Annotated in this window: 93 protein-coding genes, 2 tRNA genes and 5 pseudogenes (1 of these 100 running past the window's edge); 76 read left to right on the plus strand and 24 right to left on the minus strand. The window is 71.1% G+C overall.

Annotated features, from left to right (window positions below):
* The 14 genes from NW895_RS39235 to NW895_RS39300 all read left to right on the plus strand — a co-directional run.
* Window positions 1-3,497: Rne/Rng family ribonuclease (locus NW895_RS39235; RefSeq protein WP_289941899.1), on the plus strand; the 3,497-nt coding region annotated here is incomplete at its 5' end.
* Between the two features lie 251 nt (window positions 3,498-3,748).
* Window positions 3,749-4,069 carry a 50S ribosomal protein L21 gene (rplU, locus tag NW895_RS39240; protein ID WP_004001309.1) on the plus strand — a complete coding sequence of 107 codons (321 nt, stop codon included), beginning with the start codon at window positions 3,749-3,751 and terminating at the stop codon, window positions 4,067-4,069.
* A gap of 14 nt (window positions 4,070-4,083) precedes the next feature.
* Window positions 4,084-4,338: a 50S ribosomal protein L27 gene (gene rpmA / locus NW895_RS39245; protein WP_289941903.1), complete on the plus strand. Its 255-nt coding sequence runs from the start codon at window positions 4,084-4,086 to the stop codon at window positions 4,336-4,338.
* A 115-nt stretch (window positions 4,339-4,453) separates the two neighbouring features.
* Window positions 4,454-5,899: a GTPase ObgE gene (gene obgE, locus NW895_RS39250; RefSeq protein WP_289941905.1), complete on the plus strand. Its 1,446-nt coding sequence runs from the start codon at window positions 4,454-4,456 to the stop codon at window positions 5,897-5,899.
* 203 nt (window positions 5,900-6,102) lie between these two features.
* On the plus strand, window positions 6,103-7,551 hold the full coding sequence (locus NW895_RS39255; RefSeq protein ID WP_289941907.1) for a VCBS repeat-containing protein: 1,449 nt from the start codon (window positions 6,103-6,105) through the stop codon (window positions 7,549-7,551).
* A 46-nt stretch (window positions 7,552-7,597) separates the two neighbouring features.
* The gene (locus tag NW895_RS39260; RefSeq protein ID WP_289941908.1) at window positions 7,598-9,061 is read left to right on the plus strand and encodes an FG-GAP-like repeat-containing protein; all 1,464 of its coding nucleotides are present in this window, start codon (window positions 7,598-7,600) and stop codon (window positions 9,059-9,061) included.
* A gap of 31 nt (window positions 9,062-9,092) precedes the next feature.
* Window positions 9,093-9,659, plus strand: a complete 567-nt coding sequence (locus NW895_RS39265) for an integrin alpha (protein ID WP_289941909.1) — start codon at window positions 9,093-9,095, stop codon at window positions 9,657-9,659.
* Window positions 9,656-10,612 (plus strand): hypothetical protein, encoded by a 957-nt coding sequence (locus NW895_RS39270; RefSeq protein ID WP_289941910.1) that lies wholly within the window; start codon window positions 9,656-9,658, stop codon window positions 10,610-10,612. The genes NW895_RS39265 and NW895_RS39270 overlap by 4 nt, the downstream gene beginning before the upstream one ends.
* A gap of 44 nt (window positions 10,613-10,656) precedes the next feature.
* Window positions 10,657-12,141, plus strand: coding sequence for an FG-GAP-like repeat-containing protein (locus NW895_RS39275; protein ID WP_289941911.1), 1,485 nt, complete (start codon window positions 10,657-10,659; stop codon window positions 12,139-12,141).
* Window positions 12,142-12,306: 165 nt separating this feature from the next.
* Window positions 12,307-13,857, plus strand: a complete 1,551-nt coding sequence (locus tag NW895_RS39280) for an alkaline phosphatase D family protein (RefSeq protein ID WP_289941913.1) — start codon at window positions 12,307-12,309, stop codon at window positions 13,855-13,857.
* A gap of 112 nt (window positions 13,858-13,969) precedes the next feature.
* Window positions 13,970-15,133 (plus strand): hypothetical protein, encoded by a 1,164-nt coding sequence (locus NW895_RS39285; protein WP_289941914.1) that lies wholly within the window; start codon window positions 13,970-13,972, stop codon window positions 15,131-15,133.
* Window positions 15,134-15,325: 192 nt separating this feature from the next.
* Window positions 15,326-16,822 (plus strand): bifunctional cytidylyltransferase/SDR family oxidoreductase, encoded by a 1,497-nt coding sequence (locus tag NW895_RS39290; RefSeq protein WP_289941915.1) that lies wholly within the window; start codon window positions 15,326-15,328, stop codon window positions 16,820-16,822.
* Window positions 16,823-16,995: 173 nt separating this feature from the next.
* Window positions 16,996-19,104, plus strand: coding sequence for a hypothetical protein (locus NW895_RS39295; RefSeq protein ID WP_289941918.1), 2,109 nt, complete (start codon window positions 16,996-16,998; stop codon window positions 19,102-19,104).
* Between the two features lie 247 nt (window positions 19,105-19,351).
* Window positions 19,352-20,575, plus strand: a complete 1,224-nt coding sequence (locus NW895_RS39300; RefSeq protein ID WP_289941919.1) for a glycosyltransferase family 2 protein — start codon at window positions 19,352-19,354, stop codon at window positions 20,573-20,575.
* Between the two features lie 8 nt (window positions 20,576-20,583).
* Here the strand turns inward: NW895_RS39300 and NW895_RS39305 are convergent, their stop codons facing one another.
* Together NW895_RS39305 and NW895_RS39310 are read right to left on the minus strand one after the other, a co-directional pair.
* Entirely contained in the window at window positions 20,584-22,584 is a 2,001-nt protein-coding gene (locus NW895_RS39305) for a hypothetical protein (protein WP_289942034.1), read from the minus strand.
* A 248-nt stretch (window positions 22,585-22,832) separates the two neighbouring features.
* Entirely contained in the window at window positions 22,833-24,122 is a 1,290-nt protein-coding gene (locus NW895_RS39310; RefSeq protein WP_289941920.1) for a phospholipase D-like domain-containing protein, read from the minus strand.
* 263 nt (window positions 24,123-24,385) lie between these two features.
* Here NW895_RS39310 and NW895_RS39315 point away from each other — a divergent pair, with 263 nt between their 5' ends.
* Both NW895_RS39315 and NW895_RS39320 read left to right on the plus strand, forming a co-directional pair.
* Window positions 24,386-30,796: an RHS repeat-associated core domain-containing protein gene (locus tag NW895_RS39315; RefSeq protein WP_289941921.1), complete on the plus strand. Its 6,411-nt coding sequence runs from the start codon at window positions 24,386-24,388 to the stop codon at window positions 30,794-30,796.
* 83 nt (window positions 30,797-30,879) lie between these two features.
* On the plus strand, window positions 30,880-31,407 hold the full coding sequence (locus tag NW895_RS39320) for a hypothetical protein (protein ID WP_289941923.1): 528 nt from the start codon (window positions 30,880-30,882) through the stop codon (window positions 31,405-31,407).
* 77 nt (window positions 31,408-31,484) lie between these two features.
* On the opposite strand, the gene NW895_RS39325 is transcribed toward NW895_RS39320, so the two are convergent.
* Window positions 31,485-32,918 carry a polysaccharide pyruvyl transferase family protein gene (locus NW895_RS39325; protein WP_289941924.1) on the minus strand — a complete coding sequence of 478 codons (1,434 nt, stop codon included), beginning with the start codon at window positions 32,916-32,918 and terminating at the stop codon, window positions 31,485-31,487.
* Between the two features lie 225 nt (window positions 32,919-33,143).
* On the opposite strand from NW895_RS39325, the gene proB reads away from it, so the two are divergent.
* The 5 genes from proB (at window position 33,144) to NW895_RS39350 (ending at window position 38,151) form a co-directional block, all read left to right on the plus strand.
* Window positions 33,144-34,250, plus strand: a complete 1,107-nt coding sequence (proB, locus tag NW895_RS39330; protein WP_289942035.1) for a glutamate 5-kinase — start codon at window positions 33,144-33,146, stop codon at window positions 34,248-34,250.
* 143 nt (window positions 34,251-34,393) lie between these two features.
* The gene (locus tag NW895_RS39335; RefSeq protein WP_289942036.1) at window positions 34,394-34,864 is read left to right on the plus strand and encodes a hypothetical protein; all 471 of its coding nucleotides are present in this window, start codon (window positions 34,394-34,396) and stop codon (window positions 34,862-34,864) included.
* 134 nt (window positions 34,865-34,998) lie between these two features.
* The gene (locus tag NW895_RS39340) at window positions 34,999-36,285 is read left to right on the plus strand and encodes a glutamate-5-semialdehyde dehydrogenase (protein WP_289941925.1); all 1,287 of its coding nucleotides are present in this window, start codon (window positions 34,999-35,001) and stop codon (window positions 36,283-36,285) included.
* A gap of 136 nt (window positions 36,286-36,421) precedes the next feature.
* The gene (locus NW895_RS39345) at window positions 36,422-36,985 is read left to right on the plus strand and encodes a hypothetical protein (protein ID WP_289941927.1); all 564 of its coding nucleotides are present in this window, start codon (window positions 36,422-36,424) and stop codon (window positions 36,983-36,985) included.
* A gap of 98 nt (window positions 36,986-37,083) precedes the next feature.
* The gene (locus NW895_RS39350) at window positions 37,084-38,151 is read left to right on the plus strand and encodes a hypothetical protein (protein WP_289941928.1); all 1,068 of its coding nucleotides are present in this window, start codon (window positions 37,084-37,086) and stop codon (window positions 38,149-38,151) included.
* Window positions 38,152-38,516: 365 nt separating this feature from the next.
* Here the strand turns inward: NW895_RS39350 and NW895_RS39355 are convergent, their stop codons facing one another.
* On the minus strand, window positions 38,517-39,608 hold the full coding sequence (locus NW895_RS39355) for a M48 family metallopeptidase (protein WP_289941929.1): 1,092 nt from the start codon (window positions 39,606-39,608) through the stop codon (window positions 38,517-38,519).
* 122 nt (window positions 39,609-39,730) lie between these two features.
* Here NW895_RS39355 and NW895_RS39360 point away from each other — a divergent pair, with 122 nt between their 5' ends.
* The 11 genes and pseudogenes from NW895_RS39360 (at window position 39,731) to NW895_RS39410 (ending at window position 45,260) form a co-directional block, all read left to right on the plus strand.
* Window positions 39,731-39,892: a hypothetical protein gene (locus tag NW895_RS39360; protein ID WP_289941931.1), complete on the plus strand. Its 162-nt coding sequence runs from the start codon at window positions 39,731-39,733 to the stop codon at window positions 39,890-39,892.
* Between the two features lie 165 nt (window positions 39,893-40,057).
* Window positions 40,058-40,222: a hypothetical protein gene (locus NW895_RS39365; protein WP_289941932.1), complete on the plus strand. Its 165-nt coding sequence runs from the start codon at window positions 40,058-40,060 to the stop codon at window positions 40,220-40,222.
* Window positions 40,223-40,266: 44 nt separating this feature from the next.
* Entirely contained in the window at window positions 40,267-40,977 is a 711-nt protein-coding gene (gene nadD / locus NW895_RS39370) for a nicotinate-nucleotide adenylyltransferase (RefSeq protein WP_289941934.1), read from the plus strand.
* Between the two features lie 16 nt (window positions 40,978-40,993).
* Window positions 40,994-42,718 (plus strand): LytR C-terminal domain-containing protein, encoded by a 1,725-nt coding sequence (locus NW895_RS39375; RefSeq protein WP_289941935.1) that lies wholly within the window; start codon window positions 40,994-40,996, stop codon window positions 42,716-42,718.
* 151 nt (window positions 42,719-42,869) lie between these two features.
* Window positions 42,870-43,316, plus strand: coding sequence for a ribosome silencing factor (gene rsfS / locus NW895_RS39380; RefSeq protein ID WP_289941936.1), 447 nt, complete (start codon window positions 42,870-42,872; stop codon window positions 43,314-43,316).
* Window positions 43,313-43,984 (plus strand): histidine phosphatase family protein, encoded by a 672-nt coding sequence (locus NW895_RS39385; RefSeq protein WP_289941937.1) that lies wholly within the window; start codon window positions 43,313-43,315, stop codon window positions 43,982-43,984. Before rsfS ends, NW895_RS39385 begins: the two co-directional genes overlap by 4 nt.
* 117 nt (window positions 43,985-44,101) lie before the next feature.
* Window positions 44,102-44,174: transfer RNA gene (locus NW895_RS39390), tRNA-Ala, on the plus strand.
* 279 nt (window positions 44,175-44,453) lie between these two features.
* A pseudogene (locus NW895_RS39395) lies at window positions 44,454-44,597 on the plus strand (MFS transporter); the annotation flags it as partial.
* Window positions 44,598-44,665: 68 nt separating this feature from the next.
* On the plus strand, window positions 44,666-44,839 hold the full coding sequence (locus NW895_RS39400; protein WP_289941939.1) for a hypothetical protein: 174 nt from the start codon (window positions 44,666-44,668) through the stop codon (window positions 44,837-44,839).
* 3 nt (window positions 44,840-44,842) lie between these two features.
* Window positions 44,843-45,076 carry a hypothetical protein gene (locus tag NW895_RS39405; RefSeq protein ID WP_019523121.1) on the plus strand — a complete coding sequence of 78 codons (234 nt, stop codon included), beginning with the start codon at window positions 44,843-44,845 and terminating at the stop codon, window positions 45,074-45,076.
* Window positions 45,077-45,187: 111 nt separating this feature from the next.
* A tRNA-Ala gene (locus NW895_RS39410) sits at window positions 45,188-45,260 on the plus strand.
* Window positions 45,261-45,387: 127 nt separating this feature from the next.
* Here NW895_RS39410 and NW895_RS39415 read toward each other — a convergent pair.
* On the minus strand, window positions 45,388-47,004 hold the full coding sequence (locus NW895_RS39415; protein ID WP_289941945.1) for an NADH-quinone oxidoreductase subunit NuoF family protein: 1,617 nt from the start codon (window positions 47,002-47,004) through the stop codon (window positions 45,388-45,390).
* A pseudogene (locus NW895_RS39420) lies at window positions 47,001-48,406 on the minus strand (cytochrome b/b6 domain-containing protein). The gene NW895_RS39415 and the pseudogene NW895_RS39420 overlap by 4 nt, the downstream one beginning before the upstream one ends.
* 447 nt (window positions 48,407-48,853) lie before the next feature.
* On the opposite strand from NW895_RS39420, the gene leuS reads away from it, so the two are divergent.
* The 10 genes and pseudogenes from leuS (at window position 48,854) to NW895_RS39470 (ending at window position 60,886) form a co-directional block, all read left to right on the plus strand.
* The gene (gene leuS / locus NW895_RS39425) at window positions 48,854-51,736 is read left to right on the plus strand and encodes a leucine--tRNA ligase (RefSeq protein WP_289941947.1); all 2,883 of its coding nucleotides are present in this window, start codon (window positions 48,854-48,856) and stop codon (window positions 51,734-51,736) included.
* A gap of 146 nt (window positions 51,737-51,882) precedes the next feature.
* A complete protein-coding gene (locus NW895_RS39430; RefSeq protein ID WP_289941948.1) occupies window positions 51,883-52,617 on the plus strand; it encodes a hypothetical protein in 735 nt (244 codons plus the stop codon).
* A 71-nt stretch (window positions 52,618-52,688) separates the two neighbouring features.
* Window positions 52,689-53,534 (plus strand): DegV family protein, encoded by an 846-nt coding sequence (locus tag NW895_RS39435; protein ID WP_289941949.1) that lies wholly within the window; start codon window positions 52,689-52,691, stop codon window positions 53,532-53,534.
* A gap of 117 nt (window positions 53,535-53,651) precedes the next feature.
* Window positions 53,652-54,719 carry a ComEA family DNA-binding protein gene (locus tag NW895_RS39440; RefSeq protein WP_289941950.1) on the plus strand — a complete coding sequence of 356 codons (1,068 nt, stop codon included), beginning with the start codon at window positions 53,652-53,654 and terminating at the stop codon, window positions 54,717-54,719.
* Window positions 54,716-57,325 carry a ComEC/Rec2 family competence protein gene (locus NW895_RS39445; protein ID WP_289941951.1) on the plus strand — a complete coding sequence of 870 codons (2,610 nt, stop codon included), beginning with the start codon at window positions 54,716-54,718 and terminating at the stop codon, window positions 57,323-57,325. The genes NW895_RS39440 and NW895_RS39445 overlap by 4 nt, the downstream gene beginning before the upstream one ends.
* Before the next feature lie 4 nt (window positions 57,326-57,329).
* Window positions 57,330-57,713 (plus strand): annotated as a pseudogene (locus tag NW895_RS39450) (arylamine N-acetyltransferase); the annotation flags it as partial.
* Window positions 57,714-58,003: 290 nt separating this feature from the next.
* Window positions 58,004-58,885, plus strand: coding sequence for a YceI family protein (locus NW895_RS39455; protein WP_289941952.1), 882 nt, complete (start codon window positions 58,004-58,006; stop codon window positions 58,883-58,885).
* A gap of 96 nt (window positions 58,886-58,981) precedes the next feature.
* Window positions 58,982-59,227: a hypothetical protein gene (locus NW895_RS39460; RefSeq protein WP_289941953.1), complete on the plus strand. Its 246-nt coding sequence runs from the start codon at window positions 58,982-58,984 to the stop codon at window positions 59,225-59,227.
* Between the two features lie 74 nt (window positions 59,228-59,301).
* Window positions 59,302-60,291: a DNA polymerase III subunit delta gene (gene holA, locus NW895_RS39465; RefSeq protein ID WP_289941954.1), complete on the plus strand. Its 990-nt coding sequence runs from the start codon at window positions 59,302-59,304 to the stop codon at window positions 60,289-60,291.
* A 196-nt stretch (window positions 60,292-60,487) separates the two neighbouring features.
* The gene (locus tag NW895_RS39470; RefSeq protein WP_289941955.1) at window positions 60,488-60,886 is read left to right on the plus strand and encodes a nuclear transport factor 2 family protein; all 399 of its coding nucleotides are present in this window, start codon (window positions 60,488-60,490) and stop codon (window positions 60,884-60,886) included.
* Window positions 60,887-61,111: 225 nt separating this feature from the next.
* Here the strand turns inward: NW895_RS39470 and rpsT are convergent, their stop codons facing one another.
* Entirely contained in the window at window positions 61,112-61,378 is a 267-nt protein-coding gene (gene rpsT, locus NW895_RS39475; RefSeq protein WP_086168781.1) for a 30S ribosomal protein S20, read from the minus strand.
* A 231-nt stretch (window positions 61,379-61,609) separates the two neighbouring features.
* Between rpsT and lepA the strand changes: the two genes are divergently transcribed.
* The 5 genes and pseudogenes from lepA to NW895_RS39500 form a co-directional block, all read left to right on the plus strand.
* Complete coding sequence (gene lepA / locus NW895_RS39480) at window positions 61,610-63,478, plus strand: translation elongation factor 4 (RefSeq protein ID WP_289941956.1); 1,869 nt, start codon at window positions 61,610-61,612, stop codon at window positions 63,476-63,478.
* Between the two features lie 247 nt (window positions 63,479-63,725).
* Entirely contained in the window at window positions 63,726-65,600 is a 1,875-nt protein-coding gene (locus tag NW895_RS39485; RefSeq protein WP_289941957.1) for an AMP-dependent synthetase/ligase, read from the plus strand.
* 207 nt (window positions 65,601-65,807) lie between these two features.
* Window positions 65,808-67,673, plus strand: coding sequence for an ATP-binding SpoIIE family protein phosphatase (locus NW895_RS39490; RefSeq protein ID WP_289941958.1), 1,866 nt, complete (start codon window positions 65,808-65,810; stop codon window positions 67,671-67,673).
* 27 nt (window positions 67,674-67,700) lie between these two features.
* A complete protein-coding gene (gene hemW, locus NW895_RS39495) occupies window positions 67,701-68,933 on the plus strand; it encodes a radical SAM family heme chaperone HemW (RefSeq protein ID WP_289941959.1) in 1,233 nt (410 codons plus the stop codon).
* 5 nt (window positions 68,934-68,938) lie between these two features.
* A pseudogene (locus tag NW895_RS39500) lies at window positions 68,939-69,064 on the plus strand (Uma2 family endonuclease); the annotation flags it as partial.
* Window positions 69,065-69,111: 47 nt separating this feature from the next.
* On the opposite strand, the gene NW895_RS39505 reads toward NW895_RS39500, so the two are convergent.
* Window positions 69,112-69,933 carry a DUF3097 domain-containing protein gene (locus tag NW895_RS39505; RefSeq protein ID WP_289941960.1) on the minus strand — a complete coding sequence of 274 codons (822 nt, stop codon included), beginning with the start codon at window positions 69,931-69,933 and terminating at the stop codon, window positions 69,112-69,114.
* Window positions 69,934-69,961: 28 nt separating this feature from the next.
* Window positions 69,962-70,696, minus strand: a complete 735-nt coding sequence (locus NW895_RS39510; RefSeq protein ID WP_289941961.1) for an MBL fold metallo-hydrolase — start codon at window positions 70,694-70,696, stop codon at window positions 69,962-69,964.
* Between the two features lie 172 nt (window positions 70,697-70,868).
* Between NW895_RS39510 and hrcA the strand changes: the two genes are divergently transcribed.
* The 10 genes from hrcA (at window position 70,869) to NW895_RS39560 (ending at window position 81,838) form a co-directional block, all read left to right on the plus strand.
* Window positions 70,869-71,885: a heat-inducible transcriptional repressor HrcA gene (hrcA, locus tag NW895_RS39515; protein WP_289941962.1), complete on the plus strand. Its 1,017-nt coding sequence runs from the start codon at window positions 70,869-70,871 to the stop codon at window positions 71,883-71,885.
* Complete coding sequence (gene dnaJ / locus NW895_RS39520; protein WP_289941963.1) at window positions 71,886-73,022, plus strand: molecular chaperone DnaJ; 1,137 nt, start codon at window positions 71,886-71,888, stop codon at window positions 73,020-73,022. It begins immediately after the preceding gene.
* Window positions 73,023-73,368: 346 nt separating this feature from the next.
* A complete protein-coding gene (locus NW895_RS39525; protein WP_289941964.1) occupies window positions 73,369-74,442 on the plus strand; it encodes a nitronate monooxygenase in 1,074 nt (357 codons plus the stop codon).
* On the plus strand, window positions 74,439-75,179 hold the full coding sequence (locus NW895_RS39530; RefSeq protein WP_289941966.1) for a 16S rRNA (uracil(1498)-N(3))-methyltransferase: 741 nt from the start codon (window positions 74,439-74,441) through the stop codon (window positions 75,177-75,179). Before NW895_RS39525 ends, NW895_RS39530 begins: the two co-directional genes overlap by 4 nt.
* Window positions 75,180-75,195: 16 nt before the next feature.
* The gene (locus tag NW895_RS39535; protein WP_289941969.1) at window positions 75,196-75,588 is read left to right on the plus strand and encodes a VOC family protein; all 393 of its coding nucleotides are present in this window, start codon (window positions 75,196-75,198) and stop codon (window positions 75,586-75,588) included.
* A 90-nt stretch (window positions 75,589-75,678) separates the two neighbouring features.
* Window positions 75,679-76,194, plus strand: coding sequence for a hypothetical protein (locus NW895_RS39540; protein ID WP_289941971.1), 516 nt, complete (start codon window positions 75,679-75,681; stop codon window positions 76,192-76,194).
* 52 nt (window positions 76,195-76,246) lie between these two features.
* Window positions 76,247-79,465: a S41 family peptidase gene (locus NW895_RS39545; protein ID WP_289941973.1), complete on the plus strand. Its 3,219-nt coding sequence runs from the start codon at window positions 76,247-76,249 to the stop codon at window positions 79,463-79,465.
* Window positions 79,466-79,545: 80 nt separating this feature from the next.
* Window positions 79,546-79,899, plus strand: coding sequence for a histidine triad nucleotide-binding protein (locus NW895_RS39550; RefSeq protein WP_289941974.1), 354 nt, complete (start codon window positions 79,546-79,548; stop codon window positions 79,897-79,899).
* Window positions 79,900-79,919: 20 nt separating this feature from the next.
* Entirely contained in the window at window positions 79,920-80,825 is a 906-nt protein-coding gene (locus tag NW895_RS39555) for a ribonuclease Z (RefSeq protein WP_289941975.1), read from the plus strand.
* 20 nt (window positions 80,826-80,845) lie between these two features.
* The gene (locus NW895_RS39560; RefSeq protein ID WP_289941977.1) at window positions 80,846-81,838 is read left to right on the plus strand and encodes an adenosine deaminase; all 993 of its coding nucleotides are present in this window, start codon (window positions 80,846-80,848) and stop codon (window positions 81,836-81,838) included.
* Window positions 81,839-81,841: 3 nt separating this feature from the next.
* Here NW895_RS39560 and NW895_RS39565 read toward each other — a convergent pair whose 3' ends face one another.
* Both NW895_RS39565 and NW895_RS39570 read right to left on the minus strand, forming a co-directional pair.
* Entirely contained in the window at window positions 81,842-83,068 is a 1,227-nt protein-coding gene (locus tag NW895_RS39565) for an MFS transporter (protein ID WP_289941978.1), read from the minus strand.
* 178 nt (window positions 83,069-83,246) lie between these two features.
* Window positions 83,247-84,053, minus strand: a complete 807-nt coding sequence (locus NW895_RS39570) for an IclR family transcriptional regulator (protein ID WP_289941979.1) — start codon at window positions 84,051-84,053, stop codon at window positions 83,247-83,249.
* 149 nt (window positions 84,054-84,202) lie between these two features.
* Between NW895_RS39570 and NW895_RS39575 the strand changes: the two genes are divergently transcribed.
* The 6 genes from NW895_RS39575 (at window position 84,203) to NW895_RS39600 (ending at window position 91,330) form a co-directional block, all read left to right on the plus strand.
* A complete protein-coding gene (locus NW895_RS39575; protein ID WP_289941981.1) occupies window positions 84,203-85,492 on the plus strand; it encodes a glucarate dehydratase family protein in 1,290 nt (429 codons plus the stop codon).
* Window positions 85,493-85,696: 204 nt separating this feature from the next.
* Window positions 85,697-86,839 carry a PfkB family carbohydrate kinase gene (locus tag NW895_RS39580; RefSeq protein ID WP_289941982.1) on the plus strand — a complete coding sequence of 381 codons (1,143 nt, stop codon included), beginning with the start codon at window positions 85,697-85,699 and terminating at the stop codon, window positions 86,837-86,839.
* Between the two features lie 168 nt (window positions 86,840-87,007).
* Window positions 87,008-89,155, plus strand: coding sequence for a PhoH family protein (locus tag NW895_RS39585; RefSeq protein WP_289941983.1), 2,148 nt, complete (start codon window positions 87,008-87,010; stop codon window positions 89,153-89,155).
* Window positions 89,156-89,169: 14 nt separating this feature from the next.
* On the plus strand, window positions 89,170-89,667 hold the full coding sequence (ybeY, locus tag NW895_RS39590; RefSeq protein WP_289941984.1) for an rRNA maturation RNase YbeY: 498 nt from the start codon (window positions 89,170-89,172) through the stop codon (window positions 89,665-89,667).
* The gene (locus NW895_RS39595; RefSeq protein ID WP_289941986.1) at window positions 89,664-90,974 is read left to right on the plus strand and encodes a hemolysin family protein; all 1,311 of its coding nucleotides are present in this window, start codon (window positions 89,664-89,666) and stop codon (window positions 90,972-90,974) included. Before ybeY ends, NW895_RS39595 begins: the two co-directional genes overlap by 4 nt.
* Entirely contained in the window at window positions 90,971-91,330 is a 360-nt protein-coding gene (locus NW895_RS39600) for an MmcQ/YjbR family DNA-binding protein (protein ID WP_289941987.1), read from the plus strand. The genes NW895_RS39595 and NW895_RS39600 overlap by 4 nt, the downstream gene beginning before the upstream one ends.
* Before the next feature lie 14 nt (window positions 91,331-91,344).
* On the opposite strand, the gene NW895_RS39605 is transcribed toward NW895_RS39600, so the two are convergent.
* Entirely contained in the window at window positions 91,345-94,065 is a 2,721-nt protein-coding gene (locus NW895_RS39605; protein ID WP_289941988.1) for a LuxR family transcriptional regulator, read from the minus strand.
* Between the two features lie 139 nt (window positions 94,066-94,204).
* Here NW895_RS39605 and NW895_RS39610 point away from each other — a divergent pair, with 139 nt between their 5' ends.
* From NW895_RS39610 to NW895_RS39620, 3 genes are all read left to right on the plus strand, one after another.
* Window positions 94,205-95,122 carry an SDR family oxidoreductase gene (locus NW895_RS39610; protein WP_289941989.1) on the plus strand — a complete coding sequence of 306 codons (918 nt, stop codon included), beginning with the start codon at window positions 94,205-94,207 and terminating at the stop codon, window positions 95,120-95,122.
* A gap of 35 nt (window positions 95,123-95,157) precedes the next feature.
* On the plus strand, window positions 95,158-95,511 hold the full coding sequence (locus tag NW895_RS39615; RefSeq protein WP_289941991.1) for a cytidine deaminase: 354 nt from the start codon (window positions 95,158-95,160) through the stop codon (window positions 95,509-95,511).
* A 166-nt stretch (window positions 95,512-95,677) separates the two neighbouring features.
* Window positions 95,678-96,154 carry a hypothetical protein gene (locus tag NW895_RS39620; protein WP_289941992.1) on the plus strand — a complete coding sequence of 159 codons (477 nt, stop codon included), beginning with the start codon at window positions 95,678-95,680 and terminating at the stop codon, window positions 96,152-96,154.
* 25 nt (window positions 96,155-96,179) lie between these two features.
* On the opposite strand, the gene NW895_RS39625 is transcribed toward NW895_RS39620, so the two are convergent.
* Window positions 96,180-96,518, minus strand: coding sequence for a P-II family nitrogen regulator (locus NW895_RS39625; RefSeq protein WP_289941994.1), 339 nt, complete (start codon window positions 96,516-96,518; stop codon window positions 96,180-96,182).
* Window positions 96,515-97,822, minus strand: a complete 1,308-nt coding sequence (locus tag NW895_RS39630) for an ammonium transporter (RefSeq protein ID WP_289941996.1) — start codon at window positions 97,820-97,822, stop codon at window positions 96,515-96,517. Before NW895_RS39630 ends, NW895_RS39625 begins: the two co-directional genes overlap by 4 nt.
* A 165-nt stretch (window positions 97,823-97,987) precedes the next feature.
* On the opposite strand from NW895_RS39630, the gene era reads away from it, so the two are divergent.
* Window positions 97,988-98,956, plus strand: a complete 969-nt coding sequence (era, locus tag NW895_RS39635) for a GTPase Era (protein ID WP_289941998.1) — start codon at window positions 97,988-97,990, stop codon at window positions 98,954-98,956.
* A 27-nt stretch (window positions 98,957-98,983) separates the two neighbouring features.
* On the opposite strand, the gene NW895_RS39640 is transcribed toward era, so the two are convergent.
* The 3 genes from NW895_RS39640 to NW895_RS39650 are packed head-to-tail and all read right to left on the minus strand — an operon-like array spanning window position 98,984 to window position 101,735.
* Window positions 98,984-100,330 (minus strand): GH1 family beta-glucosidase, encoded by a 1,347-nt coding sequence (locus NW895_RS39640; protein WP_289942000.1) that lies wholly within the window; start codon window positions 100,328-100,330, stop codon window positions 98,984-98,986.
* A gap of 46 nt (window positions 100,331-100,376) precedes the next feature.
* Window positions 100,377-100,643 (minus strand): protealysin inhibitor emfourin, encoded by a 267-nt coding sequence (locus NW895_RS39645; protein WP_289942001.1) that lies wholly within the window; start codon window positions 100,641-100,643, stop codon window positions 100,377-100,379.
* A 21-nt stretch (window positions 100,644-100,664) separates the two neighbouring features.
* Window positions 100,665-101,735: a M4 family metallopeptidase gene (locus NW895_RS39650; protein WP_289942002.1), complete on the minus strand. Its 1,071-nt coding sequence runs from the start codon at window positions 101,733-101,735 to the stop codon at window positions 100,665-100,667.
* Window positions 101,736-102,054: 319 nt separating this feature from the next.
* Between NW895_RS39650 and leuA the strand changes: the two genes are divergently transcribed.
* Both leuA and NW895_RS39660 read left to right on the plus strand, forming a co-directional pair.
* Window positions 102,055-103,776, plus strand: coding sequence for a 2-isopropylmalate synthase (gene leuA / locus NW895_RS39655; protein WP_289942003.1), 1,722 nt, complete (start codon window positions 102,055-102,057; stop codon window positions 103,774-103,776).
* A 210-nt stretch (window positions 103,777-103,986) separates the two neighbouring features.
* Entirely contained in the window at window positions 103,987-104,682 is a 696-nt protein-coding gene (locus NW895_RS39660; RefSeq protein ID WP_289942005.1) for a TerB family tellurite resistance protein, read from the plus strand.
* A gap of 154 nt (window positions 104,683-104,836) precedes the next feature.
* On the opposite strand, the gene NW895_RS39665 is transcribed toward NW895_RS39660, so the two are convergent.
* Entirely contained in the window at window positions 104,837-105,772 is a 936-nt protein-coding gene (locus NW895_RS39665) for a dihydrodipicolinate synthase family protein (protein ID WP_289942007.1), read from the minus strand.
* 142 nt (window positions 105,773-105,914) lie between these two features.
* Between NW895_RS39665 and NW895_RS39670 the strand changes: the two are divergent.
* Window positions 105,915-106,167, plus strand: a pseudogene (locus NW895_RS39670) (protein phosphatase); the annotation flags it as partial.
* A gap of 97 nt (window positions 106,168-106,264) precedes the next feature.
* Window positions 106,265-107,398 carry an abortive phage infection protein gene (locus tag NW895_RS39675; protein WP_289942008.1) on the plus strand — a complete coding sequence of 378 codons (1,134 nt, stop codon included), beginning with the start codon at window positions 106,265-106,267 and terminating at the stop codon, window positions 107,396-107,398.
* Here NW895_RS39675 and NW895_RS39680 read toward each other — a convergent pair.
* The 3 genes from NW895_RS39680 to NW895_RS39690 all read right to left on the minus strand — a co-directional run bounded on the left by NW895_RS39680 (window position 107,386) and on the right by NW895_RS39690 (window position 110,480).
* Window positions 107,386-108,873, minus strand: a complete 1,488-nt coding sequence (locus tag NW895_RS39680) for an alpha/beta hydrolase (protein ID WP_289942009.1) — start codon at window positions 108,871-108,873, stop codon at window positions 107,386-107,388. The genes NW895_RS39675 and NW895_RS39680 overlap by 13 nt on opposite strands.
* Before the next feature lie 125 nt (window positions 108,874-108,998).
* On the minus strand, window positions 108,999-110,174 hold the full coding sequence (locus NW895_RS39685; RefSeq protein ID WP_289942010.1) for a hypothetical protein: 1,176 nt from the start codon (window positions 110,172-110,174) through the stop codon (window positions 108,999-109,001).
* Window positions 110,175-110,306: 132 nt separating this feature from the next.
* Entirely contained in the window at window positions 110,307-110,480 is a 174-nt protein-coding gene (locus NW895_RS39690; RefSeq protein ID WP_289942011.1) for a hypothetical protein, read from the minus strand.
* 87 nt (window positions 110,481-110,567) lie between these two features.
* Between NW895_RS39690 and NW895_RS39695 the strand changes: the two genes are divergently transcribed.
* Window positions 110,568-110,759 carry a hypothetical protein gene (locus tag NW895_RS39695; RefSeq protein ID WP_289942012.1) on the plus strand — a complete coding sequence of 64 codons (192 nt, stop codon included), beginning with the start codon at window positions 110,568-110,570 and terminating at the stop codon, window positions 110,757-110,759.
* A complete protein-coding gene (locus tag NW895_RS39700) occupies window positions 110,756-110,971 on the plus strand; it encodes a hypothetical protein (protein ID WP_289942013.1) in 216 nt (71 codons plus the stop codon). Before NW895_RS39695 ends, NW895_RS39700 begins: the two co-directional genes overlap by 4 nt.
* Before the next feature lie 15 nt (window positions 110,972-110,986).
* On the opposite strand, the gene NW895_RS39705 is transcribed toward NW895_RS39700, so the two are convergent.
* The gene (locus tag NW895_RS39705; RefSeq protein ID WP_289942015.1) at window positions 110,987-111,349 is read right to left on the minus strand and encodes a DUF1304 domain-containing protein; all 363 of its coding nucleotides are present in this window, start codon (window positions 111,347-111,349) and stop codon (window positions 110,987-110,989) included.
* 76 nt (window positions 111,350-111,425) lie between these two features.
* Between NW895_RS39705 and recO the strand changes: the two genes are divergently transcribed.
* From recO to NW895_RS39720, 3 genes are all read left to right on the plus strand, one after another.
* Window positions 111,426-112,172: a DNA repair protein RecO gene (gene recO, locus NW895_RS39710; RefSeq protein WP_289942017.1), complete on the plus strand. Its 747-nt coding sequence runs from the start codon at window positions 111,426-111,428 to the stop codon at window positions 112,170-112,172.
* Between the two features lie 50 nt (window positions 112,173-112,222).
* On the plus strand, window positions 112,223-113,074 hold the full coding sequence (locus NW895_RS39715) for an isoprenyl transferase (RefSeq protein WP_289942018.1): 852 nt from the start codon (window positions 112,223-112,225) through the stop codon (window positions 113,072-113,074).
* Window positions 113,075-113,166: 92 nt separating this feature from the next.
* Entirely contained in the window at window positions 113,167-114,003 is an 837-nt protein-coding gene (locus NW895_RS39720) for a glycosyltransferase (RefSeq protein ID WP_289942019.1), read from the plus strand.
* Between the two features lie 69 nt (window positions 114,004-114,072).
* Here the strand turns inward: NW895_RS39720 and NW895_RS39725 are convergent, their stop codons facing one another.
* Window positions 114,073-114,483, minus strand: coding sequence for a transcriptional repressor (locus NW895_RS39725; RefSeq protein ID WP_289942020.1), 411 nt, complete (start codon window positions 114,481-114,483; stop codon window positions 114,073-114,075).
* Between the two features lie 62 nt (window positions 114,484-114,545).
* A protein-coding gene (locus NW895_RS39730) for a metal ABC transporter permease (RefSeq protein WP_289942022.1) crosses the window boundary here: on the minus strand, window positions 114,546-115,343 show its 3' portion. The gene runs 105 nt beyond the window's last position; 798 of the gene's 903 nt are visible here — the last part of the coding sequence; its start codon lies beyond the right edge, outside the window; its stop codon occupies window positions 114,546-114,548.

Below are 115,343 nucleotides of genomic sequence, written 5' to 3' on the forward strand. Positions count from 1 at the left end.
GGCGGGTGTCCGCGCCGGTGGGGTCCCCGGAGCCCGCCGAGGCGGACCAGGACGCTGCACCTGTCGAGGCCGCCTCCGGTGGCGATGTCGAGGCCGCCCGCGCAGCCGCCGAGAGCGCCGAGGCGGACGAGGACGCCGCTCCGCGCCGGGGCCGGCGCCGTGCCACGCGACGCGTTGCCGCGCCCGCCGAGGCGGCCGGTGAGCCGGTGGAGGCCACCGAGGAGACGCAGGCCCCCCAGCCCGAGGCCGCCCCGGCCACCGCCGAGGTCCCCGCCCCCGCGGCACCGGCCGCCGAAGCGGCGGAGGACGCCGCTCCGCGCCGTACGCGCCGTCGGGCGGTCCGTAAGGCCGCCATCGGGTTCTCCGAACCCGCGCAGCCCGCCGCCCCGGCGCCCGCCGAGGAGGAGGCTCCGCAGCGTCCGGCGCGGCCCGCCGTGGCCCTGTTCCAGGCGCCCGTGTTCACCGAGCCGAAGTTCCAGACCCCGGAGCGGGCCGCCGCCGAAGCGGCTGCCGAGGCGGCCGGGGCCGAGGAGACCGACGAGACCGAGGAGTTCTCGGAGGAGCAGCCCACCGGGTCGCGCCGCCGCCGCAGGCGCCGGGGATCCGGCTACGGCGAGGAGGCCGAGGGCCGGGACACCGAGACCGCAACCGAGACCGCCGCCGAGAGCGCCGTCGAGGACGAGGCGGAGGACAGCGCCGAGCAGGTCGACGACGAGTCCGAGGACGCCGAGGAGACCGGCGCGCGCCGTCGCCGCCGCCGGGGTGGCCGTCGCCGCCGCCGCGGCGAGTCCGCCGAGGCCGAGTCCGGCGAGTCCACCGACGCCGACGCCGAGCAGGTCGCCGCCGAGCAGGCCGCCCAGGACGCCGAGGACACCGCCGAGCAGGCGGAGGAGGACGCGGAGGACGCCGAGGACCAGGAGGCGGCCGCCTCGGGCAGCAGCACCAGCCGGCGTCGTCGCCGCCGCCGTCGCCGTGCCGGTGACACCTCCGCCGACGCCGAGCCCGCCGCCGACGATCCCGAGCGCACCGTCGTCAAGGTCCGCGAGCCCCGTTCCCTGCGGGAAAAGGGGGCCGAGCCGTCCGACGAGGTGCAGTCCATCAAGGGCTCCACGCGCCTGGAGGCCAAGAAGCAGCGGCGCCGGGAAGGGCGTGAGCAGGGACGCCGGCGCGTCCCGATCATCACCGAGGCCGAGTTCCTCGCCCGCCGCGAGGCCGTCGAGCGCGTGATGGTCGTCCGCCAGCACGGTGACCGTACGCAGATCGGCGTCCTGGAGGACGGCGTGCTCGTCGAGCACTACGTCAACAAGGAGCAGTCGACCTCGTACGTCGGCAACGTCTACCTCGGCAAGGTGCAGAACGTCCTGCCGTCGATGGAGGCCGCCTTCATCGACATCGGCAAGGGCCGCAACGCCGTCCTGTACGCCGGTGAGGTCAACTTCGAGGCGCTGGGCATGGCCAACGGCCCGCGCCGCATCGAGTCCGCCCTGAAGTCGGGCCAGTCGGTCCTCGTGCAGGTCACCAAGGACCCGATCGGGCACAAGGGCGCCCGCCTGACCAGCCAGGTCTCCCTCCCGGGCCGTTACCTCGTGTACGTGCCCGAGGGCTCGATGACCGGCATCAGCCGCAAGCTGCCCGACACCGAGCGGGCCCGGCTGAAGACCATCCTCAAGAAGATCGTCCCCGAGGACGCGGGCGTCATCGTGCGCACCGCCGCCGAGGGCGCGAGCGAGGACGAGCTGCGCCGGGACGTCGAGCGGCTGCAGGCGCAGTGGGAGGACATCCAGAAGAAGTCCAAGAACGGCAACGCCCCGACGCTGCTGTACGGCGAGCCGGACATGACCGTCCGGGTCGTGCGCGACATCTTCAACGAGGACTTCTCCAAGGTCATCGTCAGCGGTGACGACGCCTGGCAGACCATCCACGGCTACGTCTCGCACGTCGCGCCGGACTTGGCCGACCGGCTGTCCAAGTGGACCTCCGAGGTCGACGTCTTCGCCACCTACCGCATCGACGAGCAGCTCGCCAAGGCCCTCGACCGCAAGGTCTGGCTGCCGAGCGGCGGCTCGCTGGTGATCGACCGGACCGAGGCGATGGTCGTCATCGACGTCAACACCGGCAAGTTCACCGGCCAGGGCGGCAACCTGGAGGAGACGGTCACCAGGAACAACCTGGAGGCGGCCGAGGAGATCGTGCGCCAGCTGCGGCTGCGCGACCTCGGCGGCATCATCGTCATCGACTTCATCGACATGGTCCTGGAGTCCAACCGCGACCTGGTGCTGCGGCGCCTGCTGGAGTGCCTGGGCCGCGACCGTACGAAGCACCAGGTGGCCGAGGTGACCTCGCTGGGGCTCGTGCAGATGACCCGCAAGCGGGTCGGCCAGGGGCTGCTGGAGTCGTTCTCCGAGACCTGCGTCCACTGCAACGGCCGCGGTGTCATCGTCCACCTGGACCAGGCGGCCTCCACCGGGGGCGGCGGCAAGCGCAAGAAGCGCGCGCGTGCCGGTGCCGCCGAGCAGCCGCACGAGCACGAGGCCGTGGCCGTCGTCGAGCCCGCCGAGACGGTGACCGTGGAGCAGGAGGCGGAGGCGGAGGCCGAGGCGGTCGCCGCCGAGGTCGCCGAGCCGGTCGCTCTTCCGGAGCCCGACTTCGCGCCGGACGAGGAGCTGTACAGCAGCGTCGCCGAGGCGGAGGCCGCCGCCAGGCGCGGGCGGACGCGGCGCCGGGGGAGCCGGCGGGCTTCGGCTCCGGCCGGTGCGCCCAAGGCAGACCAGGCCCCGACGGCGCAGGACGTCACCGCCGAGGAGGAGGCCGAGCGCCCGGTGCAGCCGGAGCCGGCCGCCGAGGCGCTGGCCGAACCCGCCGCCGTCGAGGACGCGGTCGTCGGTACTCCGGAGACCGAGGCCCCGGCGGCCGAGGAGGCCGCGCCCAAGGGCCGTACGCGCCGTCGGGTGACCCGCAAGGTGTCCGCGCCGGCCGGTTCGCCCGCGGGGGCGGAGGCGGCCGTGGTGACGGTCCCGGAGACCGCGGCCACGGCGTCCACGGAGGCAGCGGAGCAGGCCGGGCAGGTCCCCGCCGAGCAGGCCGAGCCGTCCGCCGAGAGCGCCGCCCCGGCCCGTCCGCGGCGCCGCGCCGTGCGGAAGGCCACCGCGCCGACCGCCCCGGAGGAGGCGGCCGTCGTGGTCGTTCCGTCGGCCGCGGACGCTCCCGCTGAGGAGGCTCCGGTCGCCGAGGGTGCCGCCGAGGCCGCCGAGCCCGCCGAGGAGGCGGCTCCGGCCAAGAAGACGGCCCGCAAGACGGCGAAGAAGGCCACGGCGAAGAAGGCCGCCACCAAGAAGACCGCGGCCAAGAAGACGGCCGCCAAGAAGACGACGGCCAAGAAGGCGGCGAAGACCACCAAGACGGCCGCCAAGACGTCCGCCAAGAAGACCGCGTCGAAGAAGACCGCGGCGGCGCAGCAGTCGCTGTCCTCCGTCACGGCCTCCACCGACGAGGGCTGACCGTCCGCCGGGGCGTACGCGGCACCGCGTACGCCCCGGACCGCGGCCGTGATCAGTCGCACACCGGATGGGCCCGGTTTGACCCCCTCGGCCGCAGGCCCGTAACCTTGACCGTCGGCGTGTCCACTGACACGCCACATCCCCGTAAACCTCTTCCTCCCGGGCACAGGGTTGGCCGGGAGAGGCCGTCCGCGGTGCCGGACGGCTGGCCTGCGGGGGTGCCGTTTCCCGAGCGAGAGAGTGAGTTCCGCGTGTACGCCATCGTGCGCAGCGGTGGTCGCCAGCACAAGGTTGCTGTCGGCGACATCGTCGAGGTTGACAAGATTTCCACCGCCAAGGTCGGCGACACGGTCGAGCTCTCGACCCTGCTCGTTGTCGACGGCGACTCCGTGACCAGCGACCCGTGGGTGCTGGCCGGCATCAAGGTCCAGGCCGAGGTCGTGGACCACCACAAGGGCCAGAAGATCGACATTCTGCGCTACAAGAACAAGACCGGCTACCGCCGTCGTCAGGGCCACCGCCAGCAGTACACGGCGATCAAGGTCACTGAGATCCCCACGGCTGCGAAGTAAGGGACTGAGGAGACATGGCACACAAGAAGGGCGCATCGTCCACCCGGAACGGCCGCGACTCGAACGCTCAGCGGCTCGGCGTGAAGCGCTTCGGCGGTCAGGTCGTCAACGCGGGTGAGATCCTGGTCCGTCAGCGCGGCACCCACTTCCACCCGGGCGCCGGCGTCGGCCGTGGCGGCGACGACACGCTGTTCGCGCTGCAGGCCGGTGCGGTGCAGTTCGGCACCCAGCGTGGCCGCAAGGTCGTGAACATCGTTCCGGTCGCCTGACCGAACGCTTCGCGAGGCGGACCTCACTTCCCGTGCGGGAAGGCGGGTCCGCCTTTCGCTTGTTGGACACTCGTTGAACAAGTAAATCTCGTACGTACTTCTGGAGGCACCCACCATGACCACCTTCGTGGACCGCGTCGAGCTGCATGTCGCCGCGGGTAACGGAGGTCACGGCTGTGCCTCCGTGCACCGGGAGAAGTTCAAGCCGCTGGGCGGTCCGGACGGGGGCAACGGAGGCCGGGGCGGGGACGTGATCCTCACCGTCGACCAGTCCGTGACGACCCTGCTCGACTACCACCACTCCCCGCACCGCAAGGCCACCAACGGCAAGCCCGGTGAGGGCGGCAACCGCTTCGGCAAGGACGGGCAGGACCTGGTGCTGCCGGTGCCGGACGGCACGGTGGTCCTGGACCGGCAGGGCAACGTGCTCGCCGACCTCGTCGGCCACGGCACGTCGTTCGTCGCCGCGCAGGGCGGTCGCGGTGGACTCGGCAACGCGGCGCTGGCGTCGGCGCGGCGCAAGGCGCCGGGTTTCGCGCTGCTCGGTGAGCCGGGGGACGTCCGGGACATCGTCCTGGAGCTGAAGACGGTCGCCGACGTGGCGCTGGTCGGGTACCCGAGCGCGGGCAAGTCGTCGCTGATCTCGGTGCTGAGCGCCGCGAAGCCGAAGATCGCGGACTATCCGTTCACGACGCTGGTGCCGAACCTGGGCGTGGTGACCGCCGGGTCGACCGTGTACACGATCGCCGATGTACCCGGGCTGATTCCGGGGGCCAGTCAGGGCAAGGGGCTGGGGCTGGAGTTCCTGCGGCATGTGGAGCGGTGCAGTGTGCTGGTGCACGTGCTGGACACCGCCACCCTGGAGTCCGACCGTGACCCGGTGTCCGACCTCGACGTCATCGAGGAGGAGCTGCGGCAGTACGGCGGGCTGGACAACCGGCCGCGGATCGTCGTCCTGAACAAGATCGACGTACCGGACGGCAAGGACCTCGCCGAGATGGTGCGGCCGGATCTTCAGGCTCGGGGATACCGCGTCTTCGAGGTCTCGGCGGTGGCGCACATCGGGCTGAAGGAACTGTCGTACGCGCTCGCGGAGCTGGTGGCCAGGGCGCGGGCGGCGAAGCCCAAGGAGGAGTCGACGCGGATCGTGATCCGGCCCAAGGCCGTGGACGACGCCGGCTTCACGGTGACGCGTGAGGAAGTCGGCGGCGAGCCGCTGTTCCGGGTGCGGGGGGAGAAGCCCGAGCGGTGGGTGCGGCAGACCGACTTCAACAACGACGAGGCGGTCGGGTACCTCGCGGATCGGCTGGGCCGGCTCGGTGTCGAGGAGGAGCTGATGAAGGCGGGGGCCCGGGCGGGCGACGGCGTTGCCATCGGGCCCGAGGAGAACGCGGTCGTCTTCGACTGGGAGCCGTCGGTGATGGCCGGGGCGGAGATGCTGGGGCGGCGCGGTGAGGACCATCGGTTCGAGGCGCCGAGGCCTGCGGCGCAGCGGCGGCGGGACCGGCAGGCCGAGCGGGACGAGGCCGAGCGGGAGTTCGACGGGTTCGAGCCGTTCTGACGCCTGTGGTGGACGAAGGGCTGTCGCCGGCGTGACGTGAGGCCTGCGCGCCCCGCGGCTGCGCCGGCCGGCGTTAACGGCCGGTGAAGTCATGACGTATGTCAGGGCAACCAAGCCGTTGTTCCGGGAGTCGTACTGGGCAGCGCGGATGAGGATCTTGTTGCTCTCCGCGGTCAACTGCCCCCTGGACTACCGGAGTCGACGTGTCCCAGCCCGCTCTGCCGAGAACACGCCGTGCCGTGGTCGTCGCGACCGCCGTGCTCGCCGCGGTCGGCGCCGCCGCCACGCTGCCCGCCGCGTCCGCCCACGCCGCGCCCTCGGTGACGTTGCGACAGGACTTCGACGGTGACGGGTACGAGGATCTGGCCGTCGCCGCGCCCGACGGCGATGTGGACGGCCGGCACCAGGCCGGATATGTCGCCGTGCTGTACGGGGATGCGAGCGGGCTGAGCGCCGGTTCCAGGAAGGTGTACAGCCAGGCCTCCACCGGCGTTCCCGGCACCCCTGAGGCGTACGACCACTTCGGGTCCCGGCTCACCGAGGCCGACCTGGACGGGGACGGGTTCACCGATCTGGTCGTCGAGGCCTCCGGCGAGGAGTGGGTGCAGGACGGCAACGCGCGGCACGGCAACCACACGGTGCTGTGGGGCGGGCCCGGCGGTTTCGCTTCCGGCAAGGTGCTGCCCGCCGTCGGCAGCGGTTCCTGGCAGGCCGGCCAGATCGTCGCCGGTGACTTCAACGGCGACGGCCATCAGGACCTGGTCGGCCCCGGGGGCGGGCCCGTGCGGTTCGGGCCTTTCGGGCGCGACGGCGTGCCCGCCTCCACCCAGAGCGGCGCGCCGCTCGTCGACGGCGACATGTACCAGCTCGCCACGGTGGCCGGGGACGCCGACGGCGACGGCATCACCGACCTGGTCACGATGTCCCGCTCGTACGACTGGGACGACGATCACGAGTACGGCTACTACCTCAACTACGTCCGCGGCAGCCGCGACGGTCTGCGGCCGCCCGTCATCCTGAAGGACGCGCAGGGCGAACACCTCGACCCGCAGAACGCCACGCTCGCCCTCGGCGACCTCAACGGCGACCGCCGGGCGGACCTCGTCATGGGCGGTTACGCCCTGAGGATCGTCTACGGCACCCCGAACGGCCCGGCCGCCGCGACACCCCAGGTGATCACCCAGGACACCCCCGGCGTGCCGGGCGTGCAGGAGGGCACCGACGACTTCGGTTCCGCGCTCTCGGTCGGGGACGTCGACGGCGACGGGTACGGGGACGTGCTCGCCGGCATTCCCCACGAGGACTTCGGGGGGCTGCAGGACGCCGGCACCTTCGCCGTCGTACCGGGCGGGCCGGACGGGCCGACCGGCGCCGGCACCAAGGTGCTCAGCCAGAACAGCGCCGATGTGCCCGGCACCGCCGAGAACGGGGACCTCTTCGGCGGCAACGTCCACCTCGTCGACGGCAACGGCGACGGCCGGGCGGAGCCGGTCGTGGCGGCGACCGAGGAGGACGCGGTCGCCGGTGCCGTGTGGGTGTTCCGGTCCGGTTCCGACGGCGTCACGGCCAAGGGTTCCTTCGCCTTCGGCCCCCGTGCCCTCGGCATGGCCCCGCCCGAGGGAGCCCGGCTCGGCGCCTCGTTCCCGCGCTGATCCCTCCCCCTCACCCCCCACCTCTTATGACAACGACAGGAGCAGCATGAGCAAGCGCAGGATCGGTCGGGGCATCGGACTCGCGGCGGCGGTCGCCGTCATCGGAGCCGTCATCGCCCCGGTGACCGCGCACGCGGCCGAGTCCCGGTCGGCCGCGACCGAGCTCCACGACGACTTCAACGGCGACGGCTACCAGGACGTCGCCTTCGCCGCCCCCGGCGCCAAGGTCGACGGCCAGGCGCGCGCCGGATACGTGGCCGTCGTGTACGGCTCAGCGAACGGCCTGAACCTCACACACCGGCAGGTCATCAGCCAGAACACGGCCGGCATCCCCGGCACCGCCGAGGCCGACGACCGCTACGGCGACAGCCTCGCCGCCGGTGACATGAACGGCGACGGCTACGCGGACCTGGTCGTCGGGGCCTCCGGTGAGGAGGTCGCCGGTGTAGCCGGCACCGGGTCCCTGGCCGTCGTCTGGGGCGGACCGCAGGGGCTGTCCGGCGCTACCGCCGTGGCCACCGGTGCCCTGGCCGGCGCCCAGAGTGCGATCGGCGACTTCGACGGCGACGGCCACCTCGACCTCGCCACCCCCAGCAGCCTTCTGACCGGCCCCTTCGACCGGACGACGGGCGCCGCGAGCGCCGCCCCCCTGCGGGTCGACACCGTCGACTACGCGACGAACACGCTCGCCGCGGGCGACGTCGACGGCGACGGGATCACCGACCTGGTGGCGCTGAACATCGACAGCACCGATGACGACTACTCCAACCCGGACCAGTACCACCGCCGCGTGCTGTACCTGCGCGGCACCGGGCAGGGCCTGAGTGCCCCCGTCACGTTGAAGAACGAGGACGGCACCGACCTGCGCGGCGGCGAGAGCCTCGGCATCGGCGACGTGGACCAGGACGGCTACGGCGACCTCGTCATCGGCCGTTCCCTCAACCACGACATCGTCGACGAGGACCTGCTGATCGGCGGTCAGATCGGCGTCGTGTACGGCTCCGCCGCCGGACCCGACACCTCCCGCGAGGCCATGATCACCCAGGACAGCCCCGGGGTTCCGGGCGCCACCGAGTGGGGCGACTCCTTCGGCGGCGGCATCTCGGTCGGGGACGTCAACGGCGACGGCTACGCGGACGTGGCCACGGGCGCCTTCACCGAGGGCCTCGGCGAGGAGTACGCGGCCGGCCAGGTGACCGTGCTCCGCGGCAGCGGGACCGGTCTGACCGGCGCCGGTGCCGTGGCCTTCAACCAGGACACGGCGAACGTCCCCGGCACCGCCGAGCGGAACGACTTCTTCGGCGCCAGGACCGCGCTGATCGACACCAACCGTGACGGCCGCGCCGAGCTGATCGTCGGCTCACCCGGCGAGAACCTCGGCGCCGGGTCCCTGTGGGCCTTCCCCAACCCCGGCACCGGCCCCACCGCCACCGGCTCGGTCAGTTTCGGCGCGGGCACCCTCGGCACCGTCGCGGACCGGGCCGGCCTCGGCTCCCGCATCGCCCGCTGATCACCCGATGCAGAACTACGTCAGGACTTCCATGCCTTCACGCCTCCACCGCCCCTCCCGCGGCGGACGACTGGCCATCGCCACCGGCATCGCCCTGCTCGCCGGCGCACTGGCGGTCCCCGCCGCCCATGCCGTCACCCCCGCCGCGACGACCGCCCCCAGCCCCAAGCGCCTGCACGACGACTTCAACGGCGACGGCTACCCCGACCTGGCCATCGGCGCGCCCGGCACCACGGTGAACGGCGTGCCGAAGGCCGGCGCGGTCAGCGTGCTGTACGGCTCCGCGAGCGGCCTGTCGACCTCCCGCAAGCAGGTGCTCCAATGGCCGGCCTCCCCGGACGCGGAAGGCAGCGCCTCGGGCGGGTACGGCACGAACCTGCAGAGCGCGGACCTCGACGGGGACGGGTACGCGGACCTGCTGTCGTCCGTCTCGGCCTACATGATGGACGTCGACAGCGGTTACGCCGTCGTCGTCAACTGGGGCGGCCCCCAGGGGCTTTCGGCCACGGCGACGGACTCACCTGGGCTCCGCAGTACGAGTGGAGCGGTCAGTTCACCGTCGCGGACGTCGACGGCGACAAGCACCCGGACCTCGTGACGGCGGGTGCCGACAACTGGCTGGAGGAGCCCGGCACGGACAACGGGGACGGCACGGTGCGGCACGGCCCGTTCACCCGTACCGGTCAGGCCGCGAAGAAGGACTACTTCTCCGTGGACCCCGACGGGCTCACGAACGTCAACTCCTTCACGGCCGGCGACGTCAACGGCGACGGCACAGCGGACCTCGCCGTGCGGATCAGCAGCACCGAGGAGTCCGACTCACGCGCAGTCGTCCTGCTCACGGGCGGTGCGAGCGGCCTCACCTCCAAGGGCGGCCTCCGGGACGCCCAGGGTCGCGTTGTCGGCGGCGAGGACGTCGCGATCGGCGACCTGAACAAGGACGGTTACGGCGACATCGTCGTCGGCCACTCCGACGACAGCTACGACAGCGACGTGGAACTGCCCACGAAGGGCGGCGCGTTGGGCGTCGTCTACGGTGGACCCGACGGCGTCTCCACCACCCGCAAGCCGGTGTGGATCAACCAGGACACCGCGGGAGTGCCGGGGGCGGGCGAGCGCGGCGACGGCATGGGCTCGGGCCTGTCGATCGGCGACACCGACGGCGACGGCTACGTCGACGTGGCGACCGGCCTGCCCGGTGAGGACTTCGACGGCATCACCGACGCGGGCAGCGTCCTCGTGCTGCGCGGCAGCGCGAACGGTCTGACCGGCACCGGCGCCAAGTCGTTCAGCCAGAACACCAGCGGGGTACCCGGCACCGCCGAGAAGGCGGACCGGTTCGGCGCGCAGACCGCCCTGGTCGACGCGGACGCCGACAACAGGGAGGGGCTGGTCGTGGGCGACCCGGGGGAGAACGCGAACAACGGTTCCGTCTGGGCCTTCTCCGCGGCGTCCGGCGGCATCACCGCGAGCGGTTCCTTCTCGTTCGGCTCGGCCACGATGGGGCTGCCCGCGACCGGGGCCCGGTTCGGGGCCTCGCTGGCGGACTGAAGCCCGGTCACGTCCTTGTACGCACACGACAGGAGAAAACAGAGATGAGCAAGTACGGACGGACGTGGCGCACCGGGCTCGCCGTCGTCATGGCGGTCGCCGGAGCGGTCGCCCTTCCCGCCGGTCACGCGGTGGCCGAGAAGAACAGCGTCGAGCTGCGCGACGACTTCAACGGCGACGGCTACGCCGACCTCGCGGTCGCCGCGCCCCAGGCGACGGTCGACGGAAAGACGAACGCCGGATACGTCGCGGTGGTGTACGGCTCGGCCGACGGGCTGAAGACCTCCACGAAGCAGGTGTTCAGCCAGAACACCGCGGGGGTGCCGGGCGCCGCCGAGACGGACGACCGGTTCGGCAGCGAGCTCACCACCGCCGACCTCGACCGGGACGGGTACACGGACCTGGTCGTCGGCGTGGGCGGCGAGGACACGGCGTCCGGGGGCACCAACTCCGGCTCCGTCCAGGCCGTCTGGGGTGGTCCGCAGGGGCTCTCGGGGGGCTCCTCGCTGGTCACCGGCCGGAGCGTCGAGGGCGCGTACGGCGGGCTCGGCAGCCACGGCTCCCTCACCGTCGGCGATGTCGACGGTGACGGCGCGACGGATCTGGTGGCCGTGGAGAACTACTGGAAGCTGCGGGTCGTCAAGGGCCCCTTCGGGCGGGACGGCGTCACGAACGGCGGGGAGCAGACCGTCCTCGACGACTCCGACCCCCGCTTCCTGGACCTGGCCACCGGTGACGTGAACGGCGACGGCATCGACGACGTCGTCGGGACCATGAACGACGGCGACGAGTACGACGCCCGCCGCATCACGTACTGGAAGGGCACCCCGGACGGGCTCGCCCAGGGTGTCTGGCTCACCGACACCGACGGCGACCGGCTCCAGGGCGGCGAGTCACTCGACCTCGGTGACGTCGACGCGGACGGCTACGACGACATCGTCGTGGGCCGCCACGACGGCCACGACAGCGACCTGCTCACCCCGATCCCCAAGGGTGGCCGGGTCGCCTACATCCCCGGTGGCGCGAACGGGCCCGCCGCCGAGAAGGCGACGTACCTCAACCAGGACAGCCCCGGGGTTCCGGGCGCGGCCGAGCTGGACGACGACTTCGGTGCCGACGTCTCGGTCGCCGATGTCGACGGCGACGGCTACGCCGACGTCTCGGCCGGTGTGCCCGGCGAGGACTTCGACGGCGTGGACGGCACGGGCGCCGTCGTCGTCCTGCGCGGCGGCGCGGGCGGCCTGACCGGCACCGGCGCCACGGTGTTCAGCCAGAACACCGAAGGCGTTCCGGGCACGGCGGAGAACCGGGACCAGTTCGGCCGCGCCACCCGCCTCCTCGACGGCAACGGCGACGGCCGCGCCGAACTCGTCGTCGGCGCACCGGGGGAGAACGCGGGCGCCGGTTCGGTGTGGGTGCTGCGCTCCACGGCCTCCGGGATCACCCCCACGGGCTCGTTCACCTTCGGCGCCGGCACTCTCGGCACCGTCGCCGCGAACGCGAGGCTCGGCTCGGGCTTCGCCTACTGATCACCCGTCAGACCTGCTGCGGCAACGGTATGTTCCCGTGCCGCAGCGGGTCTCCTGTTGTCCCCCTGTTTGTCATGCACGCGAACCCCGGTGTTCAGCGGGCGGACCGACCCGAAGGCGAGCTTCCCAGTGTCCATGAGGCCAGCGATGCAGGGGAGTTCGCCGATGACCGGAGCAGTTTCGCCCGACCGACGCCGCTTTCTGACCGCCGGCGCCGCCGTGCTCGGCGCCGCGGCCTCCGCCCAGCTGTGGCTGCCGACCTCGGCCCGGGCCGCTCAGACTCCACTGCCGGACGGTGTCTTCAGCCTCGGCGTCGCCTCCGGTGACCCGCTGCCCGACGGGGTCGTGCTGTGGACGCGGCTCGCCCCCGACCCGCTGAACGGCGGGGGCATGCCCGACCAGGCGGTGCCCGTGGAGTGGCAGGTCGCCGAGGACGCCCGGTTCAGAAAGGTCGTCCGCCGCGGCACCGCCCAGGCCCAGCCCGCGTACGGGCACAGCGTCCACGTGGACGTACGCGGGCTGCGCCCGGACCGCACGTACTGGTACCGCTTCCGCACCGGCGGGCAGATCTCCCGCGTCGGCCGCACCCGCACCGCGCCCGGCCCGTACAGCTCCGTCGGCTCCCTGCGCGTCACGCTCGCCTCCTGCCAGAACTGGCAGCACGGTTACTTCACGCCGTACGCCGACATGCTCGACCAGGACCCGGACGTCGTGCTGTTCGTCGGCGACTACATCTACGAGTCCACGCCGTCGGCGACGGCCCTGCGCCGTCACGAGGGCACCGGGGAGCCGTACTCGCTGGTGCAGTACCGCAACCGGTACGCCCAGTACCGCACCGACCCGGACCTGGCCGCGATGCACGCGAACGCGCCCTTCGTCGTCACCTTCGACGACCACGAGGTGGACAACGACTTCGCCGGCGAGATCCCGCAGGACCCGGACAAGCAGTCGCACGACGCGTTCGTGGCCCGGCTGACCGCGGCCTACCAGGCGTACTACGAGCACATGCCGGTCCGCGCCACCGCGATCCCGAACGGCCCGCACATCCGGATGTACCGCCGCCTGGAGTTCGGCCGTCTGGCCCGGCTCAACGTCCTCGACACCCGGCAGTTCCGCAGCGACCAGGCCACCAGCCAGGCGGGCGCCCAGGACCCGAAGCTGACGATGCTCGGCGCCGAGCAGAAGCAGTGGCTGCTCGGCGGGCTGCGGGACTCGCCCGCCCGCTGGAACCTGATCGCCTCCCAGATCATGATGGCCGAGACCGATCTGCAGGTCGGTGAGGGCAAGCTCTGGTACTACGACGCCTGGGACGGCTACCAGGTCGAACGCAACCAGTTCCTGGAGGAGTTCAAGCAGGTCCGCAACCCGGTCGTGCTCACCGGTGACCGTCACCTGACGATGATCAGCGACCTCAAGGAGGACTTCGCCGACCCCGACTCCGCGGTCGTCGGCGCCGAGTTCGTCGGCACCTCCATCTCCAGCAACGGCGACCAGGACCAGGCGGCCTTCCACAAGGAGTGGGACCCGCGGCTGCCGGACAACCCGCACTGGAAGCTGCTCGACGCCCACCGCGGCTACCACCTCTTCGACATCCGCCGCGACGGTATCGACGCGCAGGTGCGGATCGTGGACACCGTGCGGCAGCCGTCGGCGACCCCCAGCACCCTGGCCCGGCTGCGGGTGGAGTCGGGCCGGCCCGGCGTCCACGTCGTCTGACTCCCCAAATCACTCCCCAGATCACTCCCTGGATCACAGGAGCCTGGGACTCATCCCTGTCCCAGGCTCCTCTCAGGTCGTCCTCAGGGACTCCTCTTACCGTCCTCTGACCATGGAGACGGACTGTACGAGTCATGACCTTCCGGTGAACGGCGCGATCGCCCCGCTGCCCGCCGGCACCCGCCTGCTGCACATCGGCCCGCACAAGACGGGCACCACCGCCGTCCAGGGCGCGCTCTTCGCGGCGAAGGAGGCGATGCCCGCGTACGGCGTGGAGTTCCCGGCGCACAGCAGGCACCCCATGGAAGCCGCCCTCGCCGCCTGCGCCCGGCCCCCGATGATGGGCGACCCCGTGCCCACCGGCCGGCACTGGACACGGCTGCTGGAGCAGGTGGGGGCGACCGGGGAGCGCACCTCGGTCGTCAGCAGCGAGTTCTTCGCCGACGCCGGGGACGAGGCGACCGCCGCGCGGATCGTGGAGCAGATCGGCGGCGACCGCGTGCACGTCCTGGTGACGCTGCGCCCGCTGGCGAAGATCATGCCCTCCCAGTGGCAGCAGTACGTGCAGAACGGACTGCGCATGGGCTACGAGGAGTGGCTGGAGCACATGCTCCGCAAGGCCCCGTACGAGAAGCCCACCCCGAGCTTCTGGCGCCGCCACCGGCACGACCGGCTGGTCGAGCGGTGGATGCGGGCGGTCGGCCCCGAGCGCCTCACCGTCGTGGTGGTCGACGACCGCGACCGGGACGGCCTGATGCGCACCTTCGAGGCGCTCCTCGGGCTGCCCGGAAATCTCCTGCGGCCCGTCCCCGACACCGCGAATCGCTCCCTTACCCTCGCCGAGACCGAAATGCTGCGGAATCTTAATCAGCAATTCCGCGGCAATGACCTGCCGGAGGAGCTGTATTCCAGGCTCGTCCGCAACGGCGCGGTGCCGCATATGAAGAACGCGTGCCCTCCGTCGCCCCGCGACGTGAAGATCGGTACTCCCATGTGGGCCGCCGAGGCCGCCGCCGCGATCGGAGCCGAGATGGCCGGGAGGATGCGCGGGATGGGGGTGCGTGTCCTCGGCGACCTCCGACTGCTGTCCGTTATGACGGAATCATCCCCTCGGGGAGAGGTGCGTATCAGTCCCGAAGTTGCCGCACACGCCTTGTACGGAGCGCTGGCCGCGGCCGCCGTTCCCGCCGGATCGCGTACCGTTCACAAGACGCCGTCGAGGGAACTCGTCAAGGTGCTCGGTCACCGCTGCCTCCGGCGACTCGGGTGGCGCTGAGCCCGGTTGTGGAGTTACTCACAGCAATTCCACGGCTGTGGAGCCTCGACGGAACAGTCTCACGAATCACCAGGGGTGCAAGGTGAATGACAGGTTGCGCGCACATATGCGGCGGAGGGCGCTCACCTTGCACTGCGGTAACCACAAGTGGGACCATTTCCAAGTTCCCTGTCGCCCCAAGGTAGGTCACCTGTGTCCCAGCACATAGCCAAGCCCCGTACCACCGCAGTGATCCTGGCCGGTGGCACCGGTCAGCGCGTGGGTCTGTCGATCCCCAAGCAGTTGCTGAAGATCGCCGGCAAGGCAGTCATCGAGCACACCCTGACCACCTTCGAGAAGGCCGACTCCATCGACGACATCATCGTCCTGATGGCGCCGGGCTACGTCCCCGACATCGAGAAGATCGTCGCCAAGGCCGGGTTCCAGAAGGTCAAGAAGGTCATCGAGGGTGGCTCCACCCGGAACGAGACCACCGAGCGCGCCATCGCCGCCCTGGGCGAGGGGCTGGCCGAGGGCGAGGACCTCAACGTCCTGTTCCACGACGCCGTGCGCCCCCTGCTGTCGCAGCGCGTCATCGACGACTGCGTGGCCGCGCTGGAGCGCTACCAGGCCGTCGACGTCGCCATCCCGTCCGCGGACACCATCATCGTGACCCGCACCCACGGCGAGGACGGCGAGTTCATCACCGAGATCCCGGACCGCTCCCGCCTGCGCCGCGGCCAGACCCCGCAGGCCTTCAAGCTGTCCACGATCAAGCGGGCCTACGAGGTCGCGGCCGGCGACCCCAACTTCCAGGCCACCGACGACTGCTCCGTCGTGCTCAAGTACCTGCCGGACGTGCCGATCCACGTCGTCGCGGGCGACGAGTACAACATGAAGGTCACCCAGCCCGTCGACGTCTTCATCGCCGACAAGCTGTTCCAGCTCGCCTCCACCGCCGCGCCCGAGCAGAACGGCGAGGAGGCCTACCGCGAGCTGCTCACCGGCAAGACGGTCGTCGTCTTCGGCGGCTCCTACGGCATCGGCAAGGACATCTCCGAGCTCGCCGAGTCCTACGGCGCCAAGGTGTACGCGCTGGGCCGCTCCACCACCGGCACCCACGTCGAGAACCCGGAGGAGGTCGACGACGCCCTGTCCAAGGCCTACGCCGAGACCGGGCGCATCGACTACGTCGTCAACACCGCGGGCGTGCTGCGCATAGGGAAGCTGGCCGAGACCGACAACGCCACCATCGAGGAGGCGCTGAAGGTCAACTACCTGGCCCCGGTGCAGATCGCGCGCTCCTCCTACAAGTACCTGGCCGAGACCAAGGGCCAGCTGCTGCTGTACACCTCCAGCAGCTACACCCGCGGCCGCGCCGAGTACAGCCTCTACTCCTCCACCAAGGCCGCCATGGTGAACCTCACCCAGGCCCTGTCCGACGAGTGGGCCGGAGACGGCGTCCGCGTCAACTGCATCAACCCCGAGCGCACCGCCACCCCGATGCGCACCAAGGCCTTCGGCCAGGAGCCCGCGGGCAGCCTGCTGTCCTCCGAGGCCGTGGCCCGCACCTCGCTCGACGTGCTGCTGTCCGAGCTGACCGGCCATGTCATCGACGTCCGTCAGCAGGACCCGACGGCCGCCGCCGGCAAGGCCTCCGGCTTCGAGCAGGCGCTGGCCTCGGTGCTGGACCGTCAGGGCGGCATGTAATAATCGGCGGTATTCAGACTTCCGTCTTCTGTAATTCAGGCCTCTGTGATCGCTCGTTCGGCAAGAGTCGATGAGTGTTCGCAGAGGCCTGAATCCATCCGTCGGAAAATTTTCACAAACCCGCAGCAGAGCAGCACCAAACCGGCACTTCCCCTCCAACGAGCAGGTTTTCCGTGATATCCACCGCTATTCGCGTCGCCCGGGTGGGCAGCGCGGCCCAGCTGGCCGCGGCGGCCCTCATGATGCTGGGCTTCCCGGCGCTCATGCTGGCCGCGCTCGTCCCGAGCGTCCCTGCCTTCGCGGCCGCGGCCGCCGTGACGTACCTGGCGGACCACTATCTGCACCGCAAGGGCAGCTACCTGATCAACCGCCTCAGCAAGGTGCGGGCCGGCCTGTCGATCCGGTTCCTGATCCGTCAGCTGCTGCTGATCCTGCTACTGGCCCGCCTCTCCCTCGCGGACAACCTGATCTACTACGGCGCCATCGCCTGCTTCATCGCCTTCTACGGCCTGCAGGCCCCGCACGGCGCGCTGGTCACCCTGATCCGCAACCGCCGCCGTATGCCGGTCGCCACCCGCAACGTCGACCTCGCCTCGCGCATCCGCATCCCGGACGCCCCGCCGCGCCGGCTGCTGCACCGCTCCGCCGAGAAGATGCTGCACCTCGACCTCGCGGCGGTCATCGGCATCCTGGTCGCCGCGGCCGTGAAGTCCTCGCTGCCCGGCTTCGTCGGCATCGGCGTCACGGTGGTCCTGGGCTGCAGTTACGTGCTGGCCCTCATGCCGTACGTCCGCGGCCGGAAGATCCCGCCGAACGCGGAGAAGGTCCTGGCCGCCATCGACGACTGGCTGGGCGAGTACCGGCCGGAGACGGTGCTGTACTTCTCCGGGTCCAAGGACTCCGCGTACCAGGTCAACATGTGGCTGGACACCATGGAGAAGCTGGACTCCAAGCCGCTGATCATCCTGCGTGAGCGGGCCATCCTGAACAACCTGGCGCCCACCACGGTCCCCGTCATCTGCGTGCCCGGAGGGGTGCACCTGATGAACATGGACCTGTCCACCGTGCGCGTCGCGCTGTACGCGGCGAACGTCGGCAAGAACATCCACATGCTGCGGGTGCCGACCATGAAGCACGTCTTCATCGGCCACGGCGACAGCGACAAGCTCGCCAGCGTCAACCCGTTCAGCAAGGTGTACGACGAGGTGTGGACCGCGGGCCGTGCGGGCCGCGACCGCTACGCCATCGCCGACGTCGGCGTCCGCGACGACGACATCGTGGAAGTCGGCCGCCCGCAGCTGGCGCCGATCCAGCCCTGGCAGGGCGTGCCCGAGGGCCGTATCCCCACGGTCCTGTACGCCCCGACCTGGGAGGGCTGGGACGACAACCCCGGCAACACCTCGATCCTGCTCGCCGGCGAGAACATCGTGCGGAAGCTGGTCACGGCCGACCCGCCGGTCCGTGTCCTGTACAAGCCGCACCCCTTCACCGGCACCCGCAGCAAGGACGCCAAGGCCGCCCACCAGCGGATCACCGCCCTCGTCAGGCAGGCCACCGCCGAGCGCGCCGCCGACTCCCGGTTCCAGGCCGACACCGCCGCCGAGCAGCAGGCCAAGGCCGAGCTGGCCCGTATCGAGGCGCGGATCGCCCAGCTCGTCGGCACCGGCGACAAGGGCCGCGACGAGGCCGAGGCGACCCGCGACGGCCTGGTCGACGCAAAGAAGCACGAGGAGATCGCCCGGCTGCGCGCCGAGTGGAACGACGCCTACTGGCGTGCCTTCCCGACCTGGGAGCACCGGGTCATCACGGGCGCCGAACCGCGTCTGTACGACTGCTTCAACGTCTCCGACGCGATGGTCTCCGACATCTCCAGCGTCGTCTCCGACTTCATCGCGAGCGGCAAGCCGTACGCGGTCACGGACTCCGCGGAGCTGGGCGCCGAGGAGTTCAAGCGGCAGAACACGGCGGTGCGCGCCGCGGTGATCCTCACCAACAGCGCGGCCGAGCTGGGCGAGCTGCTCGCCGCGGTCCGTGACCCCGCCGCGGACCCGCTGGCCGAGGACCGCAAGGAGCTGAAGCGGTACCTGCTCGGCCCGGACGAGCCGCCCTCCATCGAGCAGTTCAACAGCGCGGTCGCGAACCTCGCGCTGAAGGCCGAGACGCGCAACCTCGGCCAGGAGTCCCGGATCACCGCCGGCGGCCCGGACGTCGAGCTGGCGGACGCGCTGCCCGGGCAGCGCACGTCGGCGGCCGGCGACACGGACGGCGTGTCCGCGGGCTGACACCCCGCCCCACCCGCGAAAAGGGCTCGGTCCCCGAGGAACGTTCCTCGGGGACCGAGCCCTTTTCGCGCCCTCGCCGTATTCACGGGTGCTCTTGTCGATGCCGCCTCCGACGGGACCTGTCGGTTTCCCGTGTGAGGTGGGTCACCAAATCACATGTTTGAGGCAACCGCTTCCCATGGACACCCGTCTACCTGAGTAGCGAATGAGGGGATACGGGGGAAATGTACCGTGACTAGGGGGAAGAGTGATCGTGACGCAGCCTGATGTGACGGTGATCATCGGGGCGTACGAAGCAATGCCGTACCTGGTCGAGTGCCTGGCATCGGTCGAGGCGCAGACCATCGACCCGGAGCGCATCGAGGTCATCGCGGTCGACGACGGCTCGACGGACGGCACGGGGGAGTACCTGGAGCAGTTCGCCGAGCGCGCGCCCATGCCGGTGACCGTGATCCGGCAGGAGAACTCCGGCGGCCCCAGCGGGCCCCGCAACGTCGGCCTGGGGAAGGCCGCCGGGCGGTACGTCTTCTTCCTCGACGCCGACGACCGGCTGGGCCCTCAGGCGCTGGAGCGGATGGTCGCGATGGCCGACCGCGCCGGCACCGACGTCGTCCTCGGCAGGGTCGAGGGCGTCAACCGCTCCGCGCCCAAGTCGATGTGGGGCAGCACGGTGGAGCGCACCGACGTCTTCTCCTCCAACATCAAGTTCACGCTCAGCGCCCAGAAGCTCTTCCGCCGCGAACTGCTGACCCGTCATGGCATGCACTTCGACGAGTCGTTGTTCACCGGTGAGGACGCGCTGTTCACGATGGAGGCGTATCTGCGGGCGAACGGCGTCTCCGTGGTCGCCGACTACACCTGCTATTACCTGGTGGGCCGCGACGACGGCAAGCACGTGACGAAGAGCGGGAACTACACCCTGCGCTTCGACTCGGCGCGGGCCCTGATGCAGCTGATCGCCGAGCACGTACCGGCCGGGGACCGACGCGACCTGCTCATGGTCCGCCCCTTCACCGTCACGCTGCTGCCGCAGTTCGGCCCCAGGTACCTCAAGGACAGCGAGAAGGTCCGGCGGCACAAGCTCGAACTGGCGAAGCCGCTGATGGACGCCTACTGGACCGCAGGCGTCGCCCGCCGCCTGAAGGTCAACGAGCGGCTCCGTCTGCACCTGGTGGCCGAGCAGCGCCCCGACCTCCTGAAGGACGTCGTGGAGTTCGTCAAGGCCAAGAAGCAGGCGGCCGCCCTCCTGGAGAAGAACGGCCGCCGCCTCTACCTCGCCTACCCGCACTTCCGCGACGCCGAGGCGGGGATACCCGACGCCGTCTACCTCGCCGGGCCGCGGGAGGCTCGTGCCTTCCCGGGATACCGGGAAGGCGGTGCCGAATCCTTCCTGCGGCGGGCGGTGCGCAAGGCCCGGCGGATGATGAACTCCCGCGGGGCCGCGCCGGGCGGGCGTGCCGCTGCCGCGTAAGCGTCACCTCACCTTTCGGATACGGCAGCCCTCGGCTCCCCCTCCCGCTGCGCCGGGATCTCCGACCGCAACCGCATGGCCGCCCGGGCCTGGTGATCCTGCGCCGCCCGGCACAGGGCGCGGACCGCTTCGGCGAAGCGGACCGTGGACGGCGGCTCCGCCGGCCCCAGCAGGCGCAGCTTCAGCTCGGCGCGGGCCTCGGCGAGGTCGTCCTTCTCCGGGTGGCGGACCGCGTCCAGCAGAGCCGGCACCCCGGCCGCGTCCGGTGACAGCACCGTCGCCGCCGCGACCGTCGGGAACGCCGCACGGAACGCGGGCTCCGGCAGGCCGCTGGTGTTCGCCACCGCGTACGGCTTCTCGCTCGCCAGGAAGTCGCTGATCACGCTCGACACGTCACTGATCAGCAGATCCGCCTTGTTGAAGCAGGCGTACAGCGCGGGCCGGGCGTCCGTGACGACCTGGTGCTCCCACTCCGGCAGCGAGGCCCAGTACGCCTCCTCCCAGGCTTCCGTCGCCCGCGCCACCGCCTCGGCCCGCCCGGGCTCGGGCGTCGACTGCAGCAGCATCCGCTCGACCTGGTCGGCACCGGCCCGGAAGTCGGCGATGGTGAGCCGGTCCAGCTCCCGTGTGCGCACGGCGAGTTCGGCCGCCGCGGAGGGGTCCGGACGCGGCCCCGTCCGCTCCCGGTTCGCCGCCCGGATCAGCTCCCGGATGCGCAGGTCGGCCGCTCCCGCCCGCGGGTCCACCGACCCCGTCAGCGGATGCGGCTTGTACAGCAGCCGGACGCCGGGGTCGGCGAGCAGGGCCCGTACGAGGTTCTCACCGGCCGCGATCACCGAGGTGTTGCCGGGGTTGCCGTCCCAGCCCTCCCAGGTCGGCGCGTACAGAACCGTGGCGTACGGGCCGGTGGGCGGGCCCGCGTACGGTCGTACGGAGTCCAGCTGCGGGCGGCCGATCTCCACGACGTCCTTGTCCTCGACGCCGACCTCGGCCAGCGCGTACCGCTCGCGCGCCGCCGGTCCGGCCACCCACACCTCGTCGTAGGCCTTCGCGTACGGGTTGCAGGAGGACAGCTTGTCGCTCTCCCCGTGGTTGACGAAGGTGTGCTTGATCGTGGGGATGCGCAGGACCTGGGAGGTCTTGCCGGAGTTCGAGGGGTGGATGAGGACCTGGAGCGTGGAGTGCTCCAGGCGCATCAGCGTGGACACCTTCGGCAGGCAGATGATCGGGATGTCGGTCGCCGCGATCTTCTGCACCATGAACCGCTCGCGCAGCACGATGACCGGCCGCCCGTCCAGCTGGGCGAGGGGCTCCAGCCACATGTTCGCCTGGTACGCCGAGGAGGCGCCGCCGGAGAAGTACAGGCCGACGGTGGGCCGGTACGCGGCCAGCCACGCGTCGAACCAGTCCAGCACCTCCTGCTCGCCCGCGGGGCGGCGGCCGGGCAGCAGCCTCAGCAGCAGTGCGCCGAGGCCGGTGAGACCCAGCCCGAGGGAGAGGGCGAGGCCGAGGGCGCCGTACCGCGGTGCGTCGCTCACCGCCGTCGCCAGCAGCCCGGCCGTCGCCGGCATGCCGAACACCAGCAGCCGGGGGCCGGGGCGGCGCAGCAGTGCGGGCGGGGCCGGGGTGAGGCGGAGCGCTGAGGCGTCGATGTTCCGGGTCACCACCGGCAGGGTGCGGGTGCGGCGGACCAGGAGGGAGGCCGCCTGGATCACGCAGTGCAGCGCGTAGAAGGCGAGCAGGCCGGCCACGAGCGGCGCGTACGCCGTCTCCCGGTCCTGCTCGCCGAGCCGCAGCAGCCCGACCACGAGCAGCAGGTCACGCAGGACGTGCCGCACGGTGAGGTCCGCGTGGGACTTGGCGAACAGCGGCACCATGCCGCGCTGCCACCGGTGCAGCACCGCCTCGGCGGCCAGGGAACCGGCGGTCGCGGCGAGCAGCAGCGGCACATGCGGCAGGAGCGCCGCGACGGTCTGCCCGGCGAAGGCGGTCGCGAAGAGGCCCGGCACCAGCGCGCGTGCCCCGGCGTGGCAGAGGGGGTGCCGCGCCGGGGCCGGCTGCCCGGCGGTCGTGGGCCGCCGGGGCCGGAGCCGTGCCGTGAAGCGGCGTTGGGGGAGGGATACAGGCACTGCGGTCACTCCAAGGTCGGCGCAGGACGTCGTGCGTCCGGGTTAACGCGCGCCGACCACCGGACGACACGCGCGTGACCGGGAGCCGTGGAGTGGCCGCGGGTACCAGGGATCTCACGGCCGGGACGTCACGGTGTGGGCACCGTGTCCTCGGGGGTGCTCGTGATGCCCTTGCAGGCGTTGGTGTTGTCGGACGTACCGGGCACCGCTGCCGCCTTCACCGCGGTGAAGTTGGTGACGTACGCGTCGTGGGCGGTGTCACTGTCCACCTTCAGCAGCGCCTCGTCGTTCTTGGTGAGGGCGGGGCCGGTGTAGTTGTGGCTGCCGGTCCACAGGACCTTCTGGCCGGTCACGCCGTCGTACTTGCCCTCGATCAGCAGGTACTTGGAGTGGACGATGCGCGCGGCGGTGCCGGGGTCGCCGTCGTCGTCCCAGTTGTAGCAGCGCAGGGTCGGGCCGCCGGAGGTGTGCAGGGTCTCCCATGTGCCGCTGGAGGAGCCGCTGTCGGTCTGCGCGTACACGATGTCGACGGAGCAGCCGGCCTTCTTCAGATCGACCAGTTTCTGGGCCACAGCCAGCCGCGTGAGCTTGAACATCGCCACCCGCACCTTGGTGCTCTTGCTGACGCCGCTCTCGGTGTAGGTGCAGGTGACGTTGTCGAGGACACCGGTGATGGTGTCGCCCGGCGACGGGTCGCTCGCGGGGCGCGGGAAGAAGTACGCCTTGTACGGGCTGCTGGTGGTGTAGCTGTACTGCCAGCTGTCCCAGTCCTTGCCCACCAGCTTGCCGAAGTACGTGCTGTACGCGGAGTAGATCGTCGCGTTGTTGGTGACCACGTACGCGTCGTTCCAGAACCTGCTGTAGCTGGACGGCGTCATGTTCGACGAGGTCTGCACCACGACGTTGTACGCCCCGTCGAGCTGGGAGAACAGCCAGAACTTGTTGTGGTTGATGGACGCGCCGAGGGAGGGGTCGCCCAGACAGGATTTGCCCACGGGGCACAGTCCGACGAAGGAGCTCCGGGTGGTGTCCGTACCGAGCGCGGCCGTCAGCATGCCGTAGGTGGGGTCGCCGGGATTGTCGCTGACGTCGCTCTCGTCGAGCATCAGCTGGATGTCGACGCCGCGGGCGCGGGCGTCCACGAGGGCTTGGGCCACCTCGGTGTCCCAGAAGTGGTAGACCGAGGCCTTGATGGAGGAACCCGCCGGTGACTGGCCTATGTAGTCCAGCAGTTGGGTGCGTATCGCCTGCTGCTCGGCCACTGTGCCGGTCGGCTTGTTGAAGACCGGGCCGGCGGTGACGGCGGCGGACGCGCTGCCCGCCAGGCCGAGTTGCAGCCCCGCGGTGAGCGTGAGCGCTGCGGCGACGGTGGTGACGGCGGCGGGATGACTGGATCTGTACCGCAGCGTGCGACGCATGGGACCCCCCTGGCGAAAATATGAGCCACTGCCTGTTGATGCTTGGCGTCCGGATCGTGCCAGAGAAAGGGCATGCCTGACCAGAAGGGATCGTTTAGGTTTCCAATACGTCCCATTTGTTGATCTAGTCGGCGCGATTCACCCATGGCTACACTCCGGCCACTCGTATGGAATCAGCCAGTCATGTGCCCGTTGCTTCCCGCAGGCTCATGATCATTTAGGCGGGGGTGGGGTCCATGAAGCCTGGTCGCCGAAGACTTTCCATGGTGCTCGTGAAGGCGCTGCTGGCCACATCGCTGGCCGCGTTGTCCCTGGCGCCGACGGCAGCGCTCGCCCTGCCGACGGGCAAGCGGCCGGACGTACCGGCCAGACCGCTCGGCGCGTCCGTGCCGCAGCGGGTCGAGAAGGGGATGACGAAGACGCCGAAGGTGGTCTGGCCGAGCGCCGGAAAGGCCACCGTGGACGTACCGGCCGCGGATTCCGCGCCCAGGGCCGCGAAGCCCTCGGGCGCCAAGTCCGCGGCCGTCTCCGTCCGGGCCGCCAAGAGCTCGGTCCGCTCCCTGGCCGTCGGCGGGCCCGGCCGGGTCTCGGTCGAGGTGCTGGACCGCGACAAGGTGAAGCCGTTCGGCGGCGTCGGCCTCGGCCTGCGGGTACGCCGCGCCGACGGCTCGATCACCGCCGGACCCGTCGACGTCCGCATCGACTACTCGGGCTTCGCCCACGCCTACGGCGGCGACTTCGCCGACCGCCTCCAGCTGATGCGGCTGCCCGCCTGTGCCGCGACCACGCCCGACGAGCCGTCCTGCCGTCAGGGCACGGTGGTCGACTCGCGTAACGACACCGGGCAGCAGACGCTGACCGCAACGGTCGACGCGGCACCGGACAGCGGCGCCTCGATGCTCGCCGCCGAAGCCGTCACCTACGCGCTGACCAGCGGTTCCTCCTCCGACAAGGGCGACTACCGGGCCACGCCGACCAACCAGTCCGGCAAGTGGAACGTCTCACTCGGCTCCGGTGCCTTCACCTACAGCGTCCCGATCGAGGTACCCAAGCCGCCCGTGGGCTCGGCGCCGGAGCTGGCGCTGAACTACAACTCCCAGTCCATCGACGGCCGCACGTCCGCCTCCAACAACCAGGCCTCCTGGGTCGGCATGGGCTGGGACCTCAACGTCGGCTACATCGAGCGCAAGTACAAGAACTGCATCGACGACGGCCACGGCCCCGACCAGGGACAGCAGTGGGGCGACCTGTGCTGGGACTCGCCCAACTCCACCGACGACCCCAACGGCGCCGTCTACCAGATCACCCTCGGCGGTGAGAGCTCCGAGCTGATCCAGGACGGCACCGGCACCGGCTCCTTCCACATGAAGGACGACAAGGGCTGGAAGATCCAGCACCTCAAGGGCAGCCCCAACAACCCGGACAACACCGACGAGTTCTGGGTCATCACCAAGCAGGACGGCACCCGCTACTACTTCGGCTGGGGCCGCTCCGAGCGCGACACCAGCCTGGCCACGCACTCGGTGCTCAGCGTCCCCGTGATCGGCGACGACGCCGGCGAGCCCTGCTACGACGGGGGCCAGCCGACGTACTGCAACCAGGCCTGGAAGTGGAACCTCGACCGCGTCGTGGACCCCAACGAGGTGGAGACCTCGTACTTCTACGACAAGGAGAAGAACTACTACCGCTCGGTCGCCGGCGCCGACAAGGCCCGCCCCTACGACGCCAGTTCCTACCTGACCCGCATCGAGTACGGCTGGTCCTCGCAGATCGCCGGCGCCCAGCTGCCCGCCCGGGTCGTCTTCCAGCACCTCAACCGCTGCAAGGAGCGTCTGGTCGAGCCGAACCCGCTGGACAACACCGCCGCGAGCTGCCCGACCATCGACTCCTCGCCGGACTCCTACCCGGACGTCCCGACGGACCTCATCTGCGACGGCTCCTCGGACGACTACGCCTGCGCCGGCAAGACGTACTACCCGACCTTCTTCCAGCGTGACCTGCTCTGGGACATCACGACCCAGGTCAGGGACAACGACGCCGCCTCCTGGGACACCGTCATGCAGTACCAGATGCGGTACGCGATGGTGAACCCGGAGGGCGAGGTCGGCGGCCAGCTCTGGCTGGACTACATCCAGCGCCGCGGCTACTCCGGCGGCGACATCACGCTGCCCGCCATCAACTTCGACGGCGGCTGGCAGGACAACCTCGTCGGCACCGGCACCCTCAACTTCCGCCGGGTCGAGCAGGTCGTCACCGACACGGGCTCGACGATCGACGTGACGTACGGCCACGCCACGGACGAGAACGGCACGGTCAGCCGCCAGTGCGACGAGAACAGCCCGCCGTCCTCGCAGTCGGGGAACGACTTCGAGTGCTTCTGGCAGAAATGGACGCCCGAGGGCGAGACCACGGCACGCACCGGCTGGTTCAAGAAGTTCGTCGTCACCCAGGTCAAGGTCGACCCGGGCACGTACGACGAAGGCGACCCCGCCATGACCACGACGTACGAGTACGACGGCACACCGGGCTGGGCGTTCACCGCGAACCCGCTGGTGAAGGACGAGGACGAGACCTGGTCCGAGTGGCGCGGCTACGGCAAGGTCCTGGTGACCACCGGCGCCGGCACCAACCTCCACTCGACCTACCACTGGCTCTACCGCGGCCTCGACGGCGACCGCACCTCCAAGACCGACCCGTCCCAGACCCGTTCGGTGAGCGTCACCGACTCCGAGGGCACCACCTGGACGGACTCCGCCTGGCTGGCCGGACAGGTCCTGGAGACCTCCACACGCGACGACAACGGCAAGTCGCAGAAGCGCGAGTGGCACGAGTACTGGGTGCACAACACCGCGCAGTACGTCGGCCTCCCCGACGCCCGCTTCGTGCGGGAGAAGAAGCTCCGCACGCTGGAGAAGGCCTATGACTCCAGCGACTCGGACCCGTCCACGTGGCGCGAGCACATCATCGAGACCGAGTACGACGACAACGAGGCCGCCTCCACCACCTTCGGCCTGCCGATGCGGGTGGACGACTGGGGCGAGAGCAACGTCTCGGACAACCACTGCACCGAGTACGGCCGCGCCTACAACACCTCCGACATGCCCGACGACAGCACCGGCACCATCCGCTGGATGGTGTACCAGGACGACGAACGGCACTACAACGCCGGCTGCACCACCGTCCAGAGCGACGAGACGGCCGGCACGCCCTACGCCCACCTGGACCGCCGCACGGCCACCTACTACGACGGCGCCACCACCTGGGACGGCAACAACACCGCCCTGGTGGACGGCAACGCCACCGAGGTGCGCGTCTACACGGACGCGGATGTGGCGAACGCGCGGGTGACGAAGGCGAACTTCGACGACGCCGGTCGCGTCGTGAAGACGTACGACGGGAAGAACAACGCGACCACGACCGCCTACAACCCGGCCACGTCCTGGCCCGTCAACGGCATCGTCACCACCACCCCGGACCCGGACGGCACCGGCCCCGGCACCCCGCTGACCTCCACCCAGTACTTCTCCCGCTTCTGGGGCCAGGCCTGGAAGACGGTCGACGCCAACGGCAACACCACCCAGGTCGTCTACGACGGCGTCGGCCGCGTCTCGAAGGTCTTCAAGCCGACCGAGTCCGCCAACTACCCCGACGGCACCGCGTCGATGACCTTCGCCTACCTGCTGCCGATGCAGAGCGCCACGGCGTCCATCCCCTACCAGGCCACGGGCGCACCACTGAAGGCCACGACGAAGGTGCTGCAGAGCGGGACGACGTACGCGAGCTCGTACGGCTGGGCCGACGGACTGGGACGGACCCTGGAACTTCAGGTTCCGGCGCCGTCGGGCACCGGGATGACGGTCGCCGTCACCCGTTACGACTCCTCAGGGAACGTGGCGGGCACCTCGCAGGAGTTCTACAACTCCTCGGCGGCCGGCTCCAAGGTCGTCAACCCGCTGGTCTCCGCCATCCCGTCCTACACGGACTACGAGGTGGACTGGGCCGGGCGCACCACGCTGACCCAGTACCAGGTCAACGGCACCCCGCAGGCGGCGGGCAAGGTCACCACCAGCTACAGCGGGGTGGACCTGGCCACGGTTACTCCGGCGGTCGGCCAGCCCGTCGAGACCTACACCGATGTGTACGGGCAGACGGTCAAGGTCGTGGAGCACGTGGGCGCACAGTCGAACGCCACGACGTACGAGTACACGCGCAGTGGATACCTGAAGTACATCCACGACGCGAACGGCAACAGCACCCACTACACGTACAACTTCGCGGGTGACCGCCTGACCACGGAGGACCCCGATTCGGGGGTCAGCAGCACCACGTACGACGCGAACGGCGACGCGGCCACCACCAAGGACGCCAACAACGCGGTGCTGACCTACGCCTACGACGCGCTCCGACGGCCCACCACCATCTCGCAGGGCACCACGGTGCTCAGCAGGACGACGTACGACAACGACAACGGCACAGCCGTCACCGGGGCCAAGGGTCTTGCCACGTCGACGACGTCGTACGACACGGCGGGCAACGCCTACACCAGCAAGATCACCGGCTACGACAAGCGCGGCAGGGTCACGGCGAAGAGCGTGATCATCCCGAACGCCGGTGACGGTGCCGGGCTGAACGGCACCTACATCTTCAAGTACGGCTACGACCTGGCCGACCACGCCACCTCGGTGGAGTACCCGGCCATCGGCGGACTGCCCGCCGAGACGGTCACCACCGCCTACTCCGGCCAGGGCCGCCTGACGAAGGTGTCCAGCGGCCTCGGCACCTATCTCGACAACGTCGGCTACGACGACTACGGCCGGGTCGTCTCCCGTTCGCTCGGCGTCTCCGGCACCAACACGAGCATGACCCGGACCCTCACCTACGACGACGCCAACGGCACGGGCTGGCTGAAGAACATCACCACCAGCACGCTGACGAGCGGCACCGCGACGAAGGTCCAGGACGACACCTACACCCGCAACAACAACGGCGACATCACCGCGCTGCGCGAGAACGTCACGGGCCAGCAGCAGTGCTTCACCTACGACGACCTGAGGAGACTCACCGGCGCCTGGACCCAGGCGTCCACGACCTGCACCACCAGCCCGGCCTCGGACTTCGCCGGACCGGAGCCGTACCAGCAGCAGTACACCTACGACAAGATGGGCAACCTGCAGTCGCTGACGGAGAAGACCTCCTCGTCGTCCGCCGTGGTCGCCCACGACTACCACTACCCGGGCTACAGCGCCGATGAGTCCACCTACACCCCGGACACCGCCCGCCCGCACGCGGTCACCAGCGTGGTCACCGGTTCGAGCACCGACAGCTACGGCTATGACAACGCGGGGCAACTGACGTCCCGCACTGTGAACGGCGTCTCCTCCACGCTCGCCTGGTCGCCGCTGCACCGGGTCGCCTCGGTGAAGACCGGCAGCAACACCACGACGTACGTCTACGACACGGGAGGCAACGTGCTGCTGCGCAACGCCCCCACGGAGAAGGTGCTCTACGTCGACGGCCACGAGATCCACAAGGCGGGCAGCGCCGCCGCCCAGGCGAGCCGCTACTACACGGCCGCCGGCACCAGCCTCGCGGTGCGCACGGCCGACAGCAGCACCAACGGCAAGCTGACCTGGCTGCTCGGCGACGGCCAGGCCTCGACCCAGCTCATGGTCACGGCCGTGGGCGGCGTGGTCACCCGGCGCCGCTACACACCGTTCGGCAAGCAGCGGGGCACCACGGCGAACCTGCCGGCCACGGTGGACCGCGGCTTCGTCGGACAGCCGGAGGACGACTCCACCGGCCTGTCGATCCTGGGCGCGCGCATGTACGACCCGAGCCTGGCACGCTTCCTCAGCCCGGACGCGGTCAACAAGCCCTACTCCCCACAGGAGATCAACGCCTACAGCTACTCGATCAACAACCCGGTCGCCTACAGCGACCCGAACGGCTACGAGCCGCACACCGGCGACCCCTGCCTCTACTCGCTGCGGGACTGCCCGAGGTCCGTCCAGGATTCGGTCGGCTACAACCGGAAGACCGGGAAGGTCGACTACACCAGAGGCACGACGGTCGGCGACGGCTCGATCGTGGCCATCAACGACGGTGCCACGGCGCAGAAACGCACCAAGATCAAGAAGGAGGTCTACAACTGGCTCAAGCAGGACCTCGGTTACCGCGGCAGTCCGTACATGACCCAGGGCGAAGCGAAGGCCTGGATCGACGCCATGAGCACGGACAAGGACTTGAAGGACCTACGAGAAGCCGCCGGGTCGTTCTACGGGTGCTTCACGAACAAGGTGCACGGCAGCAAGGGCTGCATGAAGGACGTGAAGGACAAGTACAAGGACAAGCTGGAGAAGGAGAGCGGCTGGGACAAGTTCTGGGGCAAGGCCAAGGAACTGGTAGGCCCTCTGGTCGGCGTAGCCTTCGGCGTCGGGTGCACCTTCCTCTCCGGAGGGATGGCCATCGCGGGATGCTTGGTCGTCGGCTCGATGATCTCAGGAGCCGTCAGTTACGGTCTGTCCGACGAGGAGAACAAGACGCTCGGTGGCTATGCCTGGGCGGCCGGCTCGGCGGGCCTGATCACAGTGGCAACCTTCGGCATGGAGAGGTACGCCGCGCCGATCAGGACGCGGTTCTTCAGCAACAACGACCTTTGGCGTATGGCCAGGTAACAGGTGCTGTCTTGCAGCCGGTGTCCGGGCGGTCGACGGTCGGTCGCCCGGACACCGGCACGGAACAGAGGAGGGAGTGGCACGTGGACGCGCTGAAGCGGGCGTTCCTGAAGTTCGACCGGCGTTTCGGCGGGACCGAGCCGCCCCCCAGGGCACAGGTGTTCCTGGCCCGCCACCCGGTGGGCACCGGCGTGGTCCTCGGCGTCGTGAACGGAATGCTGCTCGCCTGGGTTCTGTCCGCCTTCGACGATCCAGGACGCATGCTCCAGGCGGTGCTGTGGGGACTGGGCGTGGGGCTGTTCTTCTGGCTTCTGTGCCGCGTCGAACGCTGGCGGCAGGCACACTATGAGCGGACGGACGGGTTCCGGCCGACTCCCGCCGCACCTCCCGTACCGGAACAGGACCGGCCGCCCGTGTGGTTCGAGGGCGTGCACTGGCTCTGCCTCTGGGGGGCGCTCACGGTGCTGCTGTGGCTGGCGGGCCGGCTGAAGGACCCGCCGAACGACTGGCCGACGAGCGCGATCCTCGCCGGGGTCGCCGTCATCGGAAGCTGGGGCGCCCGGCTGCTCAAGGAGCGCAGGCGCCGCCGACCGCCGGGCGGCCGGAGCTGAACGACGGAAAACGCCTGTCCCTCGCCTTGGACGGCAGGGAGCAGGCGTTTTCCCTTACGGACGGCGCGGAGCGAACGCTACTTCCGCCCCGACTGCATCACCTTGCGAATAGGCCGCCCCACCACCCGCCGCGCTCGCCGGTACACCGAGGTCGGCGCCGATACGGCACCGGTCGCCTTGGCGCCGGCCTTGGCCCGCGCCAGCTCCCGCTTCAACCTCGTGTTGTCCGCGGACAGCTCGGTGATCCGGCTGTTCAGCCAGCCGAAGCGGGCGCCGAGCGAGGCCATGTCGGTGTCGTTCCACGGGCGGATACCGGCCGGGAACGTCAGCGACCGCATACGCTCGTCGAAGGCCACGCCGCCATCGCCGTGCGTGAACGTGTTCTCCAGGCCGTTCTTGTCCAGGAATGCCGTGAACCGCTCGAACCGCTCGTGGTGATTGCCCGTCAGCGCGCTGAAGTCGGCCTCCTCGTACAGCCGCGCCGGATCGATGTCCTCCGGCAGCTTGTCGATCCGCCGGTACGGGATCTCGAAGTACCGGCACAGCTCCAGTGTCCGCGAGTCCCCGCACAGCACGGTCGCGGGCGTACCCGCCAGCAGCGCCGCGATGTTGCCGTGGATGCGGGAGCCGAAGGAGTAGTCGAACGCCCGCAGGTCGTCGATCCACGTGACCGGGTCGATGTAGACGCGGACCTTGTCCTCGCGGTACATCGGATGGTCCGGGTGCGTCGGCATCGCCGTCACCCGGCCGTTCGGGTCCGACAGGTCCCGCCAGTGCAACTGCCGTGCGTCGCTGAGGTTCTGGCCGATGAAGCGCAGGTTGGGGTAGCGCTCGTGGGTGCGCCTGATGATCCGGTCCAGGCCCTGCTTCTGCACGGCGCTGTGCGAGCCGTTGATCGCGATCCACGAGTCGGAGGTCAGCTCCGCCTCCCGCTTCTGCACGGCCAGTTCCTTGCCGTACAGGAAGAGCGACGGGCAGCCGATGACCTCGACGTCCCGGAAGCCCATGTCCTTCAGGTACTTCTCGGTGAACTCGCCCCGCACCCCGATCGACGCACTGCGCTCCAGCACCGCCGAGACGAACGCGCGCACCGAGGGCTCCATCGGCTTCAGCCGCGCCGGGTTGTAGCCGAGCCCGGTCTGCGCGCCGATGCCCAGCACGACCACCGGGATCTTCAGCCTGCTGATCAGCCGGGTCAGCCGCTTCAGCTGGGGTTCGAACGAGGGCCGGAACGCGTTGGCCAGCGGTACGACGAAGGCGTCGTACTCCTCGTTGATCCGGCCCGCCGCGGAGGCGTCGGAGCGAATGCCGTTCGAGACGACCTCGGTGTGCGGTGTCTGGAGGATCTTGTGGGCGGCGTCACTGAAGATCAGATTCCCGGAGTTCGTGGCGAAGACGTCCTTGTGGAGGGCCTCTTCCACGGGCACGACGTCATACGGGCTCTTCCCGGACCGGATGAGGATGCGCTTCTGGGCGGTCGCGCGGCGGACTTCACGATCTTTAGATGACACAGCGTTCAAAATAAGTTTACGAGGCCTTTGATTTCCATACGGAACGAGCACAACCTTTTTGCCCTATGCGAAGCGTGAGCATACGGTTACGCGGTGCGTGTCCGGGGACTGAAACCGACGCGCGCCGCCCGATCCCCTTCGCGTAGATTGCCGGTTGGGGCGGCGATACGGCCCCGAGGCGGGACATGAGGGGAAAGAGCACAGGTGGCAGGGGCAAGGCAGGCTGTGGGCGAGGCCCGCAGGATCGTCGTCAAGGTCGGGTCCTCGTCGTTGACCACCGCGTCGGGCGGCCTGGACGCCGACCGGGTCGACGCGCTCGTCGACGTACTCGCCAAGAGCCGCAGCGGCGGGGAGAAGGAGATCGTCCTGGTCTCCTCCGGGGCCATCGCCGCCGGACTCGCCCCGCTGGGCCTGCGCCGCCGCCCCAAGGACCTCGCCCGCCAGCAGGCCGCGGCCAGCGTCGGCCAGGGCCTGCTCGTGGCCCGCTACACCGCCTCCTTCGCCCGCTACGGCGTCCGCGTCGGCCAGGTCCTGCTGACCTCCGACGACATGAGCAGGCGCTCCCACCACCGCAACGCCTCCCGCACCCTGGACAAGCTGCTGGCGATGGGTGCCTTCCCGATCGTCAACGAGAACGACACCGTCGCCACGGACGAGATCCGCTTCGGCGACAACGACCGGCTCGCCGCACTCGTCGCCCACCTGGTCCGCGCCGATCTGCTGGTGCTGCTGTCCGATGTGGACGGCGTGTACGACGGCGACCCGAGCAAGCCGGGAACGTCGCGGATAGCCCAGGTGCGGACGCCCGAGGATCTCGCGCACGTCGAGATCGGCAGCGCCGGCAAGGCCGGCGTCGGCACCGGCGGCATGGTCACCAAGGTCGAGGCGGCCAGGATCGCGGCCGCCGCCGGTATCCCGGTGGTGCTCACCAGCGCGATCCACGCGGCCGAAGCGCTGACCGGCGGCGACACCGGCACGTACTTCCACCCCACCGGCAAGCGGTCCGCCGACCGGCTGCTGTGGCTGCAGCACGCGTCCACCCCGCAGGGCTCCCTGACGTTGGACGACGGGGCCGTGCGCGCGGTCGTGGATCGCCGCAAGTCGTTGCTGCCGGCCGGAATCGCCGCCGTCGAGGGCGAGTTCACCGCCGGCGACCCGGTCGAGCTGAGGGACCCCCAGGGGCACGCGGTGGCCCGCGGGCTCGTCAACTTCGACGCCAAGGAGATCCCCCGGCTGATCGGCCGCTCGACCCGGGAACTGGCCCGGGAGCTCGGCGCCGAGTACGAACGCGAGGTCGTACACAGGGACGATCTGGTGATCCTGCACCCGTAATGGTCCGAAACGTCCCCGCACCGGTGGTGGACGTTCCGCAAAACCGCCCCACGAATGCTTGCGGCCTGCTCAACTTTGTCGCAGGGACACATTCGCCCGACCCCCGGGTCGATCCGTGCGTGAAGGAGGCCGTCGTGAGACGAGTGCGCCCTGGGGCGGTGGCGTCCCGTGGTGGTGCCGGCTCCCGGGCGGCCGGCGAGGAGCGCGCCCTCGCGAGCGTCGCGGCCGGGCAGCGGTTCGCGGGCGACTCGGGAGGCGAGGAGCCCGGTGACATCCCGCGCCTGTGGCACGTCACCCTCAGCGTCTCCGGGCGGGAGGCCCCGCTGAAGGAGGTCCGGCGCGCCCTGGAACAACTCGCGCACGACCATCCCTTCCTGCTGACCAGCAGATACGCGGGCGACCACGCGGAGATCCGCTACTGGGAGGAGGCCCGCGATCTGCACGACGCCGCCGCCGTCGCCCTGCGCCTGTGGGGCGAGCACCGCCAGACGGCCGGACTGCCGCCCTGGGAGATCGTCGGCCTGGAGGTCATCGACCGCGCGACCTACCACCAGCGCGTCGCCGAGGGGTGCGGGCTGCCGCCGGCCAGCCCCGTGGGTGTGCATCCGTTCTGAGCGGTTATGGGGTGCTATCCGCCGCCTTGATCCGCTCTTGATCGTTTTGTGCTGACCAGGCGAGTTTCCCAAGGCATGTCTCGGTGCGTGGGACAGCAGGTGGACCGGCCCTTCCGGCGCACTACCCTTCCCTCATGACCACGCTCTCGCCTTACGATTCCATGTCCCCGGTCACCGAGGCCGCCTACCGCGCCAAGGCCGCCGCCGCCACCCTCGCCCCGCTGCCGCGGGCCGAGAAGGACGACGCGCTGCTCGCCATCGCGGACGCGCTGGAAGTCCGTACGAGCGAGATCGTCGAGGCCAACGCCAAGGACATCGCCAAGGCCCGCGAGGCCGGCACCAGCGAGGCCATCATCGACCGGCTGACGCTCACCCCTGAGCGGGTGCGCGCCATCGCCTCCGACGTACGCGACGTCGTCGCCCTGCCCGACCCGGTCGGCGAGGTCGTCCGCGGCTCGACCCTGCCCAACGGCATCGACCTGCGCCAGGTCCGCGTCCCGCTCGGCGTCGTCGGGATCATCTACGAGGCCCGCCCGAACGTCACCGTCGACGCCGCCGCCCTCTGCCTGAAGTCCGGCAACGCCGTGCTGCTGCGCGGCTCGGCCTCGGCGTACGAGTCGAACACCGCCTTGGTCCGGGTGCTCCGGGACGCCGTGGGCGGCGCCGGGCTGCCCGCCGACGCCGTGCAGCTCGTGCCCGGCGAGAGCCGCGAGAGCGTACGCGAGCTGATGCGCGCCCGCGGCCTGGTCGACGTGCTCATCCCGCGCGGCGGCGCCTCGCTGATCAACACGGTCGTCCAGGAGTCCGTCGTCCCGGTCATCGAGACCGGCACCGGCAACTGCCATGTCTACGTCGACGCCCACGCCGACCTCGACACGGCGATCGACATCCTGATCAACTCCAAGGCGCAGCGGCCGAGCGTCTGCAACGCCGCCGAGACCCTCCTCGTCCACCAGGACATCGCCCCGGAGTTCCTGCCCCGTGCCCTGGACGCCCTCGCCGACGCCGGGGTCACCGTCCACGCGGACGAGCGCGTGCTGGCCTACGCCAAGGACTCCAAGGCGACCGTCGTCGAGGCGGCGACGGAGGACTGGGAGGCCGAGTACCTGTCGTACGACATCGCCGCCGCCGTCGTCGACTCCCTCGACAAGGCGGTGGAGCACATCCGGCTGTGGTCCTCCGGCCACACCGAGGCCATCGTGACGTCCTCCCAGCAGGCCGCCCGCCGCTTCACCCAACTGGTCGACTCCACGACGGTGGCCGTGAACGCCTCCACCCGCTTCACCGACGGCGGCCAGTTCGGCTTCGGCGCCGAGATCGGCATCTCCACGCAGAAGCTGCACGCCCGCGGCCCGATGGGCCTGCCGGAGCTGACCAGCACGAAGTACATCGTCACCGGAGACGGGCACATCCGGCGCTGAGACGCCGGGGCCGGCTGTGGGAGAGCTGTGGAAAGCCGGGAAAAACCCCCGGAAACCGCAGGAAAAGGCGTCTCATCAGCCGGTTGAATTTCCCTACCGTCTGCCCAAATTGACCCCCCAGGTCTACTCTGGATCCGTGCCGGAGGACGTGGGGGGCACGCCGTTCCCTGACGGCTGGATGCCCGACGACGACCACGACCGCGGGGTGTCGGACGAAGAGTTCGCCTCCGTGGTCTTCGACGAGGCCTTCGTACGGGCGGCCGTGGTGCACGAGCCGACCGCGGTGGAACGCCTCCTGGCCGCCGCCCAGGCCAGAGCCGAGGCCTCCGAGGCGGAGGCCCGCCGGGCCCACGGCGGGGGCGAGCGGTACGACGACGGGTACGACGGCTTCGGCCATGATCCCGACCTGGACGACCTGGACGACGCCGACATCCTCGAAGGCCGCTACGGCGCCCCGGGCACCTACGGCAAACAGGTCCGCTGGCACCGCCCCGTCGCCTGGGTGCTCGCCCTCGTGATGGGCATCGGCATGGTCGCGCTGGCCTTCACGGCGGTCTACCGGGGGGCGTCCTCCGGCAACAGCCGGGACCAGGTGCCGCATCCCGCCTCCACCGGCCTGGAACAGGGCAGCTCGGCGGCCCCCTCGGCCTCCGCCGACTACTCCCAGCCCGCGGTCTCGGTGATCCCGGGCACCCCCTGAGCGGGCCCGGAGCACCGGGCCGCCCCTGGTGAGAACATGTCAGAACTTGTCGTGTACCAGGGCGTTTACCGGGGCTTCCGGAGACCTACCCTGAAGGTATGGGAGGGCCTGGAGACCCACCCGAGGGCACACCCGAGGGCGGCCCCGGAGGTGGAGAGGACGAGTACCGATCCGTCGTCTTCGACGAGTCGTTCGTCCGCGCTGCCCGCCTCCAGGAGTTCTCCGCCCAGGAGCGCATAGCCGACCACGCGCCCGCCGTACGCCGCCGCCCGCCCCTGCGCCGGGGCCTGTCCCGGCAGGCGCTGATCCTGGTCCTGCTGATCGCCGTCGCCTTCGGCACCGCGATCTACATGGGCGTACGGCACCCCTACCAGACGCCCACCGCCCAGGAGCCCGCCGAGCCCGTGCGGATGACCGTCATCCCGCTCGCCCCCCAGGGCAAGGTGCCCGGCGCCGACGACACCGAGTACCTGTACGCACACAGCCCCGCCGCACAGTTCCGGATCGGTGCCGAGGGCATCACGCTGCCCGCCGCCCGGCGGACCTCGCACTTCTCGGACAGCCAGGTCCTGACCGCGCTGACCACGGCCAAGGACTACATCGTCCGGTCCGCGCTCGACCCCGAGGTGCTCACCGGCGGCGAGACCCGCTCCGTGCGTCTCCTGCTCGACCCCGACCAGATCGACCAGTTCGACCAGAGCTTCGAGCACCCCGCCGCCGACGGCCGGCACGCCCCCACCGGCTGGCTGGTCCGTTTCGACCCCTCCCGCGCCGAGCTGGCCGACGGTGAGATCCGCGTCCAGGGCACCCTGCAGGCCGCCGAGACCGACTCCGCCACCCTGGAGGTCACCGCCGACCACACCTCCGTGTACGCGCTGCGGCCCACCGGCGACGACGAGGCCGAGGCGTCGCTGTTCACCGTCCGGCGCGAGCTGCACTTCCGCTTCGACCGCGACGACCTGCGCCTGCACCAGGCCCAGCTCGTCGTCTCCTACGTCCAGGCGGGGCCGCTGTCCTGCGCGGAGAACCCGGTGAGCCATCTGCACCCGCTGCTCGCCGGGCAGACGGCCAAGGCGGGCGGCCCCGCCGGAACGGACCCGTACGCCACGGACAGCGCCACGGCCCTGTGCGGGTCGCTGGCGACGAGCGCACAACCCAAGGTGTGAGCCGGTCCGCCGTCCGGCGTGGTCCCCGGCGCCCCCGACCCGGCCGGGACGGCCGAGACCGGCCGGTCGGTGCCGGCGACACCGCGTACGCGGCCGCCGCCGACCTCGACGGTCACCTGCCGGCGGACTGCCGGCGCTCAGGCGCTCGCCGCCTCCGCCGCCAGTCGCGCGCTCGCGCCTGCTGCCGGCAGTGCCGTATCGGCGCCCTGCTGCCGGCGGTCACGTGCTCGCGGCCTGCCGTCCAAGGCCCAAGCGGCCGGGGAGTCACCTGACCGCCCCCGCCGGCCGAGGCCGGGGAGACGGCCGCCCGCAGGAGCCCGCGCCCGCCCGCCGACCGGTGACGCACACCCCCGAGGACCCTACGGTCAGTCCTCGTCCCGCGGCGGCGGGTCGGACGGCGGCTGGTCCTTGGGGGCGGAGCCCGTGAAGCCCTCGAAGCCGCGGCGCACCCGGCCGCCGAGGTCGCCCGCACCGTCGGCTATGTCGCTGACCAGCTTCATCAGCGGGTCCTTCGAGCTCTTCACATGGGTGGCGTAGTGGTTCGCCGACTCCCGCCAGGAGTCCTTGACCGAGGCGTCCTTGTCCTCGCTGCGCCGCGGGTAGTGACCGTCCATGATCCGCTGGTAGTCACGGGAGGCGGCCCACTTCTTCAGCTCGGCCGCCCGGATCGTGGCGAACGGGTGGGAGCGGGGCAGCACGTTGAGGATCTTCAGCACGGAGTCGCGCAGGTCGCCCCCGGCCTCGTACTCGTCGGCCTGCTCCAGGAACGCGTCCACGTTCATCTCGTGCAGGTGGTTCCCGCCCGCGATCTTCATCAGCCCGCGCATGGAGGCCTGCAGATCCTGCCCCACCAGAAGTCCCGCGCGGTCCGCGGACAGCTCCGACTTGCGGAACCACTCGCGCAGCGCGGTCACGATCGCCATGATCGCGAGGTTGCCGAGGGGGATCCAGGCGACCCGGACGGCGAGGCTGGTCAGGAACAGCAGGATGGTCCGGTAGACCGAGTGCCCGGACAGCGCGTGCCCGACCTCGTGCCCGATGACCGCCCGCATCTCCTCCTCGTCGAGCAGCTCCACCAGGCCCGTGGTGACCACGATGATCGGCTCGTCCAGGCCGATGCACATCGCGTTCGGCTGCGGGTCCTGGTTGACGTACATCGGCGGGACCTTCTCCAGGTCCAGGATGTAGCAGGCGTCCCGCAGCATGTCGTTCAGATGCGCGAACTGCCGGTCCGAGACGCGCACCGAGTCGGACAGGAACAGCAGCCTGAGGCTGCGCTCCGGCAGCAGCCCGCTCAGGGCCTTGAAGACCGTGTCGAAGCCGCTCAGCCTGCGCAGCGCCACCAGGGCGGAGCGGTCGGCCGGATGCTCGTACGCACGCGAGGAGATCCCGGGGAAGCGCCTGCGCTGCCTGCTCGGCACGTGCTCGTGCCCGTTGTGCTGGTGGCCGTCGGACATGTCTTCCCCCATGCGTGTGTGTGGCCCTTTACGTAGCCTTGTGCGTCCCTTTGTGCCCCCGAAGCAGAGCCCAGCCTAGGCGGAGATACGGTGGTCGGGCAGTACAGCGAAGGAGCCCGATCATGGAGCACAACCTGGCGTCCGCCTGGCTCACCGAGGCCGCGAGCGCCGCCGAGCGGCAAGGGCCGGGCAACCTGCTCCGCGTCGTCCTGATCGTGATGGTGCTGGGATGCGTGCTGACCGCGTGGTTCCTGCTGCGGGGCTACAGGCGGAAGGACGACTGAGGTGACGGGAAGGTTCCGCACCGCCCGGAGACCTCGTGCCGTGCGGCGGTCCGGGCACCCTGCGCCGTCCTGCCAATCGTGGAGTCGGGGTGATCGCTCGCGAGGGGCCCGCATACGATGAGCCGACGTCCATGTCCCGCCCACACGCGATAGGTCCTGCCGAAGATGAGCTTCCACAGCACCGCTGCCCAGTTGGTCACCCTCGCCGCCGAGGGCCAGGAGCACGGCGGCAACCACGAGAGCCTCAGCCCGTACCTCACCGGCGGCGGCGCGCTCTTCGCCCTGCTGCTCATGCTGTGGGTCACCACCCGCTTCAACCGCGACCGCTGAGCACCGGCCGGAGCCCTCAGCTCGGGCCGGTAGGGTCTGCACGCATGGGAGAGCAGGACATGCCTACCGGCCCGGTGAACGCCACGGCGGACGACACGGCGAGCGGCGCGCAGCGCCGCCCGGCGCCCGCTCGTGCCGCGGGCCCGGGCCGGGGCCCGGCGAAACCGGGCAAGCGCCGCCTGGGCGTCATGGGCGGCACCTTCGATCCGATCCACCACGGGCACCTCGTGGCGGCCAGCGAGGTCGCCGCGCAGTTCCACCTCGACGAGGTGGTGTTCGTGCCGACGGGACAGCCGTGGCAGAAGTCCCACCGCAAGGTCTCCGCGGCCGAGGACCGCTACCTGATGACGGTCATCGCGACCGCCGAGAACCCGCAGTTCTCGGTCAGCCGCATCGACATCGACCGCGGCGGCCCGACCTACACCGTCGACACCCTGCGCGACCTGCGCGCCCTCAACCCGGACACGGACCTGTTCTTCATCACGGGCGCCGACGCCCTCGCCCAGATCCTCACCTGGCGGGACTCGGAGGAACTGTTCTCCCTCGCGCACTTCATCGGGGTCACCCGGCCGGGACACCACCTCAACGACCCCGGACTCCCGGAGGGCGGTGTCTCCCTCGTCGAGGTGCCCGCCCTCGCCATCTCCTCCACGGACTGCCGGACGAGAGTCGCCAAGGGCGACCCCATCTGGTATCTGGTGCCGGACGGAGTCGTGCGCTACATCGACAAGCGCGAGCTGTACCGCGGCGAGTGAGCCGAGAGGGGCACCGGTGAACGACCGATACGACGCGGGGGCCGCAGAGTACGGGGCCGACCAGTACGAGCTCGTCGGCTACGACGAGTACGGCAGGCCTGTCTACCGGCAGGCTCCGGCACAGCAGGCCCAGCAGCAGACGTACGACCCGTCGTACGGGCAGCAGGGCTACGGCTACGACCCGTACGCCACCGGCGGGCATCAGCCCCCACCCTCGTACGACCCCTACGCCACCGGCCAGCAGCCGCCCGCCCCTGCCCAGGGGTCCTACGGCTCCTACGACCCGTACGCCTCCGGTGACGCCCCCGGCCCGCACACGGGCGGTGCGACCACGGCGCCGTACGACCCCTACGGCGAGAACGCGAGCAGCGGCCGGCAGCCCCGTGTCGCCGAGCAGACCCCCTACATCCCGCAGCAGGCCGGCCCGCCCGCCGAGCCGGAGGCCCCCGCCGACCGGCCGGAGCCGGAGTACCGCACCGAGCAGTTCTCCTTCGTCGAGGAGCCGAACGACGACTCCGAAGACGTCATCGACTGGCTGAAGTTCACCGAGAACCGCACCGAACGCCGCGAGGAGGCCCGGCGCCGCGCCCGCAGCCGCGTCGTTGCCCTGGTCGTGGTGCTGGCGCTGGCAGCGGTCACAGGCGTCGGCTACCTCTGGTACGCCGGAAAGCTGCCGGGCCTGTCGTCCGCCGACTCCAAGACCGGCACGGCGACGGCCGCCGGTGCGCAGAAGCGCGATGTGATCGTCGTGCACCTGCACGACACGAAGAAGGGCGGCACCGCCACCGCGCTGCTCGTCGACAACACCACCACCAAGCGGGGCACCACCGTCCTGCTGCCCAACTCCCTCGTCGTGACCAGCGACGACGGCACCACCACCACGCTCGCCAAGTCCGTCGAGGACGACGGCTCCGACGGCACCCGCGACGCGCTCGACTCGGTCCTCGGCACCGACATCCAGGGCACCTGGCGGCTCGACACCCCCTACCTGCAGAACCTCGTCGACCTCGTCGGCAACATCGACGTCGACACCGACACCGACGTGCCAGACCCGGACGCCAAGAAGAAGGGCGAGGCACCCCTGGTCAACAAGGGCCAGGACCAGACCCTCAGCGGCAAGATGGCCGTCGCCTACGCCACCTACCGGGCGCCCGGCGAGGCCCAGAACGCCCAGCTGGAGCGGTTCGGGCAGGTCATGCAGGGCGTGCTGCGGAAGATCACCTCCGATCCGGGCGCCGCGACGACCACGATCCAGACGCTGGGGCAGATCCTCGACCCGTCGCTGACCGACAAGGACCTCGGCACCTTCCTCGCGGGCCTCTCCGACCTCGCCAAGGGCGGTGACTACAAGACGGACCTGCTGCCCGTCCAGGCCGACGGCACCCTCAGCGCGCAGGCCAGTGCCGGCATCGTCAAGGACGTGCTCGGCGGCACCGCCAAGAGCCCCGACAAGGACGCGGCCGTCAGCGTCTCCGTGCAGAACGCCACCGGTGTGAAGGACAACACCGAGAAGGCCCGCGTCGTGCTCCTCAACGGCGGCTTCACCTTCCTGGACGGCGGCACCGCGTCCGCCACCCGGGCGGCGTCCAAGGTCACCTACGCGGACGCCGCCGACAAGGAGAACGCCACCGAGGTCGCCAAGACCCTGGGGTTGCCCACCAGCGCCGTCACCAAGGGCAAGGCCACCCCGAACGCGAACGTCACCGTCGTCCTCGGGCAGGACTACAGGCCCTCGTCCTGAGCCGGCCGGAGCCAGACCGTGTCACGCGCGCGTGACACGGTCCACCCGGTGTGCTCCGGTCATCACGTGGCATGTCCCCTCATCACGTGGGGTGTCCCCGGCGGTCCGTGAGACCCTTGATGAGAAGTGACCGCCGACGGAAAGCCGTGTAGTGACCGCAACCGACCGCTCTCTCGAACTCATCAACACCGCCGCCCAGGCGGCAGCCGACAAGCTCGCGCACGACATCATCGCCTACGACGTCAGCGATGTGCTGTCGATCACAGACGCCTTCCTGCTGGCCTCCGCACCCAACGACCGCCAGGTCAAGTCGATCGTCGACGAGATCGAGGAACGACTCCTGAAGGAACTCGGTGCCAAGCCGGTGCGCCGCGAGGGCGACCGCGAGGCCCGCTGGGTCCTGCTCGACTACGTCGACGTCGTCGTCCACGTCCAGCACAGCGAGGAGCGCGTCTTCTACGCCCTGGAACGGCTGTGGAAGGACTGCCCCGAGCTGGAGCTCCCCGAGGACGCCAAGGCCACCCGCGGCAAGGCCGAGGAGCACGCCAAGCTGCAGGCCGCCGAGGAGGCCGCGGAACCGGGCGGTGAGTGGCGGTGAGCGCCACCGGCGAGGTGACCGGCGGGAAACAGGGCCGGGGCCGCCGTGTCATCCTCTGGCGGCACGGCCAGACCGCGTGGAACGTGGAGCGCCGCTTCCAGGGCACCACGGACGTGCCGCTCACCGAGACCGGTGTCGCCCAGGCCCGCCGTGCCGCCCGGCTGCTCGTCGGCCTCCGGCCCGACGCGATCGTCGCCTCGGACCTGCAGCGGGCCGCGAACACGGCCGCCGAGCTCGCCGAGCTCACCGGCCTGGACGTGACCCTCGACGAGGGCCTGCGCGAGACCTACGCGGGCGCCTGGCAGGGGCTGACGCACGAGGAGATCATCGCCGGGTACGGCGAGCAGTACGCCGCGTGGAAGCGTGGCGAGCCGGTGCGCCGCGGCGGCGGCGAACTGGAGACCGAGGTCGCCGACCGCGCCGCTCCCGTCGTGCTGCGGCACGCCGAGAAGCTGCCCGAGGACGGCACGCTCGTGGTGGTCAGCCACGGCGGCACGATCCGCACCACCATCGGCCGTCTCCTCGGCCTGGACCCGCACAACTGGGAGAGCCTCGGCGGCCTCTCCAACTGCTGCTGGTCCGTCCTCGGCGAAGGCGCCCGCGGCTGGCGTCTGCTCGAGCACAACGCCGGCACGCTGCCGGAGCCGGTGCTCGGCGACGACGACTGAGCGGCATCGCCGGGCCGGGGGCCCGATTTCACTTTCCGGCAGGTCGCAGGCTAAAGTTCTTCTTGTTCGCCCCGCCGAGCGGGGCGAAACACCAAGCGGCTTCGCCGCGTGGCACAAGGGGCTATAGCTCAGTTGGTAGAGCGCCTGCATGGCATGCAGGAGGTCAGGAGTTCAATTCTCCTTAGCTCCACAGATCGGCACTCTGTTGAGTTGTCAAAGATCGGTTGTGCAAGATCCCACCCTCTCGCCGGGGGTGGGATTTTTCATACCCCGGCGACAACACCCCGGTCCGGACCGCGTTCTGCACCCGTCCCGAGCCGTGCCATCAGTAAAGCGCCCGGCACTGACAATCGGCCCCGGCCGCTGCTCGACGTGTCGAACTGCAGGGGTCCGGTGCGGGGTTGCAGCTGGTGATCGCCGGTGCGGGACGGTGCGGCGGCGCCCCGCTGAGCCCGCCCCACGTGCCTCCGGCACACTGTTCCCGAACCGGCTTGAGTCACTTGGGGCCTCCGGGGCGTATACCTCTGCGAAGGCGCTGTCGGCGTGCGGGGACGCGCCGGCCGGGACGGCCGCGGCGGGTGTCGTGTCCGGACTGGTACTACGGCGTCGCTGACCGTATTGGTCCGGCCGTGGCAGAATCAAACGGCCGGAAGGGGGCGCGGCCCGACGGGAGGAGTAGTGATGCCTGCGAGCATCCTCGAGGAGGTCGATCACTTCCTCGATGCGGCATTGTCACGGAACACCTTCACCCGGCTCAGCTGCCCTTCCTGCGGTTCCGCGCACGTGGCCCAAGTTCTCGGCGACAACGGCGGAATCTCCTACGTGTGCACGGCCTGCGGCCACAGCTGGAGCTGATCGATGGGTGCACACAGGCGAAAGTGCGACTGGTGCGGCAGCGGCACTCCGATCGTCCGTGACATGGAGCCGCTCAACCCGGACTACCAGTACTGGTGCGAGGAGTGCGCGCGGGCGCTGATCATAAAGGGCGACCCGATCGAGACGTACCGCGAGCTGGAGGGGGAGCCGATCTACGGCCGGCTCCTCGAAGAGCACTGCACGCTCAAGCGGTTCTACTCGTTCGTCACGGCATAGCAGGACGACATCGGGCCCATATCCGGACAGAACGGAAACGATTTGGTGTTGGGCCCGGTAAACCGTGTAATGTTGGCGTCGCCGCCAGGGAAACCGGGCGGAACATCGCAAGGGGCTATAGCTCAGTTGGTAGAGCGCCTGCATGGCATGCAGGAGGTCAGGAGTTCAATTCTCCTTAGCTCCACAGAAAACGAAGGCGGGTATCCGATCGGATGCCCGCCTTCGACGTGTGTACGTGTGCAAGGGACGTTCACGCGCGACCATGACGAAAGGCGGGCCACCCCTCGGGGGGCGGCCCGCCTTTCGTCTGCTCAGCGGCCGAGAGCGCGCCGTCCGCGGCCCTGGGAGAGGACCGGCAGGTTGCGGGACGGGGCCTGCCCGCGCGTGTCCTCCTCGATGCGCAACGCGAGCGCCGGGCAGCGGCGCACCGCACGCAGGGCCTTCGCCTCCGCGTAGCGCGGCACCTTGGCCTGCGCGACCGTCGGGAAGCCGTCGGCGCCCAGCTGGAAGACCTCCGGGAGGATGTCCGCACACAGGCCGTGGCCCCGGCACAGCGTCCAGTCGACGTAGATCTTCTGGCGGCTGGGGCCGTTCTCCTCCTCCTCGGCCGCTCCGCCGCCCGGGATGCCCGTAGGGGCCCTGCCGCCCTCGAAGAGCGGCAGAACGCCCTCCACGCGCCTTCCGCAGCCGTTCCCGAGGACATGGGCGGCGAGGTCGTCCGTGAACGCCTTGATGGTCGACTCCAGGAACATCGCGGAGCCGTCGGGGTGCGAGCACGCGCCGCGCCGCTTGACGTTCTTCGCGACCTGCTTGAGCGCCTCCAGGGCGGCCGGGCCGCCGCCGTTGAGGATGTCCTCCATGCCGCGCGCGGCGGCCGGCAGACCGAGGTAGCAGGGGCCGCACTGGCCCGCGCTCTCCTCGGCCAGCCACTGCGCCACACGCAGCGACTCGCCCAGCGGGCAGGTCTCCTGACTGATCGGCAGGATCGCGCCGGCGCCCAGCGCACCGCCGACCGCGTCCAGGGAGTTGCGCGAGACGATCGCCTCGTTGACGGTCGCCGCGTCGATCCACTTGCCGTGGTAGCCGCCCGTCAGCACACCCTGCGGGACGGGCGGTGCGCCGGCGAGCTGGAGGACGTACCGCAGCGGGACGCCCGTCGGCACCTCGATCACCATGGGGCGGGCGACCGCCCCGGAGACCGTGAGCATGACGGTGCCCGGCTCGTCGTACAGGCCGGTGTTGCAGTAGCGCTCCGGCCCGATCCGGGCGGCGATCGCCAGCTGGGCGAACGTCTCGGCGTTCGACAGCAGGGTGGGCGCGCCGCCGACGCCGTTCTGCGAGGCGCTGACCTTGCGGCCGGGCGGGATCGCCGGGCCGCCGTCGATGGAGCGGATCAGCGACGCTGCCGCACCGGTGACCATGCGCACCGGATTGCGCTGGACGAACGCGCGTAGCGCCGAACGGCGGCTGTTGCTGAGGCCGCGCTCGGCGAGCGCGGCCTCCATGGAGCGCTGGGTGGACTCCCGGGTGACCCCGATCACGAGGGTGCGGGCACCCAGCGCCTCGGCGCACAACAGCGCACCGTCCAGAATCAGGTGCGGAGCACGGTTGATCATCACCGTGTCCTTGCGGCAGGCAGGTTCGTCCTCGCTGCCGTTGACGACGACGACCGGCCGCACCCCGCGCTTGATCGCCGACTCGGCGACCGAGCGCAGCTTCTTGTGGAAGGGGAAGCCCGCGCCGCCGCGCCCCCTGAGGTTGATGCGTTCGGCGAGCTGCGCCAGCTGCTCGCCACCCATCGGTTCGAGCGGCCCGTGCACCTTCAGGTGCATGGGCATATCAAGTCTCTCGACAAGGTCGAAGCCCGACGTGAGCTGGGGAAGGCCGACCACGCGGACTTCGGGTACGTCGGGCAGGGCCTCGTTCACCTATAGCCTCCGGAAGGCGTGTTCCAAGGTTCGCCCGAACCCGGTGCGTCGAAGTCGTAGGAAGCACCGGGCGATGGTTCAGTGGCGGGACCGCTGTTGTACGTGTCGTTCGGGTTGTACGTGCCGTAGAGGGGGTTCGTCTCACCGGTGTCGTACACATCACTCGTGCCATAGCCGGCGGCGCCCGGATTGCCATAGGCCGGGACGGTGTATCCGGTGTCGGCGAGCGGGTCGTAGGCCGACGGCGGGGCCTCGCCGACCGGCGGCGGGGACGGGATCGGCCAGCTGCCGGAGGTGCTGCCGCCGCTGTCGACGCGCGGGATCGGCCCTGTGCCGTCCACGCGCGGGATCGGTCCCGTGCCGTCCACGCGGGGAATCGGCCCCGTGCCGTCCATGCGCGGCATCGCCTGCGTGGGCTGCATGTCCAGCGGCAGATCGATGCGGGTCTGGTCGGCGGCGGCCGTGAGGGGCTGCTGTTGCGGCTGGGAGACGGCGCGGTAGGCGGCCGCGAAGCCGTTCGCCGGCTCCGGGGCGGCGGGGCGCTCGGCCGTCTCGTACAGCGGTCCGGACGGTGCGGTGCGCGGTTGCGAGGCGCGGCTCCCGTAGCCCGGCAGGGCGGACTCGGCCGCGCGGGCGCGGCTCTCCTCCAGCTCCTCGATGCGCGACCGCTCCGCGCCGCCGAGGAGCGTGGTGATGCGGTCGGCGATCTTGCGCTTGACCGGGCGGGGCGCCGCGCGCAGGGCCAGCACCACCATGACGCCGAACACGGACAGGCCGTACAGGATGGTGAAGATCGGCTTCGCCGCACGACCCGCGTACAGGCCGTGGATCAGGGCCGCGCACCAGGCCGGGTAGGCCAGCATGTGCATGGCCCGCCAGCGGGCGGCGACGGGGGCCGGTGACGCGAAGCGGTTGCGCAGGACACCGGTGATGCCCACGAAGATCATGAGCATGCCGGCCATCGTGCCGAGGCCGATGAGGAAGGACCGGCCCAGCGCGTCGCCTCCCGCGAGGGCGAGCCCGAAGGGGATGAACGCGGCGATCCACGAGGTGTGGTCCAGCGCCAGCTTGACTCCGATGTGCACCAGGAGGAAGGCGATCGAGGCGACCGCCGTCGTCCGGTGCACCGCCTGCGCCATGATCCGCAGGCGCGTGTTGAGGAGCATCCGGTCCTGGGCGACGAGGCCCCAGATCACCGAGCAGCTGAGGCAGACCAGCGACAGGACGCCCGCACCGAAGTTGAGGAACTCCGCGAACGAGTCGTCCATCGTGCTGTCGTCCGTCATGAGGCACCTCCCGTCGGCTCGACGAAGGGAGTGAGCAGCAGAACGGCAGCCGACGCCGCCCCGGAGGCCGACCGGCCGGGTTGGGGGAGCGAGCTGTTACTGCGACGAGGGTTCATGGGGGCAACTCCGAGCGGTTCGGGAAAGCGGTCCCGCTGCCGCACTCTAAGCGGCGCCATACCGATGGGTACGTGGTTTGAGTTATTGCGTTGTTATCAAAGGACAATGGGCCTGGTGTGATGTCCCTTAGCGGCTGTTACGCGAAGTAACATTTGAACTTTGTTCAAGTATTTGAGGATCTCACACCCCGGATACGGCGGAGAACGCTCCGCCGTTCAGTGCCGGGTCCCTCCCTCGTAAGCCCGTCGCGGTGCGCTCGGGCGCTGCGGTACCCTGACGCCATGCGTGCCGTACGCCTTCTGCTTAGCGGGCCGCGCTGATCAGTCCCGACCACCGGCACATCGAGTGGTCGGAATCGGCGCGGCGTCCCCTCCTGTGCGAGGGGATTTTTCGTTTCCCGGATGACACAGCCGCTGGCAGAGACGATCGATGGAGCTTTGAGGATCATGAGCGAGACGAACCCCGCTGCCACCGCCGAGGTGGTTGCGCCGCACCGCTACACGGCCGCGATGGCAGCCGAGATCGAGGCACGCTGGCAGGACTTCTGGGACGCCGAGGGCACCTACGCGGCGCCCAACCCGAGCGGTGACCTGGCGGGCGGCCCCGAGCAGGTCGCCAGGCCCAAGAAGTTCATCATGGACATGTTCCCGTACCCCTCCGGTGCGGGCCTGCACGTCGGCCACCCCCTGGGCTACATCGCCACCGACGTCTTCGCCCGGTTCCAGCGGATGACCGGCCACAACGTCCTGCACACCCTGGGCTTCGACGCCTTCGGCCTGCCCGCCGAGCAGTACGCCGTGCAGACCGGCACGCACCCGCGCGTGTCCACCGAGGCCAACATCGAGAACATGAAGTCCCAGCTGCGCCGGCTGGGCCTGGGCCACGACAAGCGGCGGTCGTTCGCCACGATCGACCCGGACTACTACAAGTGGACCCAGTGGATCTTCCTGCAGATCTTCAACTCCTGGTACGACGAGGAGGCGAAGAAGGCCCGCCCGATCTCCGAGCTGGTCGCCCAGTTCGAGTCCGGTGAGCGCGCCGTACCGAGCGTCGACGGCCGTACGCGCGCGTGGAGCGAGCTGACCGTCGCCGAGCGCGCCGACGTCCTGGGCGAGTTCCGGCTGGCGTACGCCTCCGACGCGCCGGTCAACTGGTGCCCCGGTCTGGGCACCGTGCTGGCCAACGAGGAGGTCACCGCCGACGGCCGCTCCGAGCGCGGCAACTACCCGGTCTTCAAGGCCAAGCTGCGCCAGTGGAACATGCGCATCACCGCCTACGCCGAGCGGCTGCTGGAGGATCTGGAGGAGCTGGACTGGCCCGAGGCCATCAAGCTGCAGCAGCGCAACTGGATCGGCCGCTCCGAGGGCGCCCGCGTCGACTTCCCGATCGACGGCGAGCGCATCACGGTCTTCACCACCCGCCCGGACACCCTGTTCGGCGCGACCTACATGGTGCTGGCGCCCGAGCACCCGCTGGTCGAGAAGTTCACCCCGGCCGCCTGGCCGGAGGGCACCCACCAGATGTGGACCGGCGGCCACGCCACCCCGGCCGAGGCCGTCGCCGCGTACCGTGCACAGGCCGCCTCGAAGTCCGACGTCGAGCGGCAGGCCGAGGCCAAGGACAAGACCGGCGTCTTCATCGGCGCCTACGCGACCAACCCGGTCAACGGCGAGCAGATCCCCGTCTTCATCGCCGACTACGTCCTGATGGGCTACGGCACCGGCGCGATCATGGCCGTCCCTGCGGGCGACCAGCGCGACTTCGAGTTCGCGCGCGCCTTCGAGCTGCCGATCCACTGCATCGTCGAGCCGACCGACGGCCGGGGCACCGACACCTCCACGTGGGAGGACGCCTTCGCGTCGTACGAGGCGAAGATCATCAACTCCTCCAACGACGAGGTCTCCCTGGACGGCCTGGGTGTCGTCGAGGCCAAGGCGCGCATCACCGAGTGGCTGGAGCGCAAGGGCATCGGCGAGGGCACCGTCAACTACCGGCTGCGCGACTGGCTGTTCAGCCGCCAGCGCTACTGGGGTGAGCCCTTCCCGATCGTCTACGACGAGGACGGCGTCGCCCACGCCCTGCCCGAGTCGATGCTGCCGCTGGAGCTGCCGGAGGTCGAGGACTACTCCCCGCGCACCTTCGACCCGGACGACGCCGACACCCAGCCCGAGACCCCCCTGTCGCGCAACGAGGACTGGGTCAACGTCACCCTGGACCTGGGCGACGGGCCGAAGAAGTACCGCCGCGAGACCAACACCATGCCCAACTGGGCCGGTTCCTGCTGGTACGAGCTGCGCTACCTGGACCCGCACAACAGCGAGAAGCTGGTCGACCCCGAGATCGAGCGCTACTGGATGGGCCCGCGCGAGGGGCAGCCGCACGGCGGCGTCGACCTGTACGTCGGCGGCGCCGAGCACGCCGTGCTGCACCTGCTGTACGCGCGCTTCTGGTCCAAGGTCCTGTACGACCTGGGGCACGTCTCCTCCGCGGAGCCGTTCCACAAGCTGTTCAACCAGGGCATGATCCAGGCCTACGTCTACCGGGACAGCCGGGGCATCGCGGTGCCGGCCGCCGAGGTGGAGGAGCGCGACGGCGCGTACTACTACCAGGGCGAGAAGGTCAGCCGCCTGCTGGGCAAGATGGGCAAGTCCCTGAAGAACGCCGTCACTCCCGACGAGATCTGCGCCGAGTACGGGGCCGACACGCTGCGCCTGTACGAGATGGCGATGGGCCCGCTGGACGTCTCCCGGCCCTGGGACACGCGCGCGGTGGTGGGTCAGTTCCGTCTGCTGCAGCGCCTGTGGCGCAACATCGTCGACGAGTCGACCGGTGAGGTCACCGTCGTCGACGCCGAGCCCGACGAGGACACGCTGCGCGCCCTGCACAAGGCGATCGACGGCGTGCGCGGTGACCTGGAGGGCATGCGGTTCAACACCGCCATCGCCAAGGTCACCGAGCTGAACAACCACCTGACCAAGGCGGGCGGCGTGGTGCCGCGCTCGGTCGCCGAGGCGCTGGTGCTGCTGATCGCGCCGCTGGCCCCGCACATCGCCGAGGAGCTGTGGCGCAAGCTGGGCCACACCGACTCGGTCGTCCACCAGGACTTCCCGGTCGCCGACCCGGCGTACGTGGTCGACGAGACCGTGACCTGTGTGGTGCAGATCAAGGGCAAGGTCAAGGCGCGGCTGGAGGTCTCCCCGTCCATCTCCGAGGACGAGCTGGAGAAGGTCGCGCTGGCCGACGAGAAGGTCGTCGCCGCGCTGGACGGGGCCGGGATCCGCAAGGTGATCGTGCGGGCGCCGAAGCTGGTGAACATCGTTCCCGCGTAGGCGTGAGGGCATCGGTCCTGGCTCGGGGCAGTCCCCTACGGGCAGGTTCGGGGTTTTTCTGGAACTCCGGACCTGCCTGTTGCGTTTACCGTGGAAGAGCGGCGCGGCGGGTGCCGCGACGGGCCGGAGGGCCGAAGGAGGAGCCAGTGGAAGCAGTGATCGCAGTCGTCGCCCTGCTCTTCGTGCTCTTTCTGGTGCTCGGCGCCTACGCCACGGTGAAGGTGGTCGGCGCCGCCAAGCGCGGCGTGGACCGCACGATCACACAGGCCCGCCGCACGGTCGAGGACCACACCCTGCGCGCCAAGTCCTTCGCCCAGCCCGGACCGGCGGGCGAGGTCGCCCAACTGCGGCTGAAGCTGCGTACGTCGATGCGCGCCACCCAGGACGCGCTGCACGCGCGCGTGGCCGAGGACGAGTCCCTGAAGGAGTCCCTCGCCCTCTTCGAACGGCTCAGCGCACACGGGCACGAACTGGACGACGAGCTCAGGCGCCTGGAGTCCGAACCGGACCGCGCCGCGCTCGCCGAGCGCCTGCCCGCCCTGCGCGAACGCACCGAACGCATCACCCGGTCGGCCGACTCACTGCGCTGGGCGGCCCGCGACCGGGCCCGCCGCTTCGCCGAAGACGACCTGGACACGCTGAGCGCCCAGATCGACGTCGAGGCCGGCGCCCTGCGGCACTGGACGGAGACGGAACAGACCCCTGCTCCGCCCGCGTGGCCCCAGGCCCCGGCCGCCGATGGCCCGACGGGCCGGCAGACCTGGCCGGAAACCCCGCAGTCCCGCCCTGCGGAGGAAACGACGCGGCCCGCCATCACCCCGCCCGGCCCACGCCCCACGTACCCCTGGCAGAAGAAGACCCGTCCCGAGAGCACGACTTGATCCGGACGCGGCCGCTCCGGTGACGGGGGGCGGGCTGCCGTCCGGCCACTACGGCAGGTAACCTCCAGCTCATGTCCCGCCATGTCGCGATCGTCACCGATTCAACGGCCTACCTGCCGCCCCGGACGATGGAGCGCCACGGCATCACATCGGTGCCCCTGACCGTGGTCCTCGGCGACCAGGCACTGGAAGAGGGCACCGAGATCTCGACCCGTTCCCTGGCCCAGGCCTTGCAGAAGCGACGGTCGGTCACCACCTCCCGCCCCAGCCCCGAGCTCTTCGCCGAGACCTATCGCAAGGTCGCCGAGTCCGGCGCCACCGGCATCGTCTCCCTGCACCTCTCCGCCGAACTCTCCGGCACCTATGACGCGGCGGTCCTGGCGGCACGCGAGGCGCCGGTGCCGGTGCGTGTCGTGGACACCGGGATGGTCGCGATGGCGCTCGGGTTCTGCGCGCTCACCGCGGCGGAGGCGGCCGAGACGGGCGGCACGGTGGACGAGGCGGTGACAGCCGCGGAGAAGCGAGCCGAGAGCACGTCCGCCTACTTCTACGTCGACACTCTCGACTATCTGCGCCGCGGCGGCCGCATCGGCGCCGCTCGGGCCCTGCTCGGTTCCGCGCTCGCCGTGAAGCCGCTGCTGCAACTGGACGGTGGCCGGATCGAACCGCTGGAGAAGGTGCGGACCGCGTCGAGGGCGATCGCCCGGCTGGAGGAGATCGCGGCCGACCGGGCGGGCGCCGCCCAGGTCGACATCGCGGTCCATCATCTCGCCGCCTCCGACCGGGCGTCGGCCCTGGCGGACCGGTTGCGAGCACGGGTGCCCGGGCTGGCCGACCTGCATGTGAGCGAGGTCGGGGCGGTGATCGGGGCGCATACGGGGCCTGGGCTGCTGGGGGTTGTGGTCTCGCCCCGGTGACCTCCGGCGGGAAGACGGTAACTCGTGTGGGTGACGAAGTTGTCCACAACGGGCCGGTGATCCCCGGGAATTGAGCAAGATCATCGCGAGGGTGCCGAGGTGCCCGATCCTCGTCGCATGGCACTTCGATCACGTTCCCGCACAGCGACTGCAACCAGCGGCCCGGGCCGTGGACCCGCCTCCGACGGCCGCACGCGTCACCGCCGCCCGCACCGGCCCCGCGGCCGGGCACGGCACCGTCACGCGTCGGTGGAGGAACTCCGCCGACGCGCCGAGGTGCTCTTCGTCGAACGCGCCGGGGAGTGGCGGGAGTCGGCGACCGGGCCGCCCAGGACGCGACGCGACGCCGGGGGCGACGGAATCGACGCCCCGGATGCCGGTGCCTCCCTGGACCAGGAAGTCCCGCCCGCGGTTGCCGACGCCGGGGCGGACGCCCGATCCGATCAGGGCGCGGGAACTTGGCGCGGGCGGGCCGGTCTCGCCCTGCGGGAGCGGATGCCGGTGTGGCTGCAGACGAGGTGCGGCCTGGAACGGCGAAGCGTGCTCGCGCTCGCGGTGGTGCTCGTCATCGCCGCGGCCTTCGCCGCACAGCACTTCTGGACCGGCCGGACCCGGTCCGTGGCGGCACCCGAGGTGGTGCGAGCGGCGGCGCCGTACGGCGAACCAGGGCGGGCCGAGGCAGCCGAACCGGGTGCTGCGAGCGCCGCACCGACGACCACGGGCACGGCCGGAGCCGAGATCGTCGTGGACGTCAGCGGCAAGGTCCGCGAACCCGGGATCCACCGTCTGCCGGCCGGTTCGCGGGTCGCGGACGCGCTGCGCGCGGCCGGCGGGGTGCGTCCCGGCACGAGGACCGACGGCCTCAACCGCGCCCGCTTCCTCGTCGACGGCGAACAGGTGATCGTCGGTGCTCCCGCCGTCGGCACCGGGACCGTACCGGGTGGGGCGGCCGCCGGGGGCACGACCGGAGCGGTGGCGGGCGCGGCACCCGCGGCGCCGGTCTCCCTCAACACGGCCACCGTGGAACAACTCGACACGCTGCCGGGCGTCGGCCCCGTGCTCGCCCAGCACATCCTCGACTACCGCGCGCGGCACGGCGGCTTCCGCTCGGTGGACGAGCTGCGGGAGGTCAACGGCATCGGCGAACGCCGCTTCGCCGACCTGCGGAACCTCGTGCGGCCATGAGGCACGTCCACGATCCGCCGGAGCGCACGACACCCCGGGAGCCGGCCGGGCACGGCACACGACCGGCCGTTCACGCCGCCTCCGGGAAACGGCTCGGAGCGGCTCACCCACGACAGGAAGGGCCGACGGATCTCCGGCTCGTGCCGCCCGCGCTCGCGGCCTGGGCGACGGCGGCGCTGCTGGTGGACGCCCCGCCTGACCGGGTCGTCGGTGTCGTGGCCGTCTGCGTGGTCGCGGCCGGCGTGTCGCTGGGGCTGAGGCGACGCCGGTCAGGCGGCAGCCACCTCTCCACGCCGGGACGATGGGCATGGCCACGTCTCTCAGGGGCTGCCGTGCTGCTCTGCGTCGCCGCAGCCGCCGCCTCGGCCGGGTTGCACGGAGCGGATCTGCGCAGGGGGCCCGTGCCGGGGCTGGCGCGGCAGTACGCCACCGTGACCGCCGAGATCGAGGTCACCTCCGACCCCCGGCTCACCCGGCCCCGGATCAGAGGCGACCACGCGGCTCCGGCCGCCGTGCTGATCGAGGCCGACGTACGACGGGTCGATGCGGCGGGCGGGACGGCGGTGGCGACGCGGGCGCCGGTGCTGGTGATCGTCGACGTGGCTTCGAGAGCGGCCGACCAGGCCGCCGACGGCTCCTCCGGCGGCTCGCGGTTCTCCGGTGGCGGCGCGCGGGGCTCGCCCTGGCTGGGGCTGTTGCCGTCCACGCGGGTGCGGGTCACCGCGCGGCCGGCGCCCCCGATGGCCAGCGGGGACCGGGTCGCGGCCGTGCTGCGGGTGCGGGGTCGGACGGCACCGGACGTGGTGGGGGAGCCGTCCCGGGTGCAACGGTCGGCGGGGCGGCTGCGCGCCGGGTTGCGGGAGGCCACCGACGGTCTGCCGGCGGACGCGCGGGCGCTGCTGCCGGGACTGGTCGTGGGGGACACCTCGCGGATCACGCCGGAGCTGGACGAGGCGTTCAAGGAGACCGACCTCGCCCACACGCTGGCCGTCTCCGGCGCCAACTTCACCATCCTCCTCGCCCTGCTCATCGGGCCTCCCCGCTTGGCCCAGCGGGTCGAGCGGCGGGGTCTGGCACCCCGCCTCGGCATCTCCCTGCGGACCACCGCCCTGCTCGGGGGCGCGCTCGCGCTCGGTTTCGTCGTCGTGTGCCGACCGGACCCGAGTGTGCTGCGCGCCGCGGCGTGCGGAGCCGTCGCGCTGCTCGCCCTGGCCACCGGGCGCCGCAGGTCGCTGATCCCGGCGCTGGCGACGGCCGTCCTGCTGCTGGTGCTGTACGACCCGTGGCTGGCCCGTAGTTACGGTTTCCTGCTTTCCGTCCTCGCCACCGGCGCCCTGCTCACGCTCGCCCCACGCTGGAGTACGGCGTTGCAGCGGCGCCGGGTCCCTCCGCGGCCGGCCGAGGCGCTGGCCGCCGCGGCTGCCGCGCAGGCGGTGTGCGCGCCGGTGGTCGCCGTGCTGTCGGCGCGGGTGAGTCTGGTGGCGGTGCCGTGCAATCTGCTGGCGGAGTTCGCGGTGGCACCGGCCACGGTGCTGGGCTTCGGGGCACTGGCCGCGGCACCGGCGGCGATGCCGGTGGCCAAGGCGCTGGCGTGGTGCGCGAGCTGGCCCGCCGAGTGGCTCGCGCAGGTCGCCCGTACCGGCGCGGCGCTGCCCGGCGCAGGGGTGGACTGGCCGGGCAGCTGGGCCGGGGCGGCGCTGCTCGCGTCGGCCACCGTGGTCGTGCTGCTCGTCGGCCGGCGGCTGCTGAGACACCCCTGGTGGTGCGGTGCCTGCGGAGTGCTGCTGGTGCTGGCGGTGGTGCAGCCGCCGCCGCTGACCGGAGTGATCAGGGGCTGGCCGCCGCCGGGCTGGCGGCTGGTGATGTGCGATGTGGGGCAGGGCGACGCGATGGTGCTCGCGGCGGGTGAGGGCACCGGCGTGGTCGTCGACGCCGGCCCCGACCCGGTCCTCGTCGACCGCTGTCTGCGTTCCCTCGGCATCACCAGGATCCCGCTCGTGGTGCTGACCCACTTCCACGCCGACCACGTGGCGGGCCTGCCGGGCGTGCTGCGCGGACGCTCGGTGGGTTCGATCGAGACGACCGGCTTCGAAGAACCCGCGGACCAGGCCGAGTTCGTGCGCAGGGAGGCGGCGGCACGGCGCGTTCCCGTGAGGCACGCCGTCGCGGGGGAGCTGCGGCGCACCGGAGCACTGTCCTGGCAGGTGCTGTGGCCGCCACGCCCGGCGCCGCACCCGGAGGGGCCGAACGATGCCAGCGTCACCCTGCTGGTGCGCTCGGCCGGGCTGCGCCTGCTGCTGCTCGGGGATCTCGAACCCCCGGCCCAGAGGGCACTGGCGAGATCACCGGCAGCGGCGGCGCTGGAGGGGGTGGACGTGCTCAAGGTCGCCCACCACGGCTCGGCCTACCAGGACCCCGACCTCATACGCAGGGCGGCCCCACGGCTGGCGCTGATCTCCTGCGGTGAGGACAACCCGTACGGGCATCCCGCCCCCAGCACGGTCTCGGCCCTGCGCGCCGGGGGCGCGGTGGTGCTGCGGACCGACCGGGACGGGGCGCTGGCGGTGGCGGGTACGGGCGAGGAGCTGCGGGTGGCGGGAGACTGAGGCCATGAAAGCCGCACAGGTCGATGCCTATCTCCGCCGCCTGGGGACCTCGCGCCCGGCGTGGCCCACCGGCGACGCCCTGCGTGAGCTGCACCTGCGCCACCTGCAGACCGTGCCGTTCGAGAACCTGTCCGTCCACCTCGGCGAGGACATCGTGCTGGACGAGGACAAGCTGCTGGACAAGGTGGTGGGCGCGCGAAGAGGCGGGTTCTGCTACGAACTCAACGGCGCCTTCGGGGCGTTGCTCGCCGCGCTGGGCTACGAGGTCACGCTGCTCGCGGCGCGGGTGTACGGCAACGAGGGGCGGCTCGGTATCCCCTACGACCATCTCGCGCTGCGGGTACGTGCGGTGGACGGGGACGACTGGCTGGCCGACGTGGGCTTCGGCATCGAGCTCGGTGGTGTCCCGACGGTGCGCAAAGGCGCTCGTGAGGACGTTCGGGAGGGTGATCGGGAGGGGGGATCGGGAGAGTGATCAGGAGGGCGGCCCGGGAGAGGGCTGATTCGGCCCACACGGTGTCAGGTGTGCCCAGTCGCAGCACATGTGCTTACTTGCGCATAGTCCCAGCGCAAATGCTGGTTTTCCGTGATGTGGTCGCGAGTTGCCTCGAAAGCCTCAGGGGTGGTCGAATGCCTCTTCGACAACAGGTGATTTTCGGTCGCGCAGGGGTGTCGTAGATGATCGGCCGCTGGCTGGGAAACCGGGCGAACCGGGTGCAACGGGCGAGTGCCCTGGCGGCGGTGCCGACTCCGCCGAGTGCGGGCGTGCTGAGCTGCCGGGTGCTCGATCCGGTCAGCGAGCCGGTGACGCATGCGGAGTTCGCGGTCAGCGACGCCATGGGGCGCAAGGTGGTCGGCGGAGGTGCGGACCCCTTCGGGTCGTTCGTGGCGACGGTGCCCGCGGGGGAGTACCGGCTCGCGGTGTCGGCCGAGGGGTACACGCCGTACCGGGCGAAGGCGGTGGTCACGGAGAACGCGCTGGCGTCGCTCGGTGATGTGACGCTGCAGGTCGCCCAGCCGCCGGAGTTGCCCCCGCCGGGCGACTGGGAGGTCGAGCCGGCGCACTCCTCGATCGCGTTCACCGCGCGGCACATCGGGCTGGCCCGGATCCATGGCCGGTTCAACTCCTTCGCGGGCGTGGTGCGGATCGCCGAACAGGTGGAGCGGTCGGCGATGCACGTGGTGATCGACGCGGCGTCCATCGACACCAACGTGAAGATGAGGGACGACCATCTGCGGTCGGCGGACTTCCTGGACGTCGCACGTTTCCCGACCCTTGAGTTCTACAGTGACCGGTTCGTGCACAAGGGCGGTAACCGGTGGGCCGTCACGGGGGCGCTGTCACTGCACGGTGTGACGCGTACGGTCACGCTCGACACGGAGTACCTCGGGCTGGGCAACGGCATGGAGGGCGAGGTGCGGGCGGCGTGCCGGGCGACGACCGAACTGCACCGGGACGACTTCACGGTGAGCTGGCAGACGATGCTGGCGCGGGGGATCGCGGTGGTGGGACCGAGCATCGCGGTCGACCTCGACGTGCAGATCGTGCCCAAGGGCTGACGGCTGAGGGCTGAGGGCTGAGGGCTGAGGGCTGGGGGCTGAGCCGGTGGGTCGCCCCCGGCAGGGCTGCGGAGACCGGGACCGGACAATGGCTCCGTGAGTGATGTGAGACATGTGCTGGTGCTGCCCGATCGTGATGCCGCGGAAGAGGTGGTCGAGGCGCTCGGGGAGCGGTTCGGGATCGACGAGGAGCCACGGATCCTGCGGGACGCGCTGGCCGGTGAGGACGATGCCGAGGACGCGCAGTGGCTGGTCGCCCTGCGGGACGAGGAAGGGCGGCTGGATCCCGGCGAGCTGGACGAGTTCGTGGCGGAGTGGGACGGATGGCGGGAGGAGCCGTAGCCCCGGGGCGCTGAGGGACGCCTCCCCTCCGGAGGCCGGGGGCGTTGTCAGTGGGGCGTGGGATGCTTGTCGCGATGGCCAGGAAGACTGCGAATGACGACCCTCTCGCCCCCGTGACGCTCGCCGTGGGCCAGGAGGACCTGCTGCTCGACCGTGCCGTGCAGGAGGTGGTGGCCGCCGCCCGGGCCGCCGACGCCGACACGGACGTCCGTGACCTCACCCCGGACCAGTTGCAGCCCGGCACGCTCGCCGAGCTCACCAGCCCGTCGCTGTTCGCCGAGCGCAAGGTCGTGGTCGTACGCAACGCGCAGGATCTGTCGGCCGACACCGTCAAGGACGTGAAGGCGTATCTGGGGGCGCCCGCCGAGGAGATCACCCTGGTGCTGCTGCACGCGGGTGGCGCCAAGGGCAAGGGGCTGCTGGACGCCGCACGCAAGGCGGGGGCGCGGGAGGTGGCGTGCCCGAAGATGACCAAGCCGGCGGATCGGCTGGCCTTTGTGCGGGGGGAGTTCCGGGCGGCCGGGAGGTCGGCCACGCCCGAGGCCTGTCAGGCGCTGGTCGATGCGATCGGGAGTGATCTGCGGGAGCTGGCCTCGGCGGTGTCCCAGTTGGTCGCGGACGTCGAGGGCACGATCGACGAGGCGGTCGTCGGGCGGTACTACACCGGGCGGGCCGAAGCCTCCAGTTTCACGGTCGCCGACCGGGCGGTCGAGGGGCGGGCGGCGGAGGCGCTGGAGGCGTTGCGCTGGTCGCTGGCCACCGGGGTGGCGCCGGTGATGATCACCAGCGCGCTTGCGCAGGGGGTGCGGGCGATCGGGAAGCTGTCGTCCGCGCGTGGGGGTCGGCCCGCCGATCTCGCGCGGGAGTTGGGGATGCCGCCGTGGAAGATCGACCGGGTGCGGCAGCAGATGCGGGGGTGGACGCCGGACGGGGTGGCCATCGCCCTGCGCGCGGTCGCCGAGGCCGACGCGGGAGTGAAGGGCGGCGGGGACGATCCGGAGTACGCCCTGGAGAAGGCCGTGGTGACGATCGCGCGGGCGGCCCGGTCCAGGGGGCGGGCGTAGGGAGGGCTCTCGCCGGGTGCCGCTCGGCGCTGCGGCGGACCTGGATTCTCAGCGGTCTCGGACCGTTCTCCTCGCCGGTTCCCCGCCGGTTTCTCGCCGGTTCCGCGCCTTTGATCCATTCGCCGCTGTCACCCCGAAGAGGAGAATCATCTGTATCAGCCGTAATCGCCGATTTGTCGGAAAGGTGGCGATCGTCATGGCTGAGCATCCGCACGCCCTGCTCGTCCGCAAGGGCTACGACGCGTTCCAGCGGGGGGACATGGACACCCTGCGCGGCATGATGACCGGGGACTGCAAGCACCATGTGCCCGGCTCCCACCCGCTGTCGGGGGACTTCAAGGGGATCGACTCGATCATCGACGGGTACTACAGGCGGCTCGCCTCGGAGACGGACGGGTCGTTCCGGGTCGAGTTGCTCGACGTGTTCGTCGACGGCCGTGGGCACGCCATGTCCACGCACCACTTCACCGCCGACCGGGGCGACAAGCACATCGACGAGAAGGGCGGCATTGTCTTCCGGATCGTCGGAGACAAGATCACCGACCTCGACGAGTGCGTCGAGGACATCGACAAGGGCAACGCATTCTGGTCGTGACGACCACCGGCGGGCCGCACAGGCACGCCGAAGGCCCCGGCGCCCACCCTGGGGAAGGGCGAGGCGACGGGGCCTTCGGTTCACGCTCGTGGGGCCACGCCCGCGTGGCGAACGCAGGCCGCGCGTGGCACCCGGGGTGCCGGTCGGGAGCGGATGAGAGAGGGCCCGCTCTGGGTCCTTCCGGCGCTGGATCCACGGAGGACCCGGTCAGATCAGTGAAGGGGTTCAGCCCTTGAGGGACGCGACCTTGGCAGCCAGCGCCGACTTCTTGTTGGCGGCCTGGTTCTTGTGGATGACGCCCTTGGAGACGGCCTTGTCGAGCTGACGCGCGGCAGCGCGCTGGTACTCGGTGGCCTTCTCGACGTCACCCGCGGCGGCGGCCTCACGGGCCTTGCGGATCGCGGTCTTCAGAGAGGACTTGACGGCCTTGTTGCGCAGCCGGGCCTTCTCGTTGGTCTTGATCCGCTTGATCTGGGACTTGATGTTCGCCACGAATGAGCCTCTACAGGTTCTGGCACGGGGCCGCACGGGACCCGTACCGGTGATTTCTTGAAAGGTGCGTCTCCTGCGGAGAGGGCATGAGACACAGCCCCCCACAGTACCAGCGGGCCGTTCCGCGGCCCAAACCCGTCGCAGGTCCGCACCCGTGGGACCATGGAAGCTACGTATCGATCCGACCCGAGACCGCAGACACTGCGGACGCCTCAAGAATCAGGACCCTGCGTGCCCGCGATCCCTAGCCATGTGCCCGAGCCGAGCCGTACCGACCCGGCTCTGATCCGCAACTTCTGCATCATCGCGCACATCGACCACGGCAAGTCCACGCTCGCCGACCGGATGCTCCAGCTGACCGGTGTGGTCGAGCAGCGGCAGATGCGCGCCCAGTACCTCGATCGCATGGACATCGAGCGCGAGCGTGGCATCACGATCAAGTCACAGGCGGTGCGTCTGCCGTGGGCTCCCACCCACGACAAGGACAACACGCACATCCTCAACATGATCGACACCCCGGGTCACGTCGACTTCACCTACGAGGTCTCGCGGTCGCTCGCCGCCTGCGAGGGGACCATCCTCCTCGTCGACGCAGCCCAGGGCATCGAGGCCCAGACCCTCGCCAACCTCTACCTGGCGATGGAGAACGACCTCACGATCATCCCGGTGCTCAACAAGATCGACCTGCCGGCCGCCCAGCCCGAGAAGTTCTCCGAGGAGCTCGCCAACCTGGTCGGGTGCGACCCCGACGACGTGCTCAAGGTGTCCGCCAAGACCGGGCTGGGCGTCGAGGCGCTGCTCGACAAGGTCGTCGCCGAGATCCCGGCCCCGGTCGGCGTCAAGGACGCCCCCGCCCGCGCCATGATCTTCGACTCCGTCTACGACTCCTACCGTGGTGTCGTGACGTACGTCCGGGTCATCGACGGCCAGCTCAACAAGCGTGAGCGGATCCGGATGATGTCCACCGGCGCCACGCACGAGCTGCTGGAGATCGGAACCAACTCGCCCGAGATGCTGCCTGCCGACGGGCTCGGCGTCGGCGAGGTGGGCTACCTCATCACCGGCGTGAAGGACGTCAGGCAGTCCAAGGTCGGTGACACCGTCACCAGCCAGCACAAGGGCGCCGAGGAGCCGCTCGGGGGCTACAAGGACCCCAAGCCCATGGTGTTCTCCGGGCTGTATCCGCTGGACGGCTCCGACTACCCCGAGCTGCGCGAGGCCCTGGACAAGCTGCAGCTCAACGACGCCGCGCTCGTCTACGAGCCGGAGACCTCCGCCGCCCTCGGCTTCGGCTTCCGCGTCGGCTTCCTGGGCCTGCTGCACCTCGACGTGATCCGTGAGCGCCTGGAGCGCGAGTTCGGCCTCGACCTGATCGCCACCGCGCCCAACGTGGTCTACCGCGTGATCATGGAGGACGGCGAGGAGGTCACGGTCACCAACCCGAGCGAGTTCCCCGAGGGGAAGATCGCCGAGGTGTACGAGCCGGTCGTACGGGCCACGATCCTCGCGCCCACCGAGTTCATCGGCGCGATCATGGAACTGTGCCAGACCCGGCGCGGCGCCCTGCTCGGCATGGACTACCTGTCCGAGGACCGCGTCGAGATCCGCTACACGCTCCCGCTCGCGGAGATCGTCTTCGACTTCTTCGACCAGCTGAAGTCCAAGACCCGCGGCTACGCGTCGCTCGACTACGAGCCCACCGGCGAGCAGTCCAGCTCCCTGGTCAAGGTCGACATCCTGCTGCACGGCGACAAGGTCGACGCCTTCTCGGCGATCACCCACAAGGAGCAGGCGTACGCGTACGGCGTCCGGCTCGTCGCCAAGCTGAAGGAGCTCATCCCGCGGCAGAACTTCGAAGTGCCGGTGCAGGCCGCCATCGGCTCCCGGGTGATCGCCCGCGAGACCATCCGCGCCATCCGCAAGGACGTCCTCGCCAAGTGCTACGGCGGTGACATCTCCCGTAAGCGGAAGCTGCTGGAGAAGCAGAAGGAGGGCAAGAAGCGGATGAAGATGGTGGGTTCCGTGGAGGTTCCGCAGGAGGCCTTCATCGCCGTCCTGTCCAGTGATGACAGCGCGGGGTCGGGCAAGGGCAAGAAGTAATCGCGATTACCGTGGGTTACACGGCGAATCGGGCGTAACAGGGGCCCGTCGTGCGAAAGTGCGGCGGGCCCTGTGCGTACGCCGGGTAGCTCTCTGTAGGAACTGACAGGCCGCGGACCCTTACGCGGTGGCCGGTCGACCTTTACTCTGATCCCTGCTCGATAGTTACTCACGAGTTAAACAACGTCCGTGAGTAGAACCAGCCGCACCTGAGCCAGCCGCACTGTCGCGGGCCCCGGAGGATGTCGTGAGCGACACACAGACACTGATCGAGAACCGTCCGCCGACCGTGGCGGCCCTCTTCCTGGAGCGCGTGGCGGCCACCCCGGACGCCGAGGCATACCGCTATCCCGTCCCGCCGGCCGCCGGTGAGGGCCCGGACGACTGGAAGTCGCTGAGCTGGGCGCAGGCCGCCGAGCGGGTGTACGCGATCGCCGCCGGTCTGATCGAGCTGGGGGTGCAGCCGGAGCAGCGGGTCGCGCTCGCCTCCTCGACCCGCATCGAGTGGATCCTCGCCGACCTCGGCATCATGTGCGCCGGCGCCGCCACGACCACCGTCTATCCGCAGACCAACGCCGACGAGTCCGCGTACATCCTGTCCGACTCCGAGAGCCGGGTGCTCATCGCGGAGAACGCCGAGCAGCTGGGCAAGGCGAAGGAGAAGCGCGCCGAGCTGCCCGACCTGACACATGTCGTGGTGATCGACCCGGCCGGTGTCGAGACCGCCGACTGGATTCTCACCCTCGACGAGCTGGAGAAGCGCGGCGCGGCCCGCCTGGAGAAGGACCCCGACCTGATCAAGGAGCGGGTCGGCGCGATCACCAAGGACCAGCTCGCCACCCTCATCTACACGTCCGGTACCACGGGCCGGCCCAAGGGCGTCCGCCTCCCGCACGACAACTGGTCGTACATGGCGAAGGCGATCGCCGCGACCGGGCTGATCAGCGGCGAGGACGTGCAGTACCTGTGGCTGCCGCTCGCCCACGTCTTCGGCAAGGTGCTGACCTCCGGCCAGATCGAGGTCGGTCACGTCACCGCCGTCGACGGCCGCGTCGACAAGATCATCGAGAACCTGCCGGTGGTGCAGCCGACGTACATGGCGGCCGTGCCGCGCATCTTCGAGAAGGTCTACAACGGCGTCGCCGCGAAGGCCCGTGCGGGCGGCGGTGCCAAGTACAAGATCTTCCAGTGGGCCGCCGAGGTCGCCCGCGAGTACGCCAAGGTCGCCCAGGACAACTTCCGGCGCACCGGTACCGCCTCCGTGCCCTTCTCGCTGGGCGCCAAGCACAAGGTCGCCGACGCGCTGGTGTACGCCAAGATCCGCGAGGCCTTCGGCGGCAACCTGCGCGCGTGTGTGTCCGGCTCCGCGGCCCTCGCGCCGGAGATCGGCTACTTCTTCTCGGGCGCGGGCATCCACATCCTGGAGGGCTACGGCCTGACGGAGTCCTCCGCGGCCTCCTTCGTGAACCCCGGCGAGGCCTACCGCACCGGCACGGTCGGCAAGCCCCTGCCCGGCACGGAGGTCCGCATCGCGGACGACGGCGAGATCCTGCTGCGCGGACCCGGCATCATGCAGGGCTACCACAAGCTGCCCGAGAAGACCGCGGAGGTGCTGGAAACGGACGGCTGGTTCCACACCGGTGACATCGGGGAGCTGTCGCCCGACGGATACCTGCGGATCACCGACCGCAAGAAGGACCTCATCAAGACGTCGGGCGGCAAGTACATCGCACCGGCCGAGGTCGAGGGGCAGTTCAAGGCGGTGTGCCCGTACGTGTCCAACATCCTCGTCCACGGGGCTGACCGGAACTTCTGCACCGCGCTCATCGCGCTCGACGAGGTCGCGATCATGGAGTGGGCGAAGGAGAACGGGCTGGAGGGCAAGTCGTACGCCGATGTCGTCGCCGCCCCGGCCACGGTCGAGATGGTCGACGGCTATGTGAAGAAGCTCAACGAGGGGCTTCAGCGGTGGCAGACGATCAAGAAGTTCCGGTTGCTGCCTCGGGATCTCGACGTGGAGCACGGGGAGATCACGCCGAGTCTCAAGCTGAAGCGGCCTGTCGTCGAGCGGGAGTACAAGCACCTGATCGACGAGATGTACGACGGTACCCGCGAGGCGTAGAGGAGGGGCGGGAGCTGCTCGATGCAGCCCCCGCCCCTTTGAGTCACTCCTTTGAGTCACTTCGTGACCGCCTTCGAACACAGCTGTAGCACTGTTCTCACTCATCGCGGCCCACTTCGGTAACTCCCCGCTTATGGGTGCGCCCGGTCTGTCACCCTGTCCCCAGCGACTGTGGCGTATTCGTACGAACTGCTCGGGGAGCTGTCCATGGGGGCCATTCCGACGCAACGGGAGACGGTGTCCCCTGCCTGTGGGGCACCCGCCGAACAGGCGCACGCGCGGGCGCACGCGACCCTGTCCGGCAGCCCCCTCGCCCCGGGCACCGCCCGCGCGCTGGTCCGCACCGCGCTCGCCGACTGGGCCGGGCTCGCCCTGCCCGGCACCGAGCACCTCACCGACCGCCTCGCCGACGAGGCCCTGCTGGTCGTCAGCGAACTCGTCACCAACGCCGTCGTCCACGCCGGCACCGACGTCGAACTGACCTGCCGACTGCAGGAGACGGGCGCCTTCCTCGTCGAGGTCTCCGACCACCACCCCTCGCGCGCCCCGCGCGGCAGCGAGGCCGACACCCCGTACGACATCCCGGAGTACGGGCGCGGCCTGCGGCTCGTCGCCGCGCTGTCGGAGGCCTGGGGGATCACCTACCGCACCGGCACGAAGACGGTGTGGGCGCTGCTGCCCGCCGCGGGCAACCCGGCCGCCGAGGAGTTCGAGGGCTACGCCGGGGAGCGCGGGCTCCGGGTGGCCGAGATACTCGCCCCCGAACCTCAGCGGGCCGAGGGGGACCGGGACTGGCTGGGCCGCGGTGCCCTGTCCTTCCTCGCCGAGGCCTCCGACCTGCTCGCCGGGCAGCTCGACGAGGACCTGGTCGCCGCCCTCACCGGGCAGCTGATCGTGCCGCGGCTCGCCGACTGGTGCGCGGTGTGGCTGGAGGACGAGTCCATGGGCCGCGGCGGCGGATGGGGCGACGGCGCCGGGGCGCGGCTGGCCCGCGTCTGGCACGGCAGCGAGAACCGCATCGAGGAGTTGCGCCGGTCCCTGGAGAAGGACCCGCCGCGCACGCCCGACCCGTTGCGGTCGGGGCCCGTCGAGTACCCCTGGCCGCAGGAGACCCTCGGCGCGTACGGCGCGGCACTGGCGTATCGGCTCGTCGCGGGCGGGCGGCCCCTGGGCACCCTGGTCATCGGCCGGGCCGCGACGCCCCGCTTCCCCGACGAGATCACCGGGCTCGTGGAGGACCTGAGCCGCCGGGTGGCCCTCGCCATCGGCGCGGCCCGCCAGTACGCCCGGCAGGCCACCATCAGCGCCGTCCTCCAGCGCGGCCTGCTGCCCGGAGCGGTCGCCCAGATCCCCGGGTTGCGCAGCGCCCTGGTCCACGAACCGTGCGACAAGGGCGGCCCGAGCGGCGACTTCTACGACCTCTTCCCCGCCGGCGACGGCCGCTGGTGCTTCGCCGTCGGCGATGTCCAGGGCAAGGGACCCGAGGCCGCCGTGGTGATCGGCCTCGCGCGGCCCTGGCTGCGGCTGCTGGCCCGCGAGGGGTACGGCGTCGCCGACGTCCTCGACCGCCTCAACCAGCTCCTCCTCGACGACGCCACGGAGGCGGCGGACGCGGCGGCCCGGGCGCTCGTCCGCCCACTGGGCCCGGGCGACGGCCCGCAGACCCGCTTCCTCTCCCTCCTCTACGGCGAACTCGTCCCCTTCGACGGAGGCGTCCGCTGCACCCTGGCCTCCGCCGGGCACCCGCTGCCGCTGCTCCTCGGCCCCGACGGGACCGTCCGTACGGTCGCGCAGCCGCAGACCCTCGTGGGGGTCGTCGAGGACGAGACGTACACCAGCGAGACCTTCGAGCTGCGGGCCGGCGACACACTCCTCTGTGTCACGGACGGCGTCACCGAGCGGCGCAGCGGCTCCCGCCAGTTCGACGACGGGGACGGGCTCGCGGTGGCGCTCGCGGGCTGCGCCGGACTGGACGCGGAGCTGATCGCGGAGCGCATCAGACGGCTGGTGCACGAGTTCGGGGCCCGGCCTCCCGAGGACGATCTGGCGCTGCTGGTGCTGCAGGCGGAGTAACGCGGCCGGTACGGGACAATGGAGGACATGCCCTCCGCACTCCCCGACGGCGAACCCGTCCCCGCCGACGGCGCCCTGCCCGCGCCCGCGCTCGCCGGGGCCGCCGACCGTCCTCTCGGCTTCTACCTGCACGTTCCGTACTGCGCGACCCGCTGCGGGTACTGCGACTTCAACACCTACACCGCGACCGAGCTGCGCGGCACCGGTGGCGTGCTCGCCTCCCGGGACAACTACGCCGAGACGCTGATCGACGAGATCCGGCTCGCCCGCAAGGTCCTCGGCGACGATCCGCGCGAGGTCCGTACGGTGTTCGTCGGCGGCGGTACGCCGACGCTGCTGGCCGCCGACGATCTGGTACGGATGCTGGGGGCGGTCCGCGAGGAGTTCGGGCTGGCCGCGGACGCGGAGGTCACCACGGAGGCGAACCCGGAGTCCGTCGGCCCGCAGTATCTGACGACGCTGCGGGAGGGCGGCTTCAACCGGATCTCCTTCGGCATGCAGAGCGCGCGGCAGCACGTCCTGCGGGTGCTGGACCGCACCCACACGCCGGGGCGGCCCCAGGCGTGCGTGGCCGAGGCGCGGGCGGCCGGCTTCGAGCACGTCAACCTGGACCTGATCTACGGCACTCCCGGCGAGTCCGACGACGACTGGCGGGCCTCGCTGGACGCGGCCCTCGGCGCCGGACCGGACCATGTCTCGGCGTACGCCCTGATCGTCGAGGAGGGCACGCAACTCGCGCGGCGCATCCGGCGCGGGGAGGTCCCCATGACCGACGACGACGTCCACGCCGACCGGTACCTGATCGCCGAGGAGACGCTGTCGGCGGCGGGCTTCGCGTGGTACGAGGTGTCCAACTGGGCGACCTCACAGGCGGGGCGCTGTCTGCACAACGAGCTGTACTGGCGGGGCGCCGACTGGTGGGGAGCCGGGCCCGGAGCCCACAGCCACGTGGGCGGGGTGCGGTGGTGGAACGTGAAGCATCCGGGGGCGTATGCGGCGGCGCTGGCGGCGGGCCGGTCGCCCGGGGCCGGGCGTGAGCTGCTGACCGACGAGGACCGCCGGGTGGAGCGGATCCTGCTGGAGCTGCGGCTTCGGGAGGGTGCGCCGCTGTCGTTGCTGCGCGAGGAGGGGCTGGCGGCTTCGCGCAGGGCGCTGGCGGACGGGCTGCTGCAGGAGGCGCCGTACGAGGAGGGGCGTGCTGTGCTCACGCTGCGGGGGCGGTTGCTGGCGGACGCGGTGGTCAGGGACCTCGTGGACTGATCACGCTGGTGCACAACCGGATCGTGGTGGATGTGCAGGACCAGATCCCGCGCATGCACTGGGAGCGGCTCCAGACGACGGATGTGGACATCGTCGACGAGGCCAGTGAGCCCGTGCCGGACCTCTTGGTGGCTGGAGCCGCTCGGCGTCGAACTGGACACCGGCGAGTTCCAGACCCTCACCGGAGTTCGGCGTCACCACTTGCCGTGACGAAGTCGATCAGCTCCTCCACCCGCCCCAGCAACGCCGGCTCCAGGTCCTTGTAGGACCGCACCCCCGACAGGATCCGCTGCCAGGCCGCACCGGTGTTTTCCGGCCACCCCAGTGCGCGGCACACCCCCGTCTTCCAGTCCTGCCCGCGCGGCACGCGAGGCCAGGCCTCGATGCCCAGGGACGACGGTTTCACCGCCTCCCAGATGTCGATGTACGGGTGGCCCACCACCAGCGCGTGCTCGCTCGTCACCGCTTCCGCGATGCGCCACTCCTTCGAACCCGGCACCAGGTGGTCCACCAGGACCCCCAGGCGGGCGTCCGGCCCCGGTGCGAAGTCAGCGACGATCGACGGCAGGTCGTCGACGCCCTCCAGGTACTCCACGACCACGCCCTCGATGCGCAGGTCGTCGCCCCACACCTTCTCGACCAGTTCCGCGTCGTGCCGGCCCTCGACGTAGATGCGGCCGGCGCGGGCCACGCGCGCGCGTGCGCCGGGGACGGCGACCGAGCCGGATGCCGTACGGGTGGGACGTACCGGAGCTGACGACGACGGCCGGACGAGCGTCACGACCTTGCCCTCCAGCAGGAAGCCGCGCGGCTCCAGGGGGAACACACGGTGCTTGCCGAAGCGGTCCTCCAGGGTGACCGTGCCCGCCTCGCAGCGGATCACCGCGCCGCAGAAGCCGGTGCCGGGCTCCTCGACCACCAGGCCCGGCTCTGCCGGAACCTCGGGGACGGGCTGGGGCTTCTTCCAGGGCGGGGTCAGATCCGGCGAGTACTGGCGCATTCGGATGACGATAGGAACACTCCCGCTCTCAGTCACCCGACACGCCGAAACGGGCCGCCAACGCGTCCCGCTGGGCCCGGACGAACGCCGCGTCCACCACCGCCCCGTGACCGGGCACGTACAGCGCTTTTTCGCCACCGAGGGCCAGCAGGCGGTCCAGGGCCGCGGGCCAGCGGGCCGGTACGGCGTCGGGGCCCGCCTGGGGATCGCCCGACTCCTCGACGAGGTCGCCGCAGAAGACGACCTCCGGGGCGCCGGGGACCAGGACCGCGAGGTCGTGGGCGGTGTGGCCGGGCCCCACGTTCGCCAGCAGGACCTGACGGCCGCCGCCCAGGTCGAGGGTCCACTCGCCGCTCACCGGATGGCGGGGCGGGACCAGCGCGTCCACCGCCTCCCGGGCCGCCCCCTCGTCCAGGCCGTTGCGGACCGCGTCCGCGCGCAGCTCCTCACGGTCCCGTACGCGCGTGAACACCGCGTCCACGCCGACCGCCCCGAACACCTCCGCGCCCGCGAACGCCGCCGCCCCGAAGACATGGTCGAAGTGGGGGTGGGTCAGCGCGAGATGCGTCACACGGTGACCGGCGAGCCGCTGCGCCTGCGCCCGCAGCCGCGCGCCCTCGGCCAGGCTCGATCCCGCGTCGATCACGAGCACCGCGCCCTCGCCGGCGACCAGCCCCGCCGTGCAGTCCCACACCGGCAGCCGGCACCGCCCCACCCCGGCGGCCAACCGCTGCCACCCCAGCTCTTCCCAAGTCAGCGTCATACGGCGACGCTAGCGGTGGCCCACCCGTGCGGCACGGGGGCTCGCGACCTGCCTTGCCCGGGGCGCACCCCACCGCCGTACACTGGCCGGGGAAGTCTGGCACTCACGCGCGCCGAGTGCCAGGAAAGACCAGGGAAGACACCAGGCGGACGACTTCTGGAGGTGTGCGCGGATGCTCAGTGAACGCAGGCTTCAGGTGCTGCGCGCCATCGTCCAGGACTACGTCGGCACCGAGGAGCCCGTCGGCTCCAAGGCCCTGACCGAGCGGCACAACCTCGGCGTCTCCCCGGCCACCGTGCGCAACGACATGGCGGCCCTGGAGGAGGAGGGGTACATCGCCCAGCCGCACACCAGTGCCGGGCGCATCCCCACCGACAAGGGCTACCGGCTCTTCGTGGACAAGCTCGCGGGCGTCAAGCCGATGACCGCGCCCGAGCGGCGGGCCATCCAGAACTTCCTTGAGGGCGCCGTCGACCTGGACGACGTGGTGGCGCGCACGGTGCGGCTGCTCGCGCAGCTGACCCGGCAGGTCGCCGTGGTGCAGTATCCGTCGCTGACCCGGTCCACCGTGCGGCACGTGGAGCTGCTGTCGCTCGCGCCGGCGCGGGTGATGCTGGTGCTGATCACGGACACCGGGCGGGTCGAGCAGCGGGTCGTCGACTGCCCGGCGCCCTTCGGTGAGGCGTCTCTCGCGGATCTGCGCGCGCGGCTCAACAGCCGGGTCGCGGGCCGCCGGTTCACGGATGTGCCGAGCCTGGTGGAGGATCTGCCGGAGGCCTTCGAGTCCGACGACCGCGGTACGGTCTCCACGGTGCTCTCCACTCTCCTGGAGACCCTGGTCGAGGAGAACGAGGAGCGGCTGATGATCGGCGGCACCGCCAATCTGACCCGCTTCGCGCACGACTTCCCCCTCACGATCCGGCCCGTCCTGGAGGCCCTTGAGGAGCAGGTCGTGCTCCTCAAGCTGCTGGGCGAGGCGAAGGATCCGGGTGTGACCGTCCGTATCGGTCACGAGAACGCCCACGAAGGACTCAACTCCACGTCCGTCGTGTCGGTGGGCTACGGTTCGGGCGGCGAGGCGGTTGCCAAGCTCGGCGTGGTCGGACCGACCCGCATGGACTACCCGGGAACGATGGGAGCGGTACGCGCAGTGGCACGGTACGTCGGACAGATCCTGGCGGAGTCGTAGGTGGCCACGGACTACTACGCCGTACTCGGCGTGCGCCGTGACGCGTCGCAGGAAGAGATCAAGAAGGCCTTCCGGCGGCTCGCGCGCGAGCTGCACCCGGACGTCAACCCCGATCCGAAGACCCAGGAGCGGTTCAAGGAGATCAACGCCGCTTACGAGGTGCTGTCGGACCCGCAGAAGAAGCAGGTCTACGACCTCGGCGGCGACCCGCTCTCGCAGTCCGGCGGTGGCGGCGCGGGCGGCTTCGGGGCCGGTGGCTTCGGGAACTTCTCCGACATCATGGACGCGTTCTTCGGTACGGCGTCGCAGCGCGGGCCGCGCTCGCGTACGCGCCGGGGCCAGGACGCGATGATCCGGATCGAGGTCGAGCTCGACGAGGCGGCCTTCGGCACGACCAAGGACCTCCAGGTCGACACGGCGGTCGTCTGCACCACGTGCAGCGGTGAGGGCGCGGCGCCGGGGACCTCGGCCCAGACATGTGACATGTGCCGCGGCCGCGGTGAGGTGTCGCAGGTCACGCGGTCGTTCCTCGGCCAGGTCATGACCTCGCGTCCCTGCCCGCAGTGCCAGGGCTTCGGCACCGTGGTGCCGACGCCGTGCCCGGAGTGCGCCGGCGACGGGCGGGTCCGCTCCCGCCGCACGCTGACCGTGAAGATCCCGGCCGGTGTCGACAACGGCACGCGGATCCAGCTCGCCGGTGAGGGCGAGGTCGGCCCGGGTGGCGGTCCGGCCGGTGACCTCTACGTCGAGATCCACGAACTCCCGCACCCGACCTTCCAGCGGCGCGGCGACGACCTGCACTGCACGGTGACGATCCCGATGACGGCGGCGGCCCTCGGCACCAAGGTGCCGCTGGAGACGCTGGACGGCATGGAGGAGGTCGACATCCGCCCGGGCACCCAGTCCGGCCAGTCGATCCCGCTGCACGGCCGCGGTGTCACCCATCTGCGCGGCGGCGGCCGGGGCGACCTCATCGTCCATGTCGAGGTCACGACCCCGACCAAGCTCGACCCCGACCAGGAACGCCTCCTGCGCGAGCTGGCCAAGCTACGGGGCGAGGAACGGCCCCAGGGGCAGTTCCAGCCGGGGCAGCAAGGGCTGTTCTCGCGGTTGAAGGACGCGTTCAACGGTCGCTGACGTGGGCGGCCAGGTGGCCGGGGGTCCGGGGGTTGGCCCCCGGGTGGGCACAGTCAGCCGGGGCAGCAAGGGCTGTTCTCGCGGTTGAAGGACGCGTTCAACGGTCGCTGACCTGGGCGGCCAGGTGGCCGGGGGTCCGGGGGTTGGCCCCCGGGTGGGCACAGTCAGCCGGGGCAGCAGGGGCTGTTCTCGCGGTTGAAGGACGCGTTCAACGGGCGGTGACCGTTGGAAGGGGCCGGGTGCGTCCCGCCAAGTACTGGAGGCGCCCCCGAACCCCTTGTCACTGGCCTGTGCCAGACGGATGCCCCGATTCGGACCTCTCCGGAGGACGTGACAACATGCGGTCATGTCCTCCGCGCTGACCGATCTCTTCCCGCATCCGATCGTGCAGGCCCCCATGGCGGGTGGCGTCTCCGTGCCGCAGCTCGCCGCCGCCGTGTCGGAGGCCGGGGGGCTCGGGTTCCTGGCCGCCGGGTACAAGACGGCCGACGGGATGTACCAGGAGATCAAGCAGCTGCGGAGCCTGACGAGCCGCCCCTTCGGCGTGAACCTCTTCATGCCGCAGCCGGAGTACGCCGACCCCGCCGCCATCGACGTCTACGCCCACCAGCTGGCCGGCGAGGCCACCTGGTACGAGACGGAGCTGGGCGACCCGGACAGCGGACGGGACGACGGCTACGACGCCAAACTCGCGGTGCTGCTCGACAACCCGGTGCCCGTGGTGTCGTTCCACTTCGGCGTACCGAGCCGCGAGGTCATCGACTCCCTCCACCGCGCCGGAACCTTCACCCTGGTCACCGCGACCACCGCCGAGGAGGCCCGAGCCGTCGAGCGGGCCGGGGCCGACGCGGTGATCGCGCAGGGCGTGGAGGCCGGCGGCCACCAGGGCACCCACCGCGACATCCCGGAGACGGACGGTTCCGGCATCGGGCTGCTGTCACTGGTCGCCCAGGTCCGTGAGGCGGTGAGCCTGCCGATCGTCGCCGCCGGCGGCATCATGCGCGGCAGCCAGATCGCCGCGGTGCTCGCGGCCGGCGCGAGCGCGGCCCAGCTCGGGACCGCGTTCCTGGCCACGCACGAGTCGGGCGCCAACGCCCTGCACAAGCAGGCGCTGACCAATCCCCTGTTCGTACGGACGGAGCTGACCCGCGCGTTCTCCGGCCGCCCGGCCCGCGGCCTGGTCAACCGGTTCCTGCGCGAGCACGGCCCGTACGCCCCCGCCGCCTACCCGGAGGTCCACCACATCACCGCGCCGCTGCGGAAGGCGGCCGCCAAGGCCGGTGACGCGCAGGGCATGGCGCTGTGGGCGGGGCAGGGGCACCGGATGGCCCGGGAGCTGCCCGCCGGACAACTGGTGGAGGTGCTGGCGGCCGAACTGGAGGCGGCCCGTGCCGCGTTGCCGGGGGGTGGCGTCCGATGACCGCGCCGGTGTTCGTGGTCGACCGGCTGGACGGCATCGGGCCGGAGTACGTCCTCGACGGTCCCGAGGGCCGGCACGCCGTCTCCGTCAAGCGGCTGCGGCCCGGCGAGGACGTCGTCCTCACGGACGGGCGGGGGAGCTGGGCGGAGGGTGTCGTCAAGGCCGCCGAGGGCAAGGACCGGCTGGTCGTGACGGACCTGGAGAGCGTCCACGAGGAGCCGGCCGAGCAGCCCCGCATCACCGTCGTCCAGGCCCTCCCCAAGGGCGACCGCGGTGAGCTGGCGGTCGAGACCATGACCGAGGTCGGCGTCGACGTGATCGTGCCGTGGGCGGCCGCGCGCTGCATCACGCAGTGGAAGGGCGACCGCGGGCTGAAGGCGCTCGCCAAGTGGCGGGCGACGGCCCGCGAGGCCGGCAAGCAGTCCCGCCGGGTCCGCTTCCCCGAGGTCGCGGACGCGGCGACGACCAAACAGGTTGCCTCACTTCTCGCCGACGCCGACTTCGCCGCCGTACTCCACGAGAGCGGTGACGAACCGCTGGCGACGGCCGGACTTCCCGCCGAGGGGGACATCGTGCTGGTCGTCGGGCCCGAAGGGGGTGTCGCGCCCGAGGAGTTGGCGCTCTTCGCGGACGCGGGCGCGCGGGCCTACCGCCTGGGGCGCAGCGTGCTGCGCACCTCGACCGCCGGGACAGCGGCGGCGTCCGTGCTCCTCGCCCGCACCGGGCGGTGGTCCTGAACACCGGAGGTACACCGTGGAACTCGCACAGGTACGGCTGCTCGTCACCGACTTCCCCGCCTGCTACCGCTTCTACGCCGACGTCCTGGGCCTCAAGCCGCAGTCGGGCGCGGCGGACGGGCCGTACGAGAAGTTCAGCCCCATCACCGGCTCGGCGGGCATCGCGCTGCAGGACCGGCGGATGATGGCCGAGGTCCTCGACGAGCTGGGCGACTCGGCGACCGGGCACCGTTCCCTGGTGGTGCTGCGCGTCGACGACCTGGCCACCTACTGCGAGCAGATCACCTCCCGCGGCGCGACCCTCCTGCACGGCCCGGCCCCCATGACGGACCGCATGCGCGTCGCCCACCTCAAGGACCCCGAGGGCAATCTGGTGGAACTGCAGGAGTGGCTGCTGATGCGGACCTGAGGACCTGGGGGGCCGGTGCGTCGGCGAACGGCGCGAGCGTGACCGTATGCGCCCTACCGCACCGCCCGCGTCGGTGGCAGGCTCCCCTCCATGGGGGCATTGAGGCATGTGTCGGTCGTGGTGGGGTTCGCGGCGGTCGCCATGGTGGGGGTCGTCGCCTGTGAGCCGGGCGGGCTGAGTTCCGCTGCGGTGGCGTACACGACCGACGAGACGGTGACGAAGGAACTCAACCGGCAGAAGGCGGACGTCCGCTGGCTCACCTGCACCGCCTCCTACGGGGACCGTTCCCGGTCCGCCTCGCCCTCCGCGAGCGAGGACACCGTCGCCACCGTCGACTGCCAGGGCGAGACGGGCGACGGCAAGGACATCGACGTCACCGGCAAGGTCACCCACGCGGTGGACGGCGCCTGTGTGCGCGGGGACCTCACCGCCAAGGTGGACGGCAAGGTGTGGTTCCACGTCGACGGGCTCGGGGACTGCGACGCCACCAGCCCCCCGCCCGTCGGCAACCCGGCCCCGGGCCGGCCCGGCCCCACCGTCACGGTGACCGTCACCAAGACCATCTGGTGCCAGAAGAACCCCGAGTGCTGGCCCCAGGGGAAGTGACAAGTGATCCAAACCCCTGTCCGCCGGGCCCGCCGCTGAATAGGGTGACCGGGTGACACAGTCCGCACTGTCTGCAACGGCCGCATCCCCTGCGTATCTCCGTTTCCCCCACCTGCACGGCGAGTTGGTGGCCTTCACGGCCGAGGACGACGTGTGGCTCGCGCCGCTCGACGGCGGGCGGGCCTGGCGGGTCAGCGCCGACAACGTGCCGGTGACCCAGCCGCGCATCTCGCCGGACGGCGCCACCATCGCCTGGACCTCCACCCGCGACGGCGCCCCCGAGGTGCACATCGCCCCCGTCGACGGCGGCCCCGCCCGGCGCCTCACCCACTGGGGCAGCTGGAAGACCCAGGTCCGCGGCTGGACCCCGGACGGCCGGGTCCTCGCCATCACCACCCACGGCCAGGCCAGCCTGCGCCGCAGCTGGGCCCGCGCCGTCCCGCTCGACGGCGGCCCGGCCGACACCCTGCCGTACGGGCCCGTCGGTGACGTCGCGTACGGCCCGCACACCGTGCTGCTGTCCGCGCCGATGGGCCGCGAGGCCGCCTGGTGGAAGCGCTACCGGGGCGGTACGGCGGGCAAGCTGTGGATCGACCGGGAGGGCGAGGGCGAGTTCGTACGGCTGCACGAGGAGCTGGACGGGAACGTCGAGTATCCCCTGTGGGTCGGGGAGCGGATCGCCTTCCTCTCCGACCACGAGGGCACCGGCGCGCTGTACTCCTCCCTCGCCGACGGCTCCGACCTGCGGCGGCACACTCCGCTCGACGGCTTCTACGCCCGGCACGCGGCCACCGACGGCACCCGGGTCGTGTACTCCTGTGTCGGTGAGCTGTGGCTGCTGGACGACCTGGACGGGGCCGAGCCGCGCCGGCTCGACGTCCGGCTCGGCGGGCAGCGCGTCGACCTCCAGCCGTACCCGGTGAACGCCTCCCGCTGGTTCGGCTCGGCCTCCCCCGACCACACCGCGCGCGGCAGCGCCGTCTGCGTCCGCGGTGCCGTGCACTGGGTCACCCACCGCTCCGGTCCGGCCCGCGCGCTGGCCGCGCAGCCCGGCGTACGGGCCCGGCGGCCCCGCACCTTCCGCGCGGACGGCGAGGAGTGGGTGGTGTGGGTGACGGACGCAGAGGGCGACGACGCCCTGGAGTTCGCGCCCGCCACCGGCTCGATCCCCGGTGCGACTCCCCGCCGCCTCGCCGCAGGGCAACTGGGGCGGGTCCTGGAGCTCGCCATGGCGCCCGACGGCAGCCGGGCCGCGGTCGCCTCGCACGACGGGCGCGTGCTGCTCGTGGAGCGGGAGACCGGCGAGGTGCGGGAGGTGGACCGCAGCGAGGACGGGGACGTCTCCGGGCTGGTCTTCTCACCCGACTCGACCTGGCTCGCCTGGTCGCACCCCGGCCCGCGCCCCCTGTGCCAGCTGAAGCTCGCCAACACCACCGACCTGTCGGTCACCGAGGCGACCCCGCTCCGCTTCCAGGACTACGCCCCCGCGTTCACCCTCGACGGCAAGCACCTGGCGTTCCTGTCGACCCGCTCCTTCGACCCCGTCTACGACGAACACGTCTTCGATCTGGCGTTCGTCGAGGGCGCCCGCCCGCACCTCATCACGCTCGCCGCGACCACCCCCTCACCCTTCGGCCCGCAACGCCACGGCCGCCCCTTCGAGACGCCCGACCGTGAGGAGACCCCGGACAGCGAGGGCACCCCCACCACACGCATCGACCTCGAAGGCATCGCCGACCGCATCGTGCCGTTCCCGGTCGAGGCCGCCCGCTACTCCAACCTGCGGGCCGCGAAGGACGGTGTGCTGTGGCTGCGGCACCCGGTGATCGGCGTCCTCGGCGCCTCCCGGGCCACCCCGGACGACCCCGACCCCAAGACCGAACTGGAGCGCTACGACCTCGCCCAGCAGCGCATCGAGCACCTCGCGGCCGACGCCGATCACTTCGAGGTCAGCGGCGACGGCAAGCGGCTGCTGCTGTGGACCGACGGGCGCCTGAAGGTCGTGCCCAGCGACCGGCGGGCCTCCGGCGACGACGACAGCGACAGCAACATCACCGTCGACCTCGGCCGCGTACGGCAGATCGTCGACCCGGCGGCCGAGTGGCGGCAGATGTACCAGGAGACCGGCCGCATCATGCGGGACCACTTCTGGCGGCCGGACATGAACGGCGTCGACTGGGACGGCGTCCTCGACCGCTACCGGCCGGTGCTGGAGCGCGTCGCCACCCACGACGACCTGGTGGACCTGCTGTGGGAGGTGCACGGCGAGCTGGGCACCTCGCACGCCTACGTCACCCCGCGCGGCGGCTACGGCGGCGGCGCCCGGCAGGGGCTGCTCGGCGCCGACATCTCCCGCCACCGCGACGGCAGTTGGCGCATCGACCGGATCCTGCCCTCGGAGACCTCCGACCCCGAGGCCCGCTCCCCGCTCGCCGCGCCCGGCGTCGCGGTGCGCGCCGGGGACGCGATCGTCGCCGTCGCCGGACAGCAGGTCGACCCGGTGACCGGACCCGGCCCGCTCCTGGTCGGTACGGCGGGCAAGCCGGTCGAGCTGACCATCTCCCCGTCCGGAGGCGGCGACCTGCGGCACGCCGTCGTCGTCCCCGTCGCCGACGAGGAGCCGCTGCGCTACCACGCCTGGGTCGCCGACCGGCGGGCGTACGTCCACGAGAAGTCCGGCGGCCGGCTCGGCTATCTGCACGTGCCCGACATGCAGGCGCCCGGCTGGGCCCAGATCCACCGCGACCTGCGGGTCGAGGTGGCCCGGGAGGGCCTGGTCGTGGACGTCCGGGAGAACCGCGGCGGGCACACCTCGCAGCTGGTCGTCGAGAAACTGGCGCGCCGGATCGTCGGCTGGGCCGTGCCGCGCGGAATGCGGCCCTACAGCTACCCGGAGGACGCGCCCCGCGGCCCGGTCGTCGCCGTCGCCAACGAGTTCTCCGGCTCCGACGGCGACATCGTCAACGCGGCCATCCGGGCCCTCGGCCTCGGCCCGGTCGTCGGCACCCGCACCTGGGGCGGCGTCATCGGCATCGACAGCCGCTACCGCCTCGTCGACGGCACCCTCGTCACCCAGCCGAAGTACGCGTTCTGGCTGGAGGGTTACGAGTGGGGTGTGGAGAACCACGGCGTGGATCCGGACGTGGAGGTCGTGCAGCGGCCGCAGGACTACGCGGCGGGGCGGGACGCGCAGTTGGACGAGGCGATCAGACTGGCGCTGGAGGCGCTGGAGAACAGTCCGGCGAAGACGCCGCCCGGTCTGCCCAGCTGAGAGGCGCGGCCGGCCACGGAATACCCGCGGTCGGCGACGATACGATGCCCGTAAACGGCCCGACCCCCGGAGGGAACCGCATGGCAGGGGAACCGCAGGACGACTGCCTGTTCTGCAAGATCGTCGCGGGGACGATCCCGGCGACGATCGTCCGCGAGACGGAGACGACCGTGGCGTTCCGCGACATAAACCCCCAGGCGCCCACCCACGTCCTGGTGATCCCCAAGGCGCACTACCGGGACGCCGCCGCGCTCGCCGCAGCCGACCCGGCCCTCGCGGCGGACGTCCTGCGCGAGACCCAGGCCGTGGCGGACGAGGAAAAGCTGGAGAGCTACCGCATCGTCTTCAACACGGGCAGCGGCGCCGGCCAGACCGTCTGGCACACCCACGCCCACGTCCTGGGCGGACGCGGCATGGAATGGCCCCCCGGATAGACCTTCCTGGACAACTCACCGTGTCTGTACGCGAATTGGTGGTCCTCGGCACCGCCAGCCAGGTTCCGACCCGGCACCGCAACCACAACGGCTACCTGCTGCGCTGGGACGGCGAGGGCATCCTGTTCGACCCCGGCGAGGGCACGCAGCGCCAGATGCTGCGCGCCGGGGTCGCCGCGCACGACCTGAACCGGATCTGCGTCACGCACTTCCACGGGGATCACTCGCTGGGCCTCGCCGGGGTCATCCAGCGCATCAACCTCGACAAGGTGCCGCACGACGTCACCGCCCACTACCCGAAGTCCGGGCAGCGGTTCTTCAACCGCCTGCGGTACGCGACCGCGTACCGGGAGACGGTCCAGCTGATCGAGGCCCCGGTCTCCGCCGACGGCGTCCTCGCCGCCACCCCGGCGTACAGCCTCCAGGCACGGAAGCTGTCCCACCCCGTCGAGTCGTACGGCTACCGCCTGGTCGAACCCGACGGCCGCCGCATGCTGCCCGACCGGCTCGCCGCGTACGGCATCAAGGGGCCGGACGTGGGCCGGCTGCAGCGCGAGGGCGTGCTGAACGGCGTTTCCCTCGACGACGTCAGTGAGACCCGCCGCGGCCAGCGGTTCGCGTTCGTCATGGACACCCGGCTGTGCGACGGGGTGTACGCGCTGGCCGAGGGCTGCGACATGCTCGTCATCGAGTCGACGTTCCTGGACGAGGACGTCGATCTCGCCGTAGAGCACGGTCATCTGACGGCCGGCCAGGCGGCCGCGGTGGCCCGGGACGCGGGCGTACGGCACCTCGTCCTCACCCACTTCAGCCAGCGCTACACCGACCCGGAGGAGTTCCAGCGGCAGGCACGGGCCGCCGGGTTCGAGGGCGAGCTGACGGTCGCCCACGATCTGCTCAGAGTGCCGGTTCCGAAGCGACGGTGAAACCGCCGTACGATGCTTTGATGTCCCTCCCGAAAGCTGAACTGCACCTGCACATCGAAGGCACCCTGGAGCCCGAGCTGGCGTTCGAGCTGGCCGCCCGCAACGGCGTCGAGCTGCCGTACGCGGACACGGACGACCTGCGCAAGGCGTACCAGTTCGAGGACCTTCAGTCCTTCCTGAACCTGTACTACGAGCTCATGGCCGTCCTGCGCACCGAGCGGGACTTCGAGGACCTCACGAACGCCTACCTCGCCCGCGCCGCCGCGCAGGGCGTGCGGCACGCGGAGATCTTCTTCGATCCGCAGGCGCACACCGCGCGCGGCGTCGGCATCGGCACGGTCGTCGAGGGGCTGTGGCGGGCGCTGGGCCGCAGCGAGCAGAACCACGGCATCTCGACCCAGCTGATCATGTGCTTCCTGCGCGACGAGTCCGCCGAGTCGGCCAGGGAGACCCTGGAGGCCGCCAGGCCCTACCTCGACCGGATCGTCGGCGTCGGCCTGGACTCGGCCGAGGTCGGGCACCCGCCGGCGAAGTTCCGCGAGGTGTACGAGGCCGCCGCCGCCCTCGGCCTGAGGCGGGTGGCGCACGCGGGCGAGGAGGGCCCGCCGGCGTACATCACCGAGGCCCTCGACGTGCTCGGTGTCGAACGCGTCGACCACGGCCTGCGCTGCATGGAGGACCCGGCGCTGGTCGAACGGCTCGTGCGTGACCGGGTCCCGCTGACGCTGTGCCCCCTGTCCAACGTCCGGCTCCGCACGGTGGACACCCTCGCCGACCACCCGCTGCCCGCCATGCTGGACGCCGGCCTGCTGTGCACGGTCAACTCCGACGACCCCGCCTACTTCGGCGGCTACGCCGGCGACAACTTCGACGCCGTGCGCGAGACCCTCGGCCTGACCGAGGAGCGGCTGCGCGAGCTGGCCCGCAACTCCTTCACCGCGTCCTTCCTGGAACACGACGAGGAGCGGCGGGCGCGGTACCTCGCGGAGGTGGAGGCGTACGAGTTCGGGTAGCCGTCAGTCGGCCGAGGGGGCCGGGGAGGCCGCCGCCGTGTCGTAGGCGCGCCGGGCGGGAACGGCCGGGGTCTCCACCAGGATCTCGACGACCTCGGACACCTGGGCGTGCCTGCCCGTGCGCACCGCGACGGCGGTCATCGGAACGGCGACCACCAGCAGTCCGGCGCCGAGCACCGCGCCCATGACGGGGAAGCCCGCCTGCGCGGACAGCAGACTGCCGGTCAGCGGTCCCGCCGCCGTCCCCAGGGAGGACGCCGACCCGACGAGCACCGCCCAGCGGCCACGCGGGTCGAGGGAGGCGGCGAGGCCGATCAGGTACGACAGCACGATCGGGTAGAGCGTGTTCCAGGCGATCTCACCGGCCGCGAAGCTCACCAGCCCCGTCGCGGACGCGCTCAGTGCGATACAGCCGGCGATGAGCACCGTGCCCGCCCCGACGGGCACGGCACGCCCCAGCCGCGGTCCGAGCGCACCGGCCCCCACCACTCCCAGCAGGCCCGCGCCCAGCGCGACGGCGAAGACGGCACCGACGGTCGCCTCGCCGAGGTGCGCCTGCGTCAGCCCGATCCGGCCGCTCACGCCCCACAGGGAGTTCTGCGCGAGGGACCAGCACAGCATGGCGGCGGCGAGGACCGTCCCCGCACCCCGGTGGGGGAGCGGGTGGTGGTCCCGGCGGGCCCGTGAGGAGGGGGCACCGACGGGGATGCGGCCGGTCAGGGGCCACACGGCGAGCGCGGTGAGGGCGATCGCGGCCGGCGGGAGGCCGTGCCCCGGACCGAGGTGCGGGACCGTCAGATAGACGACAGCCGCGAGCGCGGAGACGCTGAGCAGCCCCAGCGTGGTCACCCGGTGGGGGTCCCTCTGCGCGGCGATCCCGGTGGCGGCGACCGTGGTGGCCGTACCGGACCCGAAACCGCCCACGATCATGCCGGCGACGACGGCGAGGACGTCGCCGGTGAGGGCGGCCGCGCCGTAGCCGAGGGCGGCGAGACCGAGCCCGGCCCGTGCCAGGGTCCGCGCCCCGATCCGCTCCACCCGGGAGGCCAGGACGAACCCGGCCGTCGCCGAACTGAGCAGCAGCGCACTGCCGACGGCACCCGCCTGCGTGGCGGTCAGCGGAAGTCCCGAGTCCAGCCTGCCCACGGTGGTCGGCAGCAGATAGGGAGCGAGGTACCCGGCCGTGAAAAGGGCGACGAGGGGCCAGGGGGTGGTGCGAGGGGCGAACACGGGCGTTCCCAGGGCATGCGAAAGAAGCGGCTCAGAAAAGGGGAGGGGGCGACGACCGTCGACGGACAGGAACGCGCGGGCAATTTGTATCAAGCGGCGGGAGTCATGATCGAGGCCGGAGGGTGTGATCTGGCGCACGCTTGTGTTTGAGCCTGAACGGACTGGGTAAAAGAGCGCGCTAACGCCAGTGCACCGACCCGCCCCCGCCGAGCGCGGTCGCCTTCACCGTCGCCTCCGCCTCAGCCCGGATCTCCCGCATCACCGTGACGATCCGCTCCTCGTGCTCCGGCGTCAGCCGGGCCACCGGCACCGAGCAGCTGATCGCGTCCTGCGCGGGGATGTCGTAGCGCAGCGCGAACCCGAAGCCGACGATCCCGGGCACGCCCTCCTCCCGGTCGACGGAGTAGCCCCGCGTCCGCACCCGGGCGAGGTCGGCCGCCAGCGCCTCCCTGCTGGTGTGCGAGCGGGGGGTCAGCGCCTCGTACGGCCCCTCGGGCAGCTCCTCGTCCGGCCGCTCCGCCAGCAGCGCCTTCCCCAGCGCGCCCACGTGCGCCGGCAGACGCCGCCCCACCCGGCTGATCGTGCGCAGGTACTCGTGCGACTCCCGCGTCGCCAGATACGCCACGTCCCGTCCGTCCAGCCGCCCCAGGTGGATGGTCTCGCCGAGCGCCTCGGACGCCTCGTCGAGATACGGCCGTACGGCCCGCACCCGCGGGTCGGAGTCGAGATAGCTCGTGCCGGTGAGCAGGGCGTGGATGCCGATGCCGTACAGCGAGCCGGTGACGTCGGTGCGGACCCAGCCGCGCGAGATCAGGGTCTGCAGCAGCGCGTACATCGAACTGCGCGGCACGCCCAGCTCGTCCGCGAGCTCCTGCAGTCGTGCCGGGCGGTCCCCGCGCGCGGCCAGCAGCTCCAGCAGCTCCACCGTGCGCGCGGCGGACTTCACCTCACGGATGCCGCCTGTCTCGCTCCCTGTCTCCGGCATGGGCCGATCGTAGAGGCGCGCCCGTTCCCATTGACGGCCGATGTTCACCTATCTAACCTCCATCTTCATACATGGATGGCGTCTACATGGGGAGATGGCGCCGTGACCTCCCCGCCGACCACCGGACTCGACCTCGTGGGAGCCGCTCTGTGAACCTCGCCATTACGGACGTACGGCTGACGCCGATCCTGGTCGCCGACCCGCCGCTGCTGAACACGCAGGGCGTCCACCAGCCGTACACCCCCCGGCTGATCGTGGAGGTGGTGACCGCCGACGGCGTCACCGGTGTCGGCGAGACGTACGGCGACACCAAGTACCTGGAGCTCGCCCGGCCCTTCGCCGAGAAACTGACCGGACGACAGGTCGGTGACCTGAACGGGCTGTTCGTCGTCGCGGACGAGGTGGCCGTCGACTCCTCGCGGGTCTCCGGCCAGGTCGACGTCGGTGGCCTCAGGGGCGTGCAGACCGCCGACAAGCTGCGCCTGTCCGTCGTCTCCGCCTTCGAGGTCGCCTGCCTCGACGCCCTCGGCAAGGCGCTCGGCCTGCCCGTGCACGCGCTGCTCGGCGGCAAGGTGCGCGACGCCGTGGAGTACAGCGCGTACCTGTTCTACAAGTGGGCCGGCCATCCGGCGGGCGTGACGGCCGAGAAGGACGACTGGGGTGCCGCGGTCGACCCGGCCGGGATCGTCGGGCAGGCCCGGAAGTTCAAGGAGCGGTACGGCTTCACGTCCTTCAAGCTCAAGGGCGGTGTCTTCCCGCCGGAGGAGGAGATCGCGGCCGTACGGGCGCTGGCGGAGGCGTTCCCCGGGCATCCGCTGCGGCTGGACCCCAACGGGGCCTGGAGCGTGGAGACCTCGCTGAAGGTGGCGAAGGAACTCGGGGACGTCCTCGAGTACCTGGAGGACCCCGCGCTCGGCACGTCCGCCATGGCCGAGGTCGCCGCGCGGACCGACGTGCCGCTCGCCACCAACATGTGCGTGACGACCTTCGCCGAGATCAAGGAGGCGTTCACGAAGGACGCCGTCCAGGTCGTCCTCTCCGACCACCACTACTGGGGCGGGCTGCGCAACACGCAGCAGCTCGCCGCGATCTGCCGCACCTTCGGCGTCGGGGTGTCGATGCACTCGAACACCCACCTGGGGATCAGTCTCGCCGCCATGACCCATGTGGCGTCGACCGTCCCCGACCTGCACCACGCCTGCGACTCCCACTACCCCTGGCAGTCGGAGGACGTCCTGACCGAGCGGCTCACCTTCGACGACGGGACCGTCCGGGTCTCCGACGCGCCGGGCCTCGGCGTCGAACTGGACCGGGACAAGCTCGCGTTCCTCCACCAGCGGTGGCTCGACGACGACGGCTCGCTCCACGACCGCGACGACGCGGCGGCGATGCGGGTCGCTGATCCGCAGTGGGTCACCCCGTCCGTCCCCCGCTGGTGACCTCCGGCCGTAGGGAGCGCCGGGCGTCTGGGGCGCGGTCGGGCTCTTTGGTCTGCGGCCCTCGGCCGGGGCGGTGCCGGGTGCGGGGCGCTCGGCCTGTCCGGGGCCGGCGGTGGCGTGGCGGGTGGCTCCAGTGTGAATCGACCGGGATGTCAGTGATGTGGTGCACACTGGGCAGATCCGCACCATGTCAGGGAGCGCACCGTGACACCGTCCATCGTGCCCGTCGGAAAGGGACCCAAGCTCACCGCTCAGGGACCGCATCGCCAGGCCCAGGTCGACCCCCTGGCCGCCCTGCGCGCACCGGACGATCCGCCCTGGGACGTGTACCTGACGGGCACCGTCTTCCTCGACATCATCTTCACCGGGCTCGACTCCGCACCGGTGCGCGGGACCGAGTCCTGGGCGCGGGGGATGGGGTCGAGCCCCGGCGGCGTGGCGAACATGGCGACCGCGCTGGCCCGCCTGGGCCTGAGAACCTCCCTCGCCGCGGCCTTCGGCGACGACCACTACGGCGAGTACTGCTGGGACGCCCTGGAACAGGGCGAGGGCATCGACCTGACCCCGTCGCGCACGGTGCCCGGCTGGCACTCGCCGGTCACGGTCTCGATGGCGTACGAGGGAGAACGCACGATGGTCTCCCACGGCCACGAGCCACCCCCCGAGGAGCCCGCCCCCGACTGCCCCCCACGCGCGCGTGCCGCCATCGCCGCCCTCGCGCCCGGCAAGCAGGCCCCCTGGATCGCGCAGGCCGCGTCGAAGGGCACCCGTCTCTTCGCCGACGTCGGCTGGGACGACACCGGCGCCTGGGACCTGGCGGGCCTGCCCGACCTCCGGCACTGCGAGGCCTTCCTGCCGAACGCCGAGGAGGCCATGCGGTACACGGGCACGGCCTGCCCCCGCGAAGCGGCCCACGCCCTCACCGAGTGCGTGCCGGTCGCCGTCGTCACCCTCGGCGCGCAGGGCGCCTACGCGGTCGACCGACGGACCGGGGAGACCGCCGAGGTCCCCGCCATCGCCGTGGAGGCCCTCGACCCCACCGGCGCCGGGGACGTCTTCGTCGCCGGGTTCGTCACCGGCAGCCTGGCGGGCTGGCCGCTGGCCGACCGGCTGGCCTTCGCGGGCCTCACGGCGGCCTTGTCGGTGCAGGAGTTCGGCGGCTCCCTGTCGGCCCCCGGCTGGTGCGAGATCGCGGCCTGGTGGCGCAAGGTCCAGTCGGTCGACGGCCAGGACCTGACGGCCCTGCGGCGGTACGCGTTCCTGGCGGACCTGCTGCCCGACGAGGTCGTCCGACCGTGGCCCCTGCGGCGTGCCGTGCCGACGATCGGCTTCCGCCGTTCGGCGTGAGGCGTTCACAGCCGCGGCCGGCGACGGGCGACCGTCCCGGCGTTCAAAACCTCCACACCTAAAAGCCCTACGGCGTTGTCGGTGCCCCGTCGTACCCTGGGAATCGCGAGGCCGCCCTCAGCTGTGCGGCCGTGACGAGGAGGAACCGCAGGCCTTAAGCGCCGGCCCATGACTCAGACACCCACAGCTCACACCCCCGCGCAGGAGCAGGCGAGAGCACAGATCACCGTCCCCGCCCAGCACCCCATGGTGACCGTGCTGGGTTCCGGCGACTCCCTTCTGCGCGTGATCGAGAAGGCCTTCCCGGGGGCCGACATCCACGTCCGGGGAAACGAGATCAGCGCGGTCGGCGACGCCCAGGAGGTCGCCCTCATCCAGCGCGTGTTCGACGAGATGATGCTGGTGCTCCGCACCGGGCAGCCGATGACGGAGGACGCAGTGGAACGCTCGATCGCCATGCTCAAGGCGAGCGAGAACGGGGAGAGCGAAGGCCAGGAGACCCCGGCCCAGGTGCTCACACAGAACATCCTGTCCTCGCGCGGCCGCACGATCCGCCCCAAGACGCTGAACCAGAAGCGGTACGTCGACGCGATCGACAAGCACACGATCGTCTTCGGCATCGGCCCCGCCGGCACCGGCAAGACGTACCTGGCGATGGCGAAGGCGGTGCAGGCCCTGCAGTCCAAGCAGGTCAACCGCATCATCCTGACCCGGCCCGCGGTCGAGGCGGGCGAGCGGCTGGGCTTCCTGCCGGGCACCCTCTACGAGAAGATCGACCCCTACCTGCGCCCGCTCTACGACGCGCTGCACGACATGATCGACCCGGACTCGATCCCGAGGCTCATGGCCGCGGGCACGATAGAGGTCGCGCCGCTGGCGTACATGAGGGGCCGCGCGCAGCCTGTATTCACCAACGTCCTGACCCCGGACGGCTGGCGCCCCATCGGCGACCTGGAAGTCGGCGACCTGGTCATCGGCTCCAACGGAGAGCCGACCCCGGTGCTCGGCGTCTACCCACAGGGTGAGAAGGACATTTACCGCGTCACGGCCCAGGACGGCTCCTGGACCCTGTGCTGCGGCGAGCACCTGTGGACGGTCAGGACGCGCGACGACAAGCGTCGTAACAAGCCGTGGCGGGTCCTGGAGACCCAGGAGATGATCGGCAACCTGCGGGCGGCGCACGCGCGCCGATACGAGTTGCCACTGCTCACGGCACCCGTGCAACTTCCCGAGCGCGAGGTCCCGATGGACCCGTACGCGTTGGGACTACTGCTCGGTGACGGATGCCTGACCGGTTCCACCACGCCATCCTTCTCCACGGAGGACCCGGAGCCGGCCACGGCTCTGGAGACGGTGCTTCCCGATGTCGCGGTACGGCACCGTGGTGGTCCTGACTACGTGCTCAATCGGGTCAAGGCACCGGGTGACGTGATCACGCTGGCGAATCCGGTCACTCGTGTGCTCAGGGAGCTGGATCTCCTGCGTACCCGCTCGCACACCAAGTTCATCCCGGACGACTACCTGCACAACTCGGCCGACGTACGACTGGGCGTGCTGCAGGGCCTCCTCGACTCCGATGGCGGCCCCGTCACGCAGAAGGACCGCACCTGCCGTATCCAGTACACGACGACGTCGATCATGTTGCGTGACGACGTGATCGCGCTCGTGCGGTCGCTGGGCGGTGTGGCGTACACCCGTCGGCGCGTCGCCGCGGGGCGTAAGCCCGGGCTGGCACAGGGACGTGACGTCGGTCACCGGCATGACGCCCACATCATCGACATCCGCCTCCCCGAAGGCATCGAGCCCTTCCGCCTCGCCCGTAAGCGCGACGAGTACCACGCGGCCGGAGGCGGCGGACGCCCGATGCGGTTCATCGACAGCATCGAGCCCGCGGGCCGGGAGGAGACGGTCTGTATCCAGGTGGCGGCCGAGGACTCGCTGTACGTCACGCAGGACTACCTGCTGACGCACAACACCCTGAACGACGCCTTCATCATCCTGGACGAGGCCCAGAACACGAGCCCCGAGCAGATGAAGATGTTCCTCACCCGCCTCGGCTTCGACTCGAAGATAGTGATCACGGGTGACGTGACGCAGGTCGACCTCCCCGACGGGACGAAGTCCGGTCTGCGCCAGGTCCAGGAGATCCTGGAGGGCGTGGAGGACGTCCACTTCTCCCGGCTATCGTCCCATGACGTCGTACGGCACAAGCTGGTGGGCCGTATCGTCGACGCGTACGAGAAGTACGACGACAAGCACGGCACCCAGAACGGCGCGCACAAGAGCCGCGGCAAGTCCGGGCACAAGGGGAAGTAGACCAGCACAGCATCATGTCGATCGACGTCAACAACGAGTCCGGCACCGAGGTCGACGAACAGGCGATCCTCGACATCGCCCGCTACGCGCTCGGGCGGATGCGCATCCATCCGCTCTCCGAGCTGTCGGTGATCGTCGTGGACGCCGAGGCCATGGAGCAGCTGCACATCCAGTGGATGGACCTGCCGGGGCCCACGGACGTGATGTCCTTCCCGATGGACGAGCTGCGTCCGCCGTCGAAGGACGACGACGAGCCCCCGCAGGGCCTCCTCGGCGACATCGTGCTGTGTCCCGAGGTCGCCGCCAAGCAGGGCGCCGAGGCGGAGACCCAGCACACCATGGACGAGGAGCTCCAGCTGCTCACCGTCCACGGTGTGCTGCACCTGCTGGGTTACGACCACGAGGAACCCGACGAGAAGGCCGAGATGTTCGGCCTGCAGGCGGCCATCGTGGACGGCTGGCGCGCGGAGAGGGGCCTGACCGGCCCGTCCCCGGCCCCGACCGTGTCATGAGCCTCCCGCTCGTCTCCGGCGCCGTCGCCCTGGTCGTCGTCGCCTGGCTCGCCGCCTGCGCGGAGGCGGGCCTCGCGCGCGTCTCCAGCTTCCGCGCCGAGGAGGCCGTGCGGTCCGGCCGCCGCGGCAGCGCCAAGCTCGCCCAGGTCGCCGCCGACCCGACCCGCTACCTCAACGTGGCGCTGCTGGTCCGCGTCGCCTGCGAGATGGCCGCCGCGGCGCTGATCACGTACGCCTGCCTGATGCAGTTCGCCGGCACCACCGAGGCCCTCCTGGTCGCCATCGGCGTCATGGTCCTCGTGTCGTACGTCGCCGTCGGCGTCTCCCCGCGCACCATCGGCCGCCAGCACCCGCTGAACACGGCGACGGCGGCGGCGTACGTCCTGGTCCCGCTCGCGCGGATCATGGGCCCGATCCCGTCGCTCCTCATCCTCATCGGTAACGCGCTGACCCCCGGCAAGGGCTTCCGCCACGGCCCCTTCGCCTCCGAGGCGGAGTTGCGCGCCCTGGTCGACCTGGCCGAGAAGGAGTCCCTGATCGAGGCCGAGGAGCGCCGCATGGTGCACTCGGTCTTCGAGCTGGGCGACACGCTCGTGCGGGAGGTCATGGTCCCGAGGACCGACCTCGTCGTCATCGAGCGCTACAAGACGATCCGCCAGGCCCTGACCCTCGCCCTGCGCTCCGGGTTCTCCCGCATCCCGGTCACCGGCGAGAGCGAGGACGACATCGTCGGGATCGTGTACCTGAAGGACCTCGCCCGCAAGACGCACATCAGCCGGGACGCGGAGAGCGAACTGGTGTCCACGGCCATGCGCCCCGCGTTCTTCGTGCCCGACACGAAGAACGCCGGTGACCTGCTGCGCGAGATGCAGAAGGAACGCAACCACGTCGCCGTCGTCATCGACGAGTACGGCGGCACGGCCGGCATCGTCACCATCGAGGACATCCTCGAGGAGATCGTCGGCGAGATCACCGACGAGTACGACCGTGAACTCCCGCCCGTCGAGGACCTCGGCGGGGACCGCTACCGCGTCACCGCCCGCCTCGACATCGGCGACCTCGGCGAGCTGTACGGCCTGGAGGCGTACGACGACGAGGACGTGGAGACCGTCGGCGGCCTGCTCGCGAAGGCGCTGGGCCGCGTCCCTATCGCCGGGGCGTCCTCGGTCGTGGACCTCCCCGACGGCCGGGAACTGCGCCTGACGGCCGAGGCGGCGGCCGGACGCCGGAACAAGATCGTGACCGTGCTGGCGGAGCCGGTGGGCCCGGCCGGCCCGCCCGAGGACGAGGAGACGAGGCCGGAGTGACCCCCGAGCAGCTGCGCGCGTTCTGCCTGTCCTTCAACGCGGCCGTGGAGGACTTCCCCTTCCGCCCGGAGATCTCGGTGTTCAAGGTGCGGGGCAGGATGTTCGCCCTCACGACGCTGGACGCGCGTCCGCTCACGGTCAACCTCAAGTGCGACCCGGAGGACGCCCTCCGCCTCCGCGACGAGTACCCGGGCCTGATCGCCCCCGGCTGGCACATGAACAAACGCCACTGGAACACGGTCACGGCCGACGGCGACCTCCCGGACGCCCTGGTCCGGGAGCTCATCGAGGACTCGTACGACCTGGTCGTCGCCGGCCTGCCCAGAGCCGACCGCCTCCGCCTCGACCGGCCCTGAGAGCCCGGGCGCCGTCACAGGTCCAGGTCGCGCAGCTCGGCCCGGCCCGTGACGCCCAGCTTGGGGAAGACCTTGTAGAGGTGGTAGCCGGCGGTGCGCGGGCTCATGGTGAGGCGGGCGCCGATCTCCCGGTTGGACAGGCCGCGCGCGGCGAGCCGGGCCACCCGCAGTTCCTGTGGCGTGAGCCGGGCCGCCGCGTCCCCGTGGCCATGGCGGGCGGAGGCGCCCGTGGCGCGCAGCTCGCCCCGGGCGCGGTCCCGCCACACCGGCGTGCCGATCCCGTCGAACAGGTCGACCGCGAACCGCAGCCGCTCCCGCGCGGCCACCGCCCGCCGGTCCCGGCGCAGCCGCTCCCCGTACGCGAGCGCGGCCCGGGCCCGCCAGAACGGCAGGCCGGCGAAACCGCGGTCCGCGGCGGCCCAGTGGTCGTCCAGGTCCCGCGGGTCCGTGTCGGGCGTGGCCGTCAGGAGCCGGCACAGGGCGGCCTGGGCGCGGGCCCACGGCAGTCCGCTGTGCTCGGCCCAGGCCGTGGCGCGCTCGGCCGTCCTGACCGCCGCCGCCCGGTCGCCGTCGGCCCACTGGGCCGACGTCAGGTCGGCGCTGCTCAGGCGGGCGATGCGGCGGTGCCCGCGGGCCGAGCCCGGAGTGTGCACGGGCAGCAGCCGCTCGTGCGCCTCGGCGTGGTCACCGCGGCCCAGCGCGAGCAGGGCCACGGCCCACGCGGCCTCGGCGGCCGCCGCGCGGTTGTTCAGCGGCAGCGCGGTGGCGGACGCCTCGTCGGCATACGTACGGCAGCGGGGTCCGTCGCCGTGCAGCGCGGCGACGCGGGCGAGCACGGCCAGGGCGTCGGCGGCCGACACGGGGTGCGCGAGGTCCCGGGCGAGCCGCAACGCCTCGTCGGCGTGCACGGCGGCCTCCTCCAGCCGTCCGGTGCGGCACTCCAGGTCGGCCAGCCACAGCAGCGGCCGGGGAAGCAGCGCGGCGACGCCGGCCTCCCGGATCCGCTCGCACGCGGTCTCGGCGAAGTCGCGGGCCCGCAGCGGGTCGGGTCCGTCCCGCGTGATCGCCAGGGGCCACAGCCAGCGGTGGACCCGGCTGGTGCCGAGGTCGTCAGGGGCGGCTCGGAGGACCGCCCAGGGATCGTGCGGTGCTTCGGGCGTTCCCTCGTACGCCACCGCCAGCAGGCGCCCGTACGACCGGTAGCGCGCGTCCACCCGCAACTCCGCGATGCGCGAGGCGGCCTGCCGCACAGCGTCGTCGTGGCCGGCGTGCTCGCCGGCGTCGCAGGCCATGAACAGCAGGGCGGCCGCGGCCTCGGGACGGTACGGGGCGTGTGCCTCGGCGGCCTCGGTCAGCTTCCGGAAGGCGTCCTCCTGGTCGCCGCCGGAGTGGGCGATCAGGCCGTGGAGGCGGGTGAGTTCGAGAGCCCCCGCATCGGTCTCGGGGCCCGGGTCCGGATGCTCGACGGCTGCCGCGCGGGCCACGAGGCGCCCGGCCGTATCCGGGTGGCCCGACTTCCACGCGGCGTGCGCCGCCGCCGCCAGGCGCCGGGTCCGGGTCCCCGGATCGGTGCCGAGTTCCGCGGCGCGGGCGAGGACCGCTGCCACCGCGGCCAGTCCGCCCCGCCCGGCGATGGCGTCCGCGTCCCGCTCCAGCGCGGCGGCCAGTTCCTCGTCGGGGCCCGTGCGGGCCAGCGCCCGGTGCCAGTGGGCGTCGTGCCCCGTCAGCACCTCGGCGAGCGCCAGGTGGGCGCGGGCCCGGTCCGGGAACGAGGCGTCCGCGTAGACCGCCGAGCGGACGAGGGGGTGCCGGAAGCGGAGGGCGGGGCCGGTGACGTGGAGCAGCCCGGCACGCTCGGCGGAGGCGAGCGCCACGTCGCCGGCCCCCAGCCGGGTCGCCGCGGCCAGCACCACGTCCGTACGGCCCCGGTCCTCGGCAGCCGCCACCAGCAGGAGCGTCCGGGCCTCGGCGGGCAGTGCGCGGGCCCGGTGGGCGAAGGCGTCGCGCAGCCGGGTGTCCAGGGGCAGCGGGCCGGGTGCCGTTCCGTCCGGCACGGGCAGCTCGGCCAGCGCGAGCGGATTGCCCTCGGCGGCGGCCAGCAGCGCGGCCGTGTCCACGCCCCGCACCCCGCGCACGGCGAGCAGCGCCCGGGCGGCTGCCGGAGCCAGGCCCGCCAGTTCCAGGGCGGGCAGATCGTGTACGGCCCGGTCCAGTCCGGGCTCGGCGCGCGCGGCGAGCAGTGCGGCGACGCGCGCGCCCGGGCGGCGGGCGGCGAACAGGACCGCCGAGCGGGTCGGGGCGTCGAGCCACTGCACATCGTCGACCGCGAGCAGGACCAGCCCCCCGGTGGCCAGGGCCCTCAGCAGCGACAGGACGGCCGTACGCACCGCGAGTTCGCCCGCCTCGGCTCCCCCGAGACCCAGGGCGCCTTCCAGAGCGGCTCGTTGGGGCGGTGGCAGCAGACCCGTGCGGTCCAGAACCGGAGCCAGCAGACCCAGCAGGCCGCCGAAGGGCGACGCCATGTCCGACTCGACCCCCGTGCACCGCAGCACGGTGGTCCCGGGATGCTCCCGTACGGCGTGGGCCACGGCGTCGTCGAGCAGTGCCGTCTTGCCGATGCCGGGCTCCCCGCGCAGGAACAGCGTCCGCCCGTGCCCGGCGGCCGCGTCGGCCAGGAGCCCGCGCAAGAAGGCCCGTTCGCTTTCTCGTCCGTACACCGTCCCTCGTTCCCCCACCCCTGGAGGCTAGGGGGTGTTTCGAAAGTCCCGCACACCCCTGGCCGACACCAGTCGAAGTGACAGATGCCCGCGCCCGGCCCGCCGGCGGAGAGTCGTATGCGTACCGACCGCCGTCGCATGCCGAAGGAACTCCACCGTGTCAGCATCCTCGTTCAGCCGTCGTGCCGCGCTCTCGGGAGCGCTCGCCACCGCCGTGGGAGTCGCCGCGGCCCCCCGGTCCGGTGCCGCCGAGCGGGGCGGTGGCCGTTTCGCCGGGAAGGTCGTCGCCGTCACCGGCGCCACCTCGGGCATCGGCCGTGCCGCCGCGCGGGCCTTCGCCGCCGAGGGGGCCAAGGTCGGCTTCTGCGGGCGCCGCCGTGCCCTGGGCCGCGAGGTCGAGCGGGAGATCCGGCGCGCGGGCGGCGAGGCCGTCTACCTGCACGCGGACGTCCGCGAGGCGGAGCAGGTCGAGGCCTTCGTCGACGGGGTGGCGGGCCGGTACGGCGGCCTCGACATCGCCTTCAACAACGCGGGGATCGAGACCTCCAGGAAGGTCCACGAGATGAGCGTCGCCGAGTGGGACGACCTGCTCGCCACGAACGAGCGTGGCGTCTTCCTCGCGGTGAAGTACGAGATCCCGCACCTGCTGCGGCGCGGCGGGGGAGTGATCCTGTGCACCTCGTCCGCGGGCGCCGAACGGGTCCGCCCCGGGCACGCGGCGTACGCGGCGAGCAAGCGGGGCGTCGAGGGGATCGTGCGGGCCGCGGCACTGGACTACGGTGACCGGGGCATCCGGATCAACGCCATCCGGCCCGGCACGACCGACACTCCGCTGGTGCGGCCCGCCGGGGTGGCGGACGCCGACTGGGAGGCGTTCAAGAAGGCGTGGGGGCCGTTGAACGTGCCGGGACTGGGGCGGATGGCCACGGCCGAGGAGATCGCCGGCGCGGTGCTGGCCCTGTCGTCCGACGAGTTCCCGTACCAGACGGGGACGGAGATCGCGGTGGACGGCGGCGCCACCGCGGGCGGTCCCCAGGTGTGGCCGCAGGGGTTCCCGAAGCCGCCGGGGGTGTGAGCCACCGCGGCCGGGCTTCTTCGTATGCTCAGGTCATGACCGACACCAGCGCGCTTGACCCCGAGGACCGCAAGATCGTGACCCTGGCCCGTTCCGCGCGGGCCCGCAACGGTGTGCCCGAGGGGGCCGCCGTCCGGGACGAGACCGGGCGTACGTATGTCGCCGGGACCGTTGCCCTCGACTCGCTGAAGCTCAGTGCGCTGCGGACGGCGGTGGCGATGGCGGTGGCGTCCGGGGCGACGTCGCTGGAGGCGGCGGCGGTGGTGACGGAGGCCGAAGGGGTGTCGGACGAGGACCGGGCCGCCGTACGGGATCTGGGGGGAGCGGAGACGCCCGTGCTGGTGGCCGGGCCTGACGGGGGCGTGCGGCTGACGGTTTCCGCGGGCTGAGAGCCGGACGGCCGGGAAGTCGTCCGGAATTCATCCTTGCCGTCCCTTGCCTGCGGGGCATCAATGGAACCGACGGTTTCTGATGGGCCGTCAGTTTCCGCTCGGTGCAGTGTGCCCGCACCCACCTGCCGGGCAGTTCCCCCCACGGAAAGGGAGCCGGAACCCCATGACAGGCAAGAGAATCGCAACAGGTGCGGCACTGGCGGCCGGGGCCCTCGCGGTCGCCGGGCTCGCCCTCGCGCCCACCGCCGTCGCCGTCACCCCACAGACGGCGACGATCACCGCCGACTGCGGATTCTTCGGCGGCGGCGAGGCCACCCTGACGGCGACGCAGAACGGCACCGCCGCCACCCTCACCCTCAGCTCCGCCGCGATCACCGCGCCCGTCGCACTGGGCGCGGACTCGATCTCCTCCACGCTCACCCTGGTGAAGTCCGGCGGCGGCACCGTCGCGTTCACCGGCACGAAGAACCCGGCGATGGCCGCCGGTGCCCCCGTCACGGTCGGCCCGCTCGCCGGCACCGTGGCCTCCGGCGACAGCCTGCAGGCCTACGGCGGCTCGCTGCGGATGACGGTCTTCGGCATCACCATCACCTGCACGGCGACCGGGCCGCAGTCACCGGGCCCGTTCGTGTTCGACTGACCCGCGCGCGGCCGCGGCCCCGGTGCTACAGCGCGTCGGGGCCGCGTTCGCCCGTCCGGACCCGTACGACCGTGTCGACGGGCAGTGCCCAGACCTTGCCGTCCCCGATCTTGCCGGTCTGCGCGGCCTTCACGACCGCGTCGATGACGGCGTCGGCGTCCGCGTCCTCGACGACGACCTCGATCCGGACCTTGGGTACGAGGTCCACCTGGTACTCGGCGCCGCGGTAGACCTCGGTGTGGCCGCGCTGCCGGCCGTAACCGCTCGCCTCGCTGACGGTCAGGCCCTGGATGCCCAGTTCCTGCAGGGCGGTCTTGACTTCGTCGAGGCGGTACGGCTTGACGATGGCGGTGATGAGCTTCATGCCTGGGACGTGACCTTCTGCGCGGTGGGGACGACGGACGAGGTGACCGGGGCGCCATGGCCCAGGACGCCGTGATCGTAGGCCGTCTCGGCGTGCACGGTAAGGTCCAGGCCGGTCTGTTCCTGCTCTTCGCTCGCGCGGAAGCCCATCGCCTTGTCGATCAGCTTGCCCAGAGCGTAGGTGACGGCGAAGGCGTACACCCCCACGACGACCACGGCCAGCAGCTGCTTGCCGAGCTGGGCGAGGCCGCCGCCGTAGAGGAGGCCCTCGGCGCCGCCGGTCATCTCCTCGACCGCGAAGACGCCGATCAGCAGGGTGCCGATGATGCCGCCGACCAGGTGGACGCCGACGACGTCCAGGGAGTCGTCGTAGTTCAGCCTGAACTTCCAGCTCACCGCGTAGGAGCAGAGGACACCGGCGGCCAGTCTGACGACCAGGGCGCCGAGCAGGGAGACCGAGCCGCAGGACGGGGTGATGGCGACCAGGCCCGCGACCGCGCCGGAGGCCGCGCCGAGCGTCGTCGGGTGGCCGTCGCGCTTCTGCTCGACGAAGAGCCAGCCGAGCAGGCCGGTGCAGCCGGCGGCGAGGGTGTTCAGGAACGCGGCGGCCGCGAGGCCGTTCGCGCCGAGGGCCGAGCCCGAGTTGAAGCCGAACCAGCCGAACCAGAGCAGACCGGCGCCGAGCACGACCATGGGGAGGTTGTGCGGCCGCATGGCCTCCTTCTTGAACCCGATGCGCGGGCCGAGGACCAGGCACAACGCCAGCCCCGACGCGCCGGAGGTGATCTCGACGGGCAGGCCGCCCGCGAAGTCGAGGGCGCCGAGCCTGTCGAGGATCCAGCCGCCCGGGCCCCAGACCCAGTGCGTGACCGGAACGTATACGAGCAGGGCCCACACGGGTACGAAGACCAGCCACGCCCCGAACTTGGCGCGGTCGGCGATCGCACCGCTGATCAGCGCCGCCGTGATGATCGCGAAGGTGAGCTGGAAGGTGGCGAACAGCAGGGTGGGGACGGTGCCGTGCACGCTGTCCGGGCCGAGGCCGCGCAGGCCGGCGTGGTCGAGTCCGCCGATGAGGCCGCCGCCGATGTCGTCGCCGAAGGCGAGGGAGTAACCGGCGGCCAGCCAGACCACCGTGACCAGGGCGATCGACACGAAGCTCATCATCAGCATGTTGAGGACGCTCTTCGTGCGGACCATGCCGCCGTAGAAGAGGGCCAGGCCCGGGGTCATCAGCAGGACGAGGGCGGTGGCGGCGAGCAGCCAGGCGGTGTCGCCGGTGTCGACGCTTGCGGCGAGGGTCACGGTCGTCTCCAACGGTGCGGGGGCTCGTCAGAGGGTCACGGGCGCGCGTTTCCGGTTGCCTACAGATGTGTTTCCTGGGTGTTTCGTGTTGCGTGGGCGTTTCCAGAAGCTCACCGGGGAAGCCGGGGCGCACACGGTGCGGGGGAGCCTTGTGGATCAGGGACAATGATGGCCATGAGCGTTCGCAGTCAGTCATCCGAGCCGTCGGAAACGTCCGAGGCCGTCCACCGGGCGGGCTTCGCCTGTTTCGTGGGCCGTCCCAACGCGGGTAAGTCCACCCTCACGAACGCTCTGGTCGGGCAGAAGGTGGCGATCACCTCGAACCGGCCGCAGACGACCCGGCACACGGTCCGGGGAATCGTGCACCGCCCCGACGCGCAGCTGATCCTCGTCGACACCCCGGGGCTGCACAAGCCGCGCACGCTGCTGGGCGAACGCCTGAACGACGTCGTACGCACCACATGGGCCGAGGTCGACGTCATCGGCTTCTGCCTCCCCGCCGACCAGAAGATCGGCCCGGGCGACCGCTTCATCGCCAAGGAACTCGCCGGGATCAGGAAGACCCCGAAGGTCGCGATCGTCACCAAGACGGACCTGGTGGACTCCAAGGCCCTCGCCGAGCAGCTGATCGCGATCGACCAGCTGGGCAAGGAGCTGGGGATCGAGTGGGCCGAGATCGTGCCCGTGTCGGCCGTGGGCGACAAGCAGGTGAACCTGCTGGCGGACCTGCTGGTCCCGCTGCTGCCGGAAGGGCCGGCGCTGTACCCGGAGGGCGACCTCACGGACGAGCCCGAGCAGGTCATGGTCGCGGAACTGATCCGTGAGGCGGCCCTGGAAGGCGTACGGGACGAACTCCCGCACTCCATCGCGGTCGTCGTCGAGGAGATGCTCCCGCGCGAGGACCGCCCCGCCGACAAGCCCCTCCTCTACATCCACGCCAACCTGTTCATCGAACGCCCCAGCCAGAAGGGCATCATCATCGGCCCCAAGGGCAAGCGGCTGAAGGAGGTCGGCATGAAGTCCCGCAAGCACATCGAGGCGCTGCTGGGGACGCCGGTCTTCCTCGACCTGCATGTGAAGGTGGCGAAGGACTGGCAGCGGGACCCGAAGCAGCTGCGGCGGCTGGGGTTCTGACCTGCCCGTCCGGGGCGCGCGGACCCCTCAGTCGCCGCCCCGAGCCGGCCGGCCCGCAGCCCGGATCAGGTCCCGGTACCAGCCGTACGACGCCTTCGGCGTGCGCTCCAACGTCTCGAAGTCCACGTGCACCAGCCCGAACCGGCGCGCGTACCCCTCGGCCCACTCGAAGTTGTCCAGCAGTGACCACACGAAGTAGCCGCGCACGTCCACGCCCGCTTCCACCGCTCGGTGCAGTGCCCGGATGTGCCCGTCGAGGTAGGTGATGCGGTCCTGGTCGTCGATGCCCTCGTAGCTGCAGCCGTTCTCGGTGATGACGACCGGCGGGAGCCGGTCGCCGTAGCGGTCGCGGAAGCCGGTGAGGAGTTCGGTCAGGGCATCGGGGACGACGGGCCAGCCGAAGTCCGTCACCGGGTGGCCCTCGATCTCCCGTACCGAGAAGGGGAGTTCGGCGGGCAGTGACAGGCCGCCGAACTCGATCCGGGTGCCCTGCGGGGCGCCGACCCTCGTCGGCGCGTAGAAGTTGATGCCGTACCAGTCGATCGGCTCCGCGATGACCTTCAGGTCCGACTGCACGTCCCCCGGCATCAACTCGCCCACGCCCTCCGGGTACCGGCCCAGCAGCAGGGGGTCGGAGAACAGGCGGTTGAGCAGCACGTCGTAGAACTCCGCCGCCTCCAGGTCCGCCGGCTCCCCGGACGCCGCCCAGGTCGGGCCGTGCGAGTTGGCGATCCCGATGTCCGTGGCCCCGGCCGCGCGCAGCGCCCGTACCGCCAGGCCATGGGCGAGGAGCTGGTGGTGAGCGACGGGGAGGGCGTCGAAGAGCAGCTGCTTCCCGGGGGCGTGGGCGCCCAGGGCGTGGCCCAGGAGGGTGTGCTCGGCGGGCTCGTTGAGGGTGATCCACTTCTTCACGCGGTCGCCGAGACGGTCGGCGACGTCCGACACGTACTCCGCGAAGCGGGACGCCGTGTCCCGGTCCAGCCAGTCCAGCCCCAGGGGCAGGTCCCAGTGGAAGAGGGTCGGGACCGGTCGCACGCCCGCCGCGCACAGCTCGTCCACCAGACGGTCGTAGAAGTCCAGGCCCTTTCCCGAGCGCACCCTCGGCCAGGAGACGGAGAAGCGGTACGCGGTCACGCCCAGGCCGGCCAGGAGGGCCACGTCCTCGCGGTAGCGGTGGTAGTGGTCGCAGGCGACCGCCGCCGTCGAGCCGTCCTTCACCCGTCCGGGCTCGGCCGTGAAGGCGTCCCACACGGACGGCTCGCGCTCGTCCGCCGCCCCCTCGATCTGGTGGGCGGAGGTCGACACGCCCCACAGGAAGCCGTCGGGGAACGCCGGGAACTCGGGTGTCGGGTTGGTCGCCATGCGCCGGATCATCCGTACCAGCGGTAACGGAAGTCAACCGGCAGGTGGGAACTGCCGGTTACGCGCCCTCCTTCAGCACGCGCGAGATCAGCTTCCGCTGATCGTCCGTGAGCCGGGGATCGGACGCGTACACCGTCTGCCCGTCCACCGTGATCTGGTAGCTGAAGCCGTCCGGAACCCCGATCGGGGGTGTGCCCCGGCCGGCGGCCACCGCCTTCTCGGCCAGGGCGTGCCACTCGTGCGCGTCGGGGCGCCCCGAGGTGTCCACCTCGGCATGGCGCTCGATGCCCGCGAACCCGCCCGTGCGCCTCACCTGAATACGCATGGGTCCCTGTCTAGTACGGAACTACAGGGTCCGCACCCCGACCTGCTCCCAGGCCTTGCTCACCGCGTCGAGCTCGTCGCCCTGCCCGTACCGCTCCCGCGCCGCCTTCACCGTCAGCGTGGCGAAGTCCACGAACAGCGCGTCCTGCTTCAGCTCACCCCCGGTCAGCACGTCGTACCAGATCTGCCCGGCCCGTTCCCAGGCATGGCCGCCCAGCGCCGTGGCGGCGAGGTAGAAGGCGTGGTTGGGGATGCCGGAGTTGATGTGGACGCCGCCGTTGTCGCGGCCGGTGCGGACGTAGTCGTCCATGGTCGCGGGCTGCGGGTCCTTGCCGAGGACGTCGTCGTCGTACGCCGTGCCCGGTGCCTTCATCGAGCGCAGCGCCTTGCCCGTCACGCGCGGGGCGAGCAGGCCGGCGCCGATCAGCCAGTCGGCCTCGGCGGCGGTCTGGCCGAGCGTGTACTGCTTGATCAGCGCGCCGAAGACGTCCGACATGGACTCGTTGAGGGCGCCGGGCTGGCCGAAGTAGGTCAGGTTGGCCGTGTACTGGGTGACGCCGTGGGTGAGTTCGTGGCCGATGACGTCGATGGGGATGGTGAAGTCGAGGAAGATCTCGCCGTCCCCGTCGCCGAAGACCATCTGCTCGCCGTTCCAGAAGGCGTTGTTGTAGTCGCGGTCGTAGTGGACCGTCGCGTCCAGGGGGAGTCCGCTGCCGTCGATCGAGTCGCGCTCGTACGCCTTCAGGAACAGCTCGAAGGTGGCGCCGAGGCCCGCGTAGGCACGGTTGACGGTGGCGTCCTTGCCGGGCTCCGCGCCCTCGCCCCGCACCTTGCGGCCGGGCAGGTCGGTGCCGTGCCGGGCGTCGTAGACGGTGCGGTGGGGTTTCGCGGGCTCGGCCCCGGCGGGCGGGGCGACGGACGGGGCGCCGATGACCGTGGTCAGGCGGCGCTGGGTGCGCTCGTAGGCGTCGCGCTGGAGGGTCTGGCGGGCGGGGCGGGACAGGGCGGGGTCCTCGGCTTGCGCGAGCTTGTCGAGGACGTGCGGCGGCACGATGGTGCAGAAGACGGGCTCGAAGCCCCCGTTGGTCGTCATGCACGGCACCCTTGCACTGTGTTATGCCGCTGTCACTACCCGCAACCATGATTGGTGAAATGGGGCGGCGAGGCGCCCCGGGTCCGGTGCGGGAGTGGTATAGGGCACTTTTTGTCCCGTTTATGCTCCGGGTCCCGCATACTGATACGGACCCACGTATCCGGAGGGGCTCCGCTAGCATGCTCAGCATCATGCGTTTCGGGCTGCTTCTCCTTAGCTGCCGCGGCGAGGGCCTGTAGTCGAGGCCGACTCCCTCCCCGCGGAGCTTGGCGTTGCGTCGTCGGCCGTCCTTCCGGACACCCTGAGGAGCCCCCGCATCATGGCGAACCGCCAGCAGCCCAGTTCCATGCCGATCCACAAGTACGGCAAGTACGAGCAGGTCGACATCCCCGACCGGACCTGGCCGGACAACCGGATCACCGTCGCCCCCCGCTGGCTCTCCACCGACCTGCGCGACGGCAACCAGGCCCTGATCGACCCCATGTCGCCCGCGCGCAAGCGCGCGATGTTCGACCTGCTGGTCAAGATGGGCTACAAGGAGATCGAGGTCGGTTTCCCGGCCTCCGGCCAGACCGACTTCGACTTCGTGCGCTCGATCATCGAGGAAGAGGGCGCGATCCCCGACGACGTCACGATCTCCGTCCTGACCCAGGCCCGCGAGGACCTGATCGAGCGGACCGTGGAGTCCCTGAAGGGCGCCAGGCGCGCCACGGTCCACCTCTACAACGCCACCGCCCCGGTCTTCCGCCGGGTCGTCTTCCGCGGCTCCAAGGACGACATCAAGCAGATCGCCGTCGACGGCACGCGGCTGGTCATGGAGTACGCCGAGAAGCTGCTGGGCCCGGAGACCGAGTTCGGCTACCAGTACAGCCCGGAGATCTTCACCGACACCGAGCTGGACTTCGCGCTGGAGGTCTGCGAGGCGGTCATGGACGTCTGGCAGCCCGGTCCGGGCCGCGAGATCATCCTCAACCTGCCCGCCACCGTGGAGCGTTCGACGCCGTCCACGCACGCCGACCGCTTCGAGTGGATGGGCCGCAACCTCTCCCGCCGCGAGCACGTCTGCCTGTCCGTCCACCCGCACAACGACCGCGGTACGGCCGTCGCCGCCGCCGAGCTGGCGCTGATGGCCGGCGCCGACCGCGTCGAGGGCTGCCTGTTCGGGCAGGGCGAGCGCACCGGCAACGTCGACCTGGTCACCCTGGGCATGAACCTGTTCTCCCAGGGCGTCGACCCGCAGATCGACTTCTCCGACATCGACGAGATCCGTCGTACGTGGGAGTACTGCAACCAGATGGAGGTCCACCCGCGCCACCCGTACGTGGGCGACCTGGTCTACACGTCCTTCTCCGGCTCCCACCAGGACGCCATCAAGAAGGGCTTCGACGCGATGGAGGCCGACGCGGCCGCCAAGGGCGTCACGGTCGACGACATCGAGTGGGCGGTTCCGTACCTGCCGATCGATCCCAAGGACGTCGGCCGGTCCTACGAGGCCGTCATCCGCGTCAACTCGCAGTCCGGCAAGGGCGGTATCGCGTACGTCCTGAAGAACGACCACAAGCTGGACCTGCCGCGCCGGATGCAGATCGAGTTCTCGAAGATCATCCAGGCGAAGACGGACGCCGAGGGCGGCGAGGTCACGCCGAAGGACATCTGGGCGGTCTTCCAGGACGAGTACCTGCCCAACCCCGAGAACCCCTGGGGCCGCATCCAGGTGAAGAACGGTCAGTCCACCACCGACCGGGACGGCATCGACACGCTCACCGTCGAGGCCACCGTCGACGGCGAGGACACCGTGCTGACCGGCACCGGCAACGGTCCGATCTCGGCCTTCTTCGACGCCCTGCAGTCCATCGGCATCGACGTACGCCTCCTGGACTACCAGGAGCACACGATGAGCGAGGGCGCCTCCGCGCAGGCCGCCTCCTACATCGAGTGCGCCATCGACGACAAGGTCCTGTGGGGCATCGGAATCGACGCGAACACCACCCGGGCCTCCCTGAAGGCCGTCGTCTCGGCCGTCAACCGGGCGACTCGCTGACCAGCCGCAAAGGGCACGCGGCCGGAGGCCGCTGAGGGAAGCCGCACGGGCCCTGTCCGCCGTACACCGGCGGGCGGGGCCTCGTCACATATGAGCCAATCCTCGTGGAGGTCACGGAAAGGTCACCTCCGGGGTACTGACTCCACCTCGGTGATGTGGCTAACATCACGCCAGCGCGACGACGATGCCGCGGGCTTACGGAGGTGCGACGTGCTGCCAGGACGGGGACGAAACGGCCGTGCCGCCAGGCGTGCCCGCATCCTGGGCACCCGTACCGCATGGACGGCCGTAGGAGACGGGGAGTTCTTCTGCCCCGGCTGCGGAGGCGACCGCAACTACCAGCGCCTCACCGGCCGCCGGCGCTTCACCTGCCTCGGCGTGCCCGTGCTGCCGCGCGGTGAGACCGGACCGGTCGTGGAGTGCGCCGCCTGCCACCGCCACTTCGGCACCGACGTCCTGGACCACCCGACCACCACCCGCTTCTCCGCGATGCTCCGCGACGCCGTCCACACCGTCGCCCTGGCGGTGCTGGCAGCGGGCGGCACCTCCTCCCGTACGTCCCTGGAGACGGCCGCGAGCGCGGTGCGTGCCGCCGGCTTCGACGACTGCACGGAGGAACAGCTCAGCGCCCTCGTCGAGGCGCTGGCGGCGGACACCGGGCGGGTCTTCGAGGAGCCGTGCGGGGCGGGCCTGGCCATAGAGCTGCACGAGGCGCTGGACCCGCTGGCCCCGCACCTCGCCCCCGTCGGCCGCGAATCGATCCTGCTCCAGGGCGCCCGCATCGCCCTGGCGGACGGTCCCTACACGCCCGCCGAGCGCGACGCCCTCGCCACCGTCGGGGCGGCCCTGACCATCTGCGCCGACGACGTGAAACGGCTGCTGGAGGCGGCGCGTACGCCGTCGTAGGACCGCTACCGGGTGCCCACCGCCGTGAGCACCGAGCAGGAAGGCCGCGACGGCCCCGATACCGTCGAGCACGAGCAACCCGGCGGCCAGGGGTGGGGGCGGTCATGGGCACGAACCTGCCTCGAAAGCCGGGCCGGGGCCTGAGTACGGGTACCTACAGCAACCCCGCCGCCGCCAGGTACTCCCGTACTCGTTCCACCTCCTCCTTCGACAACGGCACCTGCGGCTCGGCCGTCACCGGACAGTCGATGACGCCCCGCAGGTGCAGCGCGGCCTTGAAGGCGCCGATGGCCGAGGAACTCGCGCCCATCCGGGCGGGGTCCGCGACGCGGACCATGCCGAACAGCGTGCACAGGCGTTCCTGTTCGGCCCGGGCACCGTCCCGGTCGCCGGCCCGGCAGAGGCGGTCGAGGCGGACGTAGCCGTGCGGGTCGACGTTGGCGAGGCCGGGCACGGCCCCGTCGGCGCCCAGTGCGAGGGCCGCGTCGACGGTCAGCTCGGAGCCGGTCAGCGCGCTGAAGCCGGTGATGCCGGGGTGCGTACGGGCGCCGGTCACCACGTCCCGGAAGCCGGCCAGGTCGCCGCTGGAGTCCTTCAGGCCGGCCAGGACACCCTCGGCGGCCAGCTCCAGCACCACGTCGGCGGGCAGCTTGGTGTGCACGCCGGACGGAAGGTCGTAGGCGACGACCGGGACCGGGGAGGCGGCGGCGACGAGGCGGTAGTGGCGGGCGATCTCCGCCGGGTGGGTGCGGGTGTAGAAGGGCGCGGTGACGACGACGGCGTCGGCGCCCGCCGCCGTGACGGACGCGACGTGGTCCAGGACGCGCGGGGTCGTCATGTCGATGGCGCCCGCCAGGACGGGGAGCCGACCGCCCACCTGGGCCACGGTCGTCTCCACGACCAGCCTGCGCTGCCGGTCCGTCAGATACGCCGCCTCCGATGACGTGCCGAGCACGAACAGCCCGTGCACCCCGCTCTCCACCAGGTGGTCGATCAGCCTGAGCAGCGAAGGGACGTCCACCTCGCGGTCCGGTGTCAGGGGCGTGCAGACGGGCGGGACGACACCGGTCAGCGGGGCGGGGAAGGTCATGAAGGCTCCCTGGCGTAGCGGCTGTGCTCCTCCCCTGGATGGTGACATCGGGACCGGTTTCTCACGCCCGACGCGGCCGAAAAGTCCGGGATCCGAGCAGCGCACCCGGGGAGAATGGCCGGCGTCCACCTGCTCGGCGGGCAACTTCCGCCTCCCTGCGGACCGGGCGGACGCGCGTGCCGCGCTGAGGGAGGCCTGGGAGCGGGCGGGGACGGAACGCGTCGAGGTCGCGTGCGGTGGCGGGCGCGGGCGGACGGGGACGGCCCTGGCCTGCCTGGCGGTGCTGGACGGCGTACCGGCCGAGGAGGCGGTGGCGTACGTGCGCCGGGCCTACGACCGGCACGCCGGAGACGCCGTGGCAGCGCAGGTATGTACGCCGGTTCGGCGCCGCGTGAGGGCGGCGCCGAAGGTCGCCGGACCGCCGACCTTGGTCGCGGTGCCGTAGACCGACGGGCGATACGCGGGGGGTGCCGGGCTCGGCACAGTGAGCGCATGGAGAACACGAAGGGAATCAACCGGGCGCAGTTCCTGGCCGGGGCGGCCGCGGTCGGGCTCGCGGGGGCGGTGCTTCCCGCGGGCCGGGCAGAGGCCGGCGGCCGGGCGGGTCTGACCCGACGGGGCGTCGTCTACACCGTCGGCGCGGGGGAGACGCCGGGGACCGCGTGGAGCGCCGACCGGATGCGCGCCGACATCCGCGCCATCAGCGACGACCTGCACGCCGACGCCGTCGAGATCACCGGCGACGGTGTCGAGCGCCTCACGGCCACCGCCGCCGAGGCGGCCGAGCGGGGACTGCACATCTGGCTGCAACCGAAGATCGGGGACATCCCGCAAGGCGACATCCTGGAGCAGGTGGCGGAGACGGGCCGGTTCGCGGAGCGGTTACGCCGGCAGGGTGCGAGCGTCGAGTTCGGCGTCGGCTGCGAGTTCCAGCTGTTCGTGCCGGGGATCGTGCCGGGGGAGACGGTCCTGGAGCGGGTCGAGAACCTGCTGAACGGCACGGTCGACCGGGAGCGGATGCAGCGCGGACTCGACCGGTTCACGGCACGGGCGGCGAAGGTCGGCCGGTCGGTCTTCCGGGGCCGCCTGGGCTACGCGGCCGGCTCCGACGACAAGGTCGACTGGGACCTCTTCGACATCGTCGGCCTCAACTACTACTCGTACTTCCCGCGCCACGAAGACTACGTACGGGACGTGAGCAAGTACCTGATCCGGGGCAAGCCGCTCGCCATCACCGAGTTCGGCAGCTGCACGTATGCCGGCGCCCCGCAGGACGGCGGCATGGGCTGGTACTCCGTCGACCACGGCAAGACCCCGCCGGAGATCAAGGGCGACCTGGTGCGCAGCGAGCGCACCCAGGCCGCCTACCTGATGGACCTGCTGGACGTCTTCGAGTCGATGGGCCTGTACGCCGCGATGGCGTACGAGTTCGTCAGCCCGGACTCACCGCACCGCCCCGACAACCCGCGCCACGACCTCGACATGGCGAGCTACAGCATCACCAAGTCCGTCAAGGACCGCCCCGACGACCCGGCCTCCGACTGGCACTGGGAGCCGAAGGAGGCCTTCCACGCCCTGGCTCGGCGGTACGGCAGGGCGTGCCGGGCGTCCGGTCAGCGGCAGTAGAGGTCCTTGGCGGGCCGCTCACCTGTCGCCAGGAACCGGGAGACCGTGTGGTCGCCGCAAGCGTTGCCGTTGGCGAGGTAGGCGTTGTGGCCGGTGGAGTTCACGGTCACCATGACGGCACGCCGGCCGAGGGCCTCGCGGAGCTTGAGGGCGCCGCTGAGCGGGGTGGCCACATCACGCTCGTTCTGCACGAGCAGGACGTTGGACGGCCCTCGGTCGGTGATCTTCACCGGCGCCTCCTTCTGCGGGTACGGCCAGGCGGCGCAGAGCATCGCGTTGCGGGGCATGCCCGCGGTGAGCGGGTACTTCGCACGGCTCTCGGCGACGTCCTTCTCGTACGCGGCGGCCGACCTGGGCCAGACGCTGTCCCCGCAGATGGTGGCGGCGCCGACCGCGGTGACGTTCTGCAGCACGGCCTCCGGCGGGCTCTGGGGCGCGGGCGGCACGGTGCCCTTCTCGGCGGCCAGCATCAGCTTGGCCAGCGTGGGGTAGCGGTCGGGGTCGTACAGGGCGGTGAGCATGGCCTGACGCAGCTCGGTGCCGTTCAGCTCCGCCGGCTCGGCGCCGGGCCAGGGGAGGGGCTCGCGGTCGAGACGGGCCGCGAGCCGCAGGAACAGCGGCCGCACCTCGGCCGCCGTACGGGCCACCCGGTCCGGGTTGCCGGGTGCGGACGCCCACCTGGCGAACTCGGGGAAGTTGTCCTCGACCCCGGCCTCGAACGCGGCGAGCCAGGCCCGCTGCACCCGGACGGGGTCGGGATTGTCGTTGCTGTCCAGCACGACGCGGTCGGTGCGGTGCGGGAACAACTGGCTGTAGACGGCGCCCACATAGGTGCCGTACGAGACGCCCCAGGCGGACAGCTTGCGCTCGCCGAGCGCGGCTCGGATGCGGTCGATGTCGCGGGCGTTGGTGGCGGTGCTGATGTGCTGCATCAACTCGCCGCCATGGCGGGCGCAGGCGTCCGAGATGCGCCGCGCGGTGGCCATGTTCCCCTCGATGGATCCGTCCGGAGCGGGCCAGGGCCGCAGCTTGGAGGCGGCGAGATCGGCCGGCTCCAGACCGCAGCTGACGGGGGTCGAGGGGGCGTTCCCCCGCGGGGCGAACCCGATGAGGTCGTAGGTGTCCCGGACGCTTTGCGGCAGCTTCTGCGCCTTCCCCGAGGGGTTGGCGAGGCTGGAGCCACCGGGGCCGCCGGGGATGAGGAACAGTGCGCCGCGGCGGGCGGCCGGGTTCTCGGCGGGGATACGGGAGATGGCGATGCCGATCTCGGGACCGTCGGGGTCGGCGTAGTCCATGGGGACCTGGACGGTGGCGCACTGCTGGCGGGGGTCGAGGCCGGTGCCGTCGCACGCGGACCACTCAAGGGGCGGGGCGGCGGCCGGGCCGGGGACCGCGGAGGCGGCGAGCGGTGTGGTGACGGCGAGGAGGAGGGCGGAGGTGGCGATGAGGGAGGCGTGACGCGTGGTCTGCTTCATGCGAACGAGCCTCGCGAATCGTCACCGCCGACCACATCCGGGCAACGCCCTTGTTTCTGCGGGGGTTTACCCCAGGGCTCACTACGGGGCAGGGGGCACCTGAGTTCCCGGTGTCCGGCGGTCGTTCAGGCCGTCAAAGAGCCCTCGCACTGCTGCGGAACGTTCGTGTACTGCTGAGGACTCAGGTCGCTGAGCGCCTTGTTGCAGGACTTCCATTGCGCCGTCGGTGGCTTGTCGTTCTCCCGGAACGTCGTGACCACGACTCTCAGCTGGACCAGGACCGTCGTGGCCGTGTTCCGGGCGCCCGCCGTCGTCTTCGTGTTGACGATGATCTTCGTCACGATCTGGATCGGCGCCGTGAGGTTCGAGAGCTGGGTCTTCTTCTTCTGCGAAGTGCCCGCGCTCCGGATGGTCTTCAGCGTGGCGGTCCCCTCCCGCACACAACCCCTGATTGCCGTCTTCGTCTTCGGCGGAAGTTTGGGCTGTGTCAACGCCTGCACGGAGACCTTCACGTCGACCGAGACCTTGACCAGCGCCTGCCGCACCTTGGCCGACACCTTCACGTCCACGATCACCTGGATCGAGGCCGTCAGCTCGTTGACGCAGTTGGAGATCGCTTTCTTGTCCGGCGCGGAAGTCGCCGGGTTCTTGAGCGCGTCCACAGCGACGAACACCGACACACTGACGTCGACGGCCGCTTGCTTGACCTCCGGCGGTTTGTTCTGGGCCTCGTCCAACAAGGTGGACACCTGAGCGAGATCGCTCTTCACCGCGGCGGGCGTATCCGGATCCCGGCTGAGTTCCTCCGCCTCGTCTTTCGCCTCGGCGGGTGTGGTGGGCTGCGGCGTCTTTCCGGGCTCGGTGGGTGTCTCCTCGGTTTCGGTGGGTGTTTCCTCGGTGGGTGTTTCTTCGGTGGGCGTCTCCTCGGTGGGAGACTCCTCGGTCGGTGTTTCTTCGGTGGGCGTCTCCTCGGTCGGTGTTTCTTCGGTCGGTGTCTCCTCGGTGGGAGACTCCTCGGTCGGTGTCTCCTCGGTCGGTGTCTCCTGGGTCGGTGTTTCCGGGGCGGGGGACTCTTCGGTGGGTGTCTCCTGGGTCGGTGTTTCCGGGGCGGGAGACTCCTCGGTCGGTGTCTCCGGCTCGGGCGGCGTGGGAGTGGGCTGGGCTGGTGCCGCCGTCCTGGCTTGTGCGGTGCCTTGGAGGGCCGCCACCGTACTGGCCGCACCTACCGGCAGCGCGAGCGCCGCGGCCAGGCAGGACGCGCAGGCTTGACGGGAGAAATGCCGACGGGTGTTTCTGGGCATGCTGGTTCCAGGTGCGCTGTGCGATGTCCTGATGTGCCCTTGCGGACCGGAGGCCTGAGGACCACGACGGTCATGGTCGGCGAGATCCATGACCCGATGGCGCAGGCGATACACGAACCACTCTTCGCCCGCTCACTTCCTTCCGCAAGTCGGGCGCGGGGAAGTTCCCGATTCAATGGACGCCTTGGAACCGTCGGTTTGTAGTGCCGGGTCAATCCGCGGTTCCACACCCAACTGAGGTTTCCCCATGGTCTGTTCGAATTTCTCGATTTCCTCGATGTTGCCACCGGAGACAACATCGGCCATGGTCAACCCCCCTGTACAGCCCTGCACTTGTAGGGCGCAGACTCCTGTTGAGTGTAGGGGTGAAAAGGTGCTCTTGAGGTGGGAAGCGTGAAAGCCGAAAAGGAGGGGGAGCACGGTGAAGGCACAGCACTCCCGGTGCTCTGCGTCGAAGAAGCGGAGGAAACGGTGGAAGAATTGCGGACGGCGTTCACGAACGCGGGAATTATCGTGCCGTCACCCGGGCCCGACCCGGTAAGTCTTGCGCAGACGGCCCCGCGGCTCGTGGCGGTGCTCCGGTGAAGCCCCCGGTCGGCTCGTACGTCGTCGACACCCGGACCGGACGGCTCGGCATCGTCATGGGGCACGAAGGGCCCTACGTGCAGTTGAGGCCGTACGGGGGCGGGAGGGAGTGGGACGCCGAGCCGGAAGCCATTCGTTGCGCCACCCCGGCCGAGCGACTCAGCGCGGCCACCGCCTACGCCAACGCACGCAGCCGCGGTGAAGTCCCTTGACCTCTGCCGGACCCCTCAGTGGGCCAGCAGGACCAGGGCCAGGCCTACGGCCGCCGGGAGGGTCTGGACGAAGACGATCCGGCGGCCGGCGGTCGCGGCACCGTACAGGCCGGCCACGGCCACGCACACCAGGAAGAAGACCTTCGCCTGGAACCCCACGGGATCCGAGGCCACGGCCCCCCACACCAGACCGGCGGCGAGGAAACCGTTGTAGAGGCCCTGGTTGGCGGCCAGCGTCCTCGTCTCCTCGGCGAAGGCCTGCGTGGTGCCGAAGGCGGCGCGGGTGCGCGGCCGGGTCCACAGGAACATCTCCAGGACCAGGATGTACACGTGGAGCGCCGCGATGGCCAGAACCACGGCGGTGGCAAGGATCGACATGGGGGCATGATCGCAGCCCGGACCCGGTACCGGGCACCCGGCCCCGGGCACCCTGTGCGTGCGCGAGAATGGCTCCATGAGTCTGTTCCGCGACGACGGCATCGTGCTGCGCACCCAGAAGCTGGGTGAGGCGGACCGGATCATCACGCTGCTCACGCGCGGGCACGGCCGGGTGCGGGCCGTGGCCCGGGGCGTGCGGCGGACCAAGTCGAAGTTCGGGGCCCGGCTCGAACCCTTCTCCCACGTCGACGTGCAGTTCTTCGCGAAGGGCAGCGAGCTGGTCGGCCGCGGGCTGCCGCTGTGCACGCAGAGCGAGACCATCGCTCCGTACGGCGGCGGGATCGTCAGCGACTACGCGCGGTACACCGCCGGTACCGCCATGCTGGAGACGGCGGAGCGGTTCACCGATCACGAGGGGGAGCCGGCCGTGCAGCAGTATCTGCTGCTCGTCGGCGCACTGCGCACCCTCGCCCGCGGTGAGCACGCCCCGCACCTCGTCCTCGACGCCTTCCTGCTGCGCTCCCTCGCCGTCAACGGCTACGCCCCGAGCTTCGGCGACTGCGCGAAGTGCGGCATGCCCGGGCCGAACCGGTTCTTCTCGGTGGCGTCCGGTGGCTCCGTCTGCGTCGACTGCCGGGTCCCCGGCAGCGTCGTACCCTCGCCGGAGACCCTCGAACTGCTCGGCGCGCTGCTTACGGGAGACTGGGAGACGGCGGACGCGTGCGAGGCGCGATACGTCCGGGAGGGCAGCGGGCTGGTGTCCGCGTACCTGCACTGGCATCTGGAGCGCGGGCTGCGTTCCCTCCGGTACGTAGAGAAGTAGAACCGAGAAGCAGAACCACACAACAGATCCACGCAAGGAGCGAGAGACACATGGCCGTACGCGGGATCCTGGGGCGTCAGCGCCGGGAGTACAGGACGCCGCAGCCGCACCCGTCCGGCGCGCGGCCGCCGAAGCTCCCCGGGGAACTGGTCCCGGGCCATGTGGCGATCGTCATGGACGGCAACGGGCGCTGGGCCAAGGAGCGCGGGCTGCCGCGCACCGAGGGACACAAGGTCGGCGCCGAGCGTGTGCTGGACGTGCTGCAGGGCGCGATCGAGATCGGCGTCGGGAGCATCTCCCTGTACGCCTTCTCCACCGAGAACTGGAAGCGGTCACCGGACGAGGTGCGCTTCCTGATGAACTTCAACCGGGACTTCATCCGCAAGACCAGGGACCAGCTGGACGAGCTGGGCGTGCGGGTGCGCTGGGTGGGCCGTATGCCCAAGCTGTGGAAGTCGGTGGCCAAGGAGCTCCAGATCGCCCAGGAACAGACCAAGGGCAACGACCGGCTCACGCTGTACTTCTGCATGAACTACGGCGGCCGTGCGGAGATCGCCGACGCCGCGCAGGCACTGGCCAAGGACATCAGGGCCGGCCGGCTCGACCCGTCCAAGGTCAGCGAGAAGACCTTCGCCAAGTACCTGTACTACCCGGACATGCCGGACGTGGACCTGTTCCTGCGGCCGAGCGGCGAGCAGCGGACCTCCAACTACCTGCTCTGGCAGAGCGCCTACGCCGAGATGGTCTTCCAGGACGTGCTGTGGCCGGACTTCGACCGTCGTGACCTGTGGCGGGCGTGCCTCGAATACGCCTCGCGGGACCGCCGCTTCGGCGGCGCGATCCCGAACGAGGAACTCCTGGCCATGGAAGGGCGAGCCCCGGACCAGCAGGCCACCTCGTAGCAACCCCCTTGCGGAATAGGGCGTGCGCGTGTGCGATTTAAGATCGTGAACGACTGATCGCTCTCGCACTGGGGTTCCGCTTGTTCGCTTTTGTGATTCCGGCACACAACGAAGAGGCCACGGTGGCCACGATCGTCGGTCAGGCCCTCGACGCCGCGCAGCCCGGCGACCGGGTACTGGTCGTGGACAGCGGGTCGACCGACGACACGGCCCGACGGGCACGCGAGGCCGGTGCGGAGGTGCTGAGCGGCCCGGTCGGCAAGGGCGCGGCCATGCAACTGGCCGTGTCGGCGGTGGACAGCGAGTGGACGTGCTTCCTCGACGCCGACCTCGTCACGTCGGAACGGAACGTCGCCGCGCTGCTCCGTGAGGCCGCGGCCGGCGGCACGGCGGACCACGTGGTCGGTGACTACGAGTACGACCATCCGGGCACCATCCTGGCGTCCACGTTCACCATCTACGAGCCGCTCACCGCCCGGTTCTTCCCGGAGGTCGGCTTCCACGGCGCCAACGCCCTCACGGGCTACCGCGCCGTCCGTACCCGTCTTCTGCGCGCCGCCCCGCTGCCGCCGGACTTCGGGGTCGAGACCTTCCTCAACATCTCCGTGGCCCTCGCCGGCGGGCAGGTGAAGGTGTGTCACCTCGGTGTGATCGGCAGCCGCTACCGCTTCCACGGGGGCTCGATGGCGACGGAGATAGGCACCAGGATCCTGGACATGGCCGAGGCCCACGGGCGCCTGGACCCGGCCGACCGGCCGGAGTGGGACCAGTGGCTCAGGGCGGGGGTGGACGCCATCGCGCCGAACACGGCGGACCAGGGCCGCTCGGCCGTCCTGGCCCGGCTGTTCAGCACCGTCCGCAGGCCGATGCCGGTGAGCGGGCCGTCGGCGCCGGTTCACGTCACGAGCCGGTCGGGAGCCCGAGGGTGAGGCGGCGGTCGCGGCGGTGACGACCGACGACCAGAGCCGGGGACCGCGGCGGCGGCCCCGGTGCCGGGCTCAGTTCGCGGCGCAGTCCGCGCACGTGCCGAAGATCTCCACGGTGTGCGCCACGTTGACGAAGCCGTGCTCCGCCGCGATCGCGTCCGCCCACGTCTCCACGGCCGGGCCCTCGACCTCGACCGCCTTGCCGCAGCCGCGGCAGACCAGATGGTGGTGGTGTTCGCCGGTGGAGCAGCGGCGGTAGACGGACTCGCCGTCGGCGGTGCGCAGGACGTCGACCTCGCCCGCGTCGGCGAGGGACTGCAGGGTGCGGTAGACCGTGGTGAGCCCGACCGAGTCGCCCTTGTGCTTGAGCATGTCGTGCAGTTCCTGCGCGCTGCGGAACTCGTCGACCTCGTCCAGGGCAGCCGCCACGGCGGCACGCTGCCGGGTGGCGCGGCCCTTCACGGGCGGTCCAGCGGTCGTCACCGGTTGCCTCCTCACGTGTCTGCGCCTTGCCGGGCCATTGTGCCAGCCCGGTCTGTCAGCGGTCAGACGCCGACCTCGCCGTCGGCCCCCCTGGTGGCTGGAATCGTGCACTCGGCGGGGTCCCCGGAGGGCTGCGCGGCGGCCAGTGCCCGCGCGCGTCGGCGGGCCAGCGGGGCGGCCAGCGCGGTCATCAGGATGAAGGCGCCGATGGTCAGCAGCACGATCGTCGCGCCGGGCGGCACGTCCTGGTAGTACGAGGTGACGGTGCCGCTGATGGTCACGGTCACGCCGATCGCCACTGCGATGGCGAACGTGGCCGCGAAGCTGCGGCTGAGCTGCTGGGCTGCGGCCACGGGGACCACCATCAGGGCGCTGACCAGCAGCAGACCCACCACCCGCATCGCGACCGTCACCGTCACCGCCGCCGTGATCGCCGTCAGCAGGTTCAGGGCGCGCACCGGCAGGCCCGTCACCCGCGCGAACTCCTCGTCCTGGCTGACCGCGAACAACTGCCGGCGCAGACCGAGGGTGACCAGCACCACGAAGGCCGCGAGGACACAGATCGCCGTCACGTCCGAGTCCGAGACCGTCGACAAGGACCCGAACAGGTAGGAGGTCAGGTTCGCGTTCGAGCCCGTCGGCGCGAGGTTGATGAACATCACGCCGCCGGCCATGCCGCCGTAGAAGAGCATCGCGAGGGCGATGTCGCCGCGCGTCCTGCCGTACCAGCGGATCAGCTCCATCAGCACCGCGCCGAGGACGGAGACGGCCGTGGCCATCCACACCGGGGACGTGGACAGCAGGAAGCCGAGGCCGACGCCGGTCATGGCCACATGGCCGATGCCGTCGCCCATGAGCGC

Origin of the sequence: Streptomyces sp. S.PNR 29 (assembly GCF_030386795.1) — a bacterium.
GTDB lineage: Bacteria > Actinomycetota > Actinomycetes > Streptomycetales > Streptomycetaceae > Streptomyces.

What these genes read in the sequence shown, in the direction of transcription:
- rpmA (WP_289941903.1), top strand. Translation starts at nt 4,084, where the DNA reads ATGGCACACAAGAAGGGCGCATCGTCCACCCGGAACGGCCGCGACTCG.
- obgE (WP_289941905.1), top strand. Translation starts at nt 4,454, where the DNA reads ATGACCACCTTCGTGGACCGCGTCGAGCTGCATGTCGCCGCGGGTAAC.
- NW895_RS39260 (WP_289941908.1), top strand. Translation starts at nt 7,598, where the DNA reads ATGAGCAAGCGCAGGATCGGTCGGGGCATCGGACTCGCGGCGGCGGTC.
- NW895_RS39265 (WP_289941909.1), top strand. Translation starts at nt 9,093, where the DNA reads ATGCCTTCACGCCTCCACCGCCCCTCCCGCGGCGGACGACTGGCCATC.
- NW895_RS39275 (WP_289941911.1), top strand. Translation starts at nt 10,657, where the DNA reads ATGAGCAAGTACGGACGGACGTGGCGCACCGGGCTCGCCGTCGTCATG.
- NW895_RS39280 (WP_289941913.1), top strand. Translation starts at nt 12,307, where the DNA reads ATGACCGGAGCAGTTTCGCCCGACCGACGCCGCTTTCTGACCGCCGGC.
- NW895_RS39285 (WP_289941914.1), top strand. Translation starts at nt 13,970, where the DNA reads ATGGAGACGGACTGTACGAGTCATGACCTTCCGGTGAACGGCGCGATC.
- NW895_RS39310 (WP_289941920.1), bottom strand. Translation starts at nt 24,122, where the DNA reads ATGCGTCGCACGCTGCGGTACAGATCCAGTCATCCCGCCGCCGTCACC.
- NW895_RS39315 (WP_289941921.1), top strand. Translation starts at nt 24,386, where the DNA reads ATGGTGCTCGTGAAGGCGCTGCTGGCCACATCGCTGGCCGCGTTGTCC.
- NW895_RS39340 (WP_289941925.1), top strand. Translation starts at nt 34,999, where the DNA reads ATGACCACGCTCTCGCCTTACGATTCCATGTCCCCGGTCACCGAGGCC.
- NW895_RS39350 (WP_289941928.1), top strand. Translation starts at nt 37,084, where the DNA reads ATGGGAGGGCCTGGAGACCCACCCGAGGGCACACCCGAGGGCGGCCCC.
- NW895_RS39355 (WP_289941929.1), bottom strand. Translation starts at nt 39,608, where the DNA reads ATGTCCGACGGCCACCAGCACAACGGGCACGAGCACGTGCCGAGCAGG.
- NW895_RS39360 (WP_289941931.1), top strand. Translation starts at nt 39,731, where the DNA reads ATGGAGCACAACCTGGCGTCCGCCTGGCTCACCGAGGCCGCGAGCGCC.
- NW895_RS39365 (WP_289941932.1), top strand. Translation starts at nt 40,058, where the DNA reads ATGAGCTTCCACAGCACCGCTGCCCAGTTGGTCACCCTCGCCGCCGAG.
- nadD (WP_289941934.1), top strand. Translation starts at nt 40,267, where the DNA reads ATGGGAGAGCAGGACATGCCTACCGGCCCGGTGAACGCCACGGCGGAC.
- NW895_RS39400 (WP_289941939.1), top strand. Translation starts at nt 44,666, where the DNA reads ATGCCTGCGAGCATCCTCGAGGAGGTCGATCACTTCCTCGATGCGGCA.
- NW895_RS39405 (WP_019523121.1), top strand. Translation starts at nt 44,843, where the DNA reads ATGGGTGCACACAGGCGAAAGTGCGACTGGTGCGGCAGCGGCACTCCG.
- leuS (WP_289941947.1), top strand. Translation starts at nt 48,854, where the DNA reads ATGAGCGAGACGAACCCCGCTGCCACCGCCGAGGTGGTTGCGCCGCAC.
- NW895_RS39435 (WP_289941949.1), top strand. Translation starts at nt 52,689, where the DNA reads ATGTCCCGCCATGTCGCGATCGTCACCGATTCAACGGCCTACCTGCCG.
- NW895_RS39440 (WP_289941950.1), top strand. Translation starts at nt 53,652, where the DNA reads ATGGCACTTCGATCACGTTCCCGCACAGCGACTGCAACCAGCGGCCCG.
- NW895_RS39445 (WP_289941951.1), top strand. Translation starts at nt 54,716, where the DNA reads ATGAGGCACGTCCACGATCCGCCGGAGCGCACGACACCCCGGGAGCCG.
- NW895_RS39455 (WP_289941952.1), top strand. Translation starts at nt 58,004, where the DNA reads ATGATCGGCCGCTGGCTGGGAAACCGGGCGAACCGGGTGCAACGGGCG.
- holA (WP_289941954.1), top strand. Translation starts at nt 59,302, where the DNA reads ATGGCCAGGAAGACTGCGAATGACGACCCTCTCGCCCCCGTGACGCTC.
- NW895_RS39470 (WP_289941955.1), top strand. Translation starts at nt 60,488, where the DNA reads ATGGCTGAGCATCCGCACGCCCTGCTCGTCCGCAAGGGCTACGACGCG.
- NW895_RS39490 (WP_289941958.1), top strand. Translation starts at nt 65,808, where the DNA reads ATGGGGGCCATTCCGACGCAACGGGAGACGGTGTCCCCTGCCTGTGGG.
- hemW (WP_289941959.1), top strand. Translation starts at nt 67,701, where the DNA reads ATGCCCTCCGCACTCCCCGACGGCGAACCCGTCCCCGCCGACGGCGCC.
- NW895_RS39505 (WP_289941960.1), bottom strand. Translation starts at nt 69,933, where the DNA reads ATGCGCCAGTACTCGCCGGATCTGACCCCGCCCTGGAAGAAGCCCCAG.
- NW895_RS39510 (WP_289941961.1), bottom strand. Translation starts at nt 70,696, where the DNA reads ATGACGCTGACTTGGGAAGAGCTGGGGTGGCAGCGGTTGGCCGCCGGG.
- hrcA (WP_289941962.1), top strand. Translation starts at nt 70,869, where the DNA reads ATGCTCAGTGAACGCAGGCTTCAGGTGCTGCGCGCCATCGTCCAGGAC.
- NW895_RS39525 (WP_289941964.1), top strand. Translation starts at nt 73,369, where the DNA reads ATGTCCTCCGCGCTGACCGATCTCTTCCCGCATCCGATCGTGCAGGCC.
- NW895_RS39530 (WP_289941966.1), top strand. Translation starts at nt 74,439, where the DNA reads ATGACCGCGCCGGTGTTCGTGGTCGACCGGCTGGACGGCATCGGGCCG.
- NW895_RS39540 (WP_289941971.1), top strand. Translation starts at nt 75,679, where the DNA reads ATGGGGGCATTGAGGCATGTGTCGGTCGTGGTGGGGTTCGCGGCGGTC.
- NW895_RS39550 (WP_289941974.1), top strand. Translation starts at nt 79,546, where the DNA reads ATGGCAGGGGAACCGCAGGACGACTGCCTGTTCTGCAAGATCGTCGCG.
- NW895_RS39560 (WP_289941977.1), top strand. Translation starts at nt 80,846, where the DNA reads ATGTCCCTCCCGAAAGCTGAACTGCACCTGCACATCGAAGGCACCCTG.
- NW895_RS39570 (WP_289941979.1), bottom strand. Translation starts at nt 84,053, where the DNA reads ATGCCGGAGACAGGGAGCGAGACAGGCGGCATCCGTGAGGTGAAGTCC.
- NW895_RS39585 (WP_289941983.1), top strand. Translation starts at nt 87,008, where the DNA reads ATGACTCAGACACCCACAGCTCACACCCCCGCGCAGGAGCAGGCGAGA.
- ybeY (WP_289941984.1), top strand. Translation starts at nt 89,170, where the DNA reads ATGTCGATCGACGTCAACAACGAGTCCGGCACCGAGGTCGACGAACAG.
- NW895_RS39595 (WP_289941986.1), top strand. Translation starts at nt 89,664, where the DNA reads ATGAGCCTCCCGCTCGTCTCCGGCGCCGTCGCCCTGGTCGTCGTCGCC.
- NW895_RS39615 (WP_289941991.1), top strand. Translation starts at nt 95,158, where the DNA reads ATGACCGACACCAGCGCGCTTGACCCCGAGGACCGCAAGATCGTGACC.
- NW895_RS39620 (WP_289941992.1), top strand. Translation starts at nt 95,678, where the DNA reads ATGACAGGCAAGAGAATCGCAACAGGTGCGGCACTGGCGGCCGGGGCC.
- NW895_RS39625 (WP_289941994.1), bottom strand. Translation starts at nt 96,518, where the DNA reads ATGAAGCTCATCACCGCCATCGTCAAGCCGTACCGCCTCGACGAAGTC.
- era (WP_289941998.1), top strand. Translation starts at nt 97,988, where the DNA reads ATGATGGCCATGAGCGTTCGCAGTCAGTCATCCGAGCCGTCGGAAACG.
- NW895_RS39640 (WP_289942000.1), bottom strand. Translation starts at nt 100,330, where the DNA reads ATGATCCGGCGCATGGCGACCAACCCGACACCCGAGTTCCCGGCGTTC.
- NW895_RS39645 (WP_289942001.1), bottom strand. Translation starts at nt 100,643, where the DNA reads ATGCGTATTCAGGTGAGGCGCACGGGCGGGTTCGCGGGCATCGAGCGC.
- NW895_RS39650 (WP_289942002.1), bottom strand. Translation starts at nt 101,735, where the DNA reads ATGACGACCAACGGGGGCTTCGAGCCCGTCTTCTGCACCATCGTGCCG.
- leuA (WP_289942003.1), top strand. Translation starts at nt 102,055, where the DNA reads ATGGCGAACCGCCAGCAGCCCAGTTCCATGCCGATCCACAAGTACGGC.
- NW895_RS39665 (WP_289942007.1), bottom strand. Translation starts at nt 105,772, where the DNA reads ATGACCTTCCCCGCCCCGCTGACCGGTGTCGTCCCGCCCGTCTGCACG.
- NW895_RS39675 (WP_289942008.1), top strand. Translation starts at nt 106,265, where the DNA reads ATGGAGAACACGAAGGGAATCAACCGGGCGCAGTTCCTGGCCGGGGCG.
- NW895_RS39680 (WP_289942009.1), bottom strand. Translation starts at nt 108,873, where the DNA reads ATGAAGCAGACCACGCGTCACGCCTCCCTCATCGCCACCTCCGCCCTC.
- NW895_RS39685 (WP_289942010.1), bottom strand. Translation starts at nt 110,174, where the DNA reads ATGCCCAGAAACACCCGTCGGCATTTCTCCCGTCAAGCCTGCGCGTCC.
- NW895_RS39690 (WP_289942011.1), bottom strand. Translation starts at nt 110,480, where the DNA reads ATGGCCGATGTTGTCTCCGGTGGCAACATCGAGGAAATCGAGAAATTC.
- NW895_RS39705 (WP_289942015.1), bottom strand. Translation starts at nt 111,349, where the DNA reads ATGTCGATCCTTGCCACCGCCGTGGTTCTGGCCATCGCGGCGCTCCAC.
- recO (WP_289942017.1), top strand. Translation starts at nt 111,426, where the DNA reads ATGAGTCTGTTCCGCGACGACGGCATCGTGCTGCGCACCCAGAAGCTG.
- NW895_RS39715 (WP_289942018.1), top strand. Translation starts at nt 112,223, where the DNA reads ATGGCCGTACGCGGGATCCTGGGGCGTCAGCGCCGGGAGTACAGGACG.